Consider the following 115,343-nt stretch of genomic DNA (forward strand, 5'->3'; position numbering starts at 1 on the left):
ACGCGCCACACGGCTCTCACTTCCGCCCACCGACCAAGACTCATCGAATCAACTCACACGACAACTATCCTGACGCGGCGGGTACCCCTGCTGAACAATACCAGTGGGCCGAAGAGCTACTGGAAAGAACAACCTTTGCTGCCCCTGAAAATGCTCCCCATATCTGCATCCTGGATACAGGAGTCAACCATGGCCACCCTTTGTTGGCTCCGGCTTTGGCAGATCCAGACCTTCACACCATTGAGCCTGACTGGGGTGTAGAGGATCAGCATGGCCATGGCACCAATATGGCCGGCCTAGCCCTTTGGAGCTTTAGAGTCAGCTAATCCTATTTCTGTCGAACATCGTCTTGAGTCCGTAAAACTCCTTCCGAGCGACGGTGCAAATGCAGGTGATGAGAAAAAATATGGCTTCAACACCATTGAGGCTGTAGCCCGCCCCGAAATTGCAGCTCCATTCCGGGCACGCGTATTCAGTATGGCAGTTACGACACTAGATGGCCGCGATAGGGGACGTCCTTCATCTTGGTCAGCAACGCTTGATCGACTGACATCTGACGCTGATAACCAAGGTGCAACACCTCGGCTTTTCGTGGTGTCCGCAGGCAATATCAGGGAGCGGGAAGACTGGGCAAAGTACCCTGAGCAAAATTCGCTTATGGGCATTTGTGACCCTGCGCAGTCTTGGAATGCACTGACAGTAGGTGCATTTACCGATCTGGTAGAGCTTCCAAATGGGCTTAGTGCGGTAGCTGTAAAAGGAGCTCTGAGCCCATTTAGCACCACGTCAAAGACGTGGGTAAAACACTATCCTTTGAAGCCTGATGTTGTCTTTGAAGGCGGCAATCTGATCCAAGACGAGATCATGGGGCCAATTACGGCTGGCGAATTATCATTACTGACGACCCACCACCTTCCGATTGAAAGACCCTTAGCCTTAGCGACTGCCACCAGTGCGGCGACATCACTTTGCGCAAGGATGGCCGCTCAACTGATGGCAACGTACCCGCAGCTCTGGCCAGAAAGTATCCGAGCCTTGATCGTCCACTCCGCAGAGTGGACTGATGCAATGAAGGATATGTTTCTCCCCTCAGATCGTGCCCCAACCAAGCAGGATTACGAGCATGGATCAGCCTGCTCCATAATAGGTTCTTGCGATACGTTCTTCGACATGAGCCCCGCAGGAGACCGTGGGATATTTACCGTCTTCTCTCTCAGCCTTGAGGCTCGGAAAGGCGTCAAGCTCGGCGGCATAATCGACCCCGAAGAACTGTGCCAGAGAGTAGCGCTCGCTCTGGCCCAAGTTTACGACGCGATGCGGACGGGATAGGAAGAGATCGTTGGTCCAGCGCTGCATCAGGTCGCCAATATTGATGACGAACGTGCCATTAACCGGGGGAATATCTATCCAGTCGCCCTCGGTACCCAGAGCCTGCAACCCCGGGCGGTCGGCCCAGACGGTGGTGAAAATCTCGAAATCCCGATGCGCGCCTATGCCCAGCTTGCTTAGGTCCCAATCGGGATCCTGGGGAGGGTAATAGCAGGCACGAAGGCGCGACATCGGCTTGGTGTAGATCGGATCGAAGAACGTTTCAGGCAGTTCCAGGGCGAGAGCAAAGCCTCTGAGCATCATGCGACCGAATTCGAGCTGTGTATCGAAATACGTGCCAAGTGCCCAGCGAAAATCCGGCGGGCTCTCCGGCCAGACGTTCGGGCCGTAGAACTTGTTGCCGGCCAAGTGATCTGGATCGGTCACCGGCAGGTCGTGCGCGAGCTCGATGGCCTCATGCATATCTCCCCCTTTGAGCTCCCGGTCGGACTTGATGTTGCCGGTCGCAACGTATCCGCGATGGTTCGGGGAGGTCAGGTAATGAATTCGCATCTTCTCTTCTACCGAGAGCGCAAAGAACTTTCGCATTGCATCGGCAGCGCGATCCATCACCGCGTTCGGCACACCGTGGTTCTTTAGATAAAAAAAGCCGACATTCGTACAGGCATCCCGCAATGCTCGGGCGAACCGCTGCCGATCCTCCTGCCGGCTGGAATACATGCATGCGAAATCGAGGACGGGCACCTCATCGATGACGCCCGTCCTGAACCTGATTCCGTGTCCCGCATCGACAATACTTCCTGGAATATCCGCCATGTGTTTTCCCTCAGACAATAGTGATTTTGTTCATTGAGCCGGAGCCGGCCTTCGGCGAGGTTTTCGAATACGATCGTTCCGGCGCACCGATACTAAGAATGCGCTCGGCCTCGTACTGGAATTGCTGGTAGACGTCCTTTGCTTCCTGACTACGCCGCAGGTCCGCATGGCGCAGGCAGCGAACCTCGTGCCCCTGGTCGGCACTCGCCATGGCAACCGGTGCCTGCGTGCACTTGGCAACCGCCATTGGGCACCGTGAGGCCAGGAAGCATCCCTCGGGAAGGTCGATGGGGCTGGGGATCTCTCCGGCGAGGCTGATCCGGGCAGGCAGGCGCAGCGAGGGATTGGGCAACAGAATCGACGACAGCAGACCGGCGGTGTACGGGTGGCCGGGTCTGCTGAAAATGTCGGTGGCTGTACCGAGCTCGACGATCTGCCCCAGGTACATCACGGCAATGCGATGGCTGATGAAGCGCACCGTGCTCAAGTCGTGCGATATGAACAGGTAGGCCGTGCCACGTTCGCGTTGGATGCGCATCAGCAACTCGATGATGCTTGCGCGCGCAGTCGGGTCGAGGGCCGAGGTCGGTTCGTCGAGTACCAGCAGCTTGGGGTTCGTCACCATGGCCCTGGCAATGGCCACACGCTGTTGCTGACCGGCACTCAGGTCCGCCGAGCTCAGCTGGGCTACGGCGGCAGGCAGGGCAACCTCCTCGATGGCCGCGGCGACTCGGCGATTGCGCTCGGCTTTCTCGATGCCAAGAGCGAGCAGCGGCTCCTCGATGCAGGCGGCAACCCGCATGCGTGGGTTGAGCGACTCGCCTGGCTCCTGGAAAACGATCTGAACCTGCCCCAGCAGATCCCGCGAGCGCCCGCTCAGAAGCCCGAGCAGATCCTGCCCCTCGAAGAGAATCGTGCCGCTGTCGATACCGGTCAGGCCCATCACGCAGCGCCCCACCGTACTCTTGCCCGACCCGCTCTCGCCGACAAGACCGAGCGTCTCGCCGGCAGACAGGTCGAACGAGACGTTGTTTACCGCGCAGACGGTTTTCTTCGAGCCGGCGATCGGGAAGGTCTTAGTGACCTGGTTGACTTGCAGGATCGGGTTCATCGGATCACCGGAAAGTGGCAGCGAATGGCATGGCCGGGTGTGATTTCCCTGGCCTCGGGCACCGTGCTGAAACAGCGGAGCTGCGCCAGCGGGCAACGATGCGCGTAACGGCAACCCTGCGAGTCCGGCCGCGCCGCCTCCGCTCCCGCAGCGCTCCACCACAGACGCCGCAGTGTTTCGTTATGCGAGAACGCCGCCATGAGCATGATGGTGTACGGATGGCGCGGACGCAGGAACAGGTCCTCCTTGCTGGCCTGCTCGAGCATCTGGCCCTCGAACATCACCCCGATGCGATCGCAGAAGTGCGCCGCCACGCCGATATCACGCGTGATGAAAAGCATTGCGCTGCGCCGCTCCTCGCTGAGATTGCGCAGCAAAGAAAGGATCTGGGCCTGCACCGTGACGTCCAGTCCGCTGGTGGCATCGTCGGATATCACGAAGCGAGGCGAACAGATCAGAGCGATCGCGATGACGATTCGCTGTGCCATGCCGCCGCTGAGCTCGTGCGGCAGCGCTTTCATTCGCCGCTCGGGATCGGGTATCTGCACCGCGCGCAGCATTTCCAGCGCCTTCGCCTGTGCCTGGCTGCGACTCAGCCCGAGATGCACGCGCGCCATGGTCGCAATTTGCTCGCCAACCGGACGCAGCGGATTGAGCTCGCTGCGCGGGTTGGCGACGATCATCGACAGGTCACGGCCGCGCATGGAGCGCAGGTTGCCTTCGGCGAGTTGCAACAGATCGATGCCGTTCAGCCGTACCTCGCCGCCGGTGATCCGCCCCGGCTCGGGCGGCAGGTTCATCAGCGCACGGGCCAGCGTGGTCTTGCCGGCGCCGGATTCGCCGACCAATCCGAATATCTCGCCCTGCTGTATGGTCAGGTCGAGCTGGTGTATTGCCTTCACCGACCGCCCGGACATACCGGGGAATTCGACCGAGAGATTGCGTACCGACAGCATCGGCATGGTTTCATCGTGCGAAGGAGCATTCACCACAGCCTTTAATGTCTCTTGCATCAGCGACCTACCCGCGGGTCCAGAACGAAGTTGGTGATGTCCACCAGTAGGTAGACGATCAGTGAAAACACCGAGGCGAACAATACGAAGCCGAGCACCGGAAAGATGTCCGAATTGAGCACGCCCTGGACGGCGTACTGCCCCGCGCCGCCCCAACTGAATACCGTCTCGACCAGTACCGCTCCGCCAAGCAGATAGCCGTACAACACACTGATGATGGTGACCACCGCAGGCGCTGCATTACGCAATGCGTGCCAGGTGACGTATCGGCGCGGCAGCCCCGAGATCACCTCGTAGCGGCTAAAATCGGAACTGAGCATCTGCTCGACCATCGACTGGGTCATCTTCAGAATTGGCCCGGCGCTCACCAACCCCAGCGTCAGCACCGGAAGCAACAGGTGCCGTATGGCCGAGCCCAGTGCTGCCCAGTCGCCCGCGAGCACGCTATCGACTGTCAGCAATCCGGTCACAGTGGGTGGCGGCAGCACGATCATGTCGAGCCGCCCGAACGGCGGTGGTGCCCACTGGAGCAGGGTGTAGAACACGAAGATCATTACCAGCCCCAGCCAGAAGTCGGGGAGCCCGCCGACTATCAGTCCGTAGATGTCCGCTACCCGGCTCAGAAAGCCACTCTTAAGTGCCGCCGCAACGCCAAGCGGCACCCCGATCAGAATGGCGGCAAGCAAGCCGAGGCTGACTAACTCGAGCGTTGCCGGGAACCGCTGGATCAGATCGTCGAGCACCGGCCGGGTGGTCTGCCATGAGGTACCCAGGTTGCCCTGGGTCAGGTTTACGATGAACAGCCAGAACTGCTGCGCCAGGGATTGATCGAGGCCCAGCTGCGTGCGCAACGCCGTGACCGAGGCGTCGGTTGCGTTTGGGCCGAGCATGAGCACGGCCGGATCGCCAGGAATGTTTTTCACGAGCAGGAACGCGATCAGCAGGATGCCGAACAACTGCGGCACCACGAACAACAAGCGGTGGCCGAGAAATCTGACGAGCCCTTTCATGCAACACCTCGCAGCGGGTTGCCGGCCGCTTTTACAGCCAGATCCCGGCTAAGCCGCCGCATCTTTGCGGGGCTGGTCATGGTTTCTATGCTGGCGCCGACCAGGGTGAAGCCACACACCGTCAGGGCCAGTGCGATCCCAGGCATCACCGACGGCCACCACTGACCGGTCACCACGTTTTGGAAGCCGGAGGCAATCATGCTGCCCCACTCTGGTGTCGGTGGCCGCACGCCGGCGCCGATGAAGCTGAGCCCTGCGGTCAGCAATACCGACCATCCGATGTTCACAGTGAACTGTGCGAGGATCGGGCCGATGGCATTGGGGATGATGTGCCGAAGAATGATGCGTCCGTGTGAAAGGCCGGCAACCCGGGCGGCTTCGACGAAACGCATTTCTCGAAGCGTGACCACCTGCGAGCGCATCAGCCGCAGGTAGATCGGTGTATTGACAAAGGCAATCGCCAGCACCACGGTCTGGATGCTTTGGCCGAGGCTGGCCACCAGCGCAATGGCGAACACGAACACGGGAAAGGACTGCACGACGTCCGCGATTCGCATGGTGGCAAAGCTCGCTGCAGAGCGAATGCCCTGGGTCTGGGCGAAATAGCCCGTCCAGGCGCCCAGCACGCTGCCGGCGATTGCCGAGATGAGCGTGCCTGCCAGAGCGATCGTTAGGTCGACACGCGGGGCATGGATGACTCTAGAAAAGATATCCATGCCGACCGCGTCGGTACCCAGCCAGTGGCTGACGCTGGGTGGTTGAAGAAATTCGGCCGGACTGGCTTCGACCGGGTCATAGGGCGCGATCCACGGCGCCAGCAATGCGATCGCACACATCGAGAATACAATGGCGTAGCCAATGGCGAACTGCGGCCTGGCGCGCAGAATGCGCAGCAGCAATAGGCTTCCCTCCGCCATCCTGGCCAGCCAACTCGGGCGAGCAAGGCTGTCACCGTGATCGGTCATAACTGAAGTCCCCCGTTTATTTGCGCGCGAAATCTTGGAAGCGCAGATTGTTCGACGTGTAGTAGGTGAACCCGGTGATGTTCTTCTTCCGCGCCAGCACGTATTTCGGATAGGCGACGAAGCCCCAGGGAGCTTCCTCCATGATGGTTTTCTGCACCTGGCGGTAGATCGCTCGACGCTGCTCGTCGTCCATCGTCTGCATGCCACTATCGATGAGCTTGCTGACCTCGGCGTTGGCGTAGTTGCTGTAGTTGGGGAAGCTGTCCTTGTGGAAGAACAAGCGGGTGGCGTATCCGGGGTCAGGCGCCCAGGGTGCGTCCTGATAAAAGATGATCGGCTTTTGCCGCTTGGTGACGTTCTCGTAGAACACCCCGGCCGGCAGCTTTTCGAGCGTTACTTCAATACCGATCTTGCGCAACGAGGACTGCACGATCATTGCGATGGGCTCCTGCACCGGGTTGCCCGCGTCGAAGGCGATCGTGGTGCTGAATCCATCTTCCAGGCCCGCCTCCTTCAGCAATGCCTTGGCCTTGTCCAGGTCCAAGTCGTAATCGAAGAAACCGGTATCGGCCATCGGATAGATCTTCGGCAGTGGGGCGGTCTGCTTGGACGCCAGGCCGTAAAACGCCGTCTCTAAGATCTGGTCCCGCGGGATCGCATAATTGATCGCTTGCCGCACTTCAGGCTTGTTGAAGGGAGGGATATTGGCGTTCAGTACCATCCAGAGCATGTAGGACGCATCGATCGCGTCGTAGGTGGCGTTGGCTGCGTTTTTCAGCGAGAGGTATTCGCGGGGCTGCAGGAACTGGGCGATGTCTACGGCTCCGCCCTGCAACAGTGAAAGCCTGCTGGCCGAGTTCGGAATCTCGCGCATGACAACCGTCTTCATGAACGGCTGCTTGCCCCAATAATCGGGGCGAGCCTCGAATACCGCCTGTTGGCCACGGACGATCTGCTTGACGCGATATGGCCCGAAACCGGCGCTGTCGTTCTTAAGGAAGGCGGTGCCCCATGGATCCTCAGTTCCACCCACTTCCTTCAGCTTCTTGCTGTCGTAAATGGGGTTGCCAAGAATGGTGTGGATCTTCAGGGCAAGCGGCGTTGGGCCATCCAGTGCGAAGGACACCGTGTCGGGCCCTTCTACCGTCACCGCATCTGGGGACGCCAGGCCGATGACCGACGTGTAGAAGCTGCCCTGAGCGGCCAGCGCGAACTTGCGATCCCAGGACCATTTCACGTCCTCGGCCGTCAGCGGATTGCCCCAGTTGCTGACAACACCCTTCCTGAGAACGAATGTCACTTTGGTGCCGTCGGGCGATATTCCCCAACGCTCTGCCAGCTTGCCCCGCAACGCCAGCCCGCCGATTCGATCGGCATGTACCGAGGTGTCCTCACGCATGACACCCGGCACTTCCGGATCTGGGATGGTTTCGTACTCGACCAGATAGTCATAAAGAGCGCCGAGCACGTCGACGGTGCCCAGGCTCACGTCGTATTCGTTATCCAGCCCCTGCGGCGTCGACGGGCTGGCGATGACCAGGGTCGTCGCCGGGTCCTTGGCATTGGCGTAACCAGGCAACCAGACTGCGGCCGTCATGGCCAGGGTTACCGTCGCCTTCTTGAACGCGGCGAATGTGCGATCTCGCGAAGCTTTTGCGAACCTGAACCTATCCATCTTGCCTCCTGGGCATTTCGCTCTGTATACGAATTCGAGCCATACCGGCTCGCGGCCGGGTGTATACGGGTTGGTATGCAGAAGCTATGCCAAGGAAGCGACAAACAGGCTGAAAGCCGCTTGACAATAGGAATTCAGCGATTGTCCAAGACGCACGAAAGACCTTCTCTGAAACCGCCCGGGCGCCCGGAAAAAGTGCGCCAATGCGCACTGCTGTTCGGCTTTTGTGCAGCGACAGGTCTCCCAGCGATGTCCGCCGCGCAAATTCTCAGGGAACGAAGCTTGGCATTATTTGTGTATACAGAAGTGAATACTGCCTAACTCGCCGGAGTCAGAAATGCCTATGTCTGCAAGCACGCTCGCGCTCGAGCCCAGGGATGAGGCGGCTGCACCCAGCCGCGACGAAGAGATCTATCGAGCGGTGACTGATGCCATCGTCGAGCATCGGCTGAAGCCGGGGACGCGCCTGCCAGAGGACGCGCTAGGAGAAGTGTTCAAGGTCAGCCGGACCGGCATCCGCAAAGTGTTGCATCGCCTCGCCCTGGAGCGCCTCGTCAGCATTCGCCCCAACCGAGGCGCCTATGTGGCGCAGCCCAGCAGCAAGGAAGCCCAAGATGTATTTGCGGCGCGCCAGCTCATCGAGCCAGCGATGATGGCCGATGTGGCTCAGCGAGCTTCCCCCGAAAACATCCAGACACTGCGCCGAATCGTGGTAGCCGAGCATGGGGCTCAGCGGGAAAACAAGCAGAGCCTTGCCATCCAACTTTCAGCCCGGTTCCACGTACAGTTGGCTGCGCTGGCCGGAAATATGGTACTGACCGAACAGGTGCAGCAATTGACCACACGCTCATCGCTGATCATCGCCGTCTATGGTTCGCGTACCAGCATAGGTTGCGATTGTGGCGATCATGGCGAGTTGGTTGCCCTCCTTGAAGCAGGCCGAGCAGACGAAGCGAGTCGCTGGATGGAGCAGCACTTGAGCAGCATCCGCTCAAGCCTGAACGTCGATGAGGAAGAACAGCCCGACATCGACTTTCACACTATTTTTGGGAAGCGATGATCCAATGAAGATTCAGTTGATCAACCCCAACACCAGTCTGCACATGACCGCCAATATCGCCCTCGCCGCCGAAGCTGTCGCGCGCGACAGTACGCAGATACTTACCAGTTGTCCCGAGCATGGCCCGGTTTCAATCGAGGGTCACTTCGACGAGTCGATCGCAACACTGGGCATGCTGGAAGAAATGAAAAAGGGCCTGGCTGCCGGGTGCGATGCACATGTCATCGCCTGCTTCGGGGATCCAGGCTTGCAAGCAGCACAGGAACTTGCCACCGGTCCGGTGCTGGGTATCGCGGAAGCGGCTTTCTGCGTTGCAGGCCTGATCTCAACGCGTTTCGCGATTATTACGACGCTGGGTAGAACCCGGATCATGGCCCACCACCTGCTCGAGCGCTATGGTATGGCCAGTAGGTGCACCTCGATCCGTTGTGTTGAGCAGCCCGTATTGGCTTTCGAGCGCCCAGACACAGTCCTTATGGAGACGATGGCTCGTCAGGCGCACGAAGCTCGCGATCTTGAAGGCGCGGGAGCAATCGTTCTGGGCTGTGCAGGTATGGCGGGCCTCAAGGAGGCTCTCACCGAGGCCGTCGGTATACCTGTGATCGATGGCGTAGCGGCAGCTGTAAAACTGGCCGAATCTCTTGTAGAACTCGGGCTTGGTACTAGCAAGCATGGCGACTTAGCGTTCCCCGTACCGAAGACCTTTAAAGGCCGATTCTCACCTTTTGGCCTTTAAGGAGGGGCTGATCTATCGTCATGCATTCACCATGGTCGGAGGCTGGCGTTCAGTATAAGGATGTGGCTCACCTGCCCCTTAGTGGTGACCACGTAAATCGCAGGAACCCTTTGTTCGATACCCCTGATCGCTAGGTACCTGAAGACTGTATGACTTTCTAATCTCCAGGTACCGCTTGGGCTGAATGGCTTCGGTAGCCTAAGTGCAACCTCAGAAGATGGAGTTTCAAATGAACACTACCGAAGTGAACCTACCAGCCAAGGCCTGCAATGACATTCTTCTCGCCAGGAAGCAGTACAACCTGGAGCGAAGCATCCTACCCAGCCATAACATCGTCATCGAGCGGCTGCTCCTACGTGAGCTAGAGCTGCGCTCTGCATACACCGACCTCTACAAGAAGCTGCATATGCATCCTAGGGCGTTAGATAGCTTCTTCGGCGCCCTCCTTGATTCGGTTGCATTCTGGGGACCGGAACGAATCGTAAAAGCACGGACGGAGCGCGATGAGCTTGTCAGGATCAATGAGCAAATTGCTGAAATGGCCGAAGGTCTAGCCATCCTGCTCAGACGTCGCGAGGAGCTGCACAACAAGTCTGGTTTTCGTAGCAACACCAGCTACCACATTGGTGACCTGATCAAGGAAGCAGGCCAACATAACGGTCACTTCACACTGTATTTGGAAGATGAGCTGGAGACGTTGCAAGCACGTTACGACCTCAAGTATTGGCCGTCACTGGATGCTTGTGTTGATGCCATCGCGGATGATGCATGCGAGGCTGAGATTGAAGCCTCTGACCCGCTAACCGAGGCAGCAACCGTCGCGGCGCGGTCTTCACTGTCTGATTTCTTCAAGGCATGGTTCGTGGCGATTGATGAGCATCGACAGGCGGTGAACGGCTGGATCCCTGATAGCTTCCGCCCCTCAGACAACAGCCTCGCCTATCTCGCAAGTTGCGCGCTGGGCCTCGAAGATGATGACCTTCTCAGCAGCTCGTATGTAAAGCGTTTGCGGCAACGACTCCGAGCCTGAAGTTTTATTGCTACCGCTACCGACGAGGCCTGCCTTCAACCAGAACAATCCTCAAACAGGCCGTCCAGTGGGTGGATGTTTTGCACGGAGCACTAGATACTCAAGCCATACAAGGATGACGATGAGGGGGCGACCATGGTTCGAGTCAGGCACTTGAAGATCCAGAACTTCCGAGCCATCAAAGCCATGGAGTGGATTCCTTCCGATGGCATCAACTGCCTGATCGGCCCCGGCGACAGCGGAAAATCCAGCATCCTTGAAGCCATCGACCTCTGCCTTGGCGCTAGGCGCAGTGCCCGCTTCACCGACACCGACTTTCATCTGCTGAACGTTGCCCAGCCCATCCAGATCACAGTCACCGTTGGGGCCTTGCCCGATGACCTGTTGAACCTCGATACCTACGGCGAGTTTCTACGCGGGTTCGATGCGAACACTGGGCTCGTAGAAGATGAGCCGCGTGCCGATATTGAAACAGTCTTAAGCGTGCAACTACAGGTGGAGGCCGATCTGGAGCCAGTCTGGTCGCTCTTCTCCGAAAGGGCTGTCGCTCAAGGGCTAGAGCGCGGACTGGCCTGGAAGCACCGCGCGCTATTGGCACCGGCACGTCTTGGCCACTACGCCAGTACGCATCTGTCCTGGAATCGAAGCTCTGTGCTAAACCGCCTAACAGAGGAACGCCCCGACCTGGGAGCCGAGCTAGCGCGCGCTGCCAGAGATGCCCGCAATGGGTTTGGCGACCAGGCGAGCGGGCAGCTCGCGAAAACCCTCCAAACGGTGACGCAGACTTCGGCCAGCTTGGGAGTCACTATCGGACAGGCTCAGGCGCTGCTCGATGCCCATGCGGTCTCAATCAGTGACGGCGCTATCGCACTGCATGACCAGGCAGGTGTCCCGCTGCATGCCTTGGGGACTGGCTCAGCACGGCTACTCTCGGCCGGTCTGCAGCGAGCGGCCGCGCAAGCGTCGTCTATCGCGCTGGTCGATGAGGTGGAATACGGCCTGGAGCCACATCGCCTCAAGCGGCTGCTGGACTCGCTAGGCGCCAAGGAAGTCGTGGCGCCTCTACAAGTTTTCTTAACGACCCACTCGCCGGTAGCCCTGCGAGAACTCAGCAGCAACCAGCTTTTCATCGTTCGCAGACAGCCGGATTTACACGAGGTACGCACTCCAGGACAGGAGAATCACGTGCAAGGCACCTTGCGTGCGGATCCCGAGGCGTTTCTGGCCAAGTCCTTGCTGGTCTGTGAAGGCCCTAGCGAGATTGGGCTGGTCAGGGGGTTGGATCAATACTGGACCGACCTCAACCACCGCTCTTTTTTTGCTCTGGGGGGCTCCTACGTCAACGCCGGTGGCAGCACGCCTGACCTGTGCTTACAACGTGGCCTAGTCCTGCGACGCCTGGGCTACCGCGTAATGGTGTTCATTGATGCCGATAAGCCGCACACACCAGCGCTGTTGGCAGAAGTCGTTGCAGAAGGGATCAGTGTGCTGACTTGGCGTCCTGGCCGAGCTCTAGAGGACGAGCTTTTCCTCAGTCTTCCAGACCAGGCGATCGATGCTCTACTCACCTTCGCTGAAGAAGAGAAGGGAACCGAGACAGTCGCGGAGCATGTGCGCTCTAAGTCCAACGGTAAGCTCACGCTGGAGGCAATTCGAGAGTTTCGCGCTCAAGGTGTTCCGTACGCGCCACCGACCCGAGAGATCCTGGGCCAAGCTGCTCGCACCAAGAATGGTTGGTTCAAAAGTGTCACAGCCTTCCAGCACGTTGGGCGCCAAATCGTTGGTCCAAGCGCTCAGCAAAGCGATCCAGGTTTCTACGCTCTGCTAAATGAACTGTGGGGATGGACCCATGCCGCCTGAGATTGACCTCCTCGTCGTGAACCGCGGGTCGGTCACTGCTCCGGCGGGATGCGGCAAAACTCAGCAAATTGCGGAGGCCTTGGGCGCTCACAGAGGGCGCCAACCCATACTGGTGCTCACCCACACCAATGCCGGCGTTGCTGCACTGCGGGCGCGCTTGGCCCAAGCCTCAGTTCTCAGCTCCGCCTATCGTGTGGCGACGATCGACGGCTTCGCGATGCGCCTGGTGGCCAAGTTCCCGCAGCGAAGCGGGTTGCCAGCTGCAGTCCTCGACCTGGCCAATCCCGCCCAGGATTACCCCGCCATTCGCGCAGCCGCAGCACGCCTCCTACAGGCCGGTCACATCACGCAGTCCCTTCGAGCAAGCTACTCTCGACTGCTGGTCGACGAGTATCAGGACTGCAACCTCCCGCAGCACAATATGATCGCGTGGGCGGCTCAAGTGCTTCCCACCTGTGTGCTGGGTGATCCTATGCAGGCCATCTTTGGCTTCGCGGGCCCCTTGGTGAATTGGCAAACCGATGTGGAGGCGCACTTCCCATCGGTTGGCGTGCTCCAGACACCTTGGCGCTGGCGGCGCGCCGGTACGCCTGCCCTGGGGCAGTGGCTGCTAGATGTTCGTGCACAACTCCAGGCCGGGCAATCAGTGGACTTGCAAACGGCGCCTCCCGAGGTGCAATGGGTTCCGTTGCAGCCAGCAACGACGGATGCCCAGCGTCGTCAGGCGGCAATGGTCAGCGGTAACGGGGGCCAGCAGAGCGTGCTCGTCATAGGGGACTCCAGACGACCCGCAAGCCGCAACAACTTCGCCAGTCAAACGCCTGGGACCACCGTTGTTGAACGCGTAGATCTCCCTGAGCTCATCCAATTCGCCAGAACCTTCGACCCAACGGCCGCCGACCCACTAGCCGTGCTTGTTGGATTCGCCGCAAGTGTCATGACGGGGGTGGGTGCCGCACAGCTGCTAGATCGCGTACGCGTTCTGCGTTTCGGCAGACCACAAGTACCGCCGACGCCCATCGAGGCTGCTGCGGTGGCCTTCGCTAATTCTCCTAGCATGCTCGAGGCACAGCGGTTCCTGATTACCCTCAGCCGTGACGCCCAGACACGTGTCTACCGACCGGAACTTCTGCACGCCTGCCAAGCCGCGCTGCAAACGGCTCAAGGCAGCCCAGCAGGCCTGTATGCCGCCGCGCTGCAGATCCGCGAAAGACAGCGTCATACGGGTCGAACTCAGTCTCGCCGGCGCGTGGGCAGCACGCTCCTGCTCAAGGGGCTTGAGGCCGACGTGGCGGTGATTCTGGACCCCCGGGAGATGACAGCCCAGCATCTGTACGTGGCCATGACTCGAGGTGCCCGACAGCTGATCGTGTGTTCCCCCACTAACATACTGATACCGGCGCGCTGACTTGATAGAGCAGCTCGTTTGCTGTTTTGGAAGACAGGATAGGCAGAGGGCAGCGGTCATTTGACCTCAGCCTGCTCTAAGTAGAATTCCTGCGAGCTCGCTCCATGTAGGCGTTCCCCCCTAAAGGCTCATCACAGCCTGGCGGGCCCTCCCACTGATGAGACACACCTGTTGAATTAAGAAGCTCTTCGGGACTTAGGCGGGTACGAATCAGTGCGTCAACATCCCAGTCGAAGTGATGCTGTATGGCAATCCAAGCCTTATCAGGAACTGACGCAAACAGCCTTTTATTTGAAGTATTCATTGGCAGATTCAGTCTCGATATTTCCGACATAGCCCAGACAATTCTCCTCAGCCGAAAATGCCAAACCGACTCTGCATGGAGCTCTATCTGTTGCGAAAGAGCAGGATAAAACTCTTTACGCATCAAAGGGCAGGTCTGAATTCTTCTAGGCAGTAACGCCAGCATATTACTAATATTTACTCTCTTCTGGCCCTGAGCAATACGGTATAAATCACGCACTCCATCGCGAACCAGCCCGGCGTACATTTGATCATTAACACAATCTTTAGGGCTGAATTTTTCCTGAACAATTACCTTCCTACCGAGTGTAGCTAATAGCCATTCTTTATCATTTTCGTTCAACCAGCGAGTAACTTGATAGGCATTAGCCCAGAGGTAATCCATATCCATATCCGGCCTTGCTGCAGCCAGCACTCTAACTTTACTACGGCACTCAGCCCTTTTGCTCTTTGGAGCTTCTTCTCGTGAAGCGCTACGCGACTTTTTCCTTTCACTAGCTATTATGGATTCTTCTAGCAAACGCTTTTCAAAATTATCAACGTCACCAAATAATTGCTGACAGACTATAAGATGCCTCACCAGCGGCATATCAATTTGCCCCCTTGATGAAGAGATCCTAATCCATTGACTCCGAAGTCCCTTACCATATGCCTTATCCATTCGGGAAAGCAGTTCATCTCCATACGCAGTCTTTATGCTGCCCACTAACTTTGCCGAACCTAGCAAACCTCCATTATTGAATCCCTTCTTTATAGCTTGCCGACGGTAGCAGTCTGATAAAATTTTAAAATCAGTGTATGGTAGATCTCGTTGCAAAATATCTTTCGCAAAGATCGCATACTCACGCTCAATATCCGAAGCAGCTGAATATGATGTTGGCGCTAAGGAACTCCACCCACAGGGACAACCTTCCCTCATATCAGGAAGTAACTTGAGCTTTCGAAAGAACGGATGTGAGCAGGCCGGGCATGACTGTAAGAGCACCTCCCCATGGCGCCAACACGCAGTTACCCCTGGCATCTGATGGGCCCGGTGCCAGTAGGAGTATCCAGACTCGACAAGATCTGCTCGTACACAAGACGGACATATTTTCGCTCGATTATGCGTCGAGCTTTCCCTTCGTGGCATCCGAGCAACAGATGCTATTGCCTCATCGCCCTGCTGATATTTCGACAACCCGATGAAAGGCTTGTATGACGGAAAATTAGTATTCTCCATCAGCAACTGAACTAGGTTAGCGTCCTTATCTCCAGGTAACCTAGACGCAAGCGTGTCTAGTTGCTTGGGTATTATCGATAGGGAAAATGGTATCGAGCCAAACAATTCTTGAAAGGTTTCGGATTCCTTCTTATTCCCCGAGAGCACGTGATATCGCGTGATTCGAGACAATAGCATTTCATCCGACATCGATTCGGGGAAAAATAGTATATTCGACATTACAGGGCAGAGCGGCTCAAAACAGGACGGATCTTTATTCGGGTTAACGCATCGTTTTATATTCTACACACTACCTTGTTGAAAGTGTACAACACAGAAAACCAGTAGCGCATATTGACGTTACCAAATAGATACATTTTCATCCAAACATGCATAGCTCGGCATCTGAGAAACTGTAAGTTTCCTAACTCTATCCGCCTACAGTGCGTCCCAGACTCGAGCTATTCACTGTCATACAAGGTATGCGGACGAATAGATGCCGTTTTATATAGCAACGATGGCGTTACCAGCCGGCCATCGACCTCCAGCTGCTGCATAGCCCAAAGCAAGCGCCGCCTGCGAAATTCGCCAGTACTTTCACACGCTGCAACTAGCGCGGCAGAACACAACGGAAGCCTACCAAGCTGCTTTTCAAATCGAGAGACGACATCTAGCTCTCGGGCAATCCTGGATTTGGTTATGTGGATAGGCTTACCAGGGACCACCCGAAGCGCACGAGCACAAACGACAACTTGGCCGGCCAGGGACGCATCCAACTCAGACAGCGGGCGGTCATCTTTCTGATCACACCGGTGATGACCTACTAGCTGAAGATGGGCAGAGAGCCATGCACGGTCATGTCGGTGAAGCCACACGTAATCAGAACACTCATGGGATAGGTGGCTCGTGTACTGGCTTACAAACCGCTCACGGCGCTGCGCCAAATCCCTAGCGTACCTTGCTCGCTGCCATATAGCAGAACCGTCAGAGTGAGCTCTGATAGCTCTATAGACGCTTGCGAGGGAGACGCCGAGTGATGCCGACATTTCATCCGCACTAAATCCCTGCATCACCATGGCCCAAAGATCTTGCGGCTGTGCTGCCACATTGAGGACCAACTTCTCGATCGGAAACACACGCGAGATAACCTGAGCCACACCTGCACGCTCATGCTCCCCACTTCCCCTCAAGGCCTCCTCTCTTTTTTGGATGAAGCTCGGAAGATCAACCTTCATAGCGCTTGCCATCACAAGGAGCTTGAGTGGGTGGCGGGTACGCCTGGGCTTTCTCAACGTCTTGGTGACCCACTGTTCCGGAATCCCCACGGCCCTGGCCTGCAGGATAGAAAACTCACCAAAATTAGGTAACCGCTGAAAGAACGACTCCATATGTGCAGCCAGAGCCCCAAGATGAAGCCGCCCACTAGTGGACGCCAATCCAAGCGCTTTTGCTCCATCTAACAGGGCTGAACGGACTTGCCAGGCGGGGCATGGAGGATTGTTTGCCTGGAGCACCTCCCAAGACATCTGGGAGATTTCAAGCAATGTCGTGTAGTGCTCATCTCTTATGTCGAGATCTAACGTGGTCGACTGAACCTCATCGTCCTCGGGCAACTGAATTCGCTTCCTACAGCGGCTAAACCTCCGATGATCCAGCGCCTTCAATAGGGTCGTGTGGTGTGGGCAGATCCATACGCCCGGCAATTGATGAACTCTGTGCCAATACGCAACGCCCAGGTTCTCTCTGTCTTGATCGACACATGTTGGGCAAAAACGAATACGGGAGGTGCTCTCAAGTCGGCTGGCAATCACGCCTAAACGAAGCTCTAATGCGTGCCCATTTCCACCTGACATTTGAGCAAACGCCGTACGTAGCTGATGCTCTGTCAGGAACGGTTGATAGTATGGCAAAAGGGTATGACGACCTATCAGCACAGGTACCGACAGCTCCGTGCCAACAGGAAGCATGTCGACTAGGTCGGAGAGGTGGCATGGGAACGGAACATTGCCCGAGAACCCCATCCTCCTTAGATCTACAGGAAAACCTCCTCGAGTAGTACCTAAACCATCGAGCCGTGCATACCTGGAAAAGATGCTATGAAGGGTTTCATCATGAAATGGTGTTGGGAAAAAATGGAGCCGCCGCATCATTCTCTCCCAGCCACTCAGCTCTTCCGATAGGCGGGGGAAAACTCAAAGATGTCCTGGTTAATCCACCCTGCCTCACGAAGTGACTGCAATGGGTCATCGCTCTGGCTGATGCCCAACAGCTCGTGCTCCTCAGTAACGGCTACCGCCGCATGTACGACAGGCTTCGTTTCTGGGTTAGCTGCCGATGCCAACGCGCCGCTTGAATATGTACGCAGCATCTTCAATCGAGCACCGCTTGATCCCGGATCAGGCGTCATCATCTCGGCCAGTTGAGCATCCACAGGCAGCAGATCCTCAAATCGGCTCATGGCTTTCGGGTCCCGGCTGCGCAACGCGGAGAGAGCAGGTGCCAGGATTTTCATCTTAGAGTCACTGACCATTCGTATTGACGCTGCTGTGATGCGTTCTTCCCCGCTCTGAATGGCATAGCGCTGAGTCAGAACCAGAAGCTTCACAAGGAAGTCGGTCACCCCCTGGGTACGATCGTATAGAGCATCATAAATTTCATCAGTCAGCCCGGCACGCTGCCTACACCACTGATAACTCCAAAGAGTTTCAACTAGGTTTCGCCACTCTTCGTCATCTCGCTGAAAGTGTTTGAACTCAACCACTCCCAAGCCGCATGTCCGCCGCGCATTTCTCATTACGTCGGAGAAAAGGCTAACCATTGAGTTGGTCCCAATAAATACCACTGGGATCCCAAGGTTGTTAACAAGATGGAGAAAAAAATTCAGCATGCTGTCCTTACCACCAGTTTTAGCAAGGTGGAGGTTCTGAATTTCATCAATGAGCAGCGCGCCTATGTAAAAATTGCTCGCGACCTGCTCCATCTGCTGAAGAGCGTCGTTTATATTTCTGGCACGGTAACGCTTAGGGTAATCCTTATCACCAATTGCCTCACCGATAGAAATGAAAAATTGCTGACAGAAACCAGACAATGAACCATCTCTTGGGCAGTCTAGTTTCAACCAAGAAATTTGCGTATGTACAAATTGCTTACCCTCGTATTGGGTATGCTTAATTGTCTGTGGATACAAACTTAGGATAGATTCGAGCGCCGTAGATTTCCCAATGCCGCTTAGACCGACCAAGCTAAAAGTCTCAGCAGTCGACTTAAATCCGCTATGGTATCCCTTAGACTTAGATAAAGAATGTAGATGCCTGACAGTATCAGGTGATCTTGGGTTACGACCTACATATCCCCATCGAATCAGCGAAGAAAATATTGACTGCAGCTCTAGGTGAATCAGCAATGGTTGAATCACTGAGCGCAAACGATCCACACAGTGGATGCGTAATGAGCAGTCAAGATCAAGCTCATCTTGGGAAGGAATAGGTGGGAAACAGCCAAGTGAAACCATCGCTGCCTCCTCAGTGAGAATCGGAGGTAGTGCTTCAATAAGTGGATTTCCAGCATAATCTTGAATAGGTTGCTTTGTATAACTAGCAAAAACTTGAGACATGCTCATTTATCTGCACCTGGTCTCAAACGTTTAAGCATATCGATAACCTGAGAGCTACGTCCCCCTGCGTAGGAGTCCTTATTTTTTTTCAATATCTGCGCCGGCTGAGCAGATTCATCAACTCTAACGCCATCTGGAACTGTTGCTTTTTCTCTAAGTAGCTCACGCTCATCAGCGCGATTTTTTCGAATATTCTTAATTTTTTCAGACTTGGTAGTCGGTGCTAACTCTTCCTTTTTCTCAGCCATAGCAGTACTTATCGTATTTTCAGTGGTTTGCTGGAGCGAAATAAGGCTTTCGAGTTCAGCACGCTTATGGCTTGGACTAACTTGTCGCGTCGCTTCAAGGACATCAAAAATCTCATCAGAACGATACTCTGCATACTTAACATCAGCCAAGCGCAGCGTGCACCTCTCGAACTTCTTATTATCTCCCTGAATCCAAATATGAGCTGATGAGTTAGGGTCATACCAGCAATCCACAGCCCAGACGCCGCTGCTACGGGATTTAGCAAACCAATTATTAGCAGTCGCTATATCGCAGGTGTAGTACATTCCACGAAAGACGATACCGTTTTTTCTAACAGTAGCCTTATCACGCGGAAGCAAATTGAGGTATATCAAGTCATCAGGTTTATTATTCGAATCGATAACGCCTTTCTCAAGTGCCCATTTCCAGATACTTGCCGGAGTTGGATCAATATTATCGTCAACCATTTCCTTGGTCAGCCTGTCCGGCTGCCAATTAAATTTATTATAATGAAGAACCGCCTTGATAATTATCTTTGTAAATTCTCTTAGATTAAGCGTAGCGTCAAGCCGATAATCACGCTCACCTCGCTCCTTATCTCTCGCCGCTACCCCTCCTGGAAGCCACCTGATTTCAGTAATATTGTTAAGTACCCTAAAGCTACTTTCTACTACTGATTTCCAATCAGGCCTATAAGGAGGTGCATTGCCTATTTCGATTTTCAGACCTTTAGCCAAACCGTCAGAAGCCGCGGCAATCATCTCGCCCCTGTCTGCATAGATTTGGTGGGGAAGGTGGTTACAGTCCCATTCTTCAGCAGCCAGCGTTACACCATGTAAGGCACAATATTCCGCCTTTGAAGAAAAAGCATTGAAGAGTGCTTGTCTAGCACCATTCCAGCTAGGTCCTTCTAACCCCACATACAACCCAACAATCATCCCAGAAAAGCTATCAATAACCACATAAACAACCGGGCGCCCTATAAGCATGTGCCTTGAGTAGCTATTTGTTAGATAGATATCGGCGATAGTTGCATCAATTTCAAATTGATGTCCGGGACCTCTTAGCCCATCACGAACGGTCCCTGAGAGAGGGCGGCGGTCTTTTATCCATTTGCGTTCCCCCATCCGGCCACGCTCTCGCTGAATGGCATCAAAAGCCTTTTCCCCCCAATAAATAAACTGCCGCGCTGAGGGCATCTGAGATGTTGGAAGTAGCTTTATTTCGGCTTCTGGGTTTTTCGAAGTACTCTTAACACTATAAAACTTCGACAGCATTTTATTATAGGCAGACGTTTTTTTAGATACATCCCCATCCGCATACAACGCATACCCAATCTGGATACACTTTATGTCAGCAGCATCTAGAAACTTACACCGATCGACATCAACGCCTTGGTATTTTGGCTTTCTACCTGGAGGCTTTGAGGAGTCGTAGTTCCTAACTGATTTACCAGTATTAGCGTAGTTTTTCAGAAAGGCGTTTTTTATCTGCCCGTTTGCCCAGAAGCGGTAGAGCAATCTGTATATCTGCTTTAGTGTCACCCCTAGCTCAGCGGCACGTTCTGATATCATTCTCCCCATCTGGCCGGGATAAAATATTTGACCAGGGTAATGTGATTCAATTAAAGGAGCTATTACATTCCATTTGTAATCACGATCGGATTTTTGCTTATCAGTCAGGTCCTCTTCAAGAACCAACATATACTCAGGTGTCTGTACAACGACATGCTTCGTATCTCCTTCCGATATAGACTTTGATAGTTCGTCTATCGTTAAATCGAATGGACTCCGCAGCGGATCTTGCAGCCCGATCAAGCTGGCAACATCGTTTTCGATATCAAGAAAAAGAACTCTGACCATACCATGAATCGGTGAGTTCTCCGTCACCGGCTCTAATACATCATTAACTCTGACTTTCAAATCGCAACTCCAGCAGCTGCTTGCACGCCGCAGTCATCGTCATAAATTTCAAAGCTGGGGATTGGTGATTGCATCTGTATTGGCGCTTTAGAAAGGTCAAAAATCAGACGCTTATTCCAAGCAAGATAGAGGAAAATATTCTTTGCGTCCTGATAATTAATATGCATTCTTGATGCTATTTTTCTTAAGCACTCAGCCGCATTCAGAGGATATGGCCGATACTCTACTAGAAACTGAATGAAGTCAGTCTGCAGAGATTGCTCAAGTAAAGCGCGAGGTAGGCTTGAGTAATTGCGAAGTAGCCCGAGGTTCTTAACAAGGTTAGGGGTAAACCTCTCTTCCGTAACTATGTTCCAATCAATACCCTGACTATTCCAGAACAACTTTTCTATTTTTAATTTTTCAAGCGTTCTTAATGGATCTTTACCGGAAAGTTCTTTCGTGTATTTGACGGACCTAGCAACCAGTTTCTCACTACCATCCAATTGCCTGACGGTCAGCAGGAAGTCTGTAGTCATGACCAATGGCACAGATGACCCCGGATACACGGGATGGCGAATGCCGTTTGAAGTGGCAATGGCTTGAGTTTTCTCTCTTGGGAAGAGGGGGTACTGCTCACGGATGTCTATTACGTCTTCTGAGAACTCGCAGGCGAGGTAATAGGCGCGTTCAAGGTCTGAGAATAAGTGGTGGACACGATCAAATTTCAGCCCTGGGATTCTGTGGGAACGACCTTGCGACGGCACATCCTGGACACGCAACCAAGGGACATAGCTAGCCCCGGCACCGTCACCAAACCCCTTCTTCCTGTGCCGTTCTACATCAGCCTCTGTCTTAAATTTACGCCCTCGCAACCCTACCTCCCCTACCGTCTGGCACCGTTAAAGGTCATCCCCGAAAAAAGTATAGGAAATATTCGCTTCCCTGCATGCGCGCAGAGAGGACTTTTCAGGCTACGCCTCTTTTTTCTCGTGGAGCAGAATCCTGACAAACGGGGAGACATAAAACAAAACCCCCTGTAAAAACAGGGGGTTATCAACTTTGTCAGACTATGTTGTCATTTGTCCATCTTTATTGTTTTTTGTCAGACTATGTTGTTCCCAACCAATAGGGGTGTCAGCGAATAAGCTAGCTCATTCCACCGTTACGCTTTTTGCGAGATTGCGTGGCTGGTCGACGTCGGTGCCCTTGAGCACGGCAACGTAGTAGGACAGCAGCTGCAGCGGCACGGTGTAGAGGATCGGCGCGAGCAGGTCGTGGATATGCGGCATGGCCACCACATGGGTGCCCTCGCCGTTGCTCATGCCGGCCTGTTGGTCAGCGAAGACGATCAGCTCACCGCCACGGGCGCGCACTTCCTGCAGATTGGACTTGAGCTTTTCCAGCAGCTCGTTGTTCGGCGCCACGGTGACCACCGGCATGTCGGCGTCGACCAAGGCCAGCGGGCCGTGCTTGAGCTCACCGGCCGGATAGGCCTCGGCGTGGATGTAGGAGATTTCCTTGAGCTTGAGCGCGCCTTCCATGGCCACCGGATACTGCGCGCCACGGCCGAGGAACAGGCTGTGGTGCTTCTCGGCGAACAGCTCGGAAATCTTCTCCACGGTCTTGTCCATGGCCAGCGCTTCGCCCAAGCGGGTCGGCAGGCGACGCAGTTCTTCCACCAGCTCGGCGGCCAGCGCCTTGTTCAGGTTGCCGTGCACCTGGCCCAAGGCCAGGGTCAGCAGCATCAGGCCGACCAATTGGGTAGTGAAGGCCTTGGTAGAGGCCACGCCGATTTCCGGGCCGGCCTGGGTCAGCAGGCACAGGTCCGACTCGCGCACCAGCGAGCTGGTGCCGACGTTGCAGATCACCAGGCTGGCCAGGTAGCCGCCCTGCCCCGGCGCCTTCTCCTTGGCGTTGCGCAGCGCGGCCAGGGTGTCGGCGGTTTCACCAGACTGCGAAACGCTGACGAACAGGGTATCCGGCTGCACCACCACCTTGCGGTAGCGGAATTCGCTGGCCACTTCGACCTGGCAGGGAATGCCGGCCAGCTCTTCCAGCCAGTAACGGGCAACCATGCCGGCGTGGTAGCTGGTGCCGCAGGCGACGATCTGTACGTTCTTGACCTTGGCGAACAGCTCGGCCGCCTGCGGACCGAAGGCCTGCACCAGCACGTGATCGTTACCCAGGCGGCCTTCCAGGGTGCGCTGCACGACCTTGGGCTGCTCGTGGATCTCCTTGAGCATGAAGTGGCGGTACTCGCCCTTGTCCGCCGCTTCGGCGCCTTCGTGGTACTGCACCGCATCGCGCTGCACCGGCTGGCCGGCGGCGTCCCAGATCTGCACGCTGTCGCGGCGAATCTCGGCGATATCGCCTTCCTCCAGGTACATGAAGCGGTCGGTGACCTGGCGCAGGGCCAGTTGGTCGGAGGCGAGGAAGTTCTCGCCCAGACCCAGACCGATTACCAGCGGGCTGCCACTGCGCGCGGCGAGCAGGCGATCCGGCTGCTTGGCGCTGATCACCGCCAGGCCGTAGGCGCCGTGCAGTTCCGGGATGGCGGCCCTGAGCGCGGCCGAGAGGTCGCCGAACTGCTGCAACTTGTGATCGAGCAGGTGGACGATGGTTTCGGTGTCGGTGTCGGAGGTGAAGACGTAGCCGAGGCCCTTGAGGCGCTCGCGTAGCGCTTCGTGGTTCTCGACGATGCCGTTGTGCACCACGGCCAGCTCCTGGCCGGAGAAGTGTGGGTGAGCGTTACGCTCGCTCGGCGCGCCATGAGTGGCCCAACGGGTGTGGGCGATACCCAGGCGCCCGGCCAGCGGCTCGGCCTGCAGGGCAGCCTGTAGTTCGCTGACCTTGCCGACTCGGCGGCGGCGATCCAGCGCACCCAGTTCGGTCAGCAGCGCCACGCCGGCGCTGTCATAGCCGCGATACTCCAGGCGCTTGAGACCTTCGACCAGGACAGGGGTGATATTGCGCTCGGCGATGGCGCCTACGATTCCACACATGGGGCTCTCCTTAGTTTTCCAGCGGCGCGAGGATCAGTTGGATGCCGCGCGCGCGTATCTGTTCGGCCGCCTGGGCATCCAGGCGCTCGTCGGTGATCAGGGTATGGACGCTGCTCCAGGGCAGTTCCAGATTGGGAATGCGCCGGCCGATCTTGTCGCTCTCGACCATGACGATGACCTCGCGGGCCACCTCGGCCATCACCCGCGACAGGCCGAGCAGTTCGTTGAAGGTGGTGGTGCCACGCTCCAGGTCGATGCCATCGGCGCCAATGAACAGCTGGTCGAAGTCGTAGGAGCGCAGCACCTGCTCGGCCACCTGGCCCTGGAAGGACTCCGAATGCGGGTCCCAGGTGCCGCCGGTCATCAACAGCACCGGCTCGTGCTCAATATCGCGCAGGGCGTTGGCCACGTTGAGTGAGTTGGTCATCACCACCAGTCCGGGCTTGTAGCCAAGCTGCGGAATCATCGCCGCGGTGGTGGTGCCGCTGTCGATGATGATCCGCGCATGTTCGCGGATTCGCGCCACACCGGCGCGGGAGATGGCCTGCTTGTAGGGGGAAATAGGCTGCGTCGGTTCGCCGATCAGTTCCTGCGGCACCGGCACGGCACCGCCGTAGCGACGCAACAGCAAGCCGTTCTTTTCCAGGGCAGCGAGATCCTTGCGGATGGTCACTTCGCTGGTGGCGAAGTGCTGAGCCAGGGCGTCCACACTCACTTCGCCCTGCTCGGCGAGCAAGGCGAGGATGGTGTGGCGACGTTGCGGCGTGTTGCGCTTCGACATGCTTAAGTTTCGATTCGAAAGATAGTGGCGCGAATCAAAACATATGATCGAAAGGCCCGCAAGCGTCCGTCGATCAGTTCAGCGTCAGTTTGACCCCGAAACCGACCAGGCACAGCCCTGCCATTTTCTCCAACCCCCTCGCGATACGTGGGTTGGCGCGCATACGCTCGGCGAGAAAGTGTGTCAGCAGCACGATCAGCAGGCCGTAAAGGAAGGTCAGTACCATGATGGTCACGGCCATGAAACCGAAAGTAATCAGCCCCTGATGGCGCAGCGGGTCGATGAACAGCGGGAAGAAGGCCATGTAGAAGATGATGGCCTTGGGGTTGAAGACGGTGATCACCAGGGTTTGCCACAGGTATTGGCGCGGCCTGATCTCCAGCGTCGGGGCAGCACCGGGTTTGGCCAGGGTCATGCGCAGCCCCAGATAGACCAGATAGGCTGCACCGAGCCATTGCACGACATCGAAGGCTGTCGGATAGGTTTTGAGCAGCGCGGCAACCCCGGCTACCGCCAGCCACAGCAGCACCTGGTCACCGAAGATGATGCCGAAGGTCGAGGCCAGTCCACCGCGAATGCCGCCCTTGCCGGTGGACAGGATCAGCGCCAGGTTACCCGGCCCGGGAATGGCCAGCAGGATGATGAAAGCCACCACGAAGGCCGCATAATCCGTCACACCGAACATTCCAGACATCCTCCTGCACGGTTATCCACACCCTGACGCCCAAGGTTCTGTTCAAAACCTCAGGCGAGCCAGGCGTTCACTTCTTGGTCGGACGCTTCCAGCCTTCGATATTGCGCTGCTTTGCCCGGCCGACTGCCAGCGTGTCCGCCGGCACGTCGCTGGTCACCACCGAACCGGCGCCCGTGGTGGCGCGATCGCCCAGCGTTACCGGTGCCACCAGCGCGCTATTGGAGCCGATGAACACGTCCTCGCCCATGACGGTGCGGAACTTGTTGGCGCCGTCATAGTTGCAGGTGATGGTGCCGGCACCGATGTTGGTGCGGGCGCCGATCTCGGCATCGCCCAGGTAACTCAGGTGTCCGGCCTTGGCGCCTTCGCCCATCACCGCGTTCTTCAGCTCCACGAAGTTGCCCACATGGGCCTTGGCGCCCAGTTTGGTGCCCGGGCGCAGACGCGCGAACGGGCCACAGTCGGCGCCCTCGCCCATCTCGGCGCCGTCCAGGTGGCTGTTGGCCTTGACGATGGCGCCCTTGCGCAGCACCGAGTCCTTGATCACGCAGTTGGGGCCGATCTGCACATCGTCTTCGATCACCACCTTGCCTTCGAGGATCACGTTGATGTCGATGGTCACGTCGCGGCCGACGCTCACCTGACCGCGCACGTCGAAGCGATGCGGGTCGCGCAGGGTGACGCCCTGGGCCATCAGACGGCGAGCCATGCGCTGCTGGTAATGACATTCGAGCTGCGCGAGCTGGATGCGGTCGTTGGCGCCGAGCACTTCCATTTCGTCGCTGGCACGTTCGGTGGCCACGGTCAGGCCGTCGGCAACGGCCATGGCGATCACGTCGGTCAGGTAGTACTCACCCTGGGCGTTGCTGTTGGACAGGCGGCCCAGCCAGTCGGCCAGGCGCTTGCCGGGCACGGCGAGGATGCCGGTATTGCCCTCGCGGATCTGTCGCTGCGCTTCGCTGGCATCCTTGTGCTCGACGATGGCCTGCACCACGCCTTGCTCGTTGCGCACGATACGGCCGTAGCCGGTCGGGTCAGCCAGTTCGACGGTGAGCAGGCCCAGCTGGTTGTCGCTGACCAGGGCCAGCAGACGCTCGAGAGTTGCGGTCTCGATCAGCGGCACATCGCCGTAGAGGATCAGCACGCGCTCGGCACTGAGCTGCGGCAGAGCCTGCGCCACAGCGTGGCCGGTGCCGAGCTGCTCGGCCTGGATGACGAAATTCAGGTCATCGGCGGCCAGGCGCTCGCGCACCTTGTCGGCACCGTGGCCGATCACCACTTGGATGCTGCCGGGCTGCAAGCTGCGTGCGGTGTCGATGACATGCCCCAGCATCGGCTTGTCGGCGACCGGGTGCAGCACCTTGGGCAGCGCTGAACGCATGCGCGTGCCCTGGCCGGCGGCGAGAATGACGATATCCAGACTCATAGAAAGCTCCTTGCTGGGCAGGATGGGTCCGCGGCGAGAAAGAGCCGCGCGAAAAAGAACGCTATTTTGCCAGAAACGCAAAGGGGCGACCTAAGTCGCCCCTTTGCGTGATACCGCGTTACGCGATCAGCGGCTGCGGCCGCCGAACTTCCTGCGCATCTCTTCGATGGTGCGCAGTTGGGCAGCAGCCTCGGCCAGGCGTGCCGAAGCACTGCCGTAGTCGAACTCGGTGCCCTTCTCGCTCAGCGCCTTCTCGGCGGCCTTGCGCGCCTCGATGGCTGCGGCTTCATCCAGGTCGCCGGCACGAACAGCAGTGTCGGCAAGAACCTTCACCATGCTCGGCTGAACTTCCAGGAAGCCACCGGAGATGTAGAACACCTCCTCGGTACCACCCTGCTTGATCACTCGCACCGGACCCGGCTTGAGATCGGTCAGCAGCGGGGTGTGGCCCGGCAGGATACCCAGATCACCGAGGTGACCGTGGGCGATGACCATTTCCACCAGCCCCGAGAACAGCTCTTCTTCCGCACTGACGATATCGCAGTGGACTGACATAGCCATAACAATGCCTCGGTTGAGAGGCCGGATCGGGCAGCAGCCCTATCCGGCCCGGACGCCCCCTTGAGGGCGCACCCGTTACTTACAATTTCTTGGCTTTCTCGATGGCTTCGTCGATGCCGCCTACCATGTAGAACGCTTGTTCCGGCAGGTGGTCGTAGTCGCCTTTGAGAATGCCGCTGAAGCCGGCAATGGTGTCCTTCAGGGACACGTACTTGCCCGGGGCACCGGTGAAGACTTCAGCCACGAAGAACGGCTGGGACAGGAAGCGCTGGATCTTACGAGCGCGCGCTACCAGCAGCTTGTCGTCTTCGGACAGTTCGTCCATACCCAGGATCGCGATGATGTCCTTCAGCTCCTTGTAGCGCTGCAGAACATACTGAACGCCACGAGCGGTCTCGTAGTGCTCCTGGCCGATCACGTTCGGGTCCAGCTGACGGCTGGTGGAGTCCAGCGGGTCAACGGCCGGGTAGATACCCAGGGAAGCGATGTCACGGGACAGTACGACGGTGGCGTCCAAGTGGGCGAAGGTGGTCGCCGGGCTTGGGTCGGTCAGGTCGTCCGCAGGTACGTATACGGCCTGGATCGAAGTAATGGAGCCTTTCTTGGTGGAGGTAATACGCTCCTGCAGAACGCCCATCTCTTCGGCCAGAGTCGGCTGGTAACCTACTGCCGACGGCATACGGCCGAGCAGTGCGGATACTTCGGTACCGGCGAGGGTGTAACGGTAGATGTTGTCGACGAACAGCAGAACGTCACGACCTTCGTCACGGAACTTCTCGGCCATGGTCAGGCCGGTCAGCGCGACGCGCAGACGGTTGCCTGGTGGCTCGTTCATCTGACCGTAGACCAGGGCTACCTTGTCGAGAACGTTGGAGTCCTTCATCTCGTGGTAGAAGTCGTTACCCTCACGAGTACGCTCACCCACACCGGCGAACACGGAATAACCGCTGTGCTCGATGGCGATGTTACGGATCAGCTCCATCATGTTTACGGTCTTGCCCACACCGGCGCCACCGAACAGGCCGACCTTACCGCCCTTGGCGAACGGGCAGACCAGGTCGATTACCTTGATACCGGTTTCCAGCAGGTCGTTGCCGCCGGCTTGCTCGGCGTAGCTCGGCGCAGCGCGGTGGATTTCCCACTGCTCTTCTTCACCGATGGGGCCGGCTTCGTCGATCGGGTTGCCCAGTACGTCCATGATCCGGCCCAGGGTCGCTTTACCGACCGGTACGGAGATGGCCTTACCAGTGCTGTTGACGTCCAGGCCACGCTTGAGGCCTTCGGTCGAACCCATGGCAATGGTACGTACCACGCCGTCGCCCAGCTGCTGCTGGACTTCCAGGGTGGTTTCAGCGCCCTGTACCTTCAGGGCTTCGTATACGTTCGGTACCTGATCGCGCGGGAATTCCACGTCGATAACGGCGCCGATGATTTGAACGATACGTCCGCTACTCATCTTTGGTTCCTCTGAATATTTGAACCGTTCTTAAACCGCGGCAGCGCCGCCGACGATTTCCGAAATTTCCTGGGTGATCGCTGCCTGACGTGCCTTGTTGTAAACCAGCTGCAGGTCCTTGATGAGATCACCGGCGTTGTCGGTTGCGTTCTTCATCGCGATCATCCGCGCAGCCTGTTCGCACGCGCTGTTCTCGACCACGGCCTGATAGACCTGCGATTCAACGTAGCGCACCAGCAGCGAATCCAGCAGTTGCTGGGCGTCCGGCTCGTACACGTAGTCCCACAGACCTTTCTGTACGCCTTGCTCTTCGCTCGCGGCCAGCGGCAGCAACTGCTGCACTTCCGGCTTCTGCACCATGGTGTTCACGAACTTGTTCGAGACCAGGTAGAGACGGTCGATACGGCCTTCGGCGTAGGCATCCAGCACGACCTTGACGCTACCGATCAGGTCGTTGATGGACGGCTCTTCACCCAGCTTGCTAATGGCGGCAACCACGTTGCCCCCGTTGCTGCGGAAGAAGCTCGCGCCCTTGCTGCCCACCACGCAGAAATCGGCGTCGACCTTCTGGTCACGCCAACCCTTCAGGCTTTTCAACAGCGCCTTGAACAGGTTGATGTTCAAACCACCGCACAGGCCACGATCCGAGGTCACCACGATATAACCGACGCGCTGTACTTCACGCTCCACCATGAACGAGTGGCGGTATTCCGGGTTCGCCTTGGCCAGGTGACCGATCACCTGACGAATACGCTCGGCGTAGGGGCGACCGGCAGCCATGCGCTGTTGAGCCTTGCGCATTTTGCTGACCGCCACTTTTTCCATGGCGCTGGTGATCTTTTGCGTGCTTTTGATGCTCGCAATCTTGCTGCGAATCTCTTTTGCGCCTGCCATTTCACACCTTTTGGTTCAAGCAGGCGGGGGCCGAAGCCCCCGCTGCGGTTACCAGGTTTGGGTGGCCTTGAACTTCTCGATACCGGCTTTCAGGCCAGCGTCGATCTCGTCGTTGAAGTCACCCTTCTCGTTGATCTTCGCCATCAGGTCGGCGTGATCACGCTTGAAGAAGGCGATCAGGGCCTGCTCGAAGCTGATGACCTTGGCGACTTCGATGTCCTGCAGGAAGCCACGCTCGGCTGCGTACAGGGACACCGACATTTCGGCAATGGACATCGGCGCATACTGCTTCTGCTTCATCAGCTCGGTTACGCGCTGACCATGCTCGAGCTGCTTGCGGGTGGCTTCGTCCAGGTCAGAAGCGAACTGGGCGAATGCCGCCAGTTCACGGTACTGAGCCAGAGCGGTACGGATACCACCGGAGAGCTTCTTGATGATCTTGGTCTGAGCCGCGCCACCTACGCGGGATACCGAGATACCGGCGTTGACGGCCGGACGGATACCCGAGTTGAACATGGCCGATTCCAGGAAGATCTGACCGTCGGTGATCGAAATCACGTTGGTCGGAACGAACGCGGAAACGTCACCAGCCTGGGTTTCGATGATCGGCAGAGCGGTCAGCGAGCCAGTCTTGCCGGTTACGGCGCCATTGGTGAACTTCTCGACGTACTCTTCGGAAACGCGGGAAGCGCGCTCCAGCAGACGGCTGTGGAGATAGAACACGTCGCCCGGATAGGCTTCACGGCCTGGCGGACGGCGCAGCAGCAGGGAGATCTGACGGTAGGCAACGGCCTGCTTGGACAGGTCGTCGTACACGATCAGGGCGTCTTCACCGCGGTCACGGAAGTATTCACCCATGGTGCAGCCGGCGTACGGAGCCAGGAACTGCAGTGCAGCGGACTCGGAAGCCGAAGCTGCTACCACGATGGTGTTGGCCAGGGCGCCAGCTTCTTCCAGCTTGCGTACCACGTTGGCGATGGTCGATTGCTTCTGACCGATGGCAACGTAGACGCAGCGGATGCCGCTGTCTTTCTGGTTGATGATGGCGTCGACGGCCAGAGCAGTCTTACCGATCTGACGGTCACCGATGATCAGCTCGCGCTGGCCACGGCCGACCGGGATCATGGCATCGACCGACTTGTAACCGGTCTGCACCGGCTGGTCGACCGACTTACGCCAGATCACGCCCGGAGCCACTTTTTCGACAGCGTCGGTAGCGGCGGCGTTGATCGGGCCTTTGCCATCGATCGGGTTACCCAGTGCGTCGACGACGCGACCCAGCAGTTCCGGACCAACCGGGACTTCCAGGATGCGGCCGGTGCACTTGGCGCTCATGCCTTCGGCGAGGGTCAGATAGCTACCCAGTACCACGGCACCCACGGAGTCCTGCTCCAGGTTCAGGGCCATGCCGTACACGCCACCAGGGAATTCGATCATCTCGCCGTACATCACGTCGGCGAGGCCGTAAATGCGCACGATACCGTCGGAAACGCTGACGATGGTGCCTTCATTACGGGCTTGAGCGGATACATCAAGCGACTCAATGCGCTGCTTGATGATTTCGCTAATTTCGGAAGGATTCAATTGCTGCATGCCAGTTCCCTCAAATCAGGATTTCAACGCTTCGGCCAGCTTGTTCAGCTTGCCGCGGACCGAACCGTCGATGACCAGGTCACCTGCACGAATGACAACGCCGCCGATCAGGGCGGGATTGACCACGGGCTTGGGCTGGACGGTACGATCGAGCCGCTTGGAAAGGGCGGCAGCCAGAGTTTGCAATTGCTCGGTATTGAGCTCGAAAGCCGACTCGACCTCGACATCGAGGGCGCGTTCGGCTTCAGCCTTCAGCACGGCGAACTGTTCGCGTACTACCGGCAGCAGCGACAGTCGGTCGTTGCTACCCAGCGAGCGCAGGAAGTTGCTGAACGAAGCGTCGATGTGACCGGCACAGATCTGCGCCAGCACATTGACTTTCTGCTCATCGGTCAACGCCGGGTTGACCAACTGCTGGGCCATGGCCGGCGTTTGCACCGCAGCCGCGGTCAGCGACAGCATGTTCAGCCAGGCATCGGCCTGCTGTGCAGCACTGGCAAACTCAAACGCGGCTTTCGCGTAGGGCCGAGCGAGCGTGTTGGTATTGATCATCGCGAGCCTCGCTTAGAGTTGAGAGGCCAGTTTTGCGACCAGATCGTTGTGCGCAGTGCCGTCCACGGAGGACTGCAGGATCTGCTCGGCGCCGGTGACAGCCAGAGCTGCTACCTGCGAACGCAGTTGATCCTTGGCACGGTTCACTTCCAGATCGATTTCGGCTTTGGCGCCAGCGATCAGCTTTTCACCTTCAGAGCGGGCCTGGGCCTTGGCTTCTTCGACGATTGCGTTGGCGGTCTTGTTCGCCCGATCGAGAATCTCGGCAGCTTGCTCTTTGGTCTCACGAAGCATCTGGGCCGCGCGTTCCTGGGCCAACTGCAGATCGCGCTCGGCGCGCCCGGCAGCATCCAGACCTTCTGCGATTTTCTTCTGGCGTTCCTGCATGGCCTGCGTCAGCGGCGGCCATACGAACTTCATGCAGAACCAGACGAAAATAGCGAAGGCAATCGTTTGACCGAACAGGGTCAGGTTAATGTTCACAGCGATTTACCTCGTGCTATCTCGTGTTCCGGGAAGAAAAGCCTGATAGAGGCAGCACGCGTCATGCTGCCTCGAACTCAGGAACTCTTAACCCGCGACAACGAAGATCAGGTACATCGCGATACCAACGCCGATCATCGGAACGGCGTCGAGCAGACCGGCCATCAGGAAGGTCTTGGTTTGCAGCTGCGGGCCCAGCTCAGGCTGGCGAGCGGTGGATTCCAGCAGCTTGCCGCCCAGCAGGGCGAAGCCGATACCGGTACCCAGGGCACCCAGACCGATCATGATGGCAGCGGCGATGTAGACGAGTTCCATAGTTAGCTCCAGAGTTTTTAGAGGTTAAGGTTACGAGTTAGGGGTTTTCGGGTTTTTCGATGTCGATCAGTGGTGATCTTCGTGCGCAGCACTCAGATAAACCACGGTCAGCACCATGAAAATGAACGCCTGCAGCGGGATGACCAGGATGTGGAAGATAGCCCATGGCACGTTGAGACCCCACTGAACGTAGAAGGGCAGCAGCGCGATAAGGATAAACACCACTTCACCGGCATACATGTTGCCGAACAGACGCAGGGCCAGGCTCAGCGGCTTGGTCAGCAGGCCGATGATTTCCAGGAACAGGTTGAAAGGAATCAGCGCCCAGTGATTGAACGGGGTGAACGACAGTTCCTTGGTAAAGCCACCGATGCCCTTGACCTTGATGCTGTAGAAGATGATCAGCAGGAATACGCCCAGGGAGATACCGAAGGTACCGTTGGGGTCGGCGGTGGGGACGATCTTGAAGTACGGCAGACCCATGGCGTGTGCCAGGCCGGGGATGTAGTCGACCGGGATCCACTTCAGGCTGTTCATCAGGAACACCCAGACGAAGATGGTCAGGGCCAGCGGCGCGACCAACGGGTTCTTGCCGTGGAAGGTGTCCTTGACGATGCCCTGGACGAATTCGATGCACATCTCGGCCATGTTCTGCAGGCCGGTCGGCACACCGGTCACGGCGCGCTTGGCGGCAATGCGGAACAGGGTGATGAAGATCAGACCCATGAACAGGGACCAGCCCAGGGTGTCCACATGGACAGCCCAGAAGCCCATTGCCTTCACCTCTTCCGGGGTCTGGGCAATGATCCAGCCCTTCTCCGGGTGAGAGCCGTAGACCAGGTTCTGCAGGTGATGCTGGATATATTCTGCTGGGGTATCAGCCATAAACGCCTCAAACGGTCCAATGCTTCAGAAAACTTTCATGAGTAGGGGCGCACAGGCTGCTGCCAGAAGGGCAAGCAGATACCCGATGAAAAGCCTCATCGGGTCCAGTGGTTCAACCCCTACGAACGCCAGTGCAAACAGCACTGCCGTGATAATCCATTTACCCATGGCCCCGGCCCAGATCGACTGGACAATGGCCTTGGCCGAACGCGCGCCAAAGTAACGAAAGGCCTTGAATGCAAAATACGCGTTGGCCAGCAGGGCTATCAGCCCTCCCAGCAATGCCGAATAGGCCGCGACCCATCCGCCACTGACGGCAAAAATCGCTGTAATCACAGCCGTCACGATGGCCTGAAGAATCAGGATCGGAAAACCTGGCTGACGATGAAACGGGGCCTTACTGGGGATGCCCATCGACCTCTCCCTTAAAGCCACCGAATCTCGGCACATAGCCGACAAAATTGCGCGGGGAGTATATGGGCCAGCCTGCGCCCGATCAACCGTGCTGTAGTAGGAGTGAAGTAGGACTACAGACGGAATTGTTTCAACGAATGTGCGCCAGTACACCCTGCAATTCGTCGAGCGAGCTGTAGCGGATCACCAGCTGACCTTTTCCCTTGCTACCGTGCTTAATCTGCACGGGCGAGCCCAGACGCTCTGCGAGCTTCTGTTCCAGGCGACTGATGTCCGGGTCGGCCTTGGCCTTTGCCGGGGCCGGTTTGGCACTCAGCCACTGGCGCACCAGTGCCTCGGTCTGACGAACGGTAAGGCCGCGTGCGACAACATGTCGCGCCGCTTCGACCTGCTGTTCAAGGGGCAGACCGAGCAGTGCGCGGGCATGGCCCATCTCCAGATCGCCATGGGCGAGCAGGGTCTTGATCTCCTCGGGCAGGGCGATCAGGCGCAGCAGGTTGGTGATGGTGACGCGCGATTTGCCGACGGCATCGGCGACCTGTTGCTGGGTCAGCTCGAACTCCTGCTGCAGACGCTGCAGCGCCACGGCTTCCTCGATCGGGTTGAGGTCCTCGCGCTGGATGTTCTCGATCAGCGCCATGGCGATGGCGGCCTCGTCGGGCAGCTCGCGGACCATGGCCGGGATCTTGTCCTGGCCGGCCAGCTGGCTGGCACGCCAGCGCCGCTCACCGGCGACGATCTCGAAACGGCCCTCGCCAATCGGGCGCAGCACGATGGGCTGCATCACACCCTGGGCACGGATCGAAGCGGCGAGTTCTTCCAGGGCGGTCTGGTCCATGTCGCGGCGCGGCTGGTACTTGCCGCGCTGGATTAGCTCCAGCGGCACGTACTGCAATTCGCGCGTGTCGACCTGGGCGGCCTCTTCCTGCAGTGCGCTGACGGTGTTGCCACCGAGCAGGGCGTCCAGACCTCGACCCAGACCTCGTTTCTTCGCAGCCATGCGGATGTTCCTTAAGCGGTAGCGGTTTTCGCGGCGGCGCGCTGACGGCGCACCAGCTCGCCGGCCAAGGCCAGATAGGCGATGGCACCACGGGATTGTTTGTCGTAGACCAGCGCCGGCATGCCGAAGCTCGGCGCCTCGGCCAGGCGGACGTTGCGCGGGATCACGGCGTCATACAGCTTGTCGCCGAAGTGCTGCTTGAGCTGGGCGCTGACGTCGTTGGTCAGGCTGATGCGCGGGTCGTACATGGTACGCAGCAGACCTTCGATCTGCAGCTTGGGATTGAGCAGCTGGCCGATGCGCTGGATGCTGTTGACCAAGTCGCTAAGCCCCTCGAGCGCGTAGTACTCACACTGCATGGGGATGATCACGCCATCGGCGGCGACCAGGGCGTTGATGGTCAGCATGTTCAGCGACGGCGGGCAGTCGATAAGGATGTAGTCGTAATTCTCGCGGATCGGCGCCAGGGCGTAACGCAGGCGGCTCTCCTTCATCTTCATTTCCAGCAGCGCGACTTCGGCGGCCGTCAGGTCACGGTTGGCCGGCAGTAGCTGATAGCCTCCGTGCTCGGAGAACTGCATGGCCTGGCTCAGGTCGCACTCGCCGATCAGTACGTCGTAGATCGAGTGCTCGAGACCGTGCTTGTCGACGCCGCTGCCCATGGTCGCATTGCCCTGCGGGTCGAGGTCGATCAGCAGCACGCGGCGCTTGGTCGCCACCAGAGAAGCGGCCAGGTTGATGCACGTCGTGGTCTTGCCCACGCCGCCTTTCTGATTGGCGATCGCGAATACCTTGGCCATCTTCCTTCCCCCTTAGACCGAGCGACGCAGTATCAACAGATGGCGCTGGCCTTGGCAACCGGGAACCCGCAGCACGTGGGTGGCACTGAGACGGAAGTCCGCCGGCAGGGCCTGCAGCTCATCATCCGGATGCACACCCTTCATCGCCAGCCAATGGGTGTCGGCGCTGCCCAGGTGGCGTGTCCAGTTGCTGAAGTCTTCGAGGCTGCTGAAAGCCCGCGAACTGATGCCGTCGAACGCCTGCTCGGGTCGATAGGCTTCGACGCGGTTGTGGACAACCTCGAGGTTGGCGAGTTTCAGCTCCAGCTTCACCTGGACAAGAAAGCGGGTCTTCTTGCCGTTGGAGTCGAGCAGGGTGAAACGCCGCTCGGGGAACATGATCGCCAGCGGAACACCGGGCATGCCGCCGCCGCTGCCGACGTCCAGCCAGTTATCCCCACGCTCGGCTACGAACGGCACCACCGACAGGCTGTCGAGCAGATGGCGCGACACCATCTCGTCGGGGTCGCGCACGGCGGTGAGGTTGTAGGCCTTGTTCCACTTGATCAACAGGCCCAGGTAGGCGAGCAGTTGTTCCTGCTGTTGGGTGCTGAGCTCAATACCGAGTTCGCGGGCGCCTTGCAGCAGTTCTTCGGCGTGACGCTGAGTGACCGACATCAGGCGCTCTGCTCCAGTTTCTGCCCGGCGCTGCGCTTTTTCAGGTGAATCAGCAACAGGGAAATCGCTGCCGGCGTAACGCCGGGGATGCGCCCGGCCTGGCCGAGTGTCGCCGGGCGAGTGTTGCCGAGCTTGAACTGGATCTCCTTGGACAGCCCGGAAATGGCGCTGTAGTCCAGATCCTCCGGCAGTTTGGTGTCCTCGCTGGCCCGCAGCTTGGCGATCTCGTCCTGCTGGCGGTCGATGTAGCCGGCGTACTTGGTCTTGATCTCGACCTGCTCGGCGACCTGGTTATCCACAACCGGCGCCTCGGTCAGTTCGACCAAGGTGGCGTAATCGATCTCCGGACGCGCCAACAGGTTGAGCAGGTTGTACTCGTGGGTCAGCGGCGTACCGAAACGTGCGGCGATCGCATCGCCCTGCGGCGTGCCTGGACGCACCCAGGTGCTTTTCAGGCGCTGCTCTTCCCGAACGATGCCTTCGCGCTTGGCCTCGAAGGCCGCCCAGCGCTCATCGTCCACCAGACCCAGCTCGCGGCCTTTTTCGGTCAGGCGCAGGTCGGCGTTGTCCTCGCGCAGAATCAACCGGTATTCGGCGCGCGAGGTGAACATGCGGTACGGCTCCTGGGTGCCGAGGGTGATCAGGTCGTCGACCAACACGCCGATGTAGGCTTCGTCACGGCGCGGGCACCAGGCCTCTTTGCCCTGCGCACGCAGGGCGGCGTTGCAGCCCGCGAGCAGACCCTGGGCACCGGCCTCTTCGTAGCCGGTGGTGCCGTTGATCTGGCCCGCGAAGAACAGGCCACCGATGACCTTGGTCTCCAGGCTGTACTTGAGATCGCGCGGGTCGAAGTAGTCGTACTCAATGGCGTAGCCCGGGCGCATGATGTGTGCGTTTTCCATGCCACGAATGCTGCGCACCACCTGTAGCTGCACGTCGAACGGCAGCGAGGTGGAAATCCCGTTGGGGTACAGCTCATGGGTGGTCAGGCCTTCCGGCTCGATGAACACCTGGTGGCTGTCCTTGTCGGCGAAGCGGTGGATCTTGTCTTCGATCGACGGGCAATAGCGCGGGCCAACGCCTTCGATCACACCGGAGTACATCGGCGAACGGTCGAGGTTGGCGGCGATGATCTCGTGGGTACGCGCGTTGGTATGGGTAATCCAGCAACTGATCTGCTTGGGCTGATGTTCACGCTTGCCGAGGAAGGACATCAACGGCGTCGGGGTGTCGCCTGGCTGCTCGGTCATCACCGAGAAATCCACCGAACGTCCGTCGATGCGCGGCGGCGTGCCGGTCTTCAGGCGGCCGACACGCAGTGGCAGTTCACGCAGGCGGTGGGCCAGGGCGATGGAGGGCGGATCACCAGCGCGGCCGCCGGAGTAGTTCTGCATGCCGATGTGGATAAGTCCACCAAGGAAGGTGCCTGTGGTCAACACCACGGAATCCGCATGGAACCTGAGCCCCATCTGGGTCACCACGCCTTTGACCTGCTCGTTTTCCACAATCAGGTCATCGGCTGCCTGTTGAAAAATCCACAAGTTGGCCTGGTTTTCCAGAATCTCGCGTACCGCTGCCTTGTACAGCACGCGGTCAGCCTGAGCGCGCGTGGCACGTACCGCTGGGCCCTTGCGGCTATTGAGAATGCGGAACTGGATGCCGCCCTTGTCGGTAGCGGTGGCCATGGCGCCACCTAAGGCATCGATTTCCTTGACCAGATGGCTCTTGCCAATCCCGCCGATAGCCGGATTGCAGCTCATCTGACCAAGGGTCTCGACATTATGGGTGAGCAGCAGGGTCTTCACGCCCATGCGTGCGGCAGCCAGAGCTGCCTCGGTACCGGCATGACCGCCGCCGATCACGATCACGTCAAAACGGGAAGGGAAATCCACCACGCACCTCGTGCCTGTTGAGAAGGGGTCTGAAAGAAAGGCGGCAAGTATAGGGACTTAAGCCTGCTGAATGAAGCCTTCTGCACAAAAAATAGCCAATCGGTTGGTCACGTTCCTTTGCCAGCTCCTCGACCTGATCACCCTTGGCCTTGGAAGAAATGCGCTCAGGCTTATAAAGAATAGAAAGAGAGAATTTTTATAAAGCTTGTTCTTTATGTTTATGTATAGAGCCAGGCGTTTCTGTGGATAACATGCTACAGGCCTTGTCAGTTCTGCTGTACAGAGAATGATAAAGCTGTGTCGTTCCTGCTCGATTCCCTTGATAAAGCTGCTGAATCACTGTGGATGGAATGGCCAGTTACCCACAGGGGTTGTTACCCCCAGCTTTTTCATAGGGTTATGGGCAGGGTTCAGTTGCGTTTCTCCACAGGTTTTATCTGCCCCTGAATAACTCAGTAAATGCGCAGCAGTAGCCCATTCATTGGTAATCCATCAATCTCGGTTTGTGGGGGAATTCGCCCGGCGCGTAAAACCTGTCCGTTGTGTGTAGGAGCGGCTGCCCCACCGCGAATCAAGACGACGCGCAGCGGTTCTCGGCCCGGGTGAAAAGCCCAGGAATGACAAGGAGGGGAAGATTAATGGCGGGCACGCATGCTCTTTCGCGGATAAATCCGCTCCTACAAGAACCCTGTAGGCAAGAGCATGGAAGAAGGTTTCACTTGCCAATACAGAAGCTGGAGAAGATCCGTCCGAGCAGGTCATCGCTGCTGAAGGCGCCCGTGATCTCGCCCAGGGCCTGTTGCGCCATGCGCAGATCTTCGGCGAGCAGTTCGCCGGCACCCATCAGGGTGAGCTGGTTACGGCCGTGCTCGAGGTACTGCTCGGCCTGATGCAGCGCTTCGAGGTGGCGGCGGCGGGCGCTGAAGCCGCTCTCTGCAGTCTGTTGATAACCCATGCAGGCTTTCAGGTGCTCGCGCAGCAGTTCCAGGCCGTCTGCGGATTTGGCCGAGAGGCTGAGGGTGACATGGCCATCGGCGCTGGTTTCCAGCTTAACCGCCTCGCCGGAGAGATCCGCCTTGTTGCGGATCAGGGTGACCCGCGCCGGGTCCGGGCGCTGTTCGAGGAATTCGGGCCACAGGGCGAAAGGATCGGCAGCTTCCGGCGCGGTGGAGTCCACCACCAGCAGCACGCGATCCGCCTCGTTGATGGCCTTTAGCGCGCGTTCCACACCGATGCGTTCCACTTGGTCATCGGTGTCGCGCAGGCCGGCGGTGTCGACGACGTGCAACGGCATGCCGTCGATGTGGATATGTTCACGCAGCACATCGCGGGTGGTGCCGGCGATATCGGTAACGATGGCCGCCTCTCGGCCGGCCAGAGCGTTGAGCAGGCTGGACTTGCCGGCATTAGGGCGACCGGCAATAACCACGGTCATGCCGTCACGCAGCAGAGCGCCCTGGCCGGCTTCGCGCAGCACTGTGGATAAGTCGGTGCGAACGGCGTCAAGCTGGTTCAGCACATGGCCATCGGCGAGAAAGTCGATTTCTTCCTCGGGAAAGTCGATGGCGGCTTCGACATAGATACGTAACTGGATCAGCGATTCGGTCAGCGCATGCACGCGTTTGGAGAATTCGCCCTGCAGTGAGCGCAGCGCATTGCGCGCGGCCTGTTCGGAGCTGGCTTCGATCAGGTCGGCGATGGCTTCGGCCTGGGCCAGGTCGAGCTTGTCGTTGAGAAAGGCGCGCTCACTGAACTCACCGGGCCGGGCCAGACGCGCGCCCAGTTCCAGGCAACGACGCAGCAGCAGGTCGAGCACCACCGGGCCGCCATGACCCTGCAACTCCAGCACGTCTTCACCGGTGAAGGAGTTCGGGCCAGGGAAGTAGATAGCCAGGCCTTCGTCCAGCGGCAGCTCATGCTCGGCGAAGAATGGGCCGTGATGGGCGAAGCGGGGTTTCAGCTCGCGTCGGCAGATGGCCTGCGCCAGTTGCCCGGCCAGCGGGCCGGACACCCGTACGATGCCCACGCCGCCACGGCCCTGTGCGGTGGCGACGGCGGCGATGGTGTCTCGGGCATGGTTCATGGTGTTCTACTCGCGGCTGGTGGGCAGTTGTACGGGTTAAATCATCGTGATCTGGGCAATCCGTCGCGAATGAATTCGCTCCTGCAGGGAGGCGGATAGCAAAACGCCCCAATCATGGGGCGTTTGCTTGATGCTTGAAAGCCTTGGTGAATCAGGCGTTAGCCGGTTTCGCTGCCGCCTCGATCTTGCGCGTAATGTACCACTGCTGGGCGATGGACAGGCAGTTGTTGACCACCCAGTACAGCACCAGACCAGCAGGGAACCACAGGAAGAAGAAGGTGAAGATGATCGGCATCAGCTTCAGCACGCGGGCCTGCATGGGGTCCGGCGGCGTCGGGTTGAGCTGCTGCTGGATGAACATGGTCGCGCCCATGATGATCGGCAGGATGAAGAACGGATCCTTGATCGACAGGTCGGTGATCCACAGCAGCCACGGTGCCTGACGCATCTCGACGGATTCCAACAGCACCCAGTACAGGGCGAGGAATACCGGCATTTGCACCAGGATCGGCAGACAGCCGCCCAGCGGATTGATCTTCTCTTTCTTGTACAGCTCCATCATCGCCTGGGACATCTTCTGGCGATCGTCACCGTGCTGCTCTTTCAGTGCCTGCAGTTTTGGCGATACGGCACGCATGCGCGCCATCGAACGGTAGCTGGCCGCGGAGAGTGGGAAAAAGATCAGCTTGATGATGATGGTCAGGACGATGATCGACCAACCCCAGTTGCCGAGCACACCGTGGATCACTTCCAGCAGCCAGAAGATCGGCTGGGCCAGGAACCACAGGAAGCCGTAATCGACAGTCAGTTCCAGGCCCGGGGACAGGGTGCCCAGATGTTCCTGCAGCTTGGGACCGGCGTAGAGGATCGCGCCGGTTTCGGCTTTGGCGCCGGCAGCGACCTGGACGACCGGGCCGGTGAAGCCGACGATGTAATTGCCCTGGCTATCCTTGCGGGTCTGAATCTGGTTGGTGGCATCGTTGTTCGGCACCCAGGCGGTGACGAAGTAGTGCTGCAGCCAGGCGACCCAGCCGCCTTGCACGCTTTCCTTGAACCAGGCGTTGGGGTTGCCTTCGCGGCGCTTCTCGTCCTGCTTGTCGATGTCCTTGATGGAAATCTTTTTATAGGGCTCACCAGGAGTCCACAGCGCAGCACCCAGGTAGGTGGCAGTGCCGGTAGCGGTGGTCGAGGAAGGATCACCGCTGCCGTCGCGCTTGAGCTGGGCGAACAGGTTGCCGCTCCAGGCCTGGTCGCTCTGGTTGTCGATCAGGTAACGCACATCGACCTGGTAGGCGGACGCGTCGATGCAGCCAGGCTTCTTCAGCTCCTGCTCACGCGCGGAGCACTGCGGGTTCAGGCCGCGTTTCAAGCTGTAGCGCTTGATGTAGTTGACGCCGTTCTCGCTGTAGGTGAGATCGACGACCAGGCTGTCCTGGCCTTCGGCCAGTTCGTAGCTCTGCTTCTCGCTGGACCACAGGGCGCGGCCGCTGGATTTGTCCGGAGCGTTCTGGCCGATCAGGCCGCTTTGCGCCAGGTAGGTGCGCTCGCTGCCGTTGTCGAACAGCTGGAACGGCACGTCCGGACGGTCCTGGCGACGCGGGTACTGGGGCAGACGCAGCTGAACGATATCGCCACCACGCGGGTCGATGGCCAGATCGAGGACATCGGTCTTGACGCGGATCAGCTCGTCGCTGGCTACAGCGGTCGGCGCAACGGCAGCTGCAGTGGGCTCTGTCGTGGCAGTGGGGATGTCGTCGTTGCCGCTGCTGGCGGTAGCCACGGGCGTATCGGGCAGGGAAGGCGTCGCAGCGGTCGAGGTACTAACCTCGGCTGGCAAGGCAGCCTGGCCATAGTCCTCGTTCCATTGCAGGACCATGAGGTAGGACACGACTGCCAGGGCGACGATCAGGATCGAACGTTGGATATCCATGATTATTCGGCCATCGAAGGGGAACGGGATGTTTTTACGGGTGGAACCGGATCGAAACCGCCGGCATTCCAGGGGTGGCAGCGACCGAGACGGCGGGCTGCCAGCCAGCCACCACGCAGGAAGCCATGTTGCTCGATGGCTTCGTAGGCATAGCAGGAACAGCTGGGGTAGAAGCGACAATGACTGGCCATCAGCGGACTGATGGCGTAGCGATACACCTGGATACAGGCTAGAGCCGCTTTACGCATGGGGGTTGTCGCTTGTCCCGGGGGAGAGGTCGTCGTCGCGACTGGGCCGGCTTCGGGCCAGGCGTTTCCAGAGTTTGCCGAACTGCTGAGCGAGTTCGCCGTTCTCCAGATCGCCTAGCCCTTTGCGGGCGACCACCACGATATCCCAGCCCACCAGGTTGTCCTGGTTGAGGCGGAAGGATTCGCGGATTTGACGCTTGATGCGGTTGCGCTCGACGGCGAGCTTGACGCTCTTCTTGCCGATCACCAGACCTAGGCGGGGATGATCAAGCTGGTTATCGCGCGCTAGCAGCAGGACACTTTTGCCCGGAGCTTTGCCGCTTGGGGAGTCGAAGACTGCCTTGAAATGCCGGGGAGTCAGCAGTCGCTTTTCCCGGCCGAAGCCTCGACTCACCACCTGTCTGGATGAATTAGACAGTCAGACGCTTGCGGCCCTTGGCGCGACGACGCGACAGGACGGCACGGCCGTTCTTGGTGGCCATGCGGGCACGGAAACCGTGGGTGCGAGCGCGCTTGATGGTGCTGGGTTGGAAAGTGCGTTTCATGGTGCGTTACCTAGGTGATCGACTAGGGTCGGAATGACCCCGGTTTAAAGAGACCGGCAATTCTAGAGAAAGCCGCGCGGTAGGTCAATTTCCAACCAACCTTATTCGCCAGATAGAAATAGAAAGAAGGAAAAGGGTTTAAAGCTCTTTTTCTATGTTTATGTTGATTAGCCTTGCCATGGGTTGTGGACAACCCTCTGTTCGCTGCGTACTCCCTGATCCAGCGCCAAGGATAAGTCTGTCCAAAAGGCGTGCTTCTACTGTGCGCGTCTTGCCTACAACCTGAGGATGGACTGCCGGTTTACCCACAGCCGGGCTATCCGCACGTTCATCCCCAGAGTTTTGCAGAAGCTTATCGAGCGCTTATCCACAAGGTTAATGACGTCGATTGATAGATCTGGTGAATGAAACTAAAGCTTTGATTTTACTTGGCCATCTGCCGCATGTGGTGTGGATAACTCGAACGTTGGCCGCTACAATGACGGCTGTTTTTTGCACCGCCGCCTGGATAGGGGATAGTCAGTGTCAGTGGAACTATGGCAGCAATGCGTCGAGCTTCTGCGCGATGAATTGCCAGCCCAGCAATTCAACACCTGGATCCGTCCTCTGCAGGTCGAAGCCGAAGGCGACGAGCTGCGTGTGTATGCGCCTAACCGTTTCGTACTCGACTGGGTCAACGAAAAGTACCTGAGCCGTTTGCTCGAGTTACTTGGCGAGCGAGCTGGTGGTCTGGTTCCTGCGCTCTCCTTATTAATAGGTAGCAAGCGTGCAGCCACCGCGCGGGTCGCGCCTACTGCACCGTTGCCTGCTGCCGCGCGTGCTGCTCAGGTTCAGGCTGCCGCTGCGGTAAGCAAGCCTGTTCCTCCGCCGGTGCAGGAGGAGCCCTCGCGAGCCAGTTTCGATTCGATGGCCGGCTCGGCGCCGCAACCACCAACACCTGCCGTGGCGCCTCGTACTGAACGTACCGTACAGGTCGAAGGTGGGCTCAAGCACACCAGCTACCTCAATCGCACCTTTACCTTCGACAACTTCGTCGAGGGTAAATCGAACCAGTTGGCGCGCGCCGCCGCCTGGCAGGTGGCCGACAACCCCAAGCACGGCTACAACCCGCTGTTCCTGTATGGCGGCGTCGGCCTCGGCAAGACCCACCTGATGCATGCCGTCGGCAACCATCTGCTGGCGAAGAACCCAAACGCCAAGGTGGTGTACCTGCACTCCGAGCGCTTCGTCGCCGATATGGTCAAGGCGTTACAACTCAACGCCATCAACGAGTTCAAGCGTTTCTACCGTTCGGTGGATGCGCTGCTGATCGATGACATCCAGTTCTTCGCCAAGAAGGAGCGCTCCCAGGAGGAGTTCTTCCATACCTTCAACGCACTGCTCGAAGGCGGCCAGCAGGTGATCCTCACCAGCGACCGCTATCCGAAGGAGATCGAAGGCCTGGAAGAGCGGCTGAAGTCGCGCTTCGGCTGGGGCTTAACCGTGGCCGTCGAGCCGCCCGAGCTGGAAACCCGTGTGGCGATCCTGATGAAGAAGGCCGACCAGGCCAAGGTCGATCTGCCGCACGATGCGGCGTTCTTTATCGCCCAGCGTATTCGTTCCAACGTACGTGAGCTGGAAGGCGCGCTGAAACGGGTCATCGCTCACTCGCATTTCATGGGCCGCGACATCACCATCGAGCTGATCCGCGAGTCGCTCAAGGATCTGCTCGCTCTGCAGGACAAGCTGGTCAGCATCGACAACATTCAGCGCACGACTGCCGAGTACTACAAGATCAAGATCACCGATCTGCTTTCCAAGCGTCGTTCGCGCTCGATTGCCCGGCCGCGTCAGGTGGCCATGGCGTTGTCCAAGGAATTGACCAATCACAGCCTGCCGGAAATCGGCGTGGCCTTCGGCGGTCGTGATCACACCACGGTGTTGCACGCTTGCCGTAAGATTGCTGAACTTAGGGGATCCGACGCGGACATCCGCGAGGACTACAAGAACCTGCTGCGTACGCTTACAACCTGATCGCAGCTCCACGAGGCAAGGGACTAGACCATGCATTTCACCATTCAACGCGAAGCCCTGTTGAAACCTCTGCAACTGGTCGCCGGTGTCGTGGAACGACGCCAGACGCTGCCGGTTCTGTCCAACGTCCTGCTGGTGGTCGAAGGCCAGCAGTTGTCGCTGACCGGTACCGACCTCGAGGTCGAGCTGGTTGGCCGCGTCACGCTGGAAGATGCTGCCGAGCCAGGCGAGATCACCGTGCCGGCGCGCAAGCTGATGGACATCTGCAAGAGCCTGCCGTCCGATGCGCTGATCGACATCCGCGTCGATGACCAGAAGCTGCTGGTCAAGGCCGGGCGCAGCCGTTTCACCCTGTCGACGCTGCCGGCCAATGACTTCCCCACCGTGGAAGAAGGCCCGGGCTCGCTGACCTTCAACCTTCCGCAAGCCAAGCTGCGTCGCCTGATCGAGCGCACCAGCTTCGCCATGGCTCAGCAGGATGTACGTTACTACCTCAACGGCATGCTGCTGGAAGTACAAAGCGGTCTGCTGCGCGCGGTCGCCACCGATGGGCACCGTCTGGCCATGTGCTCCATGGAAGCGGCCATCCAGCAGGACGGCAAGCACCAGGTCATCGTGCCGCGTAAAGGTATCCTTGAGCTCGCCCGCCTGCTCACTGAGCAGGACGCCGAAGTGAGTATTGTGCTGGGGCAACACCACATCCGTGCCAACACAGGCGAATTCACCTTCACCTCCAAGCTGGTGGACGGCAAGTTCCCGGACTACGAGCGTGTGCTGCCGCGTGGTGGAGACAAGCTGGTATTGGCGGATCGTCAGGGCTTGCGTGAGGCGTTCAGCCGTACCGCGATTCTCTCCAACGAAAAGTATCGTGGCATTCGTCTGACCCTGGCTGCCGGCTTGCTGAAAATCCAGGCCAACAACCCAGAGCAGGAAGAGGCCGAGGAAGAGATCGTTGTTGACTACAACGGCAGCGGCCTGGAAATCGGTTTCAACGTCAGCTACCTGCTGGACGTATTGGGTGTGATGGGTACCGAGCAGGTGCGTCTGATTCTCTCCGACTCCAACAGCAGTGCCCTGCTGCAGGAAGCCGACAATGACGATTCGGCTTACGTCGTTATGCCGATGCGTCTGTAATAGCTGTTCAACGGGTAATCGGCTTCAACACAATCAGCTTTGGCATGCTGCGGATTTCATTCCGTAGCATGCCAAGGCTGATTTCGTTTCAGGCAGACCATTTGCCCTCTTCGCCCCGGCTCCGCTCATGTCCCTGACTCGCATCACCCTAACCGCCGTACGCAATTTGCATTCTGCGTCATTGCAGCCTTCGCCACGCATCAACATTCTTTATGGCGCCAACGGCAGCGGCAAGACCAGCGTGTTGGAAGCCATTCATCTGCTCGGTCTCGCCCGCTCCTTCCGCAGCACTCGTCTGCAACCCGTCATTAATTACGAACAACCAGCCTGCACTGTATTTGGTCAGGTGCAGTTGGCCCAGGGCGGCTCGAGCAATCTGGGTATTTCGCGTGATCGCCAGGGTGAGCTGCAGATTCGTATCGATGGGCAAAATGCGCGTAGCGCTGCGCAGCTCGCTGATCTCTTGCCGTTGCAACTTATCAACCCGGACAGTTTCCGCCTGCTGGAAGGCGCGCCGAAGATTCGCAGGCAATTTCTCGACTGGGGTGTGTTCCACGTGGAACATCGCTTTCTCGGCGCCTGGCAGCGTCTGCAGAAAGCCCTGCGGCAGCGTAACTCGTGGCTGCGACATGGTACACTTGACGGTGCTTCGCAGGCCGCATGGGACCGCGAATTGTGCAGCGCGAGCGAGGAAATCGACGCTTATCGGCGAGCCTACATTCAGGCTCTGAAGCCGGTGTTCGAGCGCACCCTTGGTGAGCTGCTGCAACTGGAAGGCTTGACGCTGAGTTATTACCGCGGCTGGGACAAGGACCGTGAGCTGAGCGAAGTGCTCGCCTCTACCCTGCTCCGCGACCAGCAACTGGGTCATACCCAGGCTGGACCGCAGCGAGCCGATTTGCGGCTGCGGCTGGCGGGGCATAACGCGGCGGAAATCCTGTCGCGAGGACAACAGAAGTTGGTGGTGTGTGCATTACGCATCGCCCAGGGCCACCTGGTGAATGAAGCCAAGCGTGGACAATGTATCTATCTGGTGGACGACCTACCGTCGGAGCTGGATGAACAGCATCGTCAGGCACTGTGCCGGTTGCTGGAAGATTTGCACTGCCAGGTGTTCATCACCTGTGTGGACCATGAATTGTTGAGCGAAGTCTGGCAGACGGATACGCCGGTTGCCATGTTCCACGTGGAACATGGCCGTATCACCCAGACCATCGAGCATCGGGAGTGAAGGCATGAGCGAGAACCAAACGTACGATTCCTCCAGCATCAAGGTGCTGAAAGGACTGGACGCCGTACGCAAACGTCCCGGGATGTATATCGGTGACACTGACGATGGTAGCGGTCTGCACCACATGGTGTTCGAGGTGGTCGATAACTCGATCGACGAAGCGCTGGCGGGCTACTGCAGCGAAATCACCATCACCATCCACCCGGATGAGTCGATCAGCGTGCGTGACAACGGCCGTGGTATCCCGGTCGACATGCACAAGGAAGAAGGCGTCTCGGCAGCCGAGGTCATCATGACCGTGCTGCACGCTGGCGGTAAGTTCGATGACAACAGCTACAAGGTGTCCGGCGGCCTGCATGGCGTGGGTGTCTCGGTGGTTAACGCCCTCTCCAAGGAGCTGGTGCTGACCATTCGCCGTAGCGGCAAGATCTGGGAACAGACCTACGTCCACGGTGTACCGCAAGCGCCCCTGACCGCTGTCGGCGACACCGACGGCACCGGCACGCAGATCCACTTCAAACCGTCCGAAGAGACCTTCGCCAATATCCACTTCAGCTGGGACATTCTGGCCAAGCGGCTGCGTGAGCTGTCCTTCCTCAATTCCGGCGTGGGCATCCTGCTGCGTGACGAGCGCACCGGCAAGGAAGAACTGTTCAAGTACGAGGGTGGCCTGAAAGCGTTCGTCGAGTTCCTCAACACCAACAAGACCGTGGTGAACCAGGTATTCCACTTCAATATCCAGCGCGAGGAAGACGGCGTTGGCGTCGAAGTGGCCCTGCAGTGGAACGACAGCTTCAACGAGAACATCCTCTGCTTCACCAACAACATTCCCCAGCGTGACGGTGGTACCCACCTGGCTGGCTTCCGCTCCGCCCTCACCCGTCACCTAAACAACTACATCGAGCAGGAAGGCCTGGCGAAGAAATTCAAGGTCGCCACCACTGGTGATGACGCCCGTGAAGGCCTGACCGCGATCATCTCGGTGAAGGTGCCGGACCCGAAATTCAGCTCGCAGACCAAGGACAAGCTGGTTTCCAGCGAAGTGAAAACCGCGGTCGAGCAGGAAATGGGCAAGTACTTCGCCGACTTCCTGCTGGAAAACCCGAACGAAGCCAAGGCCGTGGTCGGCAAGATGATCGATGCCGCCCGCGCCCGGGAAGCAGCGCGCAAGGCGCGCGAGATGACCCGCCGCAAGGGCGCTCTGGACATCGCCGGCCTGCCCGGCAAACTGGCCGACTGCCAAGAAAAAGACCCGGCGCTGTCCGAACTCTACATAGTGGAGGGTGACTCCGCGGGCGGTTCTGCCAAGCAGGGCCGTAACCGCAAGACCCAGGCGATCCTGCCGCTCAAGGGCAAGATCCTCAACGTCGAGAAGGCGCGCTTCGACAAGATGCTCTCCTCCCAGGAAGTAGGTACGTTGATCACCGCGCTGGGCTGCGGCATTGGGCGTGAGGAGTACAACATCGACAAGCTGCGTTACCACAACATCATCATCATGACCGATGCTGACGTCGACGGTTCGCACATCCGTACCCTGCTGCTGACCTTCTTCTTCCGTCAGTTGCCGGAGCTGATCGAGCGTGGCTACGTCTACATCGCTCAGCCGCCGCTTTACAAGGTCAAGAAAGGCAAGCAGGAGCAGTACATCAAGGACGACGAGGCCATGGACGAATACATGACCCAGTCAGCCCTGGAAGACGCCAGCCTGCACGTCAACGAGAACGCTCCGGGCCTTTCCGGCGGCGCGCTGGAGAAGCTGGTCGGCGAATACCGCCGTGTGATGAAGACCCTGGATCGCCTGTCGCGTGTGTACCCCAAGGAAATCACCGAGCACTTCGTCTACCTGCCGAGCATCGGCCTCGAGCAACTGGCCGACCATGCCGGCATGCAGGCATGGCTGGAGCGCTTCAGCACGCGCCTGAAGGCGATGGAGAAGTCTGGCCAGACCTACACCGCCAGCCTTCGCGAAGACCGCGAGCGCCACGTTTGGCTGCCCGAGGTTGAAGTCAAGGCGCACGGCCTGTCCAGCTACACCACCTTCAACCGCGACTTCTTCGCCAGCAATGATTACAAGACCGTCACGACTCTTGGCGATCAGCTGAACAACCTGCTGGAAGAAGGCGCCTACGTGCAGCGTGGCGAGCGCAAGAAGCCAGTGAGCACCTTCAAGGAAGCGCTGGACTGGCTGATGCACGAAAGCACCAAGCGTCACAGCGTGCAGCGATACAAAGGTCTGGGCGAGATGAACCCGGATCAGCTGTGGGAAACCACCATGGACCCGGAAGTGCGCCGCATGCTCAAGGTGACCATCGAGGACGCCATCGCTGCCGACCAGATCTTCAACACCCTGATGGGCGATGCCGTGGAGCCGCGTCGCGACTTTATCGAGTCCAACGCTCTGGCGGTGTCGAATCTGGACTTCTGATGATCTGCTAGCTGAACCGCTAGTTGGCGTGAAATGAGAAGCCCCTGCCGATGTGAGTCGGCAGGGGCTTTTTAATTTGAACCGGGCTCGCTCCGCGTTAACGCTGACCTTATTTCTTGAAACGCCGTCGCCACGCCGCGCGCTGCCCTCGCACTTCCACCATGGCCACAAGCATGGCGCGGTAGCGCTTGCTGTTCAGCGTCAGCAGGGTACTCAACGGCAGCAGCAAGCCGATGGAGTACAGCAGGTCAGGTGCGCGCCTGCCCCAATGCGTGATGATCACCAGCATGCAGGCGACCATGGCCGCCACGATCAGCCACACCGCCCAGGGGCGGCCGCGAATCACCAGAAGGTTGGCCGCGCACAGGTACAAGGATATTCCGCTGCTGCCCAGCATCATGTAAATGCCATAGTCGTCCAGGCTCGGCGGATAGACTTCCAGCAGCAGAATCTGAGAGACCGCCAGGGAAAATAGCGCCAGAAAGAACGCGGCGATGAAGACCGGGAAGTGCCGGCGCAGTATCGAGAGAAAATCGAGTCCTTGCTTCACTCCAGCTCCTCGTAAAGGCCGATGGCGTAAGTCTGTACCATGCTGCTGCCGAGCAAGCCGAGCCCGGCACCCAGCGCATCTCTGATATTGATCGCCAATGTTGACGAGATCTCACTGGTACTGAAGCGTTTCGGAAGCTCGCCGCTGCTTTGCAGGGCTTTGCGCAGCGCGGGAGTGAGAGCTGGATTGCGGTTCTCCAGAATCTCGTTGGTCAAGCGACGCCGTTCCTGGCGGCTTAGGCCATTCAGGCTCTGATACCAGCTGCGTCCGGTCATGGCCTTGCGCATGTTCATCACACGCAAAATCGTGGCTCCAGCCCCGGCGACGCCACCGAGAGAGATGATATCCAGCGCTCTGGATACGTCCTGGTACCACTGCTGGCTATCCAGCCTATCGAGTGCTTCCGGATTATTCACTTCGGTATAGACGCGAGCAGCACCGGCTACGCATTGCACGGAGCTCGCCGATGCAGCCGCTACGCCCAATGTCGTGATCACCAGGCTGGCACCACCGGTAAACGGCACGATGGCCGTACCGCCGATGATCGCGATCCAGCCCAGCACCGCACCGGCGCAGGCCAGCGTGGTATTGACGCTTTCGGCCACCAGTCGCGACTCGCGTGGGTTGGACCGCACCTGTTGCACGAACTGCTGAGGTGAGACATTGCGCTGGGCTTCGCGGATGATGATGCGCTTGGGTCTGATGCTGCAGATCGGCGTGAACTCGCGAAGGGTCACCGAGTTGAATCTGGTATCGATATACACCACGCCTGCACCGGCGATGGCGGGGTCGGCGTCGATGGCGGCATAGAGCCTGCGCAGGTCGATCATGGCTTCGATGCGCCGTCTTGCCATCATCTGCGATGGGGTATTTTGCAACCCGATCAGGTAGTCGGACATCGGCCCTCCTTGGTTTGTATTCCGATAGCCGCCGGCTCTGCCCGAAAGCGGAAACCAGCGGCGCGCTGTTTAAGCTAGTCACCCGGCGTAACTCAGACGTTCGGGCAGGGAATCGGTGCCCAGTCGCCCATGTCCGGGTTGTTGCACATGCTGTTGACCTGGTTGGTACCGGCCACGGCCACTTGTTGGCTCTTGGCCTGTTTAACTTCGGCCTGTTGCAGAACCTGTTCGGTCTTGACCGCTTCGGTGGGTACCTTGGCCGGCTTCTTGGCAGGGGTCTTGGCTGCGGTGGTCACTTCCGCGCGCGCGACGCCGACGTTCTTCAGGTCAGCCTCGTAGGCCTGGGTGTAGTTGCTCAGGTTCTCGCCAGCCTTGCCATTGACTGCGGTGATCAGGTTATTGGACTCGTTCAGGCCGGCGATGATCTCGGCCAGACGCTTGCGCCCTTCTGTATCGTCGATCGCACCGGACTTGCGCTTCTCCAGCAGGCTGGTGAATTCCTTCTGGTAGCAGCTCTGCGACGCTTCGGCGTAGGCGATGCTGCGGTCGAAGGTGCTGGCACTGGCATTGATGTCGGTGGAGTAGGAGCCGATACGCTGACGGTCGTCGCTGATCTGCTGCTGCTTGGAGGTGTAGTAGGCCGCTGCGCCGCCGACTAGGGCGCCACCGGCGGCGCCAATGGCGGCATTTCGCCCTCGGTCTTCCTTATCGGCGGTCAGGGCACCGGTCAGGGCACCGCCGACTGCACCGAGCATGGCGCCGGTAGCGATCGAACGCGTGATGCTGGAATCGGTATCGCGCAGGTGTTGAACGGGCTGGTAGCAGCTCGGGTAGTAGCTGACTTCGGTGGATTTGCCGACTCGGTTGACCGCAGAGGTGGAGCAGCCGCTGATCAGTACGGTCATCGAGGTGAAACCGATGGCAGCGAGGGTCAGGAGACGGCTGCGAGGTTGCGAGGTGTGTTGCGATGTGGATGGACGCATAGCTAGGTTCTCTGCTGATGGTGGATTGGTGTGTGTGAAACGGCTGATCACGCTCACGGCTGTTGCACCGCTTGCGTTGCCAGCAATTGCTTGAGGATCTCGGCCGGATCGGCCCGCTGCTGGGTCCGGTACAGGGCCACGTGGTTGACGAACAGGGTGGCGCGGTTGACCAGGCTGTTGCCGATCACGGGCTTGCGCGCGAGCTCCTCCTTGATGCGCTGGAACTGTGCCTGGATCACGGCATTGGTGTAGCGGGTGCCGCTGGCCATGTTGTCGATGTAGATCGCCACCGCGCCATCCAGCGCCTTGGTGCCGTTCTGGATAGCGCCGCCGAACACCTGCGCCGAGGTGGCGTCATTGTTTTGCTGCGCCTGGCGCTGGCTCTGGCGCAGGTTGGTCAGGCGGATGTTGTAGTTGTTGATGGTTTCCGCCACCAAGGCGGCGGACTGGATCAGGTTGCCGGCCGCCTCTTCGCGCTGGCGGGCGATCAGCGAGACGTTGCGCTTGAGTTCCTCGTTGACCAATCCGAGCTCGGCTTGCAGGCGCGGATCGGTGGCACTGGCGATGATGCTGTCCAGGCGTTGGGTAGGGTCATCGTCAGCATTGATGTCATCGGTCAGGCCGGCCAGGCGACCCTGCTTCTGCCACTGGGCGAACAGCTCGTCGTAGCGCGAGCGCGGAGCGGACAAGGCGCCGATGGCCACGCGGAAACCGGTGGTTTCGTTGCGTTGCTCGCTGCCGTCAGCACCGAACAACGGGTATTCGCGGCGCATGCCGGTGAACAGCGTGCCCTCGCCTTCCAGGTAGTTGCCGCCCTTGACCACGAAGCCGCCATAGGTGCCCTGGCGGCGCCCGGCACTGACCAGCTGGAACGATTCCTGAACCATTTCGGCGGCGTTGCCGATCACGTCGAACAGACCCAGCGGGTTGGCCTCCTTGGTGCCGATCGGCATCAGTCGGGGGGCCTGACCGGTACCACCTGCCACCTGGTTGAAAACGGCCCATTTGGCCAGCGGGCCATCTTCGTCGCTGCCTTCGACCGGCCGCGGGAACAGCCGTCCCTCCAGTTCCTGACGGCTGACTTCCGAGCCTCCTCGGGCAGCAAACTCCCATTCCACTTCACTAGGCAGCCGGACGAACGCAGCACCGCCCTCCTCGGCCTTGCTACCGCGACCGCTGACCGGCAGCAGGTCGCGGTGATTGGCCAGTAGCCAGGCGCTGTAGACCGCTGCGAAGCGCTCGGCTTCGAAACGCGACAGTTTCACCTGCGGCAGTCGTCCGCTCAGATCGGTGACCGGCGCACACGCTGGAGCAGGCTCGCCGCCGGCCAGTGATTGAGCCTGGGCCATGACCTGGGCGTACTGGCGGGCGGTGACTTCGTATTTGCCGATGAAATACATCATCGGCTTCAGCGGGCTGCCGACGTCGATCCTGGGCAAACGCTCGGTGATCTGTTTCTGCCACTGCGGTGCCAGGTCCTGCAGGCTGAACTGACCGTTGATGAAGTCGCGGCGATAGCCGGAAATGAAAGACTGCTTGTAGCCCGCCTCCCCTTCGCTGAACGGATAGCCCAGGCTGACTTCGCGATCATCCAGGCTGCCCTGCGTCAGCACGTAGACATGACGGAAAACCATCTCTCCGCCACAGGGCAGCGGCAGGCTGACGTCGCCCGGCAACGGCTTGGGGTTATCCAGCTTGGCCAATTGCTCCGCATCCAGTTCGCGGGCGGGCTCGCCGGATGACTGCGCAGGTGTGGCAGCTTTGTTCGCCGCTGGTGGCTCCTCGCCCGGCGAGCAGGCCGCCAGAGCCAGTGTGGCGAACATCAGGGCGGAAGCAGCGAAACGACAGTCAGACATCGCGAATTCCTTGAGAGGCGTCGATCCGGGCCGCACGTCGCCCTCCCAGCGCAGCGGCAAGGGCGCTGGCCAGCAGGACGGCGCCGAGGGCCACCAGGTAATGCTCGGGCAGCAGGCGACTGGCGTAGTCGCCCGGCACCTGTACGAAAAGATGGTTGATGCCGCCCTCCGCCAAGCGGTACAGCAGGGCCGACAGGACACTGGCGAACAGGCCGCTGTACAGCGCCTGGAGAATTACGAACAGCAACAGCGCACCGCTGCCGAAGCCCAGCAGGCGCAGCACCGCCAGTTCACGCTGCTTGCGCTCCACTGCAGCCAGGGCGCCGGCACTGGTTGCCGCTACGGCGCCACCCAGGGCCAGGGCGGTGATCAGCCAGAACAACAGATCGAGGTTGCGGCTCAGGGCCTGTACCTGGGCGATCTGCGCTGCCTGAGTGACCACCTGTACCTGCTGCGTGGCCAGATACTGGCGCAGCGGCTCGACGTCTTCGAGCGTGCGCGCATACAGACGAAATCCCGGGTAGATGCGTGGCGTCTGCCCTGCTGCTGCGCCAGGCCAGTCCAGCGCAGCGACCGCCAGGCCGTCGCGGTAGTCCTCGACGGCTTCCAGCAGGATCTGCGGCGCGAACAGCGCATCGCGCTCGAAGGCGGCCAGTGGCAGCACAGCCAGCACCTGCAACGTGGTCTGTTGCCACTGCAGGTCGCCGCCACGCTGGCGGCCGAAGCGTGCCTGCAACGATTCGCCGGCCTCGACACCGAGTTTCTCGGCAGCGGTATGGCTGAGCACCACCTGTTGCAGCGCCCGTGGCACTGGCAGGCCCTGCAGCAGCGGATCGCCGGGCGCCGTCGGCAGCATCTCCACGCTGACCCTTGCCTCCCCTGGCGCGACCTGCAATTCGCTGGTAGCCGCGATCTGCCGGGTACGCGGGATGGCGAAGGCAACGTCCTCACGCTGGCTCAGTGCCTCGATGAATTCTGGCTGCAGGCGCGTGCCGCCCAGCGGAATGATCTCGCGCACAGCAGGGTCACGTTGCAGGCGTTCGGTCAGGCTGCCGACCAGGCCGTACTTCAGGCCGAACAGCACCAGCAGCGGTGCGATCACCGCCACCAGGGCGAGCACGGCGCAGGCCGACAGGCGCGCTTCGCGGCGGTAGTCCTGCCAGGCCAGGCTGGCGATCAGCAGCGGGCGCATCAGGCAGCCTGCTCCAGATGGGCGCTGACACCGCCGTCGGCGTCACGCCGGCAACTCATGCGCAGAATGTGCAGGCCGGCGCGCTGCGCCAGCGCTTCGTCGTGCGTCGCCACCACGCAAGTCGCACCGGTCTCTGCAGCCTGGGTGAGCAGCAGCTGCATGACGCGTTCGGCGTTGAGCGGGTCCAGCGCCGCAGTGGGTTCGTCAGCCAGCAACAATTGCGGCTCGTGTGCCAGCGCACGCGCGCAGCTGACTCGTTGCCGTTGGCCGATCGACAACTGCGCCGGATACTTGGCCAGCTGCTCCTGCACATCCAGCGCCTGTGCCAGACGCTGCACCTTGCCGTTGTCCGTCATGCCGAGCAGTTGCCGGGGCAGTGCGATATTGCCGCGCACGTCGAGAAAACCGAGCAGCCCGCCGGCCTGCAGCACATAACCCAGATGCCGGCTGCGTAGCTGCGCCAGCTGGCTTTGCCGGCCCTGCCGCCACAGCTCGGAGATATCGCTGACAGTGCCGGCCAGCTCCAGATCGAAAGCCTCGGCGGAATCCGGAGCCAGCACCATGGCCAGCAGATCGAGCAGCGTGCTCTTGCCGCAACCGCTGGGTCCGACCAGCGCCACCTGCGCGCCTGCATGCAGCTGCAACCGCTCGATGGCCAGGCTGTAGCGCTGTGCGCCCTGGCCACGTTGCTTGAGGACCTGCTGCAGGCGAATCATCATGGCAGCGTCGACAGCGGTACACGGTACAGGGCGTCGCCCGGCTCGGCATTGCCGAAGCGCACCCAGTTGGCCATGTCGTTGTGGAAGGTTTCGTAGAGACGAATCTTCGACTCCAGCTCGTCGATGAAGTCCTCCTGCTCGGCCACCGACAGCGACAGCCAGAGATCCTGGGTCATGCTCAGCGCCTTGCTGCGATACGGCAGGCCGTCGAGGTATTCGCCGAGTACGCCGCTCTGTGCCAGGTTGGCGCCCTGGCGCAGTGCAGCTGGGTCGCGGCTCATGTAAGCGCTGGCGCTGGCGATTTCGCTGAAGAAGTCAGCCGGCGAGGTCTTGGTCTTGCGCGCGGCGTCGACGATCAACTTGAGCGACTGCTGCAGGTCGTTGAGTTGCAGCTTGGTCAGCATCACGCAGACCTGCAGTGTCGGCAGGTTGGGGTTGCTCAGGTCGCGGTCGGCGGTCCAGGCGCTGACCAGTTGCGGCGCCTGACTGGCGCTGCGGCGGCCGAGAAAGTCCATGTGCATGGCGTAGCCGATGGCCTGCGACTTGGCCGCGAGGTTGGCGCCACCGGCCAGTTGCGGCGTCTCGGGCGCCTGCTGTGCGCGGATCTGCTGCGCCAGTTCGGCGAAGGTCGAGCCGATCTCGCGTACGCGCTCGCCGAAGGCTTCGACATCACCACCCGGCACCGAGACGTAGAGGTCGCCGATCTGCGGGTTGCTGTCGGCCGTCAGCACCCGATACTGCTGCTCGGCCGAGGCGTGGTTGGACTTGCCGGCTGGTGTGCGCAGATGCAGGGCGAAGATCTTGATCTGCTTGCTCAGCGCCGCCTGGCGTACCTCGGCCTCGTTCATCCGGGTGCTGCTGTGCGGGTCGTTCTTGCGCAGCGCACCGGCGTCGCTGACCAGCAGGATCAGGCGCCCGCCATAATTCGACCAGTCCATGCCCTCGACGGCCTGCATGACGCCGGCGAAGGCATCCTCGTTGAAGGAATGGCTGGACACGCTGGTCGCCTGCACCTGTTCGGCGGCGCGCAGAAAACGCTGCGGGTCGCTGCCGTCCTGCAGGCTGACCAGGGTCTTGCTCAGGTATTGCAAACCCGGGGTGCGCTCGGTGCTGTTGCGATAGCCGACCAGACCGAAGCTGACGTTATCCAGCTCGCCACGTGCCTGCAGCTGGCTCTGCAGCTCGCTGACCACCTGGCGCACGCGGTCGATGTAGGGCTGCATCGACACCGAGGTGTCGACCACCAGCACGATGCCGGTGCGGAAGCCCGAATCGGTGGCAGTCGCCGGCTTGCCGGCAGGTGTCTGAGACTGGGCGGCGTTGCCGGGATCGATCGAGGCGATGTTGAGCAACTGCACCGGCTGCCCCTCGGCGTCGAAGGCTTCGCGGAAGTCGAAGATCGGCATCAGGTAGAACTGATCCTGCGGCACGGCGCTGGCGGTGGGCTCCAGTGCAACCACCTGCGGTACCTGCTCGGGGTCGTTCTGCGCCTTGAGCAGCAGCTCGCGAGCCTGGCTGGTGCGATCGATCAGGCGCTCCACGTCGGCGGCCTGTTGCATGAACAGCACAGGTGCCCGACCGGAGCGTTCGGTGAACTTCAGCACCAGGCTCTGTTTCCAGTCGGTTGCTTGTTCGGCGGCGATCCAGCCCTGCACCCGGCCATCGCTGGCCGCACCGACCTGCAGCCAGGTCTGGCCGTCCTGGCTGCGCTTGGCGTACACGTAGAGCACCGAGAAGGCTGGCAGCGCCTCGCCGCTGGCGGCGCCGGGAGCGTTAAGCAGTTGCGCGCCGGGCTTGGCCAGGATGCGCTGGTAAAGGGTCTTCTTGCCCGGCATGAGCAACGGGTGGTCGCCCGCTTCACCCGTGTCGGCCACTTGCTGTGTATCTGCGACTGGCTGTTCGTCGCGCTGCGGTGGGGTGTCCGAGGCCACCACCGGAGACGGTTGGGCGAGCCACCAATAGGCGCCGCCACCCAGACCCAGCGCGGCGGCTACGGCCACCGCCAGCAGCGCCATGCGAGGGCTCTTGCTACCAGCAGTGGACGACCGCCCCGCTACGCTGGCTGCCGTGGCAGTCGGTGCGGGTGCCACGGTCGGCGCTGGTGCCGGTGCGCTGCGTGGAATCTCGATGGAGACCGGTTGCAGATCGCCGAGCTCGCTAGTCGAGGGCGCGCTCAGCGTGGCCTGCGGGGTGAGCGCTGGACGGATCACGGTCGCATCCGAGTCGGGTGTCGGCAGGGCATCCAGCGCGGCCAGCAGTTCCCCGGCATTGCTGAAGCGTTCATCCGAATTCTTCGCCAGCAGGCGTTGCAGCAGCGTCTGATAGCGGCTGTGCTGCAATGGCAGCTCCGGCAATGGTTGGGTCAGGTGCGCCAGCGCCGTGGACAGGGCATCGGTGCCCATGTACGGCAACTCGCCGACCAGAATTTCATAGAGCACCACGCCCAACGCATAGAGGTCGGCGCGGCCGTCGATATCCAGACCGCGCGCCTGCTCGGGGCTCATGTAGTTGGGCGTGCCGACGGCAAAGCCCACCTGGGTGAACTGAGTACTGTCGTCGAGCGACTTGGCGATACCGAAGTCCGACAGCACTGCGGTGCCGTCGGCGCGAAAGAGGATGTTGGCCGGTTTCACGTCGCGGTGGATCAAGCCCTGGCTGTGGGCGTAGCCCAGCGCCGAGGCGATCTGGCGGATGTACTGCAGGCCCTGCTCGGGGCTCAGGCCGGCGGCGATACGCTCGCGCAGGGTACCGTTGGGCAGGTACTCCATGGCCATGTAGTAGTGCTCGCCGGCGTTGCCGATGTCGTGCACGGTGACCACATGCGGGTGGGCCAGACGCGCCAGGGTCTTGCCCTCGCGCAGGAAACGCTCGCAGAACGAGGCATCGGCCGCCAGCGCCGGGGCCATGATCTTCAACGCCACCTTGCGCTCGAGGGAGCGCTGCAGCGCCAGGTAGACGGTGGCCATGGCGCCTTCGCCGATCACGCCTTCGATGTCGAAACCGGGAATGTTCAGGTCCATGAGGCGGGCTCGCTGGTCTTGATGACGATGGCGGTGATGTTGTCGGGAGCGCCGCGGGTCAGGCCCAGATGAACCAGACTGCGCACCACCTGATAGGGGTCGGCATGGGCCAGTACATCGCGGATTTCGTGGTCTTCGGCGGTGCGGGTGAGGCCGTCGCTGCACAGCAGCCAGGTATCGCCGGGGAGGACCTCGAACTGGCTACCGGCGAGTTCCAGCTGGTCCTGCACGCCGACGGCGCGGGTGACGACGTTGGCGCGAGGATGCAGGCGCGCCTCGGCCTCGCTGAGCAGGCCGCTGTCCTGCAGGTCCTGCACGTAGCTGTGGTCACGCGAGACCGCCTGCAGCTCACCCGCTCGCAGCCGGTACAGTCGGCTGTCGCCGGCCCACAGGCACAGGCCACGGTCGCCACGCGTCGCCATCAGCACCACGGTGCTGCCCATCATGCTTACGCCGCGCAGTTGGGTCTGCTCGCGCACCGCCGCATTGACCTGGCTGAGGCTGTGTCGCAGTACCTGCTCGTAGTCATTCAGGCTGTCGCTTGCGTTGAGGTTGCGCAGGCTGTCGACGATCAGGCTGCTGACATAATCGCCCGCGGCGTGTCCGCCCATGCCATCGGCCACGACCCAGAGGCCGGCTTCGGGCCGCTCCAGATAAGCGTCTTCGTTGATCTGACGAACCAGGCCGACATGACTGTAGGCCGCCGATCGGTAATGCAGTGCAGTCATTGCGCGACCACCTCCGGCCCCAGCAGGTAAACCGCGAACGACTCGGTCGGCGGCAGTCCCTGGCAACGGCGCAGGCCGGCCGCGATGCGTTGCGAGCCACGCCCCCACCACAGGCTGGCGCCGCTGCAGGCCTGGGCGGCCAGCGCTGCCAGGCGCCCCGCTGCATCGACCACCGGCCAGTGTTGCAGGCCATGCGCCTCGTCGTGCGCGGGTGTCACTGTGTCCGGCAAGGGTTCCAGGCGCTGCACCTCGCTTTCGAAGTCTTCGAAGCGGGCGCCCTCTTCCAGGGTGCTCAGCAGCAGGTTCTCGATCCGCTCGAACCACGATTCGTTTGCCTGCAAGGCCAGCAGCGGCTGCCCGCCGGGGATGGGGCAGGCGATGGTCAGCGGGAAGTAGCGGCCCACGCGGTCGATGCTTGGCATCAGCACCCCGGTCATGGCCTCGCTACCGCACACGCCCGGTGCCAGGGCGAAGCGCCACAACGGGCTGGTCAGGTAGGCGTCCAGCCAGTGTTCACCGAGCTGTTGCCGGCTTGTCTGCAGGCCAGCGGAGAGCCAGGCGTCCCAGCTGCGCTGGAAGTCCTTCGGCAGGTTGCGCTCGATGAAGTCGCCGCGGCTGGCGACCTTGCCGTAGAAACCCATCATCGTCATAGCCGCTCCGGCAGGGTGAAGCCGGCCACTGCGCGACTCTTGAAAGGATTGAAGGCACTGCTGGCGCGCAGTTCGTAGGCAACGCTGGAGCGATCCAAGCGTATACGCAGGTTGAAGCGATCCGGCGAGGCACCGCCAATCAGCTCGGACTGGTCGAGCAGGCGGAACCAGGCCCAGGGCCCTTCCAGGGTCAGGGCCGAGCGCCCGCCTTCTACTGGTGGCGACACCGACAGACGTACTACGCCGATGCTGCTCGGGTTCGGCCATTGCACCGCCACCGGACGGCTCGGGCCGTGGTCGAAACCGATCAGTTGGCCGTCGAGATCGAGCTGCGACTGGCTGATGGTGGCATCCATGCTCACCGGCTTGAGGTCGAAGCGCACGCTGGGCTGCAGGCCGCCGCTGCGGAAGAACTCGTCGCGGATCAGCGCCGCGCGCTGGAAGGTCTGCAGCACACCGGCGGAGATGCCCAGCTTCTGTGCCGCGCCCGGCTGCCAGCGCCAGGTGCGTGCGGAGGTATCGACGTAGGGTTGCAGGTACTTGCGGAAGTAGCTGTCCATGACCCCGCCGACGCCGAAGAACTGGCCGAAATCATCCAGCGTGGCGTCGCGCTGGCTACCCGGTACCATGGGGTAACGGCCGGCCAGCGACTGCCGCCAGACATTGACCACATCGCTTTGCCAGGCCGCATTGAGCTGGTTGCGCACCCCGCCCATCATGCTGTTGGTGCTGGCTGCGACGACCGAGCCTACCAGGCCCTGAACCAGCTTCGGCTGACGTGCCGCTGTCAGGTTGACCCTTGCCGCGGCGGCACTGGCCTGGTTCTTCGCCTCGCCGAGCAGCGCCTCGCCGCTGGCGCCGACCATGCTGCTGAGTTGCACGTAAAGTTCGTTGAGATCCGCCAGCAGGCCATCGATGGCCATCGGCGCCGACGGGTCCTGGCTGACCAGGCTGTTGAGCTCGGCGAAATGCGCGCTGACCGGATCGATCTCGCTCACCGCCGCCACGGCATTGCCGGCGGGAGTCTGGCCAAGCAGCGAGCCGAGCTTCTGCTTGAGCTGGTCGACACCCTCGTCGCTGGTCTTGGCCACACCTTCGGCTTCGGGCGCCTGCTGCAGATCGGTTTCCCGCGCCACTGCGATCAGCAACTGCTTGAGCGGCGAGGATGGTCCCGAGAGTATCCGCAGCACGTCGGCGGCCCGGGCCACGCTGGTGATCGACACGAAGTCGAGATCGGCCAGCAGCGCATCCCACTGTTGCACGTAATCGCGCAGGTACAGCTGGCGTACATCGGCGGCCAGGTTCACCGCGTCCTGAGTGCTGTCGAGCTGACGGCCCAGCACCCATTGTTCCTCAGCCACCACGCTGGCCTGGCCGACGCTGGCGCGGAGGAAGGCTTCGCGGTAGCCGCGGCGGGTGTAGAAACCACTCAGCGGATCGCTCAGCGCTTTGCCACTCTTGCGCGTGAAGATCAGCGCGGCGTCGCGCCCGGCGGCTTCGCTGATGCGGAAGTCACTGACCCCGGCCGGCAGCTTCTGCCGCTTGACCCGGTCGTATACGCGCTGCGCCAGCGGCAGACGTTGCAGTTGCATGCGCAGCTCGTCGATCAGGCGCTGATCCAGACGCGCGTCCGGTGGACGACGTTCGAACAGCGCCTGCAGATGCCCGTCGAGCGCCTGGCGCTGCTCGCCCGGCAAGTCACGCGGCAGGCTCTGATCCCAGTCCAGAGCGATCCAGGCCTTGATGAACTCGGCGTCGTAATGTTCGCCGCCACCGAGCATCAGGTAGGCCTTGAGTCCTTCGTAGAGGTAATCGGTGCCACCGCCGGAACGCAGTTGTTCCTCAACGCGGCTGAGCAGGCGCGGGGCGAAGGTGGCTACCAGCAGACGGCGATAGACGCTGGCGGCCTGCTCCTCGAGCATGTCGCCCTGATACAGACCCAGGCCCTTGGCCCAGTCCGGCGGATCGCCAGCAAGGTTGCGTACGGCGCTGAGCAGGGGCAGTACCGCCAGTACATCGCGTTGCGCCGGGCTGAGGCTGCGCACCTGCTGCTCCAGCGGCACGGTGCGCGCGCCGACCTGGGCGATATGCTCGCGGTTGGCGTTGAAGCTGAGCAGCCACAGCGTACTTACCACCAGTACCAGCGCCACGCTGGCAGCCAGCGAGCCGATGGCCAGCCATCTGCGGCGGCGCTCGACCTTTTGGTCGACGCCGACCAGGCCGCGCTCGGCGAATGCGACGCGGCTGAACAGGTGCTGGAGGAAATAGCTGCGGCCGCTGCCGCTCTGCCTGGCCAGGTGCTGGCGGTCGAGGTTCATGCTCTGCGCCATGGCGCCGATCAGGCGGTCGATCGGGCTGCCTTCCTGAGTGCCGCTGGTGAAGTACACACCGCGCAGCAGGGTGCGCTCCTCATAGGCATTGGGTTTGAACACGCCGTTGAGAAACTCGCCGAGCAGGCTCTTGATCGCCGCGAATTGCTGCGGGAAACCGTAGATCAGGTCGCGTCGGGCTGGATCGCGCTCGCGCTGCAGACGTTCGACCAGGCGCTGGTTGAGGCGCTGTTCGAGGGCGATGAACTCGCTGTCGAAATTCTCCAGCGGGCCGCCGATGCTCTTGCCGTCATCCAGGGCGAAGGTAAAGCCCCAGACCTGGGCACGTTTCTCACGGCTGAGGTCGTCGAAGAACTCCATGAAGCCCGGCACCAGGTCGCACTTGGTGAGCATCACGTAGACCGGGAAACGCACGCCGAGCTGGGTATACAGCTCCTGCACCCGCGAGCGGATCGCCGCCACGTGTGCGGCACGTTCGCTGTCGCTGCTCTGCAGCAAATCGGACAGGCTGATGGCGATGAAGGCGCCATCGATCGGGCGGCGCGCACGTTGGGTCTTGAGCAGGTCGAGAAAGCCGAGCCAGGCCGCCTTGTCCACCTGGGCGTGGCTGTCCTGGGTGGTATAGCGCCCGGCGGTGTCGAGCAACACCGCTTCGTCGGTGAACCACCAGTCGCAGTTGCGCGTACCGCCCACGCCGCGAACGGCCCCGGCGCCCAACTGCGCTGCCAGCGGGAAGTTCAGCCCGGAGTTGACCAGTGCGGTGGTCTTGCCGGAGCCGGGCGGCCCGATGATCACGTACCACGGCAGCTGATACAGGTTGCGCCGCTCATCGCCGCCCAGGCGCGCCTTCTTCAGCAACGCCAGGGCTTCGTCCATGCGCTGGCGCAGGGTCGCCAGCTCCTCGGCGGTGGCCACGCTGGCGGCATCCGGTGCTGCCTGTGCAGCCAGGCCGTCGAGTACGTTGCGCTCCTGCTGGCGTTCGCGCAGCAGCCAGAACAGGCGCCAGCCAAGCCACAGGGCGAGCAGCAGGACGATCAGCGTCCAGCGCGTCCAGGCCGGCTGCAGTGCATTGAGCAGCGGACCGATGAACCAGATGATCAGGCTCAGGGCGATCAGCCCGAGCAGCGGGATGACCCAGCGGGTGATGAATCCGAACAGCGCCTTCACTCCACACCCTCCGCCAGCACGGTGATCTCTACCCGGCGATTCTTCGCCCGTCCTTCGGCCGTGGCATTGGATGCCAGCGGTTCGGTGTCGCTCAGGCCCTCGGCGCTGAAGCGCTCGGCCTGGCCGGTGCGCGCTGCGAGGATCTGCAGCACCTCTTCGGCGCGGGCACGCGACAGTGCCCAGTTGGAGGGGAAGCGCAGCGTGGCGATCGGCTGGTTGTCGCTGTGGCCGGTGATGCGCACCTGGCCCTTGACCTTGGCAACCGCCTCGGCGATGCGCAGCAGCAACGGCTGGAAGTCGTCACGGATGCTGGCGCTGCCGGAGCTAAACAGCTCGTCGCCACGGATGGTCACCACCGACCGGTCGACGCCATCCTCGACCGCTACGCGGTTGGCGCGGATGTCGTCGGCGAGGAAGGTGGCCAGGCGCGGGCGCTCCACTACACGCGGCTTGACCACGGCTGGTTCGATGCTCTGCACCGGTACTTCGCCCAGGGCGTGGATCTGCCGGAATACCGGTTCGGCGTCGGCCGCGAGCATCATCCTCAGTGTCATCAGCAGCATCAGCAACAACGCCAGCGCCACGGCCAGGCCGACCCAGGGCGGTAGCAGTCGTGACAGCCTGTCCGGCGCCACGCTGACCCCGCGCCAGTGCGGCGACAGCTCCTGTTCGCGCTCGCCACGCACGCTGCGCAGGGTCGCTGCGGTACGCTCGCGCAGCGCTTCCAGCTGGCTGCGACCGTCATGCATGACCCGATAGCGACCCTCGAAGCCGAGGCTGGTGCACAGGTACAGCAGCTCCAGCAGATCGAGTCGTTCGCGTGGGCTTTGCAGGCAGTGTTCGAGTAGCTGGAACACCTTCTCGCCGCCCCAGGCCTCGTTGTGCACGGTGATCAGCAGGCTTTGCTTGCCCCACTCGCTGGTGCTGCCCCAGGGCGTGCTCAGCACCGCCTCGTCGAGGGCGGTGCACAGCGCATAGCGCGCCAGCAACACGTCGTTGCGCGGCACACCGGCGGCCTCGGCACGCTGTTCGAACTGGCGCAGGTAACCCAGCAACTGGGCGCGAAGGCTGGCCGGTGCGGGATGGGCCAGGGTGCTGCGCAGCCGGGTGAGCATGCTCAGCAGCGGCCCGGCGGCCTGCTCCAGCGGGTTCATGCCACGCGCCTGGCCCGCCGGTAGCGGCGCGGCCGGCATCTGCAGCGGTGCCGCAGCCGGGGCCTCGGCTGGCGCCTGCGGAGCACGGCCACCGGGGCGGGGCATGAACTGAGTGCGGTCGTTGTTCGCCGGTTGAGGTGCTGGCGGCTTGTTCAGCCAGTCGTCTTGATCGGTCATGGATTAACCCCGTATCGCCCAGAAGGCCAGATTCAGGCCGGGGTACTCGCCCGCCACGTGGAAGGCGAAGCCGCCGGAATGCGCCAGCTGCTTCCAGTGTTCGCTGCCACGGTCGAGCTCGTAGTAGGTCGAGCCGGCGTGGAATGGAATCTGCCTTGGCGCCACCGGCAGCGGCAGCAGGTTGATACCCGGCAGCTGCAGGTTGACCAAATCGCGAATGTGCTCCACCGAGCCGATCTTGCTCTGCTGGCCGAAGCGCCCGCGCAGGGTCTCGGCGGGCATGTCGGCGCGGACCACCAAGATGAAGCTGGCGCTGTCCAGCAGGCTGCGGTCGGCCAGCATGGCCACGTGCACGCCGTAGGCCTTCTCGACGATGGGAATGGGTACGGCCTTGCTGTCGATCAGCATCGACAGGGCTTCGCGCAGTGCCTGCATCACCGGGGTGAAGCTGGCCTGCAGGTCATCGTGGATGTAGGGCGGGAACTCCAGCGGCCTGCGCCCGGCGTTGGAGAAGGTGGCGAACTCGCCGGCCAGAGCCAGCAATTCGCTGTACAGACGCTCCGGGTGCAAGGGTTGCAGCTGGGCCAGGTGGGCGAACAGTGGCTGCGCGCGGTTGACCAGTTGCAGCAGCATGAAATCGGCAATTTCCGAAGCGCCGCCGGCGCTGGAGGCCACCACGCGCCCGGCCAGGGCTTCGCCACGCTGGTGCAGCAAGCCCAGCAGTTCGCCACGAAAGGCTGCCAGTGGTGCGCTGGCCGCCACGTCGAGCAGCGGTGGGATGTACTGTTCGTCCAGCACCAGGGCGCGGTCGGCGCGTTTTTCCCGCACGCGCGCCACGCCCAGCACGGCGTATTCCTGCAGGCCATCGGCGGCGGTCAACAGGCGCAGGGCGCGTTCGCCAACCATCACCGGCACACGGCTTTCAAACGCGGCGTTGTCGTCGCGCACTTCGCGGACCTGGCCACGATAGCGCGCGCCGCCCAGCGCTTCACCCGCTTCGACGGTGTCTCGCACACCCGCCCGGCGCAGCGGCAGGGCCAGATAGATCACGCCGTCGCGCAGGTCGTCGGGGATTTCCAATGGCTCCGGCGCCACGTCATCCTGGGGGATGTTGAACGGTGTGCCGTCGGGCAACAGGCCGCGGGCGCTGACGATGGCCAGCTTGCCCTGTGCCAGCAGGCCGATATCCAGCTGCAGCTCGGCGAAGCCCCAGCCGGCGGCCGACAGCGGGCGGCTGCGGGCGTCGATCAGCGCCTCCAGGTAGCGGTCATGCTGCTGGAAATGCTGGGTGCCGATGAACATGCCTTCGGACCAGATCACACGGTTGTTCCAGGACATACAGGCTCCTGTTAGCGAGAGTCGAGGCGGGACGGCGCGGCGAGCTCAGCAGCGCTGGCGGCGTGGGTCCCGAGGTCGATGCGGTAATGGCTGCGGCTGCCCTGCTTTGGCTCTAGGACCACGCGCCACTGCGCCCGGTCAATTTCGCGGTAGCCGACCAGCAGGCCCAGATGACGCGTTTCCGGGTCGAGCGTGCGTTTCAGCTCCCGTGTCTGGCCGGGATGGACCAGCCATTCGTCCTCGGCCACCAGCTCGCCGCCCAGGGTCGCTGCTGCGCGCTCGGCGAGGCTGAAGTAATCGGTCCGGCTGAATGCGGCGGCGCTGCGCAGCTCCAACAGGCGCACACGCACCGGGGCGCTGTAGCCTTCGACGGTAGGGTTCAGTTCGTCGCCGGCCTGCAGTTGCAGCACGACGCTGGTTGGCCCTTGTGCGGCAGTGCTGTCGTCCATCGCGTCCTTGCTGCAGCCGCTGCCAAGCCCTGCCAGCACCAGGCCCAGCAGAGCGGGCCGAAGTAGTCGTTGTCGCACGTTGTCATCCTTGCCCGGGCCCGTCAGGGGCGTCGTTGACGGGCGATATGTTGCTCATAGGCCCGGCCGAACTCGCGGCCGAACAGGTCCTGAAAATCGTCTTCGGCTTCGCGCGACAAGGTCGCGTAGAGCTCCACGAACTGCTGCCAGCACTGCGCCTGGCGCGAGCCCGGCAGCAGGCTGGCCAGCCCGCCTCCCTTGCCCATGCGTGCTTCCAGTGCCTGCGGTTCGAAACGCGCCAGCAGGTGACGGATGGCGGCCTGTACGCCGGCCATGACGGCCAGTTGATGGGCGCGCAGGTCCTCGAAGCCATCCTGTACGGCCTGGTCGGCCGGCATGAACGCCGAGTTGCCGCCACGCAGCAACAGGAGCAAGGCTTCTTCGGCGTTGGGGGCGAACTTCAGCGGGTTGTTTTCCACCGGCTGCACCATGGTCTGCTGAAGGCGGAACTCGCCCTTGAGGCTGCTGCGCGCCCGCAGTACATCGATCAGGCCCTCGACCATCAGGCGATAACTGCGCCCGATGCTTTCCATCTGCGCGGCGGCCTGCTGGCCATCCAGACGCAGCTGATCCAGCCCGGCACCGCGCAGGAAGGCCTGTAGCATTGCATCGTCCGGTTGAGCGCTCTGCGGCTGGATGGCTGGAGCCTGGCTGACCGGCGCAGCAACCGGGGCAGCAGGTGCGGGACTCGGCACCGGCGCAGGTATCGGCTGGAAGGGTTCCGGCGGTGGAGCATGTTCCGGCAAGGGTGCAGCCGGAGCGGCTGCCGGCGCGATGTCATCGAACAGGTTCCAGTCATCGGGGATCAGGCTCGGGGCACTGGGGGTGGGTTCGATGGGCGGGGCAGGTGCCTTGAATTCCGGCGGTCGGAAGTCATGCTGTTGCGCGGGCACATGGTCGGCAACAGGGGCCGGCGCGGCTGTGCTCGGGCCAAGAAAATCGAACAGATCGGGCAAAGTCTCGTGCGGAGCGACGCTTTGCAGATGGGCGCTGGCCGAGGCATCGAAGGGGTTGGCCGGTGCATCGAAAGGGCTGACTGGAGTGGCCTGTTGGTTGGCCATCAGCGCTTCGAAACTGTTTGCAGACGTGGTATCGGGAAACGGCGCGGAGCCCTCTGCAATGGAACTTTCCAGCGCTACTGCAATTTCGTACTCGCCGATTCGAATAACTTCGCCATGCTGCAGAAGTTCACTGTTGCCGCGTTGCATGCGGATACCGGCCTGGAGCAGTTCGACACCGTTGGTGCTGCTGTCGGTGATGTAGTAACGGCCGTCCTTGTTTTGCACAAGGCAATGTTTAGAGGAAACCAGGCGCGCCGGGTCAGGTAATACCCAGTCATTATCCGTGCTACGGCCAATTGCCATCATGCCTTGTTCCAAGGTTTTCTCGGGACATTGGCCGGGGGTGATCTTGTGATAGCTGGTGATGGTCAAGCGCAGCGCCATATGGCCTCCCTGCCCGGCTCTTGTGACACCTTTGAAAACCGTGAAAGCCTTTATTTACAAGGCTTACAGACCGCTTTTAGCCCTGATTGAACATCCGTCTAAGGGGCCCCTGAACGCGGAAACACGCGATCTTACCTATTCTTTCGGGGTTCAAGTATGTGCGCAATCTCACAACTTGACGAAACTTTGCCGAAGTTCACAAAGGTTCTGGGCGGTCGCCATACTACCTTGACTTTATATATTTTTAAGTTAAAAAATGCGCGACGCCATCGACAATGCGTAGTGGCCAATTAACATTAAGCGTTAGTTGGCAAAGTGCCAGCCAGGATGAAGTTTGGGCACTTATTGTGACGCAGTTCAAATCGATAAGGAGATCGAATCCGTGGAGAATTCGTTGTTATTCGCCGCCATTTCGGATACTTCGCCCTGCGGCGAAGATCTGGAATACGACAGCGATTTTCTCCAACTGGAGCGCGATGCGTTGGGGCGCCCCGAGCGCAGCATGGGTGATGCCATCCAGGCCGCCGAGCCGCCCGAGTGGCGCCAGCTGGAACAGGCCTGTCACGCCCTTTTGCAGCGCAGCAAGGACTTGCGCGTCACCCACTACCTGCTGCAGAGCCGCCTGGCGCTGCGCGGTGTCGAAGGGCTGGCCGACAGCCTCGAATTGATCCTCGAACTGCTCTCGCGCTACTGGCCCGAGATCCACCCGCAGCTCGATGCCGACGACGACAACGATCCCACCGTACGCATCAACACCCTTTCCGGCCTCACCTGCGAGACCAATCTCGGCCTGCTGCGCGATGCCGTGCTGGTGCGTTCACGCGTGTTCGGCAGCATCACCCTGCGCGCCGCACTGAACGCCGCCGGCTTGCATCCGGCCAGCAGTGAAAGCCTCAGCATCGAAGAACTTGGTGGCGCCCTGCAGGATGCCGACAGCGAATCCCTGCAGCTCACTCGCGACGCCCTTGGCCGCGCCTTGCACAGCCTGGATGCGATCGAGCGGCTGGTCAGCGAACAGGTCGGTTCCGCGCAGGGCGTGGAGCTGGCGGCGCTGCAACAACCGCTCAAGCTGGCCTTGCAGGTAATCGGCGACAGCCCTGCCGGCGCCGGCGAACATTTGGCAGATGCGTCAGTCACTGACGATGCGCCGATGCAGTCAGCAACGCCTGCCACCGTGCGTGCCAATGGCGAAATCGCCAATCGCGACGACGTGCTCAAGAGCCTGGAGCGGATTCTCACCTACTACGCCCGCCACGAGCCTTCCAGCCCGTTGCCGGTGCTGCTCAACCGGGCTCGCAGCCTGGTCAATGCCGACTTCGCGACCATCGTGCGCAACCTCATACCCGATGGCATGAGCCAGTTCGAAAACCTGCGCGGCCCCGACGAGTACTAGGCCGACTGGCCCAGGTATGCGGGATCACGCTTTACCGTAGACGGCCGGTGGCCGACACGCCGCGTCGCGTCAGGCGACCAGGAGAGAAAGCATGGCGAACAGCAGTTCTCAGAAATTCATCGCGCGCAATCGCGCGCCCCGTGTGCAGATCGAATACGACGTCGAACTCTACGGCGCCGAGAAAAAGGTCCAGCTGCCCTTCGTCATGGGCGTCATGTCCGACCTCACCGGCAAGCCTGCCGAGCCGCTGCCGGCGGTGGCCGATCGCAAGTTCCTGGAAATCGATGTCGGCAACTTCGACTCGCGCCTCAAGGCGATGAAGCCGCGTGTGGCGTTCAACGTGCCCAACGAGCTGACCGGCGAAGGCAACCTGAGCATCGACATGACCTTCCAGAGCATGGACGACTTCAGCCCGGCCGCCGTGGCGCGCCAGGTGGACGCCCTCAACCAGTTGCTGGAGGCCCGTACCCAGCTGGCCAACCTGCTGACCTACATGGACGGCAAGACCGGCGCCGAGGACATCATCATGAAGGCGATCAAGGACCCTGCATTGCTGCAGGCCCTGGCCAGCGCGCCGAAACCCCAGGACAACGAGCCCCAGGCCTGATTCGGAAGACCACCATGAGCGAACAGTTGCAACACGACCAGGCCGCACTGGCCAGCACCGAGCAGACCAGCGAATTCGCCTCGCTGCTGATGCAGGAATTCAAACCCAAGACCGAACGCGCCAAGGAAGCGGTGGAAACGGCCGTGCGTACCCTGGCCGAACAGGCCCTGGCGCAGACCGATCTGATCTCCAACGATGCGATCAAGTCCATCGAGTCGATCATCGCCGCCATCGACGCCAAGCTCACCGCACAGGTCAACCAGATCATCCACCACAGCGACTTCCAGCAGGTGGAAAGCGCCTGGCGTGGTCTGCACTACCTGGTGAACAACACCGAGAGCGACGAGCAGCTGAAGATCCGCGTGCTCAACATCTCCAAGCCGGAGCTGCACAAGACCCTGAAGAAATTCAAGGGCACCGCCTGGGACCAGAGTCCGGTGTTCAAGAAGCTCTACGAAGAGGAATACGGCCAGTTCGGTGGCGAGCCCTACGGCTGCCTGGTCGGCGATTACTACTTCGATCAGTCGCCGCCCGACGTCGAGCTGCTCGGCGAACTGTCCAAGGTCTGCGCGGCAATGCACGCGCCGTTCATCGCGGCTGCCTCGCCGACGGTGATGGGCATGGGCTCCTGGCAGGAACTGTCCAACCCGCGTGACCTGACCAAGATCTTCACCACCCCGGAATACGCCGGCTGGCGCTCGCTGCGCGAGTCCGAGGATTCGCGCTACATCGGCCTGACCATGCCGCGCTTCCTCGCCCGTCTGCCGTATGGCGCCAAGACCGATCCGGTGGAGGCCTTCGCCTTCGAGGAAAATACCGACGGCGCCGACAGCAGCAAGTACACCTGGGCCAATGCCGCCTACGCCATGGCGGTGAACATCAACCGTTCCTTCAAGCACTACGGCTGGTGCTCGCGCATCCGTGGCGTCGAGTCCGGCGGCGAAGTGCCGAACCTGCCGGCGCACACCTTCCCCACCGACGACGGTGGCGTGGACATGAAATGCCCGACCGAGATCGCCATCTCCGACCGCCGCGAGGCCGAGCTGGCGAAGAACGGCTTCATGCCGCTGCTGCACAAGAAGAACACCGACTTCGCCGCCTTCATCGGTGCGCAGTCGCTGCAGAAACCGGCCGAGTACGACGATCCGGATGCCACCGCCAACGCCAACCTGGCCGCGCGCCTGCCTTACCTGTTCGCTACCTGCCGTTTCGCGCATTACCTGAAGTGCATCGTTCGCGACAAGATCGGCTCGTTCAAGGAGCGCGACGAGATGCAGCTCTGGCTGCAGGACTGGATCCTCAAGTACGTCGACGGTGACCCGGCGCATTCCACCGAAACCACCAAGGCGCAGCACCCGCTCGCTGCTGCAGAAGTCGTGGTGGAAGAGGTGGAGGGCAACCCGGGTTACTACAACTCGAAGTTCTACCTGCGTCCGCACTACCAGCTCGAAGGGCTGACGGTGTCGCTGCGGCTGGTTTCCAAACTGCCGTCGGCCAAGGGCGCATAACCCGACCGACAACCCGTAGGAGCGGCTTCAGCCGCGAGCCGCTTGCGGCTGAAGCGCAACGTCGTACGGGACAGGTCGATGGATTTGCAAGGCGAGTGAGATGACCAGGGTCATCCCTAAATTTACGCAGTGGCCCATGCCACCTCAGGAGAAAACATGGCTGTTGATATCTTCATCAAGATCGGTGACATCAAGGGCGAGTCTCAGGACAAGACCCACAAGGACGAAATCGAAGTGCTCAACTGGAGCTGGGGCATGTCCCAGTCCGGCAACATGCACACCGGCACCGGTGGTGGCGCAGGCAAGGTGAGCATCCAGGATCTGTCGCTGACCAAGTACGTCGACAAGGCTACCCCCAACCTGATGATGCATTGCTCCAGCGGCAAGCACGTTCCCAAGGTCACCCTCACCGTGCGCAAGGCGGGCGGTGATTCCCAGGTCGAGTACCTGATCATCAACCTCGAAGAAGTGCTGATTTCCTCGCTGAGCACCGGCGGTTCGGGCAACGACGATCGTCTGATCGAGAACATCACCCTGAACTTCGCCAAGGTCACGGTCGACTACCAGCCGCAGAAAGCTGACGGTACCAAGGAAGGCGGCCCGATCAAGTACGGCTGGAACATCCGTTCCAACGTCAAGATCTGATGCGCTGCCGCCCCCGGCGCTTGCGCCGGGGGCGTTCGGAATTGGGACGACTCCGATTCATCCAGTACTGAGACTGTTTCATGGCCAAGCCATCGTTTATCAATCTGTGGAACGAATATCTCAAGATCTGGGACGAGTATCCCGACGGCAAGGTATGTGATGGCCCATGGGCGAACCAATGCGCCATTCGCATGAGCTACGCGCTCAATGCCGAGCAGACCATCAAGGTCAACAAGGCCACCTACACCGAACCCAAATGCGCTCATGCACATGCCAGGGGCGCCGAATCACTGGCCAACTGGCTGTGGAAACATCACCTGGGCCGACCGCTGATCGTCGGCGGCAGTGCACAGGATCGTCTCAAGCTGGCCGACAAGAGCGGACTGATCTTCTTCAAGGACTGCTTCCAGCAAGCCGGACAGACCGTCGATGAGCGCACGGGCGACCACATCGATCTATGGAAACGCGGCTTTACCGCAGGCCGTTACGATGACCCGAGGCACATGGCCCGGCAGGTCTGGTTCTGGGAGCTGGCATGAGCAAGCGCCTGCGTACACCCTTACTGCTGCTCGGCATGTTGACCAGTCTTTGTGCATGTGCCGAATCGACTCCCCCGCCTGCCGCAGGCAATTCTGACTATCCGCAGCACGTGGATCTGGCAGGGCAGACTTATAGATTGGAGAACGCTGGCCAGGCCTGCGTATTGCGCAAGCCAGACCAGAGCGTACTGCCGCTGGACATTGCCTCGCCGTGTCATTTCAGCGTCGGCAAGGATGGCCAGGCTCATGTCGAAACCTTTCAGGATGTGCCGATCATCATGGTGCTGCATGTAGCCCCCGTGGCGGACAGCAAGCTGGAGTGCCGTTCGCAATACAAGGCCATTCGACTGGTCGAGGGCCAGCTGGAGCCATCGGTGCTGGCGCGGAGTGCCAGTTGCCTGCGCGGTGTCGGTGATCAGAAGAGCTACACCGCGATGTTCGACTGGTAAACCTGCGCATGACCAGCCCCATGACCCCGCGTGAGCGCCTGCAGCCTTCGCTGCTCGACCGTCTGACCGACGATGACCCCGGCAATGCGCAGGAAAGCGCGGATCGTCGCGTGCTGTCGCTAAGCCAGCTCAAAGCCTCGGTGCTGCGTGACCTGACCTGGCTGTTCAACACCATCGCCCTGCTCGATGCCGACACCACGCGGCACACACCAGCCGGTACCTCGGTAATCAACTATGGCCTGCCGGCATTGGCCGGCAGCAGTGTGTCCGGGATCGACATCGCCGCCCTGGAGAGCCTGATCCAGCGCGCCATCGTCACTTTCGAGCCGCGCATCCTCGCCCATAGCGTGCGGGTGCGGGCGCATGTCGGTCACGAACAGATGAACCACAACGCGCTGAGCTTCGAGATCCAGGGCGACCTGTGGGCCCAGCCGGCGCCCCTGCCCTTGCTGTTGCGCACCGAGCTGGACCTGGAGTCCGGCCATGTGCAGGTGCTGCCCGCCGCGCAGCGGAGACGCTCATGAACCCGCGTTTGCTGGAACTGTACAACCAGGAGCTGCAACACATCCGGGACGGCGCGGCCGAGTTCGCCCGCGAATACCCGAAAATCGCCAGCCGCCTCAGCCTGTCCGGCCTGGAGTGCACCGACCCCTACGTCGAGCGCCTGCTGGAGGGCTTTGCCTGGCTGACCGCGCGCGTGCAGCTCAAGCTCGACGCCGAATACCCGGTATTCACCCACAACCTGCTGGAAATCGCCTACCCGCATTATCTGGCGCCTACACCGTCGATGACCGTGGTGCAGCTGCACACCGATGCCAACGATGGCGCGCTCAACGGCAGCTTCAACCTGCCGCGCGACAGCGTGTTGCGCGCCACCCTCGGCAAGGACAGCCAGACTCCCTGCGAATACCGCACCGCACACCCGGTGACCCTGTGGCCGCTGCAGGTGGCGGACGCCGAGTACATCAGCAACCCCGCCGCGGCGCTTGGCCGTCTGGCCGCCAGCGAGCCGCGCGTCAAGGCTGCCCTGCGCATCACCCTGCGCAGCGGCGCGGAAATCCCCTTCGCCAGCCTGGATCTGGACAACCTGCCGCTGTACCTCAACGGCCTCGACGAACTGCCGTTCCGTCTCTACGAGCAACTGCTGGGCAACCGCGTCGCGGTGTTCGCCCGCCAGCCGGGGCGCGACTGGGTCGAACGGCTGCCGGCCGACGCGTTGCGCCCGTGCGGCTTCGATGATGCCGAGGCGGCCCTGCCGGTGGTGCCGCAGGCCTTCCAGGGCTATCGCCTGCTGCAGGAGTATTTCGCCCTGCCGCAGCGTTTTCTGTTCGTCGACTTCTGCAATCTGCGCCGCGCCGTGCGCCAGTGCAGCGGCAACGAGCTGGAGTTGATCGTGCTGTTCGATCGCCTCGACAGCCACCTGCAGAACCAGGTCGACGCCAGCCAGTTCCTGCCGTTCTGCACCCCTGCGATCAATCTGTTTCCGCGGCGCCTGGATCGTATCCACCTGAGCGACAAGGTGCATGAGCACCACGCCATTGCCGACCGCACACGGCCCATGGACTTCGAGATTCATTCGCTGCGCAGCGTCAGCGGCCATGGCAGTGGCCCGGAGCAGACCTTCCTGCCCTTCTATGCCGTGCGCGATCCCGCGCGCTATGGGCGCGATCAGGCCTACTACATCGTGCGCCGCGAGCCGCGCGTACTGTCGGCCGAACAGCGCCGCAACGGTACGCGATCCAGCTATGTGGGCAGTGAAACCTTCATCAGCCTGGTCGACAGCCACCAGGCGCCGTATCGCCATGACCTGCGCCAGCTCGGTCTCAGCGCCCTGTGCACCAACCGCGACCTGCCGCTGTTCATGAGCGTCGGCAGCGGCAAGAGCGACTTCACCCTGGCCGACAGTGCGCCGGTGCAGAGCGTGCGCTGCGTAGCCGGGCCGAGCCGTCCGCGTCCCAGTGCAGCCCACGACAACCAGGCTTGGCGGCTGATCAGCCAACTGTCACTGAACTACCTGTCGCTGGCCGAGCAAGGCCAGGGCGCCGCCGCGCTGCGAGAAATGCTGCGGCTGTATGGCGATGTGCAGAATCCGGCGCTGCAACTGCAGATCGAAGGCCTGCGCGAGGTCAGCGCCAAACCCTGTACGCGGCGCCTGCCGATGCCCGGGCCGATCGTCTTCGGCCGGGGTCTGGAAATCACCCTGGAGTTCGACGAGAACGCCTTCCGCGGTACCGGGGTGTTTCTCCTCGGTGCAGTGTTCGAGCGTTTCCTGGCGCGCTACGTATCCCTCAACAGCTTTACCGAGACGGTGCTGCGCAGCACCGAGCGCGGCGAGATCATGCGATGGAAAGCCCGGCCCGGCCGTCGTCCGAACCTCTAGACACGCTTGCACAGATGCAGGCGCTGCCCTGGGAGTACGACTTCTTCCAGGCTCTGCGACGCATCGAGAACGAGCATCCGCATCTGCCGCGCCTGGGGCGTTCCCGGCGCCTGGCAGACGATCCGCTGCGCCTCGGGCAGCGCCAGGAGGGCACTTTCGCCCCGGCCACCCTGGCCGCTGTGACCCCAGCCAGCGACGAGCGACCGGCACGTCTGGAACAGTATTTCTTCGGCCTCGGCGGGCCCAACGGGCCGCTGCCGCTGCACTTGACCGAGTACGTGCGCGAGCGCCAGCGCAACCACGCCGACAGCACCAGCAAGCACTTCCTCGACCTGTTCCATCATCGCCTGCTGACCCTGTTCTATCGTGCCTGGGCCGAGGCCCGGCCGACCGTCAGCCATGACCGCCCCGACGACGATTACTGGTCGGCTCGCCTGGCCGCCTTCAGCGGTCGCGGCATGCCCAGCCTACGCCAGCGGGGCTTGCTGGACGATGCGGCGAAGCTGCACTACAGCGGTCACCTGGCCGCGCAGACGCGTTACCCCGATGGCCTCAAGGCGATCCTCGCCGATTACTTCGGCGTGCCGGTGCAGATCGAGGAATACGCCGGCAGCTGGCTCAGCCTGCCCGAACGCACGCGCCTGGGCGTGGAGTCCAGCCAGCTGGGCGTGGACTTCTGCCTGGGCAGCCAGGTCTGGGACCGCCAGCACAGCTTCCGTATCTGCTTCGGCCCGCTGACGCTCGAGCAGTACAACGCCATGCTGCCCGATGGCGACTCGTTCGCCGCGCTGGTGGCCTGGGTCGCCGAATACCAAGGCGACGAACTGGACTGGCAACTGAATCTCGTACTGCAGCGCGAGGAAGTCCCCGCGCTGCGCCTCAACGGCCAGGCTCGCCTGGGCTACACCACCTGGCTCGGCCAGCCACAGCACGACGCCAGGGATCTGGTGCTGGCCCGCCATCACGCCACAGCGACCCCGCCGGCGGATCAATCAAGGAGAACTTCACATGGGTGAAATCAGTCGTACCGCGCTGTTCGGCAAGCTCAACAGCGTCGGCTACAAGGCCATCGAGGCCGCCACCGTGTTCTGCAAGCTGCGTGGCAATCCCTACGTCGAGCTGGCGCACTGGTTTCATCAGCTCCTGCAGCTGCAGGACTCCGACCTGCACCGCATCATCCGCCAGTTCAGCCTGGAGCCGGCGGGTCTGGCGCGAGACCTGACCGACGCACTCGACCGCCTGCCGCGCGGCTCGACCTCGATCACCGACCTGTCCTCGCACGTCGAGGAAGCGGTCGAGCGCGGCTGGGTCTACGGCAGCCTGATGTTCGGCGAGCACCAGGTGCGCACCGGCTACCTGATCATCGGCATCCTCAAGACGCCGAGCCTGCGCCAGGTGCTGCTGGGCCTGTCGGGCGAGTTCGCCAAGATCAAGGTGGAAACCCTCAGCGAGCGTTTCGACGAGTACGTCGGCGATTCGCCGGAGAACAACCTGGCCGCCAGCGACGGTTTTGCCGCTGCCGCACCGGGCGAGGCCAGTGGCGCCATGGCGCCAGCGGCGATGGGCAAGCAGGAGGCGCTCAAGCGCTTCACCATCGACCTCACCGAGCAGGCGCGCAAGGGCGAGCTGGACCCCATCGTCGGCCGCGACGAGGAGATCCGCCAGCTGGTCGATATCCTCATGCGCCGCCGGCAGAACAACCCGATCCTCACCGGCGAGGCGGGCGTCGGCAAGACCGCCGTGGTCGAAGGCTTTGCCCTGCGCATCGCCGCCGGTGACGTGCCGCCTTCGCTCAAGGATGTCGAGCTGCGCAGCCTGGATGTCGGCCTGCTGCAGGCCGGCGCCAGCATGAAAGGCGAGTTCGAGCAGCGCCTGCGCCAGGTCATCGAAGATGTGCAGGCCTCGCCCAAGCCGATCATCCTGTTCATCGACGAAGCCCACACCTTGGTCGGCGCCGGTGGCGCGGCCGGTACCGGCGACGCGGCCAACCTGCTCAAGCCGGCGCTGGCGCGCGGCAGCCTGCGTACCGTGGCCGCCACCACCTGGGCCGAGTACAAGAAGCACATCGAGAAGGACCCGGCGCTGACCCGCCGCTTCCAGGTGGTGCAAGTGCCCGAACCGTCCGAGGACAAGGCGCTGCTGATGATGCGCGGCGTGGCCTCGACCATGGAGAAGCACCATCAGGTGCAGATCCTCGACGAAGCCCTGGACGCTGCGGTCAAGCTCTCGCACCGCTACATCCCGGCGCGCCAGCTGCCGGACAAGTCGGTCAGCCTGCTCGATACCGCCTGCGCCCGCGTAGCCATCAGCCTGCATGCCGTACCGGCCGAGGTGGACGACAGCCGCCGGCGTATCGAAGCGCTGGAAACCGAACTGCAGATCATCGCCCGCGAGCACGCCATCGGCATCGACGTCAGCCTGCGTCAGGCCAACAGTGAGAGTCTGCTGGCCGCCGAGCGTGAGCGCCTGGCCGAGCTGGAAAGCCGCTGGGCCGAAGAGAAGCAGCTGGTCGACGAACTGCTGGCGACCCGCGCCAGCCTGCGCGAAAGCGCCGGCGTGGTCGATCAGGACAGCGGCACCGATCACCAGGCCCTGCGCGCGCGGCTGGTCGAGCTGCAGGAGCGCCTGAGCCAGCTGCAGGGCGAAGCCCCGCTGATTCTGCCGACCGTCGACTACCAGGCCGTGGCCTCGGTGGTGGCGGACTGGACCGGCATTCCGGTCGGGCGCATGGCGCGCAACGAGGTCGAGACCGTGCTCAACCTCGACAGCCTGCTGGCCAAGCGCATCATCGGCCAGGACCACGCGCTGAAGATGATCGCCAAGCGCATCCAGACCTCCCGCGCCGGCCTCGACAACCCCAACAAGCCGATCGGCGTGTTCATGCTCGCCGGCACCTCCGGCGTCGGCAAGACCGAAACCGCGCTGGCGCTGGCCGAGGCACTGTATGGCGGTGAGCAGAACCTGATCACCATCAACATGAGCGAATTCCAGGAGGCGCACACCGTCTCCACCCTCAAGGGTGCGCCGCCCGGCTACGTCGGCTACGGTGAAGGTGGCGTGCTGACCGAGGCGGTGCGTCGCCGGCCGTACAGCGTTGTGCTGCTCGACGAGGTGGAAAAGGCCCACCCGGACGTGCACGAGATCTTTTTCCAGGTGTTCGACAAGGGCGTGATGGAAGACGGCGAAGGGCGCCTGATCGACTTCAAGAATACCCTGATCCTGCTCACCACCAACGCCGGTACCGAACAGGTGGCGCGCCTGTGCCAGGACCCGGACAACCTGCCCGACCCGGAAAGCATCGCCCGCGACCTGCGCCAGCCGCTGCTGGAGATCTTCCCGCCGGCGCTGCTCGGCCGTCTGGTGACCATCCCCTATTTCCCGCTCAGCGACACCATGCTCAAGGCCATCACCCGCCTGCAGCTGGGGCGCATCAAGAAGCGCATCGAAAGCACCCACAAGGTGCCCTTCGACTACGACGAGGCGGTGGTCGACCTGGTGGTTTCGCGCTGCACCGAGAGCGAGAGTGGCGGCCGGCAGATCGACGCCATTCTCACCAACGGCATGCTGCCGGACATGAGTCGCGAGTTCCTCACCCGCATGATGGAAGGCAAGCCGCTGGCCGGCGTGCGCGTCAGTGTGGCCGACAACGACCTGAACTACAGCTTCGCCGACAACGCCTGAGCCCGAGCGCGGGTCGGCTAGCGCCGGCCCGCGCCATGGCAGGCCGGAACCCCGACCTATGTTCTTCGCCCAATCTTCCCGCTTTGCCCGCATCACCAGCCCGCTCGGGCCGGACGCCCTGCTGCTGCGCTCGATGCACGGCAGCGACGAGCTGGGCCGTCTGTTCGAGTACGAGCTGCAACTGGTGTCCCACGATGCCAACCTCGATCTCAACCAGTTGCTTGGCAAGCCGCTGACGCTCTCCGTGCAGCAGCATGGCGGCGGCGACCGGCATTTCCATGGCATCGTCGCCGCCTGCGGGCAGAGCGTCGACCGTGGCCAGTTCGCGGCTTATCGGGTCACCCTGCGGCCCTGGCTGTGGCTGCTCAGCCGTACCTCCGACTGCCGCATCTTCCAGCACATGAACGTGCCGCAGATCATCAAGCAGGTGTTCCGCGACCTGGGTTTCTCCGATTTCGAAGACGCACTCAGTCGCCCCTATCGCGAGTGGGAGTACTGCGTGCAGTACCGCGAAACCAGCTTCGACTTCGTCAGCCGGCTGATGGAGAAGGAGGGCATCTACTACTACTTCCGCCACGAGGCCGATCGCCATGTGCTGGTGCTGGCCGATGCCTACGGCGCCCATGTGCCGGCCCCCGGCTACGCCAGCGTGCCCTACTACCCGCCTGATGGGCAGCACCGCGAGCGCGACCACATCAACGACTGGCAGCTGGCCCAGCACGTGCAGCCGGGTTCGATGGAACTCAACGACTACGACTTCCAGCGCCCCAGCGCGCGCATCGACGTGCGCTCGGTTATGCCGCGCCAGCACAGTGCCGGCGACTATCCGTTGTACGACTATCCGGGCGCCTACGTGCAGAGCAGCGACGGCGAGCAGTACGCGCGCAATCGCATCGAGGCGCTGCAGAGTCTGCACGAGCGCGTCGAGCTCGGCGGCAGCGTGCGCGGCATCGCCTCGGGCAACCTGTTCAGCCTCACCGGCTTCGGTCGCGCCGACCAGAACCGTGAATATCTGGTGGTCTGCGCGCGTTATCACGTCCTGCAGGAGTCCCTGGAGAGTGGCAGTGGCGGCGGTGGCCAGTTCGAGTGCCAGCTCACCTGCACCGACGCCCAGCAGACCTTCCGCCCGCTGTGCGGCACGCCCAAGCCAATGGTGCAGGGGCCGCAGACCGCCGTGGTGGTCGGCCCCGCCGGCGAGGAGATCTGGACCGACCAGTACGGCCGGGTCAAGGTGCACTTCCACTGGGACCGCCACGACCAGTCCAACGAGAACAGCTCCTGCTGGATTCGCGTCTCGCAGAACTGGGCCGGCAAGAACTGGGGCGCCATCCAGATTCCACGCATCGGCCAGGAGGTCATCGTCAGCTTCCTCGAAGGCGACCCCGACCAGCCGATCATCACCGGTCGGGTCTACAACGCCGAGCAGACCGTGCCCTACGACCTGCCCGCCAACGCTACCCAGAGCGGCATCAAGAGCCGCTCCAGCAAGGGCGGCACGCCGGCCAACTTCAACGAAATCCGCATGGAGGACAAGAAGGGCGCCGAGCAGTTGTACATCCACGCCGAGCGCAACCAGGACATCGTCGTCGAGGTGGATGAAACCCACTCGGTGGGCAACAACCGGGTCAAGAGCATCGGCATGAACGAGACTGTCACCATCGGCAACAACCGCCTGCGTGCGGTGAAACTAGATGACGTGCTGCTGGTGGGCTCGACCAAGACCGACAGCATCAGCCAGAGCTACCTCATCGAGGTCGGCCAGAACCTGCGCCTGGTCTGTGGCAAGAGCATCCTCGAACTCAACGCCAGCGGCCAGATCAACCTCAGCGGCGTGGCGATCAACTTCCACGCCAGCGGCGACGCGGAATTCAACACAGGCGGCGTGCTCAACCTGAACATCGGCGGCGGCCCTGGCGCCACGCCCGATGGCCAGGGTGATCAGGGCAGCATCGATGCGGCCGTCAAATCCCTGTTCGGGCAAGAGAAAGGAAACTCCTGATGAGCTACACCACCCAAGAGCTGAGCCTGCAACTGCCCACCGAAGAGGTTCAGGACGGCACCATCAATATCCTGCGTTTCCCTGCCCTGGGCACCTCGCTGGTGATCACCCGCGGCAATCTGGGAGCACACGAAACCCTGCGCAGCCACTTCGAGGATCAGCTCGGCAAGCTGGCCAAGCAGCTCAAGGAAATGAAGACCAGCCCGATCAGCGATACCCGCGTCGGTCTGTCCGGCGACATCGAAGCCGTGGAGCTGCGCAACCAGTTCATCAAGGGCACCGAACAGGTGTACCAGTTCCAGCTTGGAGTCAAACCCGCCGAGGGCCGCATCATGTCGCTGAGCTACGTGAAGCCGCAGCCGATGGGCGAGGCCGAGGCCAGCCACTGGGAAAGCATCAAGTGTTCGCTGGTACTCAACGGAGCGGGATAAGCGTCGATGTCCGACCTGTTCTGGGCCGCCCGGCTCGGCGACGATCTTGAACACAGCTCGGTCTTCGCTGACGTTCTCAGTGGCGTGCTGGAGGTGGCCGCCTATGCCGCCGCCGGCGCTGCGCTGGTAGCTGCCACCGGCCTGACCGTGGCCACCGGCGGTATTGCCGGTTGTGTGCTGGGCTTCGCCGCCAGCGTCGTGGTCGGCGTCGGCATGAACCTCACCGGTCTGGACAAGGCCGTCACCAGCGTCTGTGACGGTCTGGCCAACGCCATCTTCCCGCCCAGCCCGCAAGCCAAGATCTCCAGCGGCGCCAGCAAGACCCAAACCAACGGCCTGCCGTCGGCCCGCGCGGCCGGCAAATTGGGCGCGGTGGCGCCGCCGTCAGGCACTGAGCTGGAGAAGCCGCCAGAGCCCAGCTATCTGGACATGGCCAGTAGCTTCTTCAGTGAGTTGTGGAACCCTACCGTAGAGAATCCGGCGCCAGGTGCCATCCCCTGCCCGCTGGACACCATCCTCTGCGAGAAACACCCGCCCATGCCGCTGCAACTGCTGGCCGAAGGCTCCAGCAAGGTCAGCATCGAAGGGCAACCGGCAGTGCGCAGTGGTGACCGCGCCACCTGCGAAGCCAAGGTGGTGGCCGCTGGCAAGATATCCTCCAACGTACGCATCGGTGGCGAATCCGTGGTGGTACGGCCGATTCGCAGCGGCAAGACGCCCGGTGTTGGCCTGGCCCTGAGCGTACTGATGGCGCTGCGTGGCAACCCGCGCAAGTTGCTGAGCAACCTGCCATGCCTGGCCATGGGCATGGTTAATGGCTTTGTCGTCGATCAGGTGGCCGGTGCGGTGACCCGCTCCATCACCGGCGCTCCCAACCCGGTGCATGCCGCCACTGGCGCCAAGGTTCTCAACGGCCTCGATGACCTCGACTGCGTGCTGCCAGCTCTGCTGCCCGTTGAATGGCAGCGCTTTTATTGCAGCCGCGATGAACGCCAGGACGGCCTGTTCGGGCCGGGCTGGAGCGTTGCCTATGAAGTGTCGGTGACGCTCATCAGCAATGCCGCCGGCACGCGCAGTTTCATCTACACCGATGAACAAGGCCGACGCATCGACCTCGGCTGGCTGGAGCCCGGCGACGCGGCCTATGGCCCGGGAGAAGGTCTCAATCTGCGCCGTGATGCCCGCAGCGGAGCGTTGCTGATCGAGAACGACAATGGCCTTTACCGGCTTTTCGAGGCGGCCCCCGATAATCCCCGGATGATGCGCCTGAGCAAGCTGGGTGACCGCAACGACAATCGCCTGCTGCTCGAATACGACGTCCAGGGTCGGTTGGCGGCCATCCGTGACCGTGACGCCGCGCTGCGTGTGGAGCTGTGCTACGACACTGTGCACCCCGCGCGTCTGGCGCGGCTGGAACGCTGCCACGCCGATGGCCGGCGGCAGTTGCTGGCGGCCTACGGCTATACCGAGCAGGGGTGGTTACGTGAGGTGGTTGACGCCAATGGCCAGGTCAAACGCCGCTTTGCCTATGATGACAAGGCCCGTCTGACCGCACACCAGACTCCCACGGGCCATGGCTGCTTCTATCACTGGGGCGAATTCAACGAGGTGGGTACGGTTCAGTCTCGAGTCGTGCGTCACTGGACCAGCGAAGGCGAAGAATACCTCTTCGACTATGACATCGAGGCTGGTATCACGCGTGTCCAAGACGGGCTCGGGCGTACTCGCGAGCACTGCTGGGACCGGCAATACCAGGTCACCCGTTTTACCGATCCGCTGGGTCAGAGCTGGGCTTTCGACTGGAACGACGAGCGCCAGCTGATCGCTGCCACTTCCCCGCAGGGCGCGCGCTGGCAATACGACTATGACGAGTCCGGCAACCTCTGCGGCTGTACCGATCCGCTGGGTCGCCGTGACTGCATCGAATTTCTCGGCCACTGGGCCCTGCCAGTCTGCGAAACCGATGCTGCCGGCAACGCCTGGCAATATCGCTACGACGCGCGGGGCAACTGTCAGGAAGAGATCGATCCGCTGGGCCATAGCACCCGCTATCGCTATGACGACGGTGGTCTGCCGGTAGAAATCATCGACGCTTCCGGTAACCGCCAGACCCTGCGCTGGAACGCGTTCGGCCAGCTCATCGAGCAGGTCGACTGTTCCGGTTATCCCACCCGCTTCGCCTATGACGAGTGCGGCAATCTGGTACAGGTCACCGATGCCCTCGGCGAGATCACCCGGTATCAGCACGACGCCCAGGGCCGACTGCTGCAGAGGCAACTGCCGGATGGCCGCAGCGAACAGTTCATCCGCGATCCGGGTGGGCAGGTCCAGGCGTATCAGGACCCGGCCGGAAAGGGGCTGCGTTATCACTATGACCGCAGAGGCCGGGTGACCGCCGTTCTGGGGCCGCAGGGTAGCCAGATCACCTATACCTACGACAGCTATGGCAGGTTGCAGAGTCTTACCAACGAGAACGGCGAGCCCTATCGTTTCAGATGGGACGACAATGACCGGCTGAGCATTCGCCATGGGCTCGACGGCACGGCCCGCCACTATCGCTACGATGCAGACGGTTATCTGAGTGCCGTGGCTTACACGCCCGCTGCGATCGCCAGTGGGGACGTAGCGCCCATCGTCCACGATTTGCAGCGTGATGCTGTCGGCAGGCTGATGTGCAAAACCACTGGCGACGGGAAGACGCGATTCCAGTACGACGCCCTTGACAACCCGACCGAGGTGCGTTTCACCGACGATACCGATAACGTTCAGGTGCTCAACTTCGCCTACGACCAGCTCGGCAGGCTGGCACAGGAAAGCGGCGCAAGCGGTACGTTGCATCACCGCTACGATGCGCTGGACAACCTGACCGAAACCCTTCTGCCGGACGGTCGGCGCATCAGGCGCTTGTACTACGGCAGCGGTCATCTGCAGATGCTCAATCTCGATGATCACGAGGTCAGCCATTTCGAACGCGACCGGCTGCACCGCGAAGTGCTCCGCAGCCAAGGTCGCCTGACCACCCGCAGCAGTTATGACCGTGCCGGACGCCTGAGCGGGCGCCGCCGCCATGGCGCGGGGCAGCCGGTGCAGCTGCCGGCCCAGGCGGAGCAGCGTTATGACTATGATGCCAGCGACAACCTGATCGGCCGTCTGGACCATGACCCCCAGGCGGGGCGTCACCAGCGGCACGGCCTGCATTACGATGCTCGTGGCCGCATCGTTTCCCGGCAGGATCTGCTCAGCGGGCATCTGGAAACCTTTGCCTACGATGCCGCGGCCAACCTGCTGCCAGGCGCGCAGCAGGATGCGACCGTGGTTCGCCATGATCAGTTGCTCGTCTATCAGGACAAGCGTTACCGTTATGACGCCTTTGGGCGGGTGATTGAAAAGCGCAGCGCCGCACGGCAGTTGCAACGCCTGTTCTACGACGATGAACATCGCCTCGTGGAAGTGCGTAATGCCGATGGCAGCCGGGTACGCATGCAGTACGACCCTCTCGGTCGGCGCACGCAGAAGAAGCACTTTCACGCCCAGGGTCACCTGCTCAGTGAAAGCCGTTTCATCTGGGATGGCCTGCGCCTGCTGGGCGAGCAGAGCAATGGCCGGCACAGCCTGTACCTGTACGACGGCAGCGGCCACGAGCCACTGGCCCGAGTTGACGGGGAAGGTCCGCACGCACAGCTGCACTATTACCACAACGACCCCAATGGCCTGCCCCAGCAACTGACCGACGAACATGGCCGCTGCACTTGGCAAGCCAGCTACCAGGTCTGGGGCAACACCCTGAGTGAGCAACGCCAGGATGCTCACCTCACAGAGCAGAACCTGCGTTTTCAAGGCCAGTACCTTGATCGGGAAACAGGCCTGCACTACAACACGTTTCGCTTTTACGATCCGGATATCGGTCGCTTCCTCAGCCCCGATCCAATCGGCTTGGCCGGCGGCACCAACCAGTACCAGTACGCACCCAACCCAGTCGGATGGGCCGACCCGCTGGGGCTGACGTGCCAGAAGTCGAACCTGCATCAACGTGGCCACAGGCCGGGTCCCGGCGAGCGCAGCCTGACCCGTCAGCAATACAAGAGAATGGTGTCGCAGACGCGCCAACAGGGCGGTGCCTTGCATGCGCAGTTGCAATCACGCCTGCAACACTCGGACTATGTCTACCGTGCAACGAACTACCGGACGCTGAAGTACTACCGCGATGCGGGGCGTATCAACCGTGATGCTTACATGACCTTCGATAATCCGGGCCTGGACCCGAAGGTCAGCATGGACAAGAGCCAGGTATTCGATCACTGGGGCCAGCACGAAGTGGTGCTGAAGATACCCGCTTCACAGGTCATCGACGCCCGCGTCCCAAGGCCGTTGGGAGACTCTCACCCGATCGGCTGGGAGCCTGTGACCGAGGCCTATCCGGCCGCCGGTTCAGGTGGCAACAGCCAGTTCCTTGCACAGACCTCAACCTGGGACGAGTCCTGGGTCATCCCCATGAATGGAGCGCCGCCAAGTGGACCCTGATCAACTCAGCCTGCTCTTGCAGGCTCGCCGCGCCGAGCGAATCACTCAGGACGAGGTGACCGCCTGGGTCGATGCTCACGCCGATGCAGCCAGCAGCCAGCTCAAACGGACCACCTACCTGAAGCTGCGCCGCGGTGACCCGCAGCCGGCATTTCTCGAATGCCTGGCGGCCTGTCATAGCTGCGCAAAGGTCTACCAGGCCGGTGAGTTTCGCGACTATCACGACTTCGAGCAGTGCGACGGCCGCCTGCGTAGCGCGTCGGGCGTCTTTACACCCGTGCCGGCACCCGCGTGGTACACGGCACCGGCCAACGTCCTGGGCGGCGAAGTGCTCTATCAATGCCAGCAATGTGAGGCCATCTGGAGGCTCATCCTGCCCGAACGGGCACAGCGAGGCAGCTGGTGTCGGGTCGGCTAGCCATTGCCCGGCAGAGCCTCGATTTGCCCTGGATTGTTGATATTTCCATACGAAATCGTAACCGCTTCACAAACCCCACCTGCTCATAGCTGGCCGAGCACTGAATACCGAGCTCTCGTAGTTGGAGCTTGTCACCAGGACGCGTCCACGGCACCCAAAGGAAGGAAACGCCCGATGAGCTACACCATTCAAGAAGCAAGCAGCGATCCCAAGGCCCCGTTCGCCAAGTTGGCGAAACAGATCAAGCACAGCCTCAGCCTCAACGGATGATCTGCGATGTCTGATGCGCTCTGGGCCGCCCGGCTCGGCGACGATCTGCTGCACACCACATTGCTCGCCGACATAGTCGGCGGCGTGCTGGAAGTGGCTGCCTATGCCGCCATCACCGCCGTGGCCTGTGCCGCCGTGGTCGCCGCCACCGGCCTGACCGTCCTCACCTTTGGTCTCGGTGGCTTTGCCCTCGCTGCAGTAGTAGGTATCGCCGTGGGGGTCGGCATGAACAAAACCGGCTGGGACAAGGGTCTTACGACCCTCTGCGAAGGCCTGGGCAATGCCATCTCCCCGCCCAATGTTCAGGCCAAGATCGTTACCGGCGCCAACAAGACCAAAACCAACGGCCTGCCTTCCGCGCGCGCCGCTGGCAAGCTGGGCAGCGCCGCTGCGCCGGCAGGCACCGAGCTGGAGCAGGCACCACCCGCCGAGGAGCCTGAGCCCAGCTTTCTCGACATGGCCAAGAGCTTCTTCAGTGAGATGTGGCAGCCGACGGTTGCCCAGCCGGCACCTGGCGTCATCCCCTGCCCGCTGGATGCCATCGAGTGCAAGAAGCACCCGCCGATGCCGGTGCAACTGCTGGCCGAAGGATCGATCAAGGTCAGCATCGAAGGCCAGCCGGCGGTGCGCAGTGGTGATCGCAGCACCTGCGAAGCCACGGTGGTGGAAAGCGGCAACATCTCGCCGAACGTGCGCATCGGTGGTGACGCCGTGGTGGTGCAGCCGATTCGCAGCGGCAAGACCCCCGGCATCGGCCTGGCCCTGGGCGTGCTCATGGCGCTGCGTGGTAACCCGCGCAAGCTGTGCAGCAAGCTGCCCTGCCTGGTCGCCGGTTTCGCCGGCAACATGGCCATGGGCGGTGCGACCGCCTATGCCACCAACTCCATCGTCAACGCTCTTGGTTCGGCCAGCAGCGGTGCACCCAACCCGGTGCACGCCAGCACCGGGGCCAAGGTGCTTGGCGAAGACGACGACCTCGACTTCGTCCTGCCGGGGCTGATGCCCATCGAGTGGCAGCGCTTCTACAGCAGTCGTGACGGGCGTCGTGACGGTTTGCTGGGGGCTGGCTGGAGCCTGCCGTTCGAGATCGCCGTGCAGGTACGCGCCCATCCGGAGGGTGGCGAAGCGCTGACCTATATCGACGAGCAGGGCCGCCCTATCGAGATCGGCAGCCTGCCGCCGGGCGATGCCTGCTACAGCCCGGGTGAAGGCCTGAACTTCCGCCGCGATGAAAGCGGCGCGCTGCTGGTGGAAAGCGTCGATGGTCTCTACCGCCTGTTCGAGCCTCTGCCTGAAGCGCCGCATCGGCTGCGCCTGAGCAAGCTGGGTGATCGCAACGACAACCGCCTGCTGCTCGAATACGACTCCGCTGGCCGGCTGTCTGCCGTGCGTGATGGCCATAACCAGCTGGGCATCGAACTGATTGCCGACGCCCGCCACCCGCAGCGCCTTGGCCGGGTCGAGCGCCTGTTCGCCGATGAGCGGCGCGAGGTGCTGGTCGCCTACGCCTATGACGCACAGGGCGATCTCAGTGAAGTCCGCGACGACAAGGGCCAATTGCTGCGTCGCTTCGTCTACGACAGCGGCCGCCGTCTGATCGAGCATCGGCGTCCCACAGGCCTGCGCTGCTTCTACGAATGGGGCGAGTTTCAGGGTGCCGATGGCCGCGAATGGCGGGTGACACGGCACTGGACCGCCGACGGCGACGAATACCATCTGCATTACGATCTGGATGCGGGCATCACCCGGGTCATTGACGGCCTTGGTCGCACCAGCGAACGCCACTGGAACAGCCAGTACCAGATCACCCGCTATCACGATGCCCTCGGCCAGCTCTGGCTGTTCGAATGGAATGACGAGCGCCAGCTGCTGGCCGCCGTCGCTCCGGACGGCGCGCGTTGGCAATTCGCCTATGATGAATCCGGCAACCTTTGCGAAACCCACGACCCGCTGGGGCGTCGCGACTTCACCCAGTGGCTTGGCCACTGGTCGCTGCCGGAAGCCGAGACCGACGCTGCCGGCAATGCCTGGCAGTACCGCTACGACAAGCGCGGCAACTGCATCGCCGAGATCGACCCGCTGGGCCATGTCACCCGCTATCGCTACGACACCAGCGGTCTGCCGGTGGAAATCATCGACGCTAGCGGCAAGCGCAAGACCCTGCGCTGGAACGCCCTCGGCCAGCTCACCGAACAGGTCGACTGCTCCGGCTACCCCACGCGCTTCGCCTACGACGAGCGCGGCAACCTGGTGCAGATCACCGATGCCCTCGGCGAGATCACCCGCTACCACTACGACAGCCAGGGGCGCTTGCTGCAGACGCAACTGGCTGATGGCCGTTGCGAGGAGTTTCAACGCGACGCCATCGGCCAGCTCAGCGCCTACCTCGATCCTGCCGGCAAGCCCGTGCGCTATCGCTATGACCGCCGTGGTCAGGTTCGCCAGCGCATCGATGCCCTGGGCCGCAGCGTCGGCTTCGAATACGACGCCTATGGTCGCCTGCTCGCCCTGAGCAACGAGAACGACGAACGCTACCGCTTCACCTGGGACGTGCTCGACCGCCTCACCGCCCAGCACGATCTAGACGACAGCGCTCGGCATTACCGCTATGACCCGCAGGGCAACCTCATTGCCCTGGCCTATACCCCAGCCCCATACGGCACGGGCCTGGGCAGTGTCCCCGAGACGCCGCCGGCGCCGATCATCCACCGCTTCGAGCGCGATGCCGCTGGCCGGATGATCGCCAAGCACACCGAAGACGGTCGCACCGAATACAGCTATGACCCGCTCGATCGCCTGACGGGGGTCGACCTCACTGCGGCTGATGGTCAGATGCAGTCGCTGGCCTTCGCCTACGACGCCCTTGGCCAGTTGCTCAGCGAGCAGAGCGCCGCCGGCGCCCTGCAGCATGCCTACGATGAGCTCGGCAACCTGCTGGAAACGCAACTGCCTGACCAGCGCCGTATCCGCCGCCTGTACTACGGCAGCGGTCACCTGCAGTTGCTCAACCTGGATGATCAACTGGTCAGCCGCTTCGAGCGTGACCGTCTGCATCGCGAGGTGCTGCGCACCCAGGGGCAGCTCGTTACCCGTAGCCAGTACGACCGAACCGGACGCCTCACCGCACGCCTGCGTCGGCGCCTGGAGCAACCCGTGCAGCTGCCGGCCGAAGCCGAGCGGCGCTACGCCTTTGATCCCAGCGACAACCTGATCGGCCGCCTCGACCGCGACCCGGCCAGCCAGCGCGAACAGAAGCAGCAGCTGCACTACGATGCCAGCGGGCGCATCATCGCCAGCCAGGACCTGATTCGCGGCAATCTGGAAACCTACAGCTACGACGCGGCTGCCAACCTGCTGCACCCGGTTGGTGGCGATGCTGCCAGCAGCGGCTGGGTGCGCCACAACAAACTGCTCACCTACCAGGACAAGCGCTACCGCTACGACGCCTTTGGCCGCCTGGTGGAAAAACGCAGCGGCCGTCACCAGGTGCAGCGCCTGAGCTACGACGCCGAACACCGCGTGCGGGAAGTCACCAACAACGACGGCAGCCGCGTGGTCATGCACTACGACCCGCTCGGCCGGCGTATCGGCAAAAGCCACTACGATGCCCACGGCGTGCTGCTCGGCCAGACCGACTTCACCTGGGACGGCATGCGCCTGCTCAGCGAGACCCGCAACGGTCGACATAGCCTTTACCTCTACGACGAAGGCAGCTACGACCCGCTGGCGCGCGTCGACGGCCAGGGCGAACACGCCCGCCTGCGCTATTACCACACCGATCCAAACGGGTTACCGCAGCAACTCACTGAAGACGACGGCCGCTGCATCTGGCAGGCCCGCTACCAGGTCTGGGGCAACACCCTGGCCGAACAGCAGGAAAGCTTCTTTGTCGAAGAGCAGAACCTGCGCTTCCAGGGCCAGTACCTGGACCGCGAAACCGGGCTGCACTACAACACCTTCAGGTTCTACGATCCGGATATCGGAAGGTTTATCAGCCCGGATCCGATTGGGTTGGCGGGTGGGATCAACCTGTTCCAGTACGCACCGGAGCCGTATGGGTGGGTGGATCCGTGGGGGTGGGCCCTCACAGGGGTAGACTTTACTGGGAGTAGTGATTTATTCCCCACAGTCGGCTCACAAAAGAATATTGTGGTTATCAAAATGCAGGGAAGTCGCGGGCGCGATTTCACTCAAGCATTTAAAGAGGCTGGTATTTCTAAGAAAGCGGCAACGGGTTACACCTGGCACCATGTTGATGACTTTAACCCGAAAACTGGTACCACCACGATGCAATTGGTTAAGACCTCTGCTCATGAGGCAACATTCCCTCATGCAGGGTCTGTGTCCCAGTATGAAAAAAATTTCAAGGTAAAGTACGAAAGCGCTGAAGCAATTTTGGTATCTTCAAAGAAAGGATGGCTTGCTAATAAGATTCCTAGATCTAAAGTCGGGCGTTGTTGATAAGTGAGGGTTGGTCATGAATGAAAATATTTTCTCTAATACTGAAGCTTCAGTCGATCTGGCGCAGCTGAATAGTTTTGAAGCTAAGGTTGGAAAAAAATTGCCTGATGAGTTTAGGACTCATTATCTTAAATATAATGGTGGCGTTCCTGATCGCACGTATTGGGTTGGTGCGGAAATTGAAGAGCCTTTAGAGGTCGCATCTTTCAAGCCAATTTCCGATTCTCCATCGAATCTGCTATCAACTTACCTTTCAATGAGAGATAAACAGGTGATTCCTGAGAATCTACTTCCCTTTGCTAACGACTGGGGGGGGAATTATTTTTGCCTAAATGTAGACTCTGGGCTGGTTAGCTATTTTACGACTGATAATTTTTACGCCGAGCTCAGCTTTGAAGAGAATCAAAAAAAATCAGAAACGGTAATTTGTTCCAGTTTTACTAATTTTGTCCAAGGACTAGTCCATGAGGAGGACTTGTAAGGAAGTTAGACACAAACCTCTTCAGAGTATCGGTGCTCTTGCGTAACACCAAATGCGGCGCACAGATAGTGCAGTAGAGTATCAAAATTTGGAGATAAAAAAGCTTATTCTTGAAGCATGAGTGATCTAGTTAAAAATAAAAAACGACTATTCGATGGTGCTGAAAGCGATTTCTATGTGTTCAGCTCAATGTTAGATGTGCCAGATTTCGGACCAGTGCTCTTCGATAACCAGCAGGTCCAGTATTTATCGGAACTCGGTGAGCGGCAGGCAGATGCGCTGGTAGGTCTGATTCCTGGCGCAAGAAAACATATGGATTTTCCGGGCGATACGCCCGCGTATAAGCAAGGAAATCTTGCTCTGTACGTACAATGCGTTAATGGTCGAGACGCCAATCGTTCGGTACTTATCGTCGTAGCGGCAGGAGAGGCGCAACCTGCGCGATTCGTGATCGATCTATGTGGCGTGTTTGTGGACGAGTAAAGCTGCCTTCTAATTAGCGTCAGGCTCAGATCATGGTTTTTCGCGAGTGCCGCTATGGCAAAAGGCTTACATGCCGAAGCGCAACGGACCTCTCCCGCCGCGTCCGTGGGCTGGTTAATCTACTCACACCTACCGGGAACTGGATGTCCCGAGTCACGGAAGACAGACCGCGCCAGGAAGGCAAACGACAGGATGTCGGAAGGTCTTAAAAAACCCGCTTCGGCGGGTTTTTTGTTGCCTGCAGAAAAGCCGGGCGACGCTGAACGCTGGTAGCCAGGCATGACTCAGGTCTGCCCGTAAATCCGAGCCCCTCCTATCAGTCCGCCGTGGCCAGAACCTGTGTATTACGCCCGGCGTGCTTGGCGCGATAGAGCGCGGTGTCGGCCTTGAGCAGCATGGCGGTGATGTCATCGGCGACGGAGCTGCTGCTGCCGTAAACACCGGCGCTAAAGCTCAAGGCGATGTGCCTGTCGTCAATCTGTGCCGGGTGCTGGGTCAGGGATTGGCGAAGCTGATCGACCAGCTCCAGCGCGCCGCTGGCGTCGGTGCCGGGCAGGATCAGCAGGAATTCCTCACCACCATAACGGCCGATGCTGTCATTACGCCGCAGCCGTTGCTGCAGATGGTCCGCGCAGTGCCTGAGCACGTCATCGCCGACCAGATGGCCGTGGCTGTCGTTGATCTGCTTGAAGTGGTCCAGATCGAGCATGGCGATGGACAGCGGCGTGTGCTGGCGGCGGGCTCGCTCCAGCTCATCGCTGAGTTGTTCGAGTATCGCCAGGCGATTGGGCAATCCGGTAAGCGTGTCGCGCAGGGCGGTCTGGCGCAGCTCCGATTCGATGCGCTCGCGCGACAGCAGCACCAGGCCGAAGGAGAACATGATGATGGTGGCGGCGCCGAGGGCGACCGATACCGTCTGCTTCAGGTTGCTGACGTCGTAGTGCATCTCCGCCGGCGCGCCGCTGAGGATGACCACCACGCGGATGCCCAGGCCGAACAGGCTGATGCCTGCACCGATCATCAGAATTCGGTGGGCGCGCCCGCCGAGCACGGCATGGAGGCGGCTCAGGTGCAGAATCACCAGACATTGGCTGAACAGCAGCAGGCAGGCCACCAGTTGTCGGGGTTCCTGGGTCTCGATCAGCAGGCTGAGCAGCACACCCAGAAGCAGCGGGAAGGCAAAGGCCAGCCGCCAGGGCGGGCGCCGGCCGTGGATCAGCGGCAGGCTGACCGTATAGAACGCCAGCGCGGTGGACAGCAGCGTGTTGGCCAGCACATAGGTCAGCCACATCGAGGCCAGCCCGAACAGGGTAAAGCCGATGTAGGCCAGCGCATGGGAGAGCATGCCCAATCCGGTGGTGAGCATGCCGTCGCGGTGACGCAGCTGGCCGACCAGGATCAGACAACTGCCCATGATCACGGCGACCAGTGCGACGGCTCCGAACAGTGTCTGGGTGTGGGCGATCATGTCAGCCTTCTTGTTCTCTGGCTTGAGTTGACTCTAGTGCAATCCACAATCCCCGTGCTGGCCTAGGCTCAGGCCCACCAGTAACGCACCATATGGAAGAACACCGGTGCGGCGAAGCACACCGAGTCGAGACGGTCGAGCATACCGCCGTGGCCCTCGATCATATGGCCCCAGTCCTTCACGCCGCGGTCGCGCTTGATCGCCGACATCACCAGGCCGCCGGCGAAGCCGAGCAGGCACACCAGCAGGGCGAACAGCGCGGCCTGCCAGAAGGCGAAGGGGGTGATCCAGCACAGGGTGGCGCCGATCAGCGTTGCCAGGGCCACGCCGCCGATAAAGCCTTCCACGGTTTTCGACGGTGACAGGTTGGGCGCGATCTTATGCTTGCCGAACAGCTTGCCGCATACGTACTGCAGCACGTCGGAGAGCTGCACAACGATGATCAGCCAGGCGATCAGCAGCAGGTTGCGCCCCTCGTAGCCGGGGATGTCCAGGGTCAGCAGCGCCGGTACCGAGGAGATGCAGTACACGGCGATCATCAAGCCCCATTGCACCTTGGCCGCGCGTTCGAGGTAGCGCGTGGTATCACCGCCCAGCGAGGCGAGGATCGGCAGCAGCAGGAACAGATAGACCGGGATGAAGATAGCGAACAGGCCGTACCAATCCAGGGCGATCAGCAGGTACTGCATCGGCAGGGCGAAATAGAAGGCCGCGACCAGCGCCGGATAGTCGCTGCGCCGGGTCGGTGTCAGCGTCATGAATTCGCGCAGGGCGTAGAAGGACACGAAGTAGAACAGCACGACCACGCCAATGTTGCCGAACAGGAAGGCGATGCCGATTACCAGCACCATCACCCACCAGGCGTTGATCCGCGCGTTGAGGTTGTCCACCACCGGGTTGGGTCGGTCGCCACTGCGTCGCTTGAGGACGAAGCCGACCAGGCTGGCCAGCAGGAGCAGGGCACCGATACCGGCGAACAGCAGTAAAGTGTTGTTATCCATCTCAGGCCTCCTCGGGTGCCAGGGCCAGCAGGGCGTTACGCGCGCGTTCCAGGAAGGCGTCTTTGCCCTCGCCCTCGATGCGCTCCAGCGCTGCGCCGAAACTCAGGGTGCACAGTAGAGGCAGCGGCAGCGCGCGGCCCTTAGGCATCACCCGATTCAGGTTGGCGATCCACACCGGTACCAGCTCCACGTCGGGGCGCGCCTGGGCCAGGTGATAGAGACCACTCTTGAACGGCAGCAGCGGCTCGTCGCCGAGGTTGCGCGTGCCCTCGGGGAAGATGATCAGCGAGTCGCCGCCATCCAGCGCATCGAGCATCGCCTGCAGTGGGTTGGCGCCTTCCTTGCGCTCGCGGTCGACCAGCACGCCGTTGAATACGTTATTGATCAGGAAGCTGCGTACGCCCGGCTTCTGCCAGTAGTCGGCGCCGGCCACCGGCCGGGTGCGCTTGCGCAGCTCCGGCGGCAGCGATGCCCAGAGCAGGACGAAATCGCCATGGCTGCTGTGGTTGGCGTAGTACAGGCGTTGCGTCGCCTGCGCGGTGCTGCCGAGCCACAGGGCTCGGGCACCGGTCAGCAGGCGAGCTGCCGAGGTGATGGCGAAAGCGGTCAATGCAGCGAGCATGGCGACTCCTTAAGCGAAAACGATGAAGATTCCGAGCACAACGATTGCGACCTGCAGCAGCAGACACAGCGCCTGTTTGCGCAGCAGGCCGAGCGCACCCTGAGCTCGCAGGCTCCAATCGCGGCCAGCCTGCTGCGCATTCTGCAGGCCCAGATTCTGTAGCGCCTGATCCAGCGCATGAGTCTGGCTGTCGAGCTGTTCGCCGGATTCGGCCAGGCGCTGAAACAGTTCGGCATCCAGCGCCACGCGCAGCGCCCAGTATTTCTCGGCCAGGCCGGCAATCAGCAGCGCTGCGCAGATGAGCGCCATCATCAGGCTTGCCGGGGCGCCGAGCCAAGGCGCCAGGCCGAAGACCACGGCGACCAGACTCAGCGCGCCGGAAAATTGGTCGAGGCTGCGCCCGCGTCGTAGCAGCGCGGCGACCAGCAGCAGATCAGCCTGCATGGGCGACCTCCAGTTCAGCGCCCACGTCGAGCATGGCCTGCAGCGCAGCCAGATGCTGCGGGCCGAGCACGACCTGTGGCCGCGCCTGGCGGATCAGCTCTACGGCGGACTCGACGCTCTGGCAGCGGCCGCTATGTAGCAGCCAGGCGGCCACGGCTGTGGCACTGCGCGAATAACCCAGGGCGCAGCACACCAACAGCGGGCCGCTCTGGCGCAGGCGTTCGATGGCCTCGGCGGCGCGCTGGCAGGTCAGCGCATCGGGCGCCACCAGGTCCAGCGAGGGCAGGCTGCAGTAGGCGCTCGGTGTGTGCAGCAGCGGCAGTTCGGCGCACAGATCGACCACGGCGGCGTAGCCATCGAGATCACCCGGGCCCGGCAGGCGGCCGAGGTCGATGCCCTCCACGACCTGGCTCGGCGCTGGCTGGCGGTATGTCCATAGCCTTGAATTGATCCAGGCACCGAGCAGATAGGGTGCGAGCAACACCGTCGCGGCCGGGCTGAGGCGCCCGTCGGCCTGCTTCTGGAAGCCGCCAGCGCCGAACAGCAGGTAGTTGAGCGCGACCATGACCAGGGCAACGAACGGCCAGAACAGCCACAGCCAGGCGCCGCCCAGCTTGACTGCCAGCACGGCGCATAGCGTTGCGCCAAGCCCATAGCGCAGCGCCAGGCGCCAACGCCGGGGATCGCTGGCCAGGCACATCTGCTTCAGCGGCGTATCGCCCTGCAGCGGCAGCAGCCACAGGCAGAAGAAGCCCGCCAGCGCCCCGGTGGGCAGGTCGATGAAGTGATGCTGCCAAGTAGTCAGCACGGAGATGCCGATCAGCGCCATCCACCCGTGCAGCAGGCCACGCCAGAACAGCCCGCGGGTGTGATTGGCGAACATCGCCCAGATGATCACCAGCAGGGTGATATGCAGCGAAGGCGCCTGGTTGAAGGGTTTGTCGAAGCCCATCAGTACGTCGAACATCAGGCCGAAGGTGCCGTCCAGCGGCGGCCGCTCGAAGGTGAAGCGCAGCGGCCAGAGCAGGAAGCAGGCCACGCAGATGACCTGCGCAGCGAGCAGGCGCAGGGCGTGGCGATCCATTTCGCGGCGGCAGGCTGGCAGCAGGAAGGACAGGCCGTAGAGCAGGTCGATCGACCAGTACGGCACGATGGTCCAGGGCCAGAGCGGGATCTGTGGCTCCCAGGCGAAGACCAGGCTGCCGACATCATCGCGCTGCCCAGTGAACCAGTTGGCGAAGCCGTAGCTGGCGAAGAACAGCGGGCCGAGCAACAGCAGCCAGAGTACGCCGCGCTTGTACAATCCCTGTTCGCGCGTGTTGTCCATCACTTCACCCGTTGGGCAAGGGATACGCTGAAGATACCCCACTGGTCGATGCGCTGCGCCACCTTGCGAAAGCCCGCCGCTTCCACCAGCTGATCCATCTCCGCCTGGCTGCGCCGGCGCATCACCCAGGCCTGACCATCGCGGTGGCTGGTCAGGGCGCGGGCGATCAGCTCCAGTTGCGGGTGCCAGGGCTGGCCGGTGTAGACCAGATAACCACCCTCCTCGACCGCTGCGGCCAGCCCGGCCAGCGAATCGCTGACCATCTGGTTGCTGCCGAACAGTTCATACAGGCCGGACACCACCGCCAGGGTCGGCTTGGGATCCAGCGCAGCGAGATCGTCACGGTCGAAGGCATCGCCTTTGACGAAGCGGGCGATGTCGCCCAGGCCCTTCTGCTCGATCAGCGCATTGCCGTCACGCACGTTAATGTCGCTGTAGTCGCGCAGCAGGATCGAGTCGGGGCGCTGCTGCTGGCCCTCCAGCGATTCGAGGATGTAGCGGCCATGGCCGGCGGCAATATCGACGATGCGCACCGCCCTGCCCGCTCCGCGCAGTCGGGCCATGGCCAGGCGCAGCAGCTCTTCGGCATGCAGCTTGCGCTGACGAATGCCGCGCCAGCCGATGGAGTTCAGGTAGTTCTGGTCGATCAGCCGGCCCAGCGCGCCCTTACCGGTCGGCTGGTTGCGATAAACGTAATCGAGGGTGCTGCCGGAATCGAAACCGGTGTCGAAGCCCAGTTTCACCCCGGCCGAGAGCGTGCTGCCCAGGCGCATGCCGGCGCGGGTGGCGCGCCAGTAGAGGTCGCGCAGCGAATTCTTAGGCAGCGGTGCGGCCAGCTCTTCGGCTTCGGCGCAGGTGGCGCCCAGACGATCGGCATCGAGCAGCGAGGGACGCGTCACCGGTTCCTCGAAGTTGCGCAGGATAAAGCGCCGAGCGCGGCTCAGCGCGTGGTCGCGGTCGCGCTCGCCAAGGGTGTCGTGGAAGAAACCGGGCAGCAGGTGCTTTTCCTTGCGCAGGCTGCCGAGGCGTTCGAAGAAGTCTTCCTGTGGTTTGCGGTGGACCACGAAGTCGGCGCCGGAGATCAGTAGCTGGGTCGGCACCTGGATCGCCTGCGCGTCGGCAACGACGCGATCAGCCGCTTCGTACAGGCCAAGCAGCATGGTCACCGAGATTGGCCGGGCGATCAGCGCGTCGTTTTCGAAAGAGGGAATGCGCTCGGGATCGTGGCTGAGGAACCTCGCCTTCACGTAGCTGTTGACGAAGAAGTTGCCGCGCCAGGCGTGCAGCAGCTTCAGCCCAGGCCGGGCGAAGGGCACGTAGAGTTTGACCTTGAAGGCCGGCGAGGCGAGCACCAGGCAGCGCACCTTGGGCGCGTAGTCATGGGCCCAGGTGGAGACAATCACCGCGCCGACGCTCTGCGCCACCACCGCCAGGTCCTCTTCGGCGATGCCGTGTTGTACGCCGATATGCTCGATAAAGGTCTGCACGTCGCGCACGCTGGTGGCGAAGCTCGGACTGTCGCCGCGCGCGCCAGGCGAGAGGCCATGGCCACGGGCATCCCAGGCGAAGAAGTCGCAGTGCGGCAGCTCCAGCTCGTCCACCAGATGGGCCATGCGCCCGCCATGCTCATGGCCGCGATGGAACAGCACCACGGCCTGGCGCGGGCCGTCTGCGGGCACCGTCGCCGGCCAGTGGCGATAGCTCAGCTCGACGCCGTCGTGGGTGGCAAAGGTATGCAGTTGGACGGGGCGCATGGAATCTCCTTATTCCTTGAAAAGGGTTCAGGCCGTTTCGGCCAGCCCGTGGCGAACGCGGTTGTAGAGGGTATAGAGCAGCAGGGCGAGGATCAGCGCCAGCGCCAGGTTGATCCACAAGGCAGGCAGCAGGCCCGTGGCGACGCCTGCACCGATCACACCGAAGTAGAAGGCGCGATCGCTCTTGCCCATCGGCCCGTCATAGCGGCGGGAGGCGCCGACCATGGGCCCGAGCACGCCGGCGTATTCGCTGATCACCGCCATCACCACCGCCAGGACCACCAGCAGCGGCGAGACGCCAGGCAGCAGGGCGAAGGGCAGATACAGGGCGCTGTCGGCAATCACGTCGCAGAGTTCGTTGAGGTAGGCGCCGAGCTTCGAGTGCTGGCCGAACTCGCGCGCCAGCATGCCGTCGACGGCATTGAGCGCCATGCGCAGCAGCATCCACACAGGAATCAGTGCGAACAGCCAGATGATATGGCTAAACGCGGCTAGCACAGCGCCGAGCAGCACCGAGACGAGTGCGGCGGCGAGGGTCACCTGGTTGGCGGTGACGCCGCGCGCATACAAACGCTCGACGCCGGGGCGCAGCAGGTTCTGGAAGGCGGGTTTGAGCTGGTAGATCGACGGCATGGCAGTGAATTCCCTTTACTGATCCAATCATCGGCCATCGTCGCGAGCGAGACTGTGCGCGCGTCGAGGCTTATATCAATGCGTGCCGGGGGCTGATGCGTTCTGGCATGCGCATCTCAACGGAGGCGAGCCCCGCGGATTGTCGGCAGAAGCGCCACGCGACAACTTATACCCTGTTGAGGATTTTTCCTAGCGCGTCTATTTCGCTTTGAAAATCAACTAGATAAAAGAAGTGATGGCGCTTTGATTGCATTCGATGCACAGCTTATCCACAGATCAGGCCATTTCGCCTAGACGGCTCAGCTGAGGCTCTTCGCCACGCAGTTCGGTCTGCTGCTGGCAGACCCACTGGAAGGCACGCTCGTTGAGTTCGGCAATGGCACGAGGCCCCTCGCCTTCGGCATACATCGGTGCGCCGATGATCACTTCGATGGTGCCCGAGCGCTTGCCCCAGCCCGCCTTGGGCCAGAATTCGCCGGCGTTGTGCGCGATGGGCAGCACTGGCAGGCCGGCATTCACCGCCAGGGCCGTGCCGCCACGGGAGAACTTGCCGATCTGCCCCGGTGGAATGCGCGTGCCTTCGGGGAACACCAGCACCCAGGCGCCCTGCTTGAGGCGCTCATCGCCCTGCTTGGCCAGTTGCTTGAGTGCGGCCTTGGGGTTGCTGCGGTCGATGGCGATCGGCTTGAGCAGCGCCATGCCCCAGCCGAAGAACGGCACGCGCAGCAGCTCGCGCTTGACCACCTGGCTGAGCGGCTCGAAATAGGCGGAGAGGAAGAAGGTCTCCCAGGTGCTCTGGTGGTTGGCGAGGATCACGCAGGGGCGCTGCGGGATATTCTCCAACCCGCGCACTTCATAGCGGATGCCGACGATCACCCTGGCCAGCCACACCGCGCAGCTGCACCAGGCCTGGACGACGAAGCGGTAGCGTTGGCGGAACGGCAGCAAGGGTGCGACCACCAGGCTGATCAGGCACCAGAAGAACGAGCTGGACGACAGCAGCAGGTAGAAAAGCGTGACTCTTAAAGCCTGCAGGATCGCCATGAAGCTTCGCACCTTATGAGAGCAGTCGATCGGCGACAGCCGCCAGATCGTCGAATACCAGGGTTCCTGGCGGCAACGGCTTGGCCAGGGTACGTTCGCCCTTGCCGGTTTTTACCAGCACAGGCTGACAATCGACGGCCAGTGCAGCCTGCAGGTCACCGCTGCTGTCGCCGACGAACCAGATTCCTTTCAGATCCGTGGCGTAGTGCGCAGCGATCTGTTCGAGCATGCCAGCCTTTGGCTTGCGGCACTCGCAGACGTCATCCGGCCCGTGCGGGCAGTGGACGATCAGGCCGATTTCGCCGCCCTGCTCGGCCACCAACTGGCGCAGGCGCGCGTGCATCGACTCCAGGGTCGCCAGGTCGTAGTAGCCACGGGCGATGCCGGACTGGTTGGTGGCCACGGCCACCGTCCAGCCTGCTTGCGACAGGCGTGCAATGGCGGCGATCGACGACGGGATCGGAATCCACTCGTCGAGCGCCTTGATATAGGCGTCGGAGTCTTCGTTGATGACACCGTCGCGGTCGAGGATGAGTAACTTCATAGCGGCAAGCTCCAAGCCGCAAGCTACAAGTCAACAGCGGCCTGCTTGCCGCTTGAAGCTTGTAGCTTGCCGCTGCTGTGCGTCAGCCCAGCACCGAGATATCCGCAACGCCGAGGAACAGCCCGCGCAGGCGGGCCAGCAGGGCGTAACGGTTGGCGCGCACACGCGCGTCTTCGGCATTGACCAGCACCGCCTCGAAGAAGGCGTCCACCGGCTCGCGCAGGCTGGCCAGCTTGGCCAGCGCCTCGTCGTACTGACGGACAGCGGCCAGCGGTTGTACCGCATGGTCGGCCTGCTGGATGGCAGCGTGCAGGGCGAACTCGCTGGGGTTATCGAAGTAGTGCGCCTCGACCTGGGCGGCGACGCCACCTTCGGCCTTGCTCAGCAGGTTCGACACGCGCTTGTTGGCGGCGGCCAGGGCAGCGGCCTGCGGCAGCTTGCGGAAGGCCTGTACGGCCTGCACGCGCTGGTCGAAGTCCAGCGGCGAGGTCGGATTGACCGCACGCACGGCCTGGTACACGGCGACTTCAATGCCTTCGTCCTCGTAGCGCGCACGCAGGCGATCGAAGATGAACTCCAGCACCTGGGCGGCCAGGCCGTCGGTCTTGATCTTGCCGGCGTACTGGGCGACGGCGAAGTCGACTGCAGCGGCCAGGTTCAGGTCCAGGCCCTTCTCGATCAGGATGCGCAGCACGCCGAGGGCGGCGCGGCGCAGGGCGTAGGGGTCCTTCGAGCCAGTCGGCAGCATGCCGATGCCGAAGATGCCGACCAGGGTGTCGAGCTTGTCGGCCACGGCAACTGCCGCACCGGTCAGGGTGCTCGGCAGCTCGGCGCCGGCACCGCGCGGCATGTACTGCTCGTTCAGGGCCAGGGCGACATCTTCCGGCTCACCGTCGTTGAGTGCGTAGTAGTAACCGGCGATGCCCTGCATCTCGGGGAATTCGCCGACCATCTCGGTGGCCAGGTCGCATTTGGACAGCAGGCCGGCACGGGCGGCGCGCTGGGCGTCGCCACCGACTTCGCGGGCGATGAAGCCGGCCAGGGCAGAGACGCGCTGGGCCTTGTCGAATACCGAACCGAGCTGGGCCTGAAATACCACGTTGGCCAGGCGCTGGTTGAAGCCTTCGAGCTTCTGCTTCTTGTCCTGCTTGAAGAAGAACTCGGCGTCGGTCAGGCGCGGACGCACGACCTTCTCGTTGCCGGAGACGATCTGCGCCGGGTCCTTGGACTCGACGTTGGCCACTGTGATGAAGCGCGGCAGCAGCTTGCCGTTCGCATCGAGCAGGCAGAAGTACTTCTGGTTGTCCTGCATGGTGCTGATCAGCGCCTCCTGCGGCACTTCGAGGAAACGTTCCTCGAACGAGCAGACCAGCGGTACCGGCCATTCGACCAGGGCGGTGACTTCATCCAGTAGCGCTGGCGGCACGATGGCGGTGCCCTGTTCGGCAGCAGCCAGTTCATCGACGCGGCGGCTGATGATCTCGCGGCGCTCGGCGAAGTCGGCCAGGACGTAGGCGCTGCGCAGGTCTTCGGCATAGCTCGCCGGGCTGCTGATGCGCACGTCGCGGTTGGCGTGGAAACGGTGGCCACGGGACACGCGACCGGCCTTCTGCGCGAGGATTTCGCAGTCGACCACTGCGTCGCCGAACAGCATCACCAGCCACTGGGTCGGGCGCACGAACTCGTCACGACGGGCGGCCCAGCGCATGCGCTTGGGAATCGGCAGGTCGTTCAGCGAGTCCTGCACGATGGTCGGCAGCAGCTTCACCGCCGGCTGGCCGGGGATGTGCTGGGCGAAGCGCAGTTTCGGGCCGCTGCGGTCGATCTCAGCGATATCCACGCCGCACTTGCGGGCGAAGCCCAAGGCGGCCTGGGTCGGGTTGCCGTCGGCATCGAAGGCGGCCTGCAGGGGCGGGCCGTCGAGGTTCATGCTGCGGTCGGCCTGTTGTTCTTCGAGTTGCTCGATCAACACCGCCAGGCGGCGCGGCGCGGCGTACACGCGGCTGGCTGCATAGCCCAGGCCGGCGGTCTTCAGACCTTTCTCGATGCCTTTGAGGAAGGCCTCACCGAGGCTCTTCAGGGCTTTGGGTGGCAGCTCTTCGGTGCCCAGTTCGACCAGGAAATCTTGTGCACTCATGCTTGCGCCTCCAGCTTGGCCAGTACTTCTTCACGCAGTTCGGGGGTGGCCATGGGGAAGCCGAGCTTGGCGCGTGCCTGCAGGTAGCTCTGCGCCACCGCGCGTGCCAGGGTGCGCACGCGCAGGATGTACTGCTGGCGCGCGGTCACCGAGATGGCGCGGCGGGCGTCGAGCAGGTTGAAGGTGTGCGAGGCCTTGAGCACCATCTCGTAGGTCGGCAGCGGCAGCTCCAGCTCGATCAGGCGGTTGGCTTCGCTCTCGTAGAAGTCGAACAGCTCGAACAGCTTCTCGACGTTGGCGTGTTCGAAGTTGTAGGTGGACTGCTCCACCTCGTTCTGATGGAACACGTCGCCGTAGGTCACGGTGCCGAACGGGCCGTCGGTCCAGATCAGGTCGTAGACCGAGTCGACGCCCTGCAGGTACATGGCCAGGCGCTCCAGGCCGTAGGTGATCTCGCCGGTCACCGGGTAGCACTCGATGCCACCAACCTGCTGGAAGTAGGTGAACTGGGTGACTTCCATGCCGTTGAGCCAGATTTCCCAGCCCAGGCCCCAGGCGCCGAGGGTCGGCGATTCCCAGTTGTCCTCGACGAAGCGGATGTCATGCACTTCCGGGTCGAGGCCGATGGCTTTCAGCGAGCCGAGGTACAGCTCCTGGAAGTTCTCCGGGTTGGGCTTGAGGACCACCTGGAACTGATAGTAGTGCTGCAGGCGGTTGGGGTTTTCGCCATAGCGGCCGTCGGTCGGGCGACGCGAAGGCTGTACGTAGGCGGCGTTCCAGGTCTCCGGGCCGATGGCGCGCAGGAAGGTGGCGGTGTGGAAGGTGCCGGCGCCCACTTCCATGTCGTAGGGTTGCAGCACCACGCAGCCCTGCTCGGCCCAGTAGTTCTGCAGGGCCAGGATCAGGTCCTGGAAGGTGCGCACGGCAGGCTTGTTCTGGCTCACGAAAAAATCACCTGTGGAGGCTTGCGAGGGAAAGCCGGGGAGTATATCGAAACTCGGCGCAGGTCGCAGGCTACGGCTAGCGCGCGCGTGGCTGAGGCAGGAGCGAATTCATTCGCGATGGATAGCACCGCACCGTCCAGAATCGCGAATGAGTTGTCTGCAAGGGTAGGCGGCGTTCGTCATGGCTGTGTTTATATACAGCAGTGGTTATAGTCACCGCTTCATCCTGACCGAGGCTTGCTGCCATGCCCCGCTGCTTCTGGTGTACCGACGATCCGCTGTACCAGGCCTACCACGACGAGGAATGGGGCGTGCCGCAACGCGATGCCCGCCAACTGTTCGAGATGCTGCTGCTCGAAGGCGCGCAGGCCGGGCTGTCATGGATCACCGTACTGAAGAAGCGCGAGCGCTATCGGCAGGTATTGCACGGCTTCGATCCCGAGCGTCTGGCCTGCCTCACTGACGAAGAGATCGAGGTGCTGATGCAGGACCCCGGCATCATCCGCAACCGTCTCAAGCTCAAGGCCGTGCGGCAGAACGCCCAGGCCTGGCTGAAGCTGGAAGACCCGGTCACCTGGCTCTGGTCGTTCGTCGGTGGCGCGCCGAAGATCAACCATTTCAGCGACCGCAGCCAGATGCTGGCAGTGACCCCCGAGGCCGAGGCGATGAGCAAGGCATTGCGCAAGGCCGGCTTCAACTTCGTCGGGCCGACCATCTGCTATGCCTTCATGCAGGCCACGGGTATGGTGATGGACCACGCCACCGACTGCGATCGCTATGCGCAACTGAAGGGCTCATGACCACCATCACCACCCTGGACGAACTGCAGGCCGTTTACGGCGACAGCCACGAGCGCTCGCAGCGCAAGGAGCTGCCGCGACTGATCGAACCCTACCGCGCGCTGATCCAGGCCTCGCCCTTCGTGGTGCTGGCCAGCGCCGGCCCGGATGGCCTGGATTGTTCGCCGCGGGGTGATGCGCCGGGCTTCGTGCACATTCTCGACGACCAGACCCTGCTGCTGCCGGATCGTCCCGGCAACAACCGCATCGACAGCCTGCGCAACATCGTGCTGAACCCGCAGGTGGCGCTGCTGTTCCTGATTCCGGGCGTCGGCGAGAGCTTGCGGGTCAATGGTCGCGCCGAAATCTCCCTCGATCCCGAGCTGCTCGAACTGGGCCGTGTCCAGGGCAAGCTGCCGCGCAGCGTGCTGCGCATTCATATAGAGACGTGCTACTTCCAGTGCTCCAAGGCGGCAGTGCGCTCAGGGCTGTGGGATGCCTCGCGCCAGGTGAAGCGCGCCAGCCTGCCGAGTGCTGGCGATATTTTCCGCCACATCTACGACGAGTTCGATGTCGAAGCCTACGAGCGTGACCTGCAGCAGCGGCTTCGGACGAGCCTTTACTGACTGCGCGGTCGTCCAACGCTACAATTGGCGCTTTTGTGAGCGGTTGGAGTCTGTTGTGGAAAAACTCAAGGGCGCCCTGGTGGTGGGTTTTCTGCGCCTGTTCGCACTGCTGCCCTGGCGTGTCGTGCAGGCCGTGGGCAATGCCATTGGCTGGCTGATGTGGAAATTACCGAACGGCTCACGCGACGTAGTGCGCATCAACCTGAGCAAGTGCTTCCCTGAGCTGAATGAGTCAGCGCTGGACAAGCTGGTTGGGCAGAGCCTCAAGGACATCGGCAAGACCCTGACCGAAAGCGCCTGCGCCTGGATCTGGCCGGCGCAGAAATCCCTTGCTCTGGTCCGCGAAGTGGAAGGCCTGGAGGTGTTGCAACAGGCCCTGGCCTCGGGCAAGGGAGTGGTTGGCATAACCAGCCACCTGGGTAACTGGGAAGTGCTCAACCACTTCTACTGCAACCAGTGCAAACCGATCATTTTCTACCGCCCGCCCAAGCTCAAGGCCGTTGATGAACTGCTGCAGCAGCAGCGCGTGCAGATGGGCAACCGCGTCGCGCCGTCGACCAAGGAAGGCATCCTCAGCGTCATCAAGGAAGTGCGCAAGGGCGGCGCCGTGGGCATTCCGGCCGACCCTGAGCCGAGCCGTTCGTCGGGTATTTTCGTGCCCTTCCTCGGCACCACTGCGCTGACCAGCAAGTTCGTGCCCGGCATGCTGGCTGGCGGCAAGGCGGTCGGCGTGTTCCTGCATGCGCTGCGCCTGCCTGACGGCAGTGGCTACAAGGTGATCCTCGAGGCGGCGCCGGAAGGCATGTACAGCGAGAACGTCGAAGAAGGCGTGGCGGCCATGAGTGATGTGGTGGCGCGCTACGTGCGCACCTACCCGAGCCAGTACATGTGGAGCATGAAACGCTTCAAGAATCGTCCGGACGGCGAGGACAGATGGTACTGACGTGCCGTGACCGAGCATGATGAAGGAAGGCGCCTCGATGGCGCCTTTTTTTCGCCACGCGCTGGGCGCCTGCGCGCTAATGCGCTATTAAAGGCGAAATCGCTTGTCCAACCATGGAGCTGTCATGCCGAACCAGCGTCAGCAGGTGCGTACCCCGATGAAGTGCCGGATCAAGATCAGCCACCCCAGCTTCGGTGAGCTGCTGGCACAGACCCGTGACCTGTCCGATAGCGGCGTCTATGTGAAACACCCGGACATGGCCGCCCTGGCGGTCGGCACTGAGGTCATCGGCCAGGTGCAGGACCTGCCGTTCCCCGCCCCAGTCTTGAAGATGGAAGTGATGCGCGTGGACGCTGAAGGCGCCGGCCTGCGCTTTCTTGGCGAGGCGTGAACGACGGCAACTCTATTCTCTGTCTGCTTGACCGACATGAGATGAATCCAGGCGCGTCAGCAGAGAGCGCCTTGGGTCGGGTTGCCGTTCGTCAGTCATCAGCAGAAAAAATGAACTGGTGTTCGCTTCGGTAGTCCGTCACCGGGACGGGCAGGAAGCATCGTCTCCGATGCAAGGCCTTGATGCGGGTAAGGTTTCCGCTTGAGGCCAGTTACCAAGGTCACTGGGTTTGAATAAGTTTTTCATGTCATTTTGCCTGGGAGGCGCTCTTTTACTGGGAATCTGTACCCAAGCCTCCGCCACCTTTCGCGTCTACACCGTTCCCGCCACTTCGCAAGCGGCCAAGCCCAAACCAGCCGGGGAAGTGATCGACCGCGCCCTCAGCGCGCTGGGCACTCCCTATCGCTGGGGCGGTACCAGCCTGAGCCACGGCTTCGACTGCAGCGGTCTGGTGCAGTACGCCTTCAAGACCCAGGATGACCTCGAACTGCCGCGCACCTCACGCGCCTTGTCGCGTGTGGATGCACCCACGGTGAAACGCAGCGACCTGCAGCCGGGCGATCTGCTGTTCTTCCGTATCCGCAGCCGCTCGGTGGATCACGTCGCCATCTACATCGGTGAGGGTCGCTTCGTCCACGCGCCACGTCGCGGCACCAAGGTGCGTATCGACCGCCTCAACAATGCCTACTGGCAGCGTCATTTCCAGTCGGCCAAGCGCGTGGTGCCGACCGCCTGATCAGGCCCTGAAGGTTTCCAGACGCTGTTTCTGCTGGCCGTCGACGGCGAAGTTGTCGGCTGCCAGCCAGCGCTCGAAGGCCTCTTGGCGCGCGGGCCATTCGCCGTCGATGATGGCGAACCAGGCGGTGTCGCGGTTTCTGCCCTTGCGCACCATGTGCTGGCGAAAGAGCCCTTCATGGACGAAGCCGAAGCGCTCGGCGGCGCGCCTGGAACGCGCGTTGGCGTTGTCGCACTTCCACTCCAGGCGGCGATAGCCGAGATCGTCGAAGGCGTGGCGAGCCAGCAGGTACACCGCCTCGGTAGCGCCTGGCGTGCGCTGCATCGACGCGCCGAAGACCACGTGGCCGATCTCGATGCTACCGTCCTGCGGGGTGATGCGCAGGTAGCTGAACAGCCCCAGGGCGCGACCCGAGCCCTGCTCCAGCACCGTGTAGAACAGCGGATCGCGACTGCCGGCATTAGCGGTGAGCCAGGCATCGAATGCGCTGCGTTCGTTGAACGGGCCGTAGGGCAGATAGTCCCACAGCGCCGGGTCCGGTCCCTGCAGAGCGGCCCACAGGTCATCGCCGTGGCGTGTGGCGTCGAGGCCTTCCAGGCGTACGAAACTGCCCTGAAGCGTGCGCTGATCCGGCGTCGGGCGAGGTTGCCAGTGGCTGAGGTCCTGGGTCATCAAAACAGCTTCCTGTACTGGATGAAGCCGGTGCGATCGGCGATACGGTCGTAGAGCTGGCGTGCGCGGTAGTTGGTTTCCTGAGTCAGCCAGTGTACGCGGCTGGCGCCGGCTGACCGAGCCTGCGCATAGACATGTTCGATCAGCGCCCGACCGATGCCGGTGCCGCGGATGTTTTCGGCGACGTACAGGTCCTGCAGGTAGCAGTAGTCGCCCTCGGTCCAGCAGCTGCGATGGTAGATGACGTGCACCAGGCCGACGGCTTCGCCATCGATCCAGGCGAGTGCGGCATTCATGGGTTCGGTCGGGTCGAGGAAACGCTGCCAGGTCAGTGCGCTGGTCGCGCTGGCAATTTCGGCCTGGTAGAAGCGCTGGTAGCCGTGCCATAGCGGCAGCCAGGCCGCGTGGTCGTCGGCGGTGATCGGGCGGATTTCGAGCATGGCGGTGTTCCTGTCAGTCGAGGGTGAGCATGCGGGCGGCCAGTTCTTGATTGCGTGCATTGGGCGAGGCGCTCAGCCCTGCGCGTACGCCAGCCTGATCGGCGGCCGAACGGTTCTGGCCGAGCTTCCATTTGCCCTCAATTCGGCGAATCGGCAGAGCGAAGCCGACGATGGCGCGCAGCATGGCGTCGAGGTACTCGCGGGGGGCATCGCTTGTCGCCCAGGGCTGCGCCTGCTGGCGTTCATGGCGATCGCTGAGGCCGCTGACCAGTTGCAACAGACGCTCGGGTTCGTCGAACACCTCGGCCTGGCCCCAGGCGTGCACGGCGATGTAGTTCCAGGTTGGCACCACCTTGCTGTGCTCGGCCTTGGCCGGGTACCAGCCCGGGTGGATGTAGGCGTCCGGGCCGCTGAACACCACCAGCGCCTCGGCGCCGCTGGCGAGGTCGCGCCAGTGCGGGTTGGCACGGGCGAAGTGGCCGTACAGCGTGCCGAACTCACTTTCGCCCGGCTCCAGCAACAGTGGCAGGTGGCTGGCTTGCAGGCCCTGTTCGCCAGCGCTGGTCAGTACGGCCAGGCCGCTGGAATCGATCTGTGCATGCAGGGTGGCCAGGTCGTCCTGGCTGAAGGCGGCGGGGCGGTACATGGTGCGTCTCCTGGCGTGATGGGCTCATGCTAGGCAGGATATTGGTTCCCTGTAAGATCCATTTTTAGGCAGTTTCATGGAGCCAATCATGCCCGCTACGCCACCTCTGCCAGTCGACCTTTCCGGCATTCGCCTCGACCCTGCCGCCGGCCTGGCGCGCCAGCTCTACCAGTCGCTGCGCGAGCGTATTCTCGATGGTCGCCTGCCAGGCAATACGCGTCCGCCGGCCAGCCGCGATCTGGCGAGTCTGCTGTCTATCTCGCGCAATACGGTGACCCGCGCCTTCGACCAGCTCTACGCCGAGGGCTATATCGAAGGTCGGGTGGGCGATGGCACTTATGTGGCGGACCTGGCCCTGGCGCGGCCGGCAATGCCAGCACCTCATTGCGCTCCGGCTGCGAGCGCTGCGCTGCAGCGCCAGGCTTTGCCCATGCCGGTGGCGGGTGCGCCGCGAGCCTTTCGCATCGGCGTGCCGGCTTTCGACCTGTTTCCCTTCGAGACCTGGGCACGCTTGCAGGCGCGCTTCTGGCGCCGTCCGTCGCCGGCCCGGCTGGGTTATGGTGACCCGGCCGGCGACCGCACATTGCGCGAACTGGTCGCCGCTTACCTGCGTAACGGCCGGGGGCTGGCCTGTGATCCGCGGCAGATCGTCATCACTTGCGGCGCGCAGCAGGCCATCAGCCTCTGCGCGCAGTTGCTGGTGCGGCCCGGTGAGCGGGTGGCGGTGGAGAACCCCGGCTATCGCGCCGCTGCCCATGCCTTTGCCGCCGCCGGGGCCGATTTGCGTGGAGTACCGCTCGATGGCGAGGGCCTGGATACCAGAGCGCTGTCTGCCATCGAGGGCTGTCGCCTGGCCTACGTGACACCGTCGCACCAGTACCCGACCGGCGTGACTCTGTCGTTGGCGCGACGCCTGGAACTGCTGGAATGGGCCGAGCGCCAGGACGGCTGGATCGTCGAGGACGACTACGATGGCGAGTATCGCTACAGCGGCACGCCGTTGGCGCCTTTGGCCGCGCTGGATCGACAGGGCCGCGTGCTGTACGTCGGCACCTTCTGCAAGATCGCCTTTCCGGCGTTGCGCCTGGGCTACCTGGTGCTGCCGCCCGCTCTGGCGGAAGCCTTCGCCCAGCGCCAGGCGGTGGAGATGCGCCATTCGGAGATCGGCAATCAGGCGGTGATGGCTGAGTTCATCGCTGCCGGGCATTTTCAGCGTCATGTACGACGCATGCGCCAGGCGGCGCGGCAGCGTCGCGATGCCCTGGTAGAGGCTTGGCCACAGGCGATACCAGGCTGCGCGCCATTGCCGTGCGTGGAAGCCGGGCTGCACCTGAGCGTGCGGGTCGACAGCCTGGCCCGCGAGCGCGAACTGGTCAGCGCCGCGCGGGCTGCCGGGGTGGAGATGAACGCGCTCAGTGATTACTGGCTGGAGCACAGCACCGAACCGGGCGATGCACGCGCCGGCCTGGTGCTGGGCTTCGCAGCGGTGCCCGAAGCGCAGATCGTCGAAGCGGTGCAGGTCCTGCGGCGGGCCTGGCGTCTGCTCAATGAGCGATAGGGCCGGTTGCTGTGACCTTCATCTGTATGACAATGCACGCCCTTATTTCCCCTCCGCGAGCCGCGCATGACTGACAGATACACCGATCAGGGTTTTCACCTTCTGCATTGGGCGGAGCAAATCGAGGCGTTGTGTCCACAATGCAGCCAGCCTGGACTGATCATCGGTAATCCGCATTGGCGGAACTGGAGCGCGGCGTTTCATTGCCCAAGCTGCACGCACGCGATGATGACCGCCGATGATTCCTGGCGTGGCCCCGTGTTCGGGAGCGGGCGCAGGCCGTGCGGTGCCTGCGGGCAGCAATGGGTGACCTTCTGCAGCATTTTCCACGAGGCCAGCCAGGCGCCGAGCGTCGGCCGAACCAACTGCCAACACTGCGCTGCCGAGAACGAGGTCACACTGACCTTCAGCCGTGCCGAGCCGGTGGACCATGCCATCGATCCCTTCTTCGGCCTGGAGCTGGCGCTCAAGGAAGAGACCCGGCATGGCACGATCTGGGCCTATAACGCCGAGCATCTGTACGAGCAGGAGCAGTTCATCGCTGCCCGGCTGCGTGAGAACAGCACCAGCAAGTGGTCCTACTTCGCCCGGTTGCCGAGCTGGGTGAAGTCGGCAAAAAACCGCGAAATGGTGCTCAAAGCCATCGCCCGGCTGCAAAGACGCTCGATCACGAAACCGGCAGCTTCGTCGGAAAACCTATCCCGGAAGTCAACAACAGGCTAGAATGCGCGCCGCTCGCGGCCATGTCGGCTGCGGCAGTGGGTTCCCTCACCCCACTCTATGAAAAAGGACATAGACATGACCCTGATTCCCGCGTCGGTCAGTCGGCCCGTGCTGGCCGGCCTGATCGCCTTCCACATTCTCATCATCATCGCCAGCAACTACCTGGTGCAGCTGCCGATCACCCTGTTCGGCTGGCATACCACCTGGGGCGCGTTCAGCTTTCCGTTCATTTTTCTGGCCACCGACCTTACCGTGCGCCTGATCGGCAAACAGGCTGCGCGCGTGGTGATCGCCCGTGTCATGCTGCCGGCGCTGGTGGCTTCGTACGTGGTGTCGGTGCTGTTCCATCAGGGCGTGTTCGGCGGTCTGGCAACGCTGGGCGAATTCAATCTGTTCGTCTTTCGCATCGCTGTGGCTAGTTTCCTCGCCTATGCCTTCGGCCAGTTGCTGGATATCCAGGTGTTCGACCGCCTGCGCAAGATGCGTCAGTGGTGGGTCGCGCCGACGGCCTCGACCATCTTTGGCAACCTGCTCGATACCTTCCTGTTCTTCTCGGTGGCCTTCTGGCACAGCGACGATCCGTTCATGGCCGCCAACTGGGTGGAGATCGCCACGGTGGACTACGTAATCAAACTGGCGATCAGCCTGATCCTCTTCGTGCCGCTGTACGGCATGCTGCTCAGCGCGATTGTCCGCGCCCTGCCGCAGCGTACTGCCACCGCCTGAGTCGGCCGCAAAAAGCTCGCCGCTGAAGCGCCTCCCACGGGGTCGCACTGAACTTGTGGGAGGGGCTTTAGCCGCGATTGCTCCCCTGCTTGTCCAGCTTGCGCAGAAACACCGACATTTCCTTCTCGGCCTGCTTGTCGCCCTTGGCCTGGGCTGCAGCGACCCCCTGCTGCCAGGCCTGGCGTGCACTTTCGGCGTCGCCCTTGGCCTGCAGCGCCTTGCCCAGCAGCTTCCAGGCGGCGGAATAGCTCGGGTCGAACTCGACGCAGCGTTGCAGGTGTTCGGCGGCCTGCGCCGCGTCGCCGCCATCGAGATGGGCCTTGCCCAGGCCGAAGCGCAGCAGGGCGTTGTCCATGCCCTTGGCCAGCATCTTTTCCAGTGCTTCGGTACTCATGAGGTCTCCTTCGTCGCCACGCTCGTGTCGATTGTAGGAGCGAGCTCTGCTCGCGAATCTCAGACGCGCGAAAAGCTTCGCGAGCAGAGCTCGCTCCTACGAGATTTGTCTTCTCCGGCTTAGAAGAACGTCAGGCCGGCCTGGAACAGGCGTTCGACGTCGCGGATGTGCTTCTTGTCGACGAGGAACAGGATCACGTGGTCGCCAGACTCGATCACCGTGTTGTCGTGGGCGATCAGCACCTGCTCGTCGCGGATGATGGCGCCGATGGTGGTGCTCGGCGGCAGGGCGATGCCTTCGATGGCGCGACCGATGACCTTGCTCGACTTGGCATCGCCATGGGCGATCACTTCCAGCGCTTCCGCCGCGCCACGGCGCAGGCTGTGCACGCTTTCGATATCGCCGCGGCGCACGTGGGTCAGCAGGGTGCCGATGGTGGCCAGCTGCGGGCTGATGGCGATGTCGATCTCGCCACCCTGGACCAAATCGACATAGGCCGGATTGTTGATGATGGTCATCACCTTGCGCGCGCCCAGGCGTTTGGCCAGCAGCGACGACATGATGTTAGCCTCGTCGTCGTTGGTCAGGGCGAGGAAGATGTCGGCATCGTTGATGTTCTCTTCCACCAGCAGGTCGCGATCCGAGGCACTGCCCTGCAGCACGATGGTGCTGTCGAGGTTCTCCGACAGGTAGCGGCAGCGCGCCGGGTTCATCTCGATGATCTTCACCTGGTAGCGGCTTTCGATGGCCTCGGCCAGGCGTTCGCCGATGTTGCCGCCGCCAGCGATCACCACGCGTTTGTAGCTGTCCTCGAGGCGACGCATCTCGCTCATCACCGCACGAATATGCGCCTTGGCGGCGATGAAGAACACCTCGTCATCGGCCTCGATGACGGTATCGCCCTTGGGCATGATCGGCCGGTTGCGGCGGAAGATGGCCGCCACGCGGGTGTCGACGTTGGGCATGTGCTGGCGCAGCTGGCGCAGTTGCTGGCCCACCAGCGGGCCGCCGTAGTAGGCCTTGACCGCCACCAGCTGGGCCTTGCCCTCGGCGAAGTCGATTACCTGCAGGGCGCCGGGGTACTCGATCAGGCGCTTGATGTAATTGGTCACCACCTGCTCGGGGCTTATCAGCACGTCGACCGGGATCGCTTCGTTGTCGAACAGCGCCTCGCGGGTCAGGTAGGCCGCTTCGCGCACGCGGGCGATCTTGGTCGGCGTGTGGAACAGGGTATAAGCCACCTGACAGGCGATCATGTTGACTTCATCGCTGTTGGTCACTGCCACCAGCATGTCGGCATCATCGGCGCCGGCCTGGCGCAGCACGGTGGGGAAGGAACCCTTGCCCTGCACGGTGCGAATGTCCAGGCGGTCGCCAAGGTCGCGCAGGCGATCACCGTCGGTGTCGACCACGGTGATGTCGTTGGCCTCGCTGGCCAGGTGTTCCGCCAGGGTGCCGCCCACCTGGCCGGCGCCGAGAATGATGATTTTCACTGA

Annotated in this window: 98 protein-coding genes and 2 pseudogenes; 36 read left to right on the forward strand and 64 right to left on the reverse strand. The window is 61.8% G+C overall.

The features are described from left to right. On the forward strand, positions 1-326 hold a 326-nt coding region (locus B2U07_RS13980), incomplete at its 5' end, for a S8 family serine peptidase (protein ID WP_296277142.1). Between the two features lie 4 nt (positions 327-330). Further along, positions 331-1,032 (forward strand): annotated as a pseudogene (locus tag B2U07_RS13985) (S8 family peptidase); the annotation flags it as partial. Positions 1,033-1,128: 96 nt separating this feature from the next. Here B2U07_RS13985 and B2U07_RS13990 read toward each other — a convergent pair. The 6 genes from B2U07_RS13990 to B2U07_RS14015 are packed head-to-tail and all read right to left on the reverse strand — an operon-like array spanning position 1,129 to position 7,919. Then, positions 1,129-2,145 (reverse strand): isopenicillin N synthase family dioxygenase, encoded by a 1,017-nt coding sequence (locus B2U07_RS13990; RefSeq protein WP_296277143.1) that lies wholly within the window; start codon positions 2,143-2,145, stop codon positions 1,129-1,131. A gap of 10 nt (positions 2,146-2,155) precedes the next feature. Next, complete coding sequence (locus tag B2U07_RS13995; protein WP_296277144.1) at positions 2,156-3,256, reverse strand: ABC transporter ATP-binding protein; 1,101 nt, start codon at positions 3,254-3,256, stop codon at positions 2,156-2,158. Next, positions 3,253-4,269: an ABC transporter ATP-binding protein gene (locus B2U07_RS14000; RefSeq protein ID WP_296277145.1), complete on the reverse strand. Its 1,017-nt coding sequence runs from the start codon at positions 4,267-4,269 to the stop codon at positions 3,253-3,255. The genes B2U07_RS13995 and B2U07_RS14000 overlap by 4 nt, the downstream gene beginning before the upstream one ends. Next, entirely contained in the window at positions 4,269-5,279 is a 1,011-nt protein-coding gene (locus B2U07_RS14005) for an ABC transporter permease (protein ID WP_296277146.1), read from the reverse strand. The genes B2U07_RS14000 and B2U07_RS14005 overlap by 1 nt, the downstream gene beginning before the upstream one ends. Then, a complete protein-coding gene (locus tag B2U07_RS14010; protein WP_296277147.1) occupies positions 5,276-6,244 on the reverse strand; it encodes an ABC transporter permease in 969 nt (322 codons plus the stop codon). The genes B2U07_RS14005 and B2U07_RS14010 overlap by 4 nt, the downstream gene beginning before the upstream one ends. A gap of 16 nt (positions 6,245-6,260) precedes the next feature. Continuing rightward, positions 6,261-7,919 (reverse strand): ABC transporter substrate-binding protein, encoded by a 1,659-nt coding sequence (locus B2U07_RS14015; protein ID WP_296277148.1) that lies wholly within the window; start codon positions 7,917-7,919, stop codon positions 6,261-6,263. A 337-nt stretch (positions 7,920-8,256) separates the two neighbouring features. Between B2U07_RS14015 and B2U07_RS14020 the strand changes: the two genes are divergently transcribed. The 5 genes from B2U07_RS14020 (at position 8,257) to B2U07_RS14040 (ending at position 14,013) form a co-directional block, all read left to right on the forward strand. After that, positions 8,257-8,979: a GntR family transcriptional regulator gene (locus B2U07_RS14020; protein WP_419096347.1), complete on the forward strand. Its 723-nt coding sequence runs from the start codon at positions 8,257-8,259 to the stop codon at positions 8,977-8,979. A 4-nt stretch (positions 8,980-8,983) separates the two neighbouring features. Next, positions 8,984-9,715 (forward strand): aspartate/glutamate racemase family protein, encoded by a 732-nt coding sequence (locus B2U07_RS14025; protein ID WP_296277149.1) that lies wholly within the window; start codon positions 8,984-8,986, stop codon positions 9,713-9,715. A gap of 229 nt (positions 9,716-9,944) precedes the next feature. Next, positions 9,945-10,745 (forward strand): hypothetical protein, encoded by an 801-nt coding sequence (locus B2U07_RS14030; RefSeq protein WP_296277150.1) that lies wholly within the window; start codon positions 9,945-9,947, stop codon positions 10,743-10,745. Between the two features lie 135 nt (positions 10,746-10,880). Beyond that, positions 10,881-12,605 carry an ATP-dependent nuclease gene (locus B2U07_RS14035; protein ID WP_296277151.1) on the forward strand — a complete coding sequence of 575 codons (1,725 nt, stop codon included), beginning with the start codon at positions 10,881-10,883 and terminating at the stop codon, positions 12,603-12,605. After that, complete coding sequence (locus B2U07_RS14040; protein ID WP_296277152.1) at positions 12,595-14,013, forward strand: UvrD-helicase domain-containing protein; 1,419 nt, start codon at positions 12,595-12,597, stop codon at positions 14,011-14,013. The genes B2U07_RS14035 and B2U07_RS14040 overlap by 11 nt, the downstream gene beginning before the upstream one ends. Before the next feature lie 76 nt (positions 14,014-14,089). Here the strand turns inward: B2U07_RS14040 and B2U07_RS14045 are convergent, their stop codons facing one another. From B2U07_RS14045 to rpmH, 28 genes and pseudogenes are all read right to left on the reverse strand, one after another. Beyond that, positions 14,090-15,235: a transposase gene (locus B2U07_RS14045; RefSeq protein WP_296277641.1), complete on the reverse strand. Its 1,146-nt coding sequence runs from the start codon at positions 15,233-15,235 to the stop codon at positions 14,090-14,092. A gap of 75 nt (positions 15,236-15,310) precedes the next feature. After that, positions 15,311-15,754 (reverse strand): annotated as a pseudogene (locus B2U07_RS14050) (TniQ family protein); the annotation flags it as partial. A 221-nt stretch (positions 15,755-15,975) separates the two neighbouring features. Further along, entirely contained in the window at positions 15,976-17,664 is a 1,689-nt protein-coding gene (locus B2U07_RS23125; RefSeq protein ID WP_419096348.1) for a TnsD family Tn7-like transposition protein, read from the reverse strand. Positions 17,665-17,678: 14 nt separating this feature from the next. Beyond that, positions 17,679-19,133, reverse strand: a complete 1,455-nt coding sequence (locus tag B2U07_RS14055; RefSeq protein WP_296277153.1) for an ATP-binding protein — start codon at positions 19,131-19,133, stop codon at positions 17,679-17,681. Beyond that, on the reverse strand, positions 19,130-21,298 hold the full coding sequence (locus B2U07_RS14060; RefSeq protein ID WP_296277154.1) for a Mu transposase C-terminal domain-containing protein: 2,169 nt from the start codon (positions 21,296-21,298) through the stop codon (positions 19,130-19,132). The genes B2U07_RS14055 and B2U07_RS14060 overlap by 4 nt, the downstream gene beginning before the upstream one ends. Then, the gene (locus B2U07_RS14065; RefSeq protein ID WP_296277155.1) at positions 21,295-22,152 is read right to left on the reverse strand and encodes a TnsA endonuclease N-terminal domain-containing protein; all 858 of its coding nucleotides are present in this window, start codon (positions 22,150-22,152) and stop codon (positions 21,295-21,297) included. The genes B2U07_RS14060 and B2U07_RS14065 overlap by 4 nt, the downstream gene beginning before the upstream one ends. 279 nt (positions 22,153-22,431) lie before the next feature. Next, on the reverse strand, positions 22,432-24,282 hold the full coding sequence (glmS, locus tag B2U07_RS14070) for a glutamine--fructose-6-phosphate transaminase (isomerizing) (RefSeq protein WP_275546294.1): 1,851 nt from the start codon (positions 24,280-24,282) through the stop codon (positions 22,432-22,434). A gap of 10 nt (positions 24,283-24,292) precedes the next feature. Next, the gene (locus tag B2U07_RS14075) at positions 24,293-25,063 is read right to left on the reverse strand and encodes a DeoR/GlpR family DNA-binding transcription regulator (protein WP_275546293.1); all 771 of its coding nucleotides are present in this window, start codon (positions 25,061-25,063) and stop codon (positions 24,293-24,295) included. 73 nt (positions 25,064-25,136) lie between these two features. Next, on the reverse strand, positions 25,137-25,748 hold the full coding sequence (locus B2U07_RS14080) for a LysE family transporter (RefSeq protein WP_275546292.1): 612 nt from the start codon (positions 25,746-25,748) through the stop codon (positions 25,137-25,139). Positions 25,749-25,824: 76 nt separating this feature from the next. Next, positions 25,825-27,183 carry a bifunctional UDP-N-acetylglucosamine diphosphorylase/glucosamine-1-phosphate N-acetyltransferase GlmU gene (gene glmU / locus B2U07_RS14085; protein ID WP_275546291.1) on the reverse strand — a complete coding sequence of 453 codons (1,359 nt, stop codon included), beginning with the start codon at positions 27,181-27,183 and terminating at the stop codon, positions 25,825-25,827. A gap of 126 nt (positions 27,184-27,309) precedes the next feature. Continuing rightward, complete coding sequence (locus B2U07_RS14090; RefSeq protein WP_099525064.1) at positions 27,310-27,744, reverse strand: F0F1 ATP synthase subunit epsilon; 435 nt, start codon at positions 27,742-27,744, stop codon at positions 27,310-27,312. A 79-nt stretch (positions 27,745-27,823) separates the two neighbouring features. After that, complete coding sequence (gene atpD / locus B2U07_RS14095; protein ID WP_012020331.1) at positions 27,824-29,200, reverse strand: F0F1 ATP synthase subunit beta; 1,377 nt, start codon at positions 29,198-29,200, stop codon at positions 27,824-27,826. 30 nt (positions 29,201-29,230) lie between these two features. Further along, positions 29,231-30,094, reverse strand: coding sequence for a F0F1 ATP synthase subunit gamma (gene atpG, locus B2U07_RS14100; protein ID WP_197858690.1), 864 nt, complete (start codon positions 30,092-30,094; stop codon positions 29,231-29,233). A 48-nt stretch (positions 30,095-30,142) separates the two neighbouring features. Further along, entirely contained in the window at positions 30,143-31,687 is a 1,545-nt protein-coding gene (gene atpA, locus B2U07_RS14105; protein ID WP_197858691.1) for a F0F1 ATP synthase subunit alpha, read from the reverse strand. Positions 31,688-31,702: 15 nt separating this feature from the next. Then, positions 31,703-32,239: a F0F1 ATP synthase subunit delta gene (locus tag B2U07_RS14110; protein WP_197858692.1), complete on the reverse strand. Its 537-nt coding sequence runs from the start codon at positions 32,237-32,239 to the stop codon at positions 31,703-31,705. Between the two features lie 12 nt (positions 32,240-32,251). Beyond that, positions 32,252-32,722, reverse strand: a complete 471-nt coding sequence (locus tag B2U07_RS14115) for a F0F1 ATP synthase subunit B (RefSeq protein WP_197858693.1) — start codon at positions 32,720-32,722, stop codon at positions 32,252-32,254. An 87-nt stretch (positions 32,723-32,809) separates the two neighbouring features. Next, positions 32,810-33,037 carry a F0F1 ATP synthase subunit C gene (gene atpE, locus B2U07_RS14120; protein ID WP_003241387.1) on the reverse strand — a complete coding sequence of 76 codons (228 nt, stop codon included), beginning with the start codon at positions 33,035-33,037 and terminating at the stop codon, positions 32,810-32,812. A gap of 66 nt (positions 33,038-33,103) precedes the next feature. Continuing rightward, positions 33,104-33,922, reverse strand: a complete 819-nt coding sequence (gene atpB, locus B2U07_RS14125) for a F0F1 ATP synthase subunit A (protein ID WP_275546290.1) — start codon at positions 33,920-33,922, stop codon at positions 33,104-33,106. Positions 33,923-33,946: 24 nt separating this feature from the next. After that, positions 33,947-34,336 carry a F0F1 ATP synthase subunit I gene (locus B2U07_RS14130; RefSeq protein ID WP_275546289.1) on the reverse strand — a complete coding sequence of 130 codons (390 nt, stop codon included), beginning with the start codon at positions 34,334-34,336 and terminating at the stop codon, positions 33,947-33,949. A gap of 130 nt (positions 34,337-34,466) precedes the next feature. Continuing rightward, entirely contained in the window at positions 34,467-35,336 is an 870-nt protein-coding gene (locus B2U07_RS14135) for a ParB/RepB/Spo0J family partition protein (RefSeq protein WP_275546288.1), read from the reverse strand. 11 nt (positions 35,337-35,347) lie between these two features. Continuing rightward, positions 35,348-36,136: a ParA family protein gene (locus tag B2U07_RS14140; protein ID WP_013717985.1), complete on the reverse strand. Its 789-nt coding sequence runs from the start codon at positions 36,134-36,136 to the stop codon at positions 35,348-35,350. A 12-nt stretch (positions 36,137-36,148) separates the two neighbouring features. After that, complete coding sequence (rsmG, locus tag B2U07_RS14145; protein ID WP_197858793.1) at positions 36,149-36,796, reverse strand: 16S rRNA (guanine(527)-N(7))-methyltransferase RsmG; 648 nt, start codon at positions 36,794-36,796, stop codon at positions 36,149-36,151. Next, positions 36,793-38,685 carry a tRNA uridine-5-carboxymethylaminomethyl(34) synthesis enzyme MnmG gene (gene mnmG / locus B2U07_RS14150; protein WP_275546287.1) on the reverse strand — a complete coding sequence of 631 codons (1,893 nt, stop codon included), beginning with the start codon at positions 38,683-38,685 and terminating at the stop codon, positions 36,793-36,795. The genes rsmG and mnmG overlap by 4 nt, the downstream gene beginning before the upstream one ends. Positions 38,686-39,400: 715 nt before the next feature. Beyond that, positions 39,401-40,768, reverse strand: coding sequence for a tRNA uridine-5-carboxymethylaminomethyl(34) synthesis GTPase MnmE (gene mnmE, locus B2U07_RS14155; protein WP_212629421.1), 1,368 nt, complete (start codon positions 40,766-40,768; stop codon positions 39,401-39,403). 151 nt (positions 40,769-40,919) lie between these two features. Further along, entirely contained in the window at positions 40,920-42,698 is a 1,779-nt protein-coding gene (gene yidC, locus B2U07_RS14160) for a membrane protein insertase YidC (protein WP_275546286.1), read from the reverse strand. A 2-nt stretch (positions 42,699-42,700) separates the two neighbouring features. Beyond that, positions 42,701-42,946 (reverse strand): membrane protein insertion efficiency factor YidD, encoded by a 246-nt coding sequence (gene yidD / locus B2U07_RS14165; protein WP_013717990.1) that lies wholly within the window; start codon positions 42,944-42,946, stop codon positions 42,701-42,703. Beyond that, complete coding sequence (gene rnpA, locus B2U07_RS14170; RefSeq protein WP_275546285.1) at positions 42,939-43,340, reverse strand: ribonuclease P protein component; 402 nt, start codon at positions 43,338-43,340, stop codon at positions 42,939-42,941. Before rnpA ends, yidD begins: the two co-directional genes overlap by 8 nt. A 16-nt stretch (positions 43,341-43,356) precedes the next feature. Beyond that, positions 43,357-43,491, reverse strand: coding sequence for a 50S ribosomal protein L34 (gene rpmH / locus B2U07_RS14175; RefSeq protein ID WP_003246698.1), 135 nt, complete (start codon positions 43,489-43,491; stop codon positions 43,357-43,359). A gap of 522 nt (positions 43,492-44,013) precedes the next feature. Here rpmH and dnaA point away from each other — a divergent pair. From dnaA to gyrB, 4 genes are all read left to right on the forward strand, one after another. After that, positions 44,014-45,504: a chromosomal replication initiator protein DnaA gene (gene dnaA / locus B2U07_RS14180; RefSeq protein WP_115290324.1), complete on the forward strand. Its 1,491-nt coding sequence runs from the start codon at positions 44,014-44,016 to the stop codon at positions 45,502-45,504. 30 nt (positions 45,505-45,534) lie between these two features. Then, positions 45,535-46,638 (forward strand): DNA polymerase III subunit beta, encoded by a 1,104-nt coding sequence (gene dnaN / locus B2U07_RS14185; protein WP_197858701.1) that lies wholly within the window; start codon positions 45,535-45,537, stop codon positions 46,636-46,638. A gap of 127 nt (positions 46,639-46,765) precedes the next feature. After that, complete coding sequence (gene recF, locus B2U07_RS14190; RefSeq protein WP_275546283.1) at positions 46,766-47,869, forward strand: DNA replication/repair protein RecF; 1,104 nt, start codon at positions 46,766-46,768, stop codon at positions 47,867-47,869. Positions 47,870-47,873: 4 nt separating this feature from the next. Further along, positions 47,874-50,294, forward strand: a complete 2,421-nt coding sequence (gene gyrB, locus B2U07_RS14195) for a DNA topoisomerase (ATP-hydrolyzing) subunit B (RefSeq protein ID WP_197858703.1) — start codon at positions 47,874-47,876, stop codon at positions 50,292-50,294. Between the two features lie 109 nt (positions 50,295-50,403). Here the strand turns inward: gyrB and B2U07_RS14200 are convergent, their stop codons facing one another. The 14 genes from B2U07_RS14200 to tagH all read right to left on the reverse strand — a co-directional run bounded on the left by B2U07_RS14200 (position 50,404) and on the right by tagH (position 69,029). After that, the gene (locus B2U07_RS14200; RefSeq protein ID WP_275546435.1) at positions 50,404-50,844 is read right to left on the reverse strand and encodes a hypothetical protein; all 441 of its coding nucleotides are present in this window, start codon (positions 50,842-50,844) and stop codon (positions 50,404-50,406) included. Further along, positions 50,841-51,743: an NAD synthetase gene (locus tag B2U07_RS14205; protein ID WP_275546436.1), complete on the reverse strand. Its 903-nt coding sequence runs from the start codon at positions 51,741-51,743 to the stop codon at positions 50,841-50,843. Before B2U07_RS14205 ends, B2U07_RS14200 begins: the two co-directional genes overlap by 4 nt. A 92-nt stretch (positions 51,744-51,835) precedes the next feature. Further along, the gene (tagQ, locus tag B2U07_RS14210; RefSeq protein ID WP_275546437.1) at positions 51,836-52,726 is read right to left on the reverse strand and encodes a type VI secretion system-associated lipoprotein TagQ; all 891 of its coding nucleotides are present in this window, start codon (positions 52,724-52,726) and stop codon (positions 51,836-51,838) included. 53 nt (positions 52,727-52,779) lie between these two features. Then, on the reverse strand, positions 52,780-54,582 hold the full coding sequence (locus B2U07_RS14215) for an SUMF1/EgtB/PvdO family nonheme iron enzyme (protein WP_275546438.1): 1,803 nt from the start codon (positions 54,580-54,582) through the stop codon (positions 52,780-52,782). After that, positions 54,575-55,774: an FtsX-like permease family protein gene (locus B2U07_RS14220; RefSeq protein WP_275546439.1), complete on the reverse strand. Its 1,200-nt coding sequence runs from the start codon at positions 55,772-55,774 to the stop codon at positions 54,575-54,577. Before B2U07_RS14220 ends, B2U07_RS14215 begins: the two co-directional genes overlap by 8 nt. Next, the gene (locus B2U07_RS14225) at positions 55,774-56,490 is read right to left on the reverse strand and encodes an ABC transporter ATP-binding protein (RefSeq protein ID WP_275546617.1); all 717 of its coding nucleotides are present in this window, start codon (positions 56,488-56,490) and stop codon (positions 55,774-55,776) included. Before B2U07_RS14225 ends, B2U07_RS14220 begins: the two co-directional genes overlap by 1 nt. After that, positions 56,490-59,513 (reverse strand): serine/threonine-protein kinase, encoded by a 3,024-nt coding sequence (locus B2U07_RS14230; RefSeq protein WP_275546440.1) that lies wholly within the window; start codon positions 59,511-59,513, stop codon positions 56,490-56,492. The genes B2U07_RS14225 and B2U07_RS14230 overlap by 1 nt, the downstream gene beginning before the upstream one ends. After that, the gene (locus B2U07_RS14235; protein WP_275546441.1) at positions 59,504-60,241 is read right to left on the reverse strand and encodes a PP2C family protein-serine/threonine phosphatase; all 738 of its coding nucleotides are present in this window, start codon (positions 60,239-60,241) and stop codon (positions 59,504-59,506) included. The genes B2U07_RS14230 and B2U07_RS14235 overlap by 10 nt, the downstream gene beginning before the upstream one ends. Continuing rightward, positions 60,238-60,891 carry a type VI secretion system-associated protein TagF gene (gene tagF, locus B2U07_RS14240; RefSeq protein ID WP_115298758.1) on the reverse strand — a complete coding sequence of 218 codons (654 nt, stop codon included), beginning with the start codon at positions 60,889-60,891 and terminating at the stop codon, positions 60,238-60,240. The genes B2U07_RS14235 and tagF overlap by 4 nt, the downstream gene beginning before the upstream one ends. After that, positions 60,888-64,388 (reverse strand): type VI secretion system membrane subunit TssM, encoded by a 3,501-nt coding sequence (gene tssM, locus B2U07_RS14245; protein ID WP_275546442.1) that lies wholly within the window; start codon positions 64,386-64,388, stop codon positions 60,888-60,890. The genes tagF and tssM overlap by 4 nt, the downstream gene beginning before the upstream one ends. Beyond that, positions 64,385-65,719, reverse strand: a complete 1,335-nt coding sequence (locus B2U07_RS14250; RefSeq protein WP_275546443.1) for a DotU family type VI secretion system protein — start codon at positions 65,717-65,719, stop codon at positions 64,385-64,387. The genes tssM and B2U07_RS14250 overlap by 4 nt, the downstream gene beginning before the upstream one ends. Before the next feature lie 3 nt (positions 65,720-65,722). After that, the gene (gene tssK / locus B2U07_RS14255) at positions 65,723-67,057 is read right to left on the reverse strand and encodes a type VI secretion system baseplate subunit TssK (RefSeq protein WP_275546444.1); all 1,335 of its coding nucleotides are present in this window, start codon (positions 67,055-67,057) and stop codon (positions 65,723-65,725) included. Positions 67,058-67,068: 11 nt separating this feature from the next. After that, positions 67,069-67,584 carry a type VI secretion system lipoprotein TssJ gene (gene tssJ, locus B2U07_RS14260; RefSeq protein ID WP_275546446.1) on the reverse strand — a complete coding sequence of 172 codons (516 nt, stop codon included), beginning with the start codon at positions 67,582-67,584 and terminating at the stop codon, positions 67,069-67,071. A gap of 23 nt (positions 67,585-67,607) precedes the next feature. Further along, entirely contained in the window at positions 67,608-69,029 is a 1,422-nt protein-coding gene (gene tagH / locus B2U07_RS14265) for a type VI secretion system-associated FHA domain protein TagH (protein ID WP_275546447.1), read from the reverse strand. 382 nt (positions 69,030-69,411) lie between these two features. Between tagH and tssA the strand changes: the two genes are divergently transcribed. The 17 genes from tssA (at position 69,412) to B2U07_RS14350 (ending at position 93,295) form a co-directional block, all read left to right on the forward strand. After that, positions 69,412-70,422 (forward strand): type VI secretion system protein TssA, encoded by a 1,011-nt coding sequence (tssA, locus tag B2U07_RS14270; protein ID WP_275546448.1) that lies wholly within the window; start codon positions 69,412-69,414, stop codon positions 70,420-70,422. A gap of 91 nt (positions 70,423-70,513) precedes the next feature. Then, positions 70,514-71,029 carry a type VI secretion system contractile sheath small subunit gene (gene tssB, locus B2U07_RS14275; protein WP_275546449.1) on the forward strand — a complete coding sequence of 172 codons (516 nt, stop codon included), beginning with the start codon at positions 70,514-70,516 and terminating at the stop codon, positions 71,027-71,029. A gap of 14 nt (positions 71,030-71,043) precedes the next feature. Next, complete coding sequence (gene tssC, locus B2U07_RS14280; protein ID WP_161864242.1) at positions 71,044-72,537, forward strand: type VI secretion system contractile sheath large subunit; 1,494 nt, start codon at positions 71,044-71,046, stop codon at positions 72,535-72,537. A 156-nt stretch (positions 72,538-72,693) separates the two neighbouring features. Further along, complete coding sequence (locus tag B2U07_RS14285; RefSeq protein ID WP_197858720.1) at positions 72,694-73,182, forward strand: type VI secretion system tube protein Hcp; 489 nt, start codon at positions 72,694-72,696, stop codon at positions 73,180-73,182. 80 nt (positions 73,183-73,262) lie between these two features. Further along, on the forward strand, positions 73,263-73,721 hold the full coding sequence (locus B2U07_RS14290; RefSeq protein ID WP_197858721.1) for a T6SS effector amidase Tae4 family protein: 459 nt from the start codon (positions 73,263-73,265) through the stop codon (positions 73,719-73,721). Then, positions 73,718-74,170, forward strand: a complete 453-nt coding sequence (locus B2U07_RS14295; RefSeq protein ID WP_275546450.1) for a hypothetical protein — start codon at positions 73,718-73,720, stop codon at positions 74,168-74,170. Before B2U07_RS14290 ends, B2U07_RS14295 begins: the two co-directional genes overlap by 4 nt. An 8-nt stretch (positions 74,171-74,178) precedes the next feature. Continuing rightward, the gene (gene tssE, locus B2U07_RS14300) at positions 74,179-74,694 is read left to right on the forward strand and encodes a type VI secretion system baseplate subunit TssE (protein WP_197858723.1); all 516 of its coding nucleotides are present in this window, start codon (positions 74,179-74,181) and stop codon (positions 74,692-74,694) included. Further along, positions 74,691-76,550, forward strand: coding sequence for a type VI secretion system baseplate subunit TssF (gene tssF, locus B2U07_RS14305; RefSeq protein WP_275546451.1), 1,860 nt, complete (start codon positions 74,691-74,693; stop codon positions 76,548-76,550). Before tssE ends, tssF begins: the two co-directional genes overlap by 4 nt. Further along, entirely contained in the window at positions 76,514-77,566 is a 1,053-nt protein-coding gene (gene tssG, locus B2U07_RS14310; protein ID WP_275546452.1) for a type VI secretion system baseplate subunit TssG, read from the forward strand. Before tssF ends, tssG begins: the two co-directional genes overlap by 37 nt. Then, the gene (gene tssH / locus B2U07_RS14315; RefSeq protein ID WP_275546453.1) at positions 77,559-80,231 is read left to right on the forward strand and encodes a type VI secretion system ATPase TssH; all 2,673 of its coding nucleotides are present in this window, start codon (positions 77,559-77,561) and stop codon (positions 80,229-80,231) included. The genes tssG and tssH overlap by 8 nt, the downstream gene beginning before the upstream one ends. 58 nt (positions 80,232-80,289) lie before the next feature. Next, positions 80,290-82,230, forward strand: a complete 1,941-nt coding sequence (locus B2U07_RS14320) for a type VI secretion system Vgr family protein (protein ID WP_275546454.1) — start codon at positions 80,290-80,292, stop codon at positions 82,228-82,230. Continuing rightward, on the forward strand, positions 82,230-82,661 hold the full coding sequence (locus B2U07_RS14325) for a DcrB-related protein (RefSeq protein ID WP_275546455.1): 432 nt from the start codon (positions 82,230-82,232) through the stop codon (positions 82,659-82,661). Before B2U07_RS14320 ends, B2U07_RS14325 begins: the two co-directional genes overlap by 1 nt. Before the next feature lie 6 nt (positions 82,662-82,667). Then, positions 82,668-87,182, forward strand: a complete 4,515-nt coding sequence (locus B2U07_RS14330) for an RHS repeat-associated core domain-containing protein (protein ID WP_275546456.1) — start codon at positions 82,668-82,670, stop codon at positions 87,180-87,182. Next, on the forward strand, positions 87,172-87,600 hold the full coding sequence (locus tag B2U07_RS14335; RefSeq protein ID WP_275546457.1) for a hypothetical protein: 429 nt from the start codon (positions 87,172-87,174) through the stop codon (positions 87,598-87,600). Before B2U07_RS14330 ends, B2U07_RS14335 begins: the two co-directional genes overlap by 11 nt. 276 nt (positions 87,601-87,876) lie before the next feature. Then, positions 87,877-92,331, forward strand: a complete 4,455-nt coding sequence (locus B2U07_RS14340) for an RHS repeat-associated core domain-containing protein (RefSeq protein WP_275546458.1) — start codon at positions 87,877-87,879, stop codon at positions 92,329-92,331. Between the two features lie 16 nt (positions 92,332-92,347). Next, the gene (locus B2U07_RS14345; RefSeq protein WP_275546459.1) at positions 92,348-92,812 is read left to right on the forward strand and encodes an SMI1/KNR4 family protein; all 465 of its coding nucleotides are present in this window, start codon (positions 92,348-92,350) and stop codon (positions 92,810-92,812) included. A 117-nt stretch (positions 92,813-92,929) separates the two neighbouring features. Beyond that, positions 92,930-93,295: a hypothetical protein gene (locus B2U07_RS14350; RefSeq protein ID WP_275546460.1), complete on the forward strand. Its 366-nt coding sequence runs from the start codon at positions 92,930-92,932 to the stop codon at positions 93,293-93,295. A 316-nt stretch (positions 93,296-93,611) separates the two neighbouring features. Here the strand turns inward: B2U07_RS14350 and B2U07_RS14355 are convergent, their stop codons facing one another. The 11 genes from B2U07_RS14355 to glyQ all read right to left on the reverse strand — a co-directional run bounded on the left by B2U07_RS14355 (position 93,612) and on the right by glyQ (position 105,213). Then, on the reverse strand, positions 93,612-94,763 hold the full coding sequence (locus B2U07_RS14355; RefSeq protein ID WP_275546461.1) for a GGDEF domain-containing protein: 1,152 nt from the start codon (positions 94,761-94,763) through the stop codon (positions 93,612-93,614). A 68-nt stretch (positions 94,764-94,831) separates the two neighbouring features. After that, positions 94,832-95,764, reverse strand: coding sequence for a phosphatidate cytidylyltransferase (locus B2U07_RS14360; RefSeq protein WP_275546462.1), 933 nt, complete (start codon positions 95,762-95,764; stop codon positions 94,832-94,834). A 1-nt stretch (position 95,765) separates the two neighbouring features. Continuing rightward, a complete protein-coding gene (locus B2U07_RS14365; RefSeq protein ID WP_197858736.1) occupies positions 95,766-96,386 on the reverse strand; it encodes a lysophospholipid acyltransferase family protein in 621 nt (206 codons plus the stop codon). A 9-nt stretch (positions 96,387-96,395) separates the two neighbouring features. Further along, positions 96,396-96,830: a hypothetical protein gene (locus B2U07_RS14370; protein WP_275546463.1), complete on the reverse strand. Its 435-nt coding sequence runs from the start codon at positions 96,828-96,830 to the stop codon at positions 96,396-96,398. Further along, positions 96,820-98,157: a phosphatase PAP2/dual specificity phosphatase family protein gene (locus B2U07_RS14375; protein ID WP_275546464.1), complete on the reverse strand. Its 1,338-nt coding sequence runs from the start codon at positions 98,155-98,157 to the stop codon at positions 96,820-96,822. Before B2U07_RS14375 ends, B2U07_RS14370 begins: the two co-directional genes overlap by 11 nt. Then, positions 98,157-99,911, reverse strand: coding sequence for a bifunctional alpha/beta hydrolase/class I SAM-dependent methyltransferase (locus B2U07_RS14380; RefSeq protein ID WP_296277156.1), 1,755 nt, complete (start codon positions 99,909-99,911; stop codon positions 98,157-98,159). The genes B2U07_RS14375 and B2U07_RS14380 overlap by 1 nt, the downstream gene beginning before the upstream one ends. Before the next feature lie 27 nt (positions 99,912-99,938). Beyond that, complete coding sequence (locus B2U07_RS14385; protein ID WP_296277157.1) at positions 99,939-100,544, reverse strand: CDP-alcohol phosphatidyltransferase family protein; 606 nt, start codon at positions 100,542-100,544, stop codon at positions 99,939-99,941. Between the two features lie 276 nt (positions 100,545-100,820). Next, positions 100,821-101,588, reverse strand: coding sequence for a lysophospholipid acyltransferase family protein (locus B2U07_RS14390; RefSeq protein WP_197858741.1), 768 nt, complete (start codon positions 101,586-101,588; stop codon positions 100,821-100,823). A 13-nt stretch (positions 101,589-101,601) separates the two neighbouring features. Then, a complete protein-coding gene (gene gmhB, locus B2U07_RS14395) occupies positions 101,602-102,132 on the reverse strand; it encodes a D-glycero-beta-D-manno-heptose 1,7-bisphosphate 7-phosphatase (protein ID WP_296277158.1) in 531 nt (176 codons plus the stop codon). 82 nt (positions 102,133-102,214) lie between these two features. After that, positions 102,215-104,269, reverse strand: coding sequence for a glycine--tRNA ligase subunit beta (gene glyS / locus B2U07_RS14400; protein WP_296277159.1), 2,055 nt, complete (start codon positions 104,267-104,269; stop codon positions 102,215-102,217). After that, positions 104,266-105,213, reverse strand: coding sequence for a glycine--tRNA ligase subunit alpha (gene glyQ / locus B2U07_RS14405; RefSeq protein WP_197858744.1), 948 nt, complete (start codon positions 105,211-105,213; stop codon positions 104,266-104,268). Before glyQ ends, glyS begins: the two co-directional genes overlap by 4 nt. A gap of 245 nt (positions 105,214-105,458) precedes the next feature. Between glyQ and B2U07_RS14410 the strand changes: the two genes are divergently transcribed. From B2U07_RS14410 to B2U07_RS14430, 5 genes are all read left to right on the forward strand, one after another. Beyond that, complete coding sequence (locus B2U07_RS14410; protein WP_296277160.1) at positions 105,459-106,013, forward strand: DNA-3-methyladenine glycosylase I; 555 nt, start codon at positions 105,459-105,461, stop codon at positions 106,011-106,013. Continuing rightward, positions 106,010-106,618: a pyridoxamine 5'-phosphate oxidase family protein gene (locus tag B2U07_RS14415; RefSeq protein ID WP_296277161.1), complete on the forward strand. Its 609-nt coding sequence runs from the start codon at positions 106,010-106,012 to the stop codon at positions 106,616-106,618. The genes B2U07_RS14410 and B2U07_RS14415 overlap by 4 nt, the downstream gene beginning before the upstream one ends. A gap of 55 nt (positions 106,619-106,673) precedes the next feature. Continuing rightward, positions 106,674-107,561, forward strand: a complete 888-nt coding sequence (locus tag B2U07_RS14420; protein WP_296277162.1) for a lysophospholipid acyltransferase — start codon at positions 106,674-106,676, stop codon at positions 107,559-107,561. Between the two features lie 124 nt (positions 107,562-107,685). Next, complete coding sequence (locus tag B2U07_RS14425; RefSeq protein WP_296277163.1) at positions 107,686-107,952, forward strand: PilZ domain-containing protein; 267 nt, start codon at positions 107,686-107,688, stop codon at positions 107,950-107,952. 364 nt (positions 107,953-108,316) lie between these two features. Further along, complete coding sequence (locus B2U07_RS14430) at positions 108,317-108,688, forward strand: C40 family peptidase (protein ID WP_419096349.1); 372 nt, start codon at positions 108,317-108,319, stop codon at positions 108,686-108,688. Here the strand turns inward: B2U07_RS14430 and B2U07_RS14435 are convergent, their stop codons facing one another. Genes B2U07_RS14435 through B2U07_RS14445 form a run of 3 tightly spaced genes read right to left on the reverse strand, consistent with a single transcriptional unit; the run spans position 108,689 to position 110,446 of the window. Then, the gene (locus B2U07_RS14435) at positions 108,689-109,360 is read right to left on the reverse strand and encodes a GNAT family N-acetyltransferase (protein ID WP_275546473.1); all 672 of its coding nucleotides are present in this window, start codon (positions 109,358-109,360) and stop codon (positions 108,689-108,691) included. It lies immediately after the preceding gene. Further along, positions 109,360-109,800 (reverse strand): GNAT family N-acetyltransferase, encoded by a 441-nt coding sequence (locus tag B2U07_RS14440; RefSeq protein ID WP_296277165.1) that lies wholly within the window; start codon positions 109,798-109,800, stop codon positions 109,360-109,362. Before B2U07_RS14440 ends, B2U07_RS14435 begins: the two co-directional genes overlap by 1 nt. Before the next feature lie 13 nt (positions 109,801-109,813). Then, positions 109,814-110,446: an FMN-binding negative transcriptional regulator gene (locus B2U07_RS14445; RefSeq protein ID WP_296277166.1), complete on the reverse strand. Its 633-nt coding sequence runs from the start codon at positions 110,444-110,446 to the stop codon at positions 109,814-109,816. A gap of 88 nt (positions 110,447-110,534) precedes the next feature. Between B2U07_RS14445 and B2U07_RS14450 the strand changes: the two genes are divergently transcribed. From B2U07_RS14450 to B2U07_RS14460, 3 genes are all read left to right on the forward strand, one after another. After that, positions 110,535-112,004, forward strand: a complete 1,470-nt coding sequence (locus B2U07_RS14450) for a PLP-dependent aminotransferase family protein (protein WP_296277167.1) — start codon at positions 110,535-110,537, stop codon at positions 112,002-112,004. Between the two features lie 66 nt (positions 112,005-112,070). Further along, complete coding sequence (locus B2U07_RS14455) at positions 112,071-112,727, forward strand: hypothetical protein (protein ID WP_296277168.1); 657 nt, start codon at positions 112,071-112,073, stop codon at positions 112,725-112,727. 75 nt (positions 112,728-112,802) lie between these two features. Then, positions 112,803-113,453 carry a 7-cyano-7-deazaguanine/7-aminomethyl-7-deazaguanine transporter gene (locus tag B2U07_RS14460; protein WP_275546477.1) on the forward strand — a complete coding sequence of 217 codons (651 nt, stop codon included), beginning with the start codon at positions 112,803-112,805 and terminating at the stop codon, positions 113,451-113,453. Between the two features lie 67 nt (positions 113,454-113,520). On the opposite strand, the gene B2U07_RS14465 is transcribed toward B2U07_RS14460, so the two are convergent. Continuing rightward, entirely contained in the window at positions 113,521-113,847 is a 327-nt protein-coding gene (locus B2U07_RS14465) for a tetratricopeptide repeat protein (protein ID WP_275546478.1), read from the reverse strand. Positions 113,848-113,966: 119 nt separating this feature from the next. Further along, a complete protein-coding gene (trkA, locus tag B2U07_RS14470) occupies positions 113,967-115,340 on the reverse strand; it encodes a Trk system potassium transporter TrkA (protein ID WP_275546479.1) in 1,374 nt (457 codons plus the stop codon). Between the last annotated feature and the right edge of the window lie 3 nt (positions 115,341-115,343).

Origin of the sequence: Pseudomonas sp. UBA7530 (assembly GCF_002479365.1) — a bacterium.
Lineage (GTDB): Bacteria > Pseudomonadota > Gammaproteobacteria > Pseudomonadales > Pseudomonadaceae > Aquipseudomonas.

Bases quoted from the DNA above. Each gene is read 5' to 3' on its own strand.
- B2U07_RS13990 (WP_296277143.1), bottom strand. From the start codon at position 2,145: ATGGCGGATATTCCAGGAAGTATTGTCGATGCGGGACACGGAATCAGG.
- B2U07_RS13995 (WP_296277144.1), bottom strand. From the start codon at position 3,256: ATGAACCCGATCCTGCAAGTCAACCAGGTCACTAAGACCTTCCCGATC.
- B2U07_RS14000 (WP_296277145.1), bottom strand. From the start codon at position 4,269: ATGCAAGAGACATTAAAGGCTGTGGTGAATGCTCCTTCGCACGATGAA.
- B2U07_RS14005 (WP_296277146.1), bottom strand. From the start codon at position 5,279: ATGAAAGGGCTCGTCAGATTTCTCGGCCACCGCTTGTTGTTCGTGGTG.
- B2U07_RS14010 (WP_296277147.1), bottom strand. From the start codon at position 6,244: ATGACCGATCACGGTGACAGCCTTGCTCGCCCGAGTTGGCTGGCCAGG.
- B2U07_RS14015 (WP_296277148.1), bottom strand. From the start codon at position 7,919: ATGGATAGGTTCAGGTTCGCAAAAGCTTCGCGAGATCGCACATTCGCC.
- B2U07_RS14020 (WP_419096347.1), top strand. From the start codon at position 8,257: ATGCCTATGTCTGCAAGCACGCTCGCGCTCGAGCCCAGGGATGAGGCG.
- B2U07_RS14025 (WP_296277149.1), top strand. From the start codon at position 8,984: ATGAAGATTCAGTTGATCAACCCCAACACCAGTCTGCACATGACCGCC.
- B2U07_RS14030 (WP_296277150.1), top strand. From the start codon at position 9,945: ATGAACACTACCGAAGTGAACCTACCAGCCAAGGCCTGCAATGACATT.
- B2U07_RS14035 (WP_296277151.1), top strand. From the start codon at position 10,881: ATGGTTCGAGTCAGGCACTTGAAGATCCAGAACTTCCGAGCCATCAAA.
- B2U07_RS14040 (WP_296277152.1), top strand. From the start codon at position 12,595: ATGCCGCCTGAGATTGACCTCCTCGTCGTGAACCGCGGGTCGGTCACT.
- B2U07_RS14045 (WP_296277641.1), bottom strand. From the start codon at position 15,235: ATGAGGGAAGGTTGTCCCTGTGGGTGGAGTTCCTTAGCGCCAACATCA.
- B2U07_RS23125 (WP_419096348.1), bottom strand. From the start codon at position 17,664: ATGATGCGGCGGCTCCATTTTTTCCCAACACCATTTCATGATGAAACC.
- B2U07_RS14055 (WP_296277153.1), bottom strand. From the start codon at position 19,133: ATGAGCATGTCTCAAGTTTTTGCTAGTTATACAAAGCAACCTATTCAA.
- glmS (WP_275546294.1), bottom strand. From the start codon at position 24,282: ATGTGTGGAATCGTAGGCGCCATCGCCGAGCGCAATATCACCCCTGTC.
- B2U07_RS14075 (WP_275546293.1), bottom strand. From the start codon at position 25,063: ATGTCGAAGCGCAACACGCCGCAACGTCGCCACACCATCCTCGCCTTG.
- B2U07_RS14080 (WP_275546292.1), bottom strand. From the start codon at position 25,748: ATGTTCGGTGTGACGGATTATGCGGCCTTCGTGGTGGCTTTCATCATC.
- glmU (WP_275546291.1), bottom strand. From the start codon at position 27,183: ATGAGTCTGGATATCGTCATTCTCGCCGCCGGCCAGGGCACGCGCATG.
- B2U07_RS14090 (WP_099525064.1), bottom strand. From the start codon at position 27,744: ATGGCTATGTCAGTCCACTGCGATATCGTCAGTGCGGAAGAAGAGCTG.
- atpD (WP_012020331.1), bottom strand. From the start codon at position 29,200: ATGAGTAGCGGACGTATCGTTCAAATCATCGGCGCCGTTATCGACGTG.
- atpG (WP_197858690.1), bottom strand. From the start codon at position 30,094: ATGGCAGGCGCAAAAGAGATTCGCAGCAAGATTGCGAGCATCAAAAGC.
- atpA (WP_197858691.1), bottom strand. From the start codon at position 31,687: ATGCAGCAATTGAATCCTTCCGAAATTAGCGAAATCATCAAGCAGCGC.
- B2U07_RS14110 (WP_197858692.1), bottom strand. From the start codon at position 32,239: ATGATCAATACCAACACGCTCGCTCGGCCCTACGCGAAAGCCGCGTTT.
- atpE (WP_003241387.1), bottom strand. From the start codon at position 33,037: ATGGAACTCGTCTACATCGCCGCTGCCATCATGATCGGTCTGGGTGCC.
- atpB (WP_275546290.1), bottom strand. From the start codon at position 33,922: ATGGCTGATACCCCAGCAGAATATATCCAGCATCACCTGCAGAACCTG.
- B2U07_RS14130 (WP_275546289.1), bottom strand. From the start codon at position 34,336: ATGGGCATCCCCAGTAAGGCCCCGTTTCATCGTCAGCCAGGTTTTCCG.
- B2U07_RS14135 (WP_275546288.1), bottom strand. From the start codon at position 35,336: ATGGCTGCGAAGAAACGAGGTCTGGGTCGAGGTCTGGACGCCCTGCTC.
- B2U07_RS14140 (WP_013717985.1), bottom strand. From the start codon at position 36,136: ATGGCCAAGGTATTCGCGATCGCCAATCAGAAAGGCGGCGTGGGCAAG.
- mnmE (WP_212629421.1), bottom strand. From the start codon at position 40,768: ATGAACCATGCCCGAGACACCATCGCCGCCGTCGCCACCGCACAGGGC.
- yidC (WP_275546286.1), bottom strand. From the start codon at position 42,698: ATGGATATCCAACGTTCGATCCTGATCGTCGCCCTGGCAGTCGTGTCC.
- yidD (WP_013717990.1), bottom strand. From the start codon at position 42,946: ATGCGTAAAGCGGCTCTAGCCTGTATCCAGGTGTATCGCTACGCCATC.
- rpmH (WP_003246698.1), bottom strand. From the start codon at position 43,491: ATGAAACGCACTTTCCAACCCAGCACCATCAAGCGCGCTCGCACCCAC.
- dnaN (WP_197858701.1), top strand. From the start codon at position 45,535: ATGCATTTCACCATTCAACGCGAAGCCCTGTTGAAACCTCTGCAACTG.
- recF (WP_275546283.1), top strand. From the start codon at position 46,766: ATGTCCCTGACTCGCATCACCCTAACCGCCGTACGCAATTTGCATTCT.
- gyrB (WP_197858703.1), top strand. From the start codon at position 47,874: ATGAGCGAGAACCAAACGTACGATTCCTCCAGCATCAAGGTGCTGAAA.
- B2U07_RS14205 (WP_275546436.1), bottom strand. From the start codon at position 51,743: ATGTCCGACTACCTGATCGGGTTGCAAAATACCCCATCGCAGATGATG.
- tagQ (WP_275546437.1), bottom strand. From the start codon at position 52,726: ATGCGTCCATCCACATCGCAACACACCTCGCAACCTCGCAGCCGTCTC.
- B2U07_RS14215 (WP_275546438.1), bottom strand. From the start codon at position 54,582: ATGTCTGACTGTCGTTTCGCTGCTTCCGCCCTGATGTTCGCCACACTG.
- B2U07_RS14220 (WP_275546439.1), bottom strand. From the start codon at position 55,774: ATGCGCCCGCTGCTGATCGCCAGCCTGGCCTGGCAGGACTACCGCCGC.
- B2U07_RS14225 (WP_275546617.1), bottom strand. From the start codon at position 56,490: ATGATTCGCCTGCAGCAGGTCCTCAAGCAACGTGGCCAGGGCGCACAG.
- B2U07_RS14230 (WP_275546440.1), bottom strand. From the start codon at position 59,513: ATGGACCTGAACATTCCCGGTTTCGACATCGAAGGCGTGATCGGCGAA.
- B2U07_RS14235 (WP_275546441.1), bottom strand. From the start codon at position 60,241: ATGACTGCACTGCATTACCGATCGGCGGCCTACAGTCATGTCGGCCTG.
- tagF (WP_115298758.1), bottom strand. From the start codon at position 60,891: ATGACGATGATGGGTTTCTACGGCAAGGTCGCCAGCCGCGGCGACTTC.
- B2U07_RS14250 (WP_275546443.1), bottom strand. From the start codon at position 65,719: ATGACCGATCAAGACGACTGGCTGAACAAGCCGCCAGCACCTCAACCG.
- tssK (WP_275546444.1), bottom strand. From the start codon at position 67,057: ATGTCCTGGAACAACCGTGTGATCTGGTCCGAAGGCATGTTCATCGGC.
- tagH (WP_275546447.1), bottom strand. From the start codon at position 69,029: ATGGCGCTGCGCTTGACCATCACCAGCTATCACAAGATCACCCCCGGC.
- tssB (WP_275546449.1), top strand. From the start codon at position 70,514: ATGGCGAACAGCAGTTCTCAGAAATTCATCGCGCGCAATCGCGCGCCC.
- tssC (WP_161864242.1), top strand. From the start codon at position 71,044: ATGAGCGAACAGTTGCAACACGACCAGGCCGCACTGGCCAGCACCGAG.
- B2U07_RS14285 (WP_197858720.1), top strand. From the start codon at position 72,694: ATGGCTGTTGATATCTTCATCAAGATCGGTGACATCAAGGGCGAGTCT.
- B2U07_RS14290 (WP_197858721.1), top strand. From the start codon at position 73,263: ATGGCCAAGCCATCGTTTATCAATCTGTGGAACGAATATCTCAAGATC.
- B2U07_RS14295 (WP_275546450.1), top strand. From the start codon at position 73,718: ATGAGCAAGCGCCTGCGTACACCCTTACTGCTGCTCGGCATGTTGACC.
- tssE (WP_197858723.1), top strand. From the start codon at position 74,179: ATGACCAGCCCCATGACCCCGCGTGAGCGCCTGCAGCCTTCGCTGCTC.
- tssF (WP_275546451.1), top strand. From the start codon at position 74,691: ATGAACCCGCGTTTGCTGGAACTGTACAACCAGGAGCTGCAACACATC.
- tssG (WP_275546452.1), top strand. From the start codon at position 76,514: ATGGAAAGCCCGGCCCGGCCGTCGTCCGAACCTCTAGACACGCTTGCA.
- tssH (WP_275546453.1), top strand. From the start codon at position 77,559: ATGGGTGAAATCAGTCGTACCGCGCTGTTCGGCAAGCTCAACAGCGTC.
- B2U07_RS14320 (WP_275546454.1), top strand. From the start codon at position 80,290: ATGTTCTTCGCCCAATCTTCCCGCTTTGCCCGCATCACCAGCCCGCTC.
- B2U07_RS14325 (WP_275546455.1), top strand. From the start codon at position 82,230: ATGAGCTACACCACCCAAGAGCTGAGCCTGCAACTGCCCACCGAAGAG.
- B2U07_RS14330 (WP_275546456.1), top strand. From the start codon at position 82,668: ATGTCCGACCTGTTCTGGGCCGCCCGGCTCGGCGACGATCTTGAACAC.
- B2U07_RS14340 (WP_275546458.1), top strand. From the start codon at position 87,877: ATGTCTGATGCGCTCTGGGCCGCCCGGCTCGGCGACGATCTGCTGCAC.
- B2U07_RS14345 (WP_275546459.1), top strand. From the start codon at position 92,348: ATGAATGAAAATATTTTCTCTAATACTGAAGCTTCAGTCGATCTGGCG.
- B2U07_RS14350 (WP_275546460.1), top strand. From the start codon at position 92,930: ATGAGTGATCTAGTTAAAAATAAAAAACGACTATTCGATGGTGCTGAA.
- B2U07_RS14355 (WP_275546461.1), bottom strand. From the start codon at position 94,763: ATGATCGCCCACACCCAGACACTGTTCGGAGCCGTCGCACTGGTCGCC.
- B2U07_RS14360 (WP_275546462.1), bottom strand. From the start codon at position 95,764: ATGGATAACAACACTTTACTGCTGTTCGCCGGTATCGGTGCCCTGCTC.
- B2U07_RS14365 (WP_197858736.1), bottom strand. From the start codon at position 96,386: ATGCTCGCTGCATTGACCGCTTTCGCCATCACCTCGGCAGCTCGCCTG.
- B2U07_RS14370 (WP_275546463.1), bottom strand. From the start codon at position 96,830: ATGCAGGCTGATCTGCTGCTGGTCGCCGCGCTGCTACGACGCGGGCGC.
- B2U07_RS14375 (WP_275546464.1), bottom strand. From the start codon at position 98,157: ATGGACAACACGCGCGAACAGGGATTGTACAAGCGCGGCGTACTCTGG.
- B2U07_RS14380 (WP_296277156.1), bottom strand. From the start codon at position 99,911: ATGCGCCCCGTCCAACTGCATACCTTTGCCACCCACGACGGCGTCGAG.
- B2U07_RS14385 (WP_296277157.1), bottom strand. From the start codon at position 100,544: ATGCCGTCGATCTACCAGCTCAAACCCGCCTTCCAGAACCTGCTGCGC.
- B2U07_RS14390 (WP_197858741.1), bottom strand. From the start codon at position 101,588: ATGGCGATCCTGCAGGCTTTAAGAGTCACGCTTTTCTACCTGCTGCTG.
- gmhB (WP_296277158.1), bottom strand. From the start codon at position 102,132: ATGAAGTTACTCATCCTCGACCGCGACGGTGTCATCAACGAAGACTCC.
- glyS (WP_296277159.1), bottom strand. From the start codon at position 104,269: ATGAGTGCACAAGATTTCCTGGTCGAACTGGGCACCGAAGAGCTGCCA.
- B2U07_RS14410 (WP_296277160.1), top strand. From the start codon at position 105,459: ATGCCCCGCTGCTTCTGGTGTACCGACGATCCGCTGTACCAGGCCTAC.
- B2U07_RS14415 (WP_296277161.1), top strand. From the start codon at position 106,010: ATGACCACCATCACCACCCTGGACGAACTGCAGGCCGTTTACGGCGAC.
- B2U07_RS14425 (WP_296277163.1), top strand. From the start codon at position 107,686: ATGCCGAACCAGCGTCAGCAGGTGCGTACCCCGATGAAGTGCCGGATC.
- B2U07_RS14435 (WP_275546473.1), bottom strand. From the start codon at position 109,360: ATGACCCAGGACCTCAGCCACTGGCAACCTCGCCCGACGCCGGATCAG.
- B2U07_RS14440 (WP_296277165.1), bottom strand. From the start codon at position 109,800: ATGCTCGAAATCCGCCCGATCACCGCCGACGACCACGCGGCCTGGCTG.
- B2U07_RS14445 (WP_296277166.1), bottom strand. From the start codon at position 110,446: ATGTACCGCCCCGCCGCCTTCAGCCAGGACGACCTGGCCACCCTGCAT.
- B2U07_RS14450 (WP_296277167.1), top strand. From the start codon at position 110,535: ATGCCCGCTACGCCACCTCTGCCAGTCGACCTTTCCGGCATTCGCCTC.
- B2U07_RS14455 (WP_296277168.1), top strand. From the start codon at position 112,071: ATGACTGACAGATACACCGATCAGGGTTTTCACCTTCTGCATTGGGCG.
- B2U07_RS14460 (WP_275546477.1), top strand. From the start codon at position 112,803: ATGACCCTGATTCCCGCGTCGGTCAGTCGGCCCGTGCTGGCCGGCCTG.
- B2U07_RS14465 (WP_275546478.1), bottom strand. From the start codon at position 113,847: ATGAGTACCGAAGCACTGGAAAAGATGCTGGCCAAGGGCATGGACAAC.